This window comes from Albidovulum denitrificans, assembly GCF_002973535.1.
GTDB classification, from domain to species: domain Bacteria; phylum Pseudomonadota; class Alphaproteobacteria; order Rhodobacterales; family Rhodobacteraceae; genus Albidovulum; species Albidovulum denitrificans.
Window position 1 is genome coordinate 453,514 of record NZ_PVEP01000001.1, and the last position, 112,924, is coordinate 566,437.

Annotated in this window: 110 protein-coding genes (1 of these 110 cut by a window edge); 50 read left to right on the top strand and 60 right to left on the bottom strand. The window is 66.2% G+C overall.

What is annotated here, in order from left to right:
• Positions 1-85 precede the first annotated feature (85 nt).
• Positions 86-1,504 carry an amidase gene (locus LX70_RS02130; protein ID WP_105512880.1) on the top strand — a complete coding sequence of 473 codons (1,419 nt, stop codon included), beginning with the start codon at positions 86-88 and terminating at the stop codon, positions 1,502-1,504.
• A 129-nt stretch (positions 1,505-1,633) separates the two neighbouring features.
• Entirely contained in the window at positions 1,634-2,332 is a 699-nt protein-coding gene (locus tag LX70_RS02135) for a CbiX/SirB N-terminal domain-containing protein (protein ID WP_105512881.1), read from the top strand.
• On the opposite strand, the gene LX70_RS02140 is transcribed toward LX70_RS02135, so the two are convergent.
• A complete protein-coding gene (locus LX70_RS02140; RefSeq protein ID WP_245884897.1) occupies positions 2,324-3,031 on the bottom strand; it encodes a DUF1223 domain-containing protein in 708 nt (235 codons plus the stop codon). The genes LX70_RS02135 and LX70_RS02140 overlap by 9 nt on opposite strands.
• A 217-nt stretch (positions 3,032-3,248) precedes the next feature.
• Here LX70_RS02140 and acnA point away from each other — a divergent pair, with 217 nt between their 5' ends.
• Both acnA and LX70_RS02150 read left to right on the top strand, forming a co-directional pair.
• The gene (gene acnA, locus LX70_RS02145; protein ID WP_105512882.1) at positions 3,249-6,005 is read left to right on the top strand and encodes an aconitate hydratase AcnA; all 2,757 of its coding nucleotides are present in this window, start codon (positions 3,249-3,251) and stop codon (positions 6,003-6,005) included.
• A gap of 160 nt (positions 6,006-6,165) precedes the next feature.
• Positions 6,166-6,477, top strand: a complete 312-nt coding sequence (locus tag LX70_RS02150; protein WP_105512883.1) for a TM2 domain-containing protein — start codon at positions 6,166-6,168, stop codon at positions 6,475-6,477.
• A 368-nt stretch (positions 6,478-6,845) separates the two neighbouring features.
• Here the strand turns inward: LX70_RS02150 and LX70_RS02155 are convergent, their stop codons facing one another.
• The 9 genes from LX70_RS02155 to yajC form a co-directional block, all read right to left on the bottom strand.
• Complete coding sequence (locus LX70_RS02155) at positions 6,846-7,385, bottom strand: DsbE family thiol:disulfide interchange protein (RefSeq protein ID WP_105512884.1); 540 nt, start codon at positions 7,383-7,385, stop codon at positions 6,846-6,848.
• A complete protein-coding gene (gene ccmD / locus LX70_RS02160) occupies positions 7,378-7,533 on the bottom strand; it encodes a heme exporter protein CcmD (RefSeq protein WP_342747658.1) in 156 nt (51 codons plus the stop codon). The genes LX70_RS02155 and ccmD overlap by 8 nt, the downstream gene beginning before the upstream one ends.
• Positions 7,533-8,261 carry a heme ABC transporter permease gene (locus LX70_RS02165; protein ID WP_105512886.1) on the bottom strand — a complete coding sequence of 243 codons (729 nt, stop codon included), beginning with the start codon at positions 8,259-8,261 and terminating at the stop codon, positions 7,533-7,535. Before LX70_RS02165 ends, ccmD begins: the two co-directional genes overlap by 1 nt.
• A gap of 56 nt (positions 8,262-8,317) precedes the next feature.
• Positions 8,318-8,974 (bottom strand): heme exporter protein CcmB, encoded by a 657-nt coding sequence (gene ccmB / locus LX70_RS02170; protein WP_105512887.1) that lies wholly within the window; start codon positions 8,972-8,974, stop codon positions 8,318-8,320.
• Between the two features lie 73 nt (positions 8,975-9,047).
• On the bottom strand, positions 9,048-9,671 hold the full coding sequence (gene ccmA / locus LX70_RS02175) for a heme ABC exporter ATP-binding protein CcmA (protein ID WP_105512888.1): 624 nt from the start codon (positions 9,669-9,671) through the stop codon (positions 9,048-9,050).
• 7 nt (positions 9,672-9,678) lie between these two features.
• Positions 9,679-10,035: an Mth938-like domain-containing protein gene (locus tag LX70_RS02180; RefSeq protein WP_105513555.1), complete on the bottom strand. Its 357-nt coding sequence runs from the start codon at positions 10,033-10,035 to the stop codon at positions 9,679-9,681.
• Positions 10,035-11,012 (bottom strand): protein translocase subunit SecF, encoded by a 978-nt coding sequence (secF, locus tag LX70_RS02185; RefSeq protein ID WP_105512889.1) that lies wholly within the window; start codon positions 11,010-11,012, stop codon positions 10,035-10,037. Before secF ends, LX70_RS02180 begins: the two co-directional genes overlap by 1 nt.
• Before the next feature lie 12 nt (positions 11,013-11,024).
• The gene (gene secD, locus LX70_RS02190) at positions 11,025-12,689 is read right to left on the bottom strand and encodes a protein translocase subunit SecD (protein WP_105512890.1); all 1,665 of its coding nucleotides are present in this window, start codon (positions 12,687-12,689) and stop codon (positions 11,025-11,027) included.
• Positions 12,690-12,755: 66 nt separating this feature from the next.
• The gene (gene yajC / locus LX70_RS02195) at positions 12,756-13,088 is read right to left on the bottom strand and encodes a preprotein translocase subunit YajC (protein WP_170076094.1); all 333 of its coding nucleotides are present in this window, start codon (positions 13,086-13,088) and stop codon (positions 12,756-12,758) included.
• Positions 13,089-13,345: 257 nt separating this feature from the next.
• Between yajC and LX70_RS02200 the strand changes: the two genes are divergently transcribed.
• The 3 genes from LX70_RS02200 (at position 13,346) to serS (ending at position 16,006) form a co-directional block, all read left to right on the top strand.
• Positions 13,346-13,939, top strand: a complete 594-nt coding sequence (locus LX70_RS02200) for a BglII/BstYI family type II restriction endonuclease (protein ID WP_105512891.1) — start codon at positions 13,346-13,348, stop codon at positions 13,937-13,939.
• On the top strand, positions 13,936-14,589 hold the full coding sequence (locus LX70_RS02205) for an MT-A70 family methyltransferase (RefSeq protein ID WP_105512892.1): 654 nt from the start codon (positions 13,936-13,938) through the stop codon (positions 14,587-14,589). The genes LX70_RS02200 and LX70_RS02205 overlap by 4 nt, the downstream gene beginning before the upstream one ends.
• A gap of 106 nt (positions 14,590-14,695) precedes the next feature.
• A complete protein-coding gene (gene serS, locus LX70_RS02210) occupies positions 14,696-16,006 on the top strand; it encodes a serine--tRNA ligase (protein ID WP_105512893.1) in 1,311 nt (436 codons plus the stop codon).
• 99 nt (positions 16,007-16,105) lie between these two features.
• On the opposite strand, the gene LX70_RS02215 is transcribed toward serS, so the two are convergent.
• From LX70_RS02215 to LX70_RS02235, 5 genes are all read right to left on the bottom strand, one after another.
• Complete coding sequence (locus tag LX70_RS02215; RefSeq protein WP_105512894.1) at positions 16,106-16,819, bottom strand: site-2 protease family protein; 714 nt, start codon at positions 16,817-16,819, stop codon at positions 16,106-16,108.
• A gap of 75 nt (positions 16,820-16,894) precedes the next feature.
• Positions 16,895-18,355 carry a ribosome biogenesis GTPase Der gene (gene der, locus LX70_RS02220; RefSeq protein ID WP_105512895.1) on the bottom strand — a complete coding sequence of 487 codons (1,461 nt, stop codon included), beginning with the start codon at positions 18,353-18,355 and terminating at the stop codon, positions 16,895-16,897.
• Positions 18,356-18,403: 48 nt separating this feature from the next.
• Entirely contained in the window at positions 18,404-19,729 is a 1,326-nt protein-coding gene (locus LX70_RS02225; RefSeq protein ID WP_245884898.1) for an outer membrane protein assembly factor BamB family protein, read from the bottom strand.
• A 58-nt stretch (positions 19,730-19,787) separates the two neighbouring features.
• Complete coding sequence (locus tag LX70_RS02230; RefSeq protein WP_105512897.1) at positions 19,788-20,459, bottom strand: tetratricopeptide repeat protein; 672 nt, start codon at positions 20,457-20,459, stop codon at positions 19,788-19,790.
• Positions 20,460-20,544: 85 nt separating this feature from the next.
• Positions 20,545-22,458, bottom strand: a complete 1,914-nt coding sequence (locus LX70_RS02235; protein WP_105512898.1) for an ABCB family ABC transporter ATP-binding protein/permease — start codon at positions 22,456-22,458, stop codon at positions 20,545-20,547.
• An 85-nt stretch (positions 22,459-22,543) separates the two neighbouring features.
• On the opposite strand from LX70_RS02235, the gene LX70_RS02240 reads away from it, so the two are divergent.
• Positions 22,544-22,879, top strand: a complete 336-nt coding sequence (locus LX70_RS02240) for an ArsR/SmtB family transcription factor (RefSeq protein WP_105512899.1) — start codon at positions 22,544-22,546, stop codon at positions 22,877-22,879.
• Here LX70_RS02240 and LX70_RS20900 read toward each other — a convergent pair.
• Entirely contained in the window at positions 22,860-24,314 is a 1,455-nt protein-coding gene (locus LX70_RS20900) for a LysM peptidoglycan-binding domain-containing protein (protein WP_105512900.1), read from the bottom strand. The genes LX70_RS02240 and LX70_RS20900 overlap by 20 nt on opposite strands.
• Positions 24,315-24,403: 89 nt before the next feature.
• Between LX70_RS20900 and LX70_RS02250 the strand changes: the two genes are divergently transcribed.
• Positions 24,404-24,967, top strand: a complete 564-nt coding sequence (locus LX70_RS02250) for an LOG family protein (protein WP_105512901.1) — start codon at positions 24,404-24,406, stop codon at positions 24,965-24,967.
• Between the two features lie 62 nt (positions 24,968-25,029).
• Here LX70_RS02250 and LX70_RS02255 read toward each other — a convergent pair whose 3' ends face one another.
• From LX70_RS02255 to LX70_RS02280, 6 genes are all read right to left on the bottom strand, one after another.
• The gene (locus LX70_RS02255; RefSeq protein WP_105512902.1) at positions 25,030-25,629 is read right to left on the bottom strand and encodes a superoxide dismutase; all 600 of its coding nucleotides are present in this window, start codon (positions 25,627-25,629) and stop codon (positions 25,030-25,032) included.
• Positions 25,630-25,816: 187 nt separating this feature from the next.
• Entirely contained in the window at positions 25,817-26,242 is a 426-nt protein-coding gene (locus LX70_RS02260) for a hypothetical protein (RefSeq protein WP_146111529.1), read from the bottom strand.
• A gap of 169 nt (positions 26,243-26,411) precedes the next feature.
• Positions 26,412-26,966: a sarcosine oxidase subunit gamma gene (locus LX70_RS02265; protein ID WP_105512904.1), complete on the bottom strand. Its 555-nt coding sequence runs from the start codon at positions 26,964-26,966 to the stop codon at positions 26,412-26,414.
• Positions 26,959-29,940 carry a sarcosine oxidase subunit alpha family protein gene (locus tag LX70_RS02270; protein WP_105512905.1) on the bottom strand — a complete coding sequence of 994 codons (2,982 nt, stop codon included), beginning with the start codon at positions 29,938-29,940 and terminating at the stop codon, positions 26,959-26,961. Before LX70_RS02270 ends, LX70_RS02265 begins: the two co-directional genes overlap by 8 nt.
• Positions 29,937-30,260, bottom strand: a complete 324-nt coding sequence (locus LX70_RS02275; RefSeq protein WP_105512906.1) for a sarcosine oxidase subunit delta — start codon at positions 30,258-30,260, stop codon at positions 29,937-29,939. The genes LX70_RS02270 and LX70_RS02275 overlap by 4 nt, the downstream gene beginning before the upstream one ends.
• 175 nt (positions 30,261-30,435) lie before the next feature.
• Positions 30,436-31,680, bottom strand: a complete 1,245-nt coding sequence (locus LX70_RS02280; protein WP_105513557.1) for a sarcosine oxidase subunit beta family protein — start codon at positions 31,678-31,680, stop codon at positions 30,436-30,438.
• 227 nt (positions 31,681-31,907) lie between these two features.
• Between LX70_RS02280 and ccmI the strand changes: the two genes are divergently transcribed.
• Genes ccmI through LX70_RS02295 form a run of 3 tightly spaced genes read left to right on the top strand, consistent with a single transcriptional unit; the run spans position 31,908 to position 33,846 of the window.
• Positions 31,908-33,140: a c-type cytochrome biogenesis protein CcmI gene (gene ccmI, locus LX70_RS02285; RefSeq protein WP_105513558.1), complete on the top strand. Its 1,233-nt coding sequence runs from the start codon at positions 31,908-31,910 to the stop codon at positions 33,138-33,140.
• Positions 33,137-33,613 (top strand): Holliday junction resolvase RuvX, encoded by a 477-nt coding sequence (gene ruvX / locus LX70_RS02290; protein ID WP_105512907.1) that lies wholly within the window; start codon positions 33,137-33,139, stop codon positions 33,611-33,613. The genes ccmI and ruvX overlap by 4 nt, the downstream gene beginning before the upstream one ends.
• Positions 33,610-33,846, top strand: coding sequence for a DUF1289 domain-containing protein (locus LX70_RS02295; RefSeq protein WP_105512908.1), 237 nt, complete (start codon positions 33,610-33,612; stop codon positions 33,844-33,846). Before ruvX ends, LX70_RS02295 begins: the two co-directional genes overlap by 4 nt.
• 520 nt (positions 33,847-34,366) lie before the next feature.
• Here LX70_RS02295 and LX70_RS02300 read toward each other — a convergent pair.
• Genes LX70_RS02300 through LX70_RS02310 form a run of 3 tightly spaced genes read right to left on the bottom strand, consistent with a single transcriptional unit; the run spans position 34,367 to position 36,419 of the window.
• The gene (locus LX70_RS02300) at positions 34,367-34,885 is read right to left on the bottom strand and encodes a gamma carbonic anhydrase family protein (RefSeq protein WP_105512909.1); all 519 of its coding nucleotides are present in this window, start codon (positions 34,883-34,885) and stop codon (positions 34,367-34,369) included.
• The gene (gene gmk / locus LX70_RS02305; protein ID WP_105513559.1) at positions 34,882-35,517 is read right to left on the bottom strand and encodes a guanylate kinase; all 636 of its coding nucleotides are present in this window, start codon (positions 35,515-35,517) and stop codon (positions 34,882-34,884) included. Before gmk ends, LX70_RS02300 begins: the two co-directional genes overlap by 4 nt.
• Positions 35,518-35,519: 2 nt before the next feature.
• Positions 35,520-36,419, bottom strand: coding sequence for a YicC/YloC family endoribonuclease (locus tag LX70_RS02310; RefSeq protein ID WP_245884899.1), 900 nt, complete (start codon positions 36,417-36,419; stop codon positions 35,520-35,522).
• Positions 36,420-36,574: 155 nt separating this feature from the next.
• Here LX70_RS02310 and LX70_RS02315 point away from each other — a divergent pair, with 155 nt between their 5' ends.
• The gene (locus tag LX70_RS02315) at positions 36,575-37,288 is read left to right on the top strand and encodes a PAS domain-containing protein (protein WP_105512911.1); all 714 of its coding nucleotides are present in this window, start codon (positions 36,575-36,577) and stop codon (positions 37,286-37,288) included.
• Positions 37,289-37,445: 157 nt separating this feature from the next.
• Here LX70_RS02315 and LX70_RS02320 read toward each other — a convergent pair whose 3' ends face one another.
• Complete coding sequence (locus tag LX70_RS02320; protein ID WP_105512912.1) at positions 37,446-38,816, bottom strand: class II 3-deoxy-7-phosphoheptulonate synthase; 1,371 nt, start codon at positions 38,814-38,816, stop codon at positions 37,446-37,448.
• 148 nt (positions 38,817-38,964) lie between these two features.
• Between LX70_RS02320 and LX70_RS02325 the strand changes: the two genes are divergently transcribed.
• From LX70_RS02325 to LX70_RS02355, 7 genes are all read left to right on the top strand, one after another.
• The gene (locus LX70_RS02325; protein ID WP_105512913.1) at positions 38,965-39,990 is read left to right on the top strand and encodes a GlxA family transcriptional regulator; all 1,026 of its coding nucleotides are present in this window, start codon (positions 38,965-38,967) and stop codon (positions 39,988-39,990) included.
• A gap of 98 nt (positions 39,991-40,088) precedes the next feature.
• Positions 40,089-41,273 carry an ABC transporter substrate-binding protein gene (locus LX70_RS02330; protein WP_105512914.1) on the top strand — a complete coding sequence of 395 codons (1,185 nt, stop codon included), beginning with the start codon at positions 40,089-40,091 and terminating at the stop codon, positions 41,271-41,273.
• A gap of 99 nt (positions 41,274-41,372) precedes the next feature.
• A complete protein-coding gene (locus tag LX70_RS02335; protein WP_105512915.1) occupies positions 41,373-42,173 on the top strand; it encodes an ABC transporter ATP-binding protein in 801 nt (266 codons plus the stop codon).
• Positions 42,170-42,997: an ABC transporter ATP-binding protein gene (locus LX70_RS02340; RefSeq protein WP_211301648.1), complete on the top strand. Its 828-nt coding sequence runs from the start codon at positions 42,170-42,172 to the stop codon at positions 42,995-42,997. The genes LX70_RS02335 and LX70_RS02340 overlap by 4 nt, the downstream gene beginning before the upstream one ends.
• A 1-nt stretch (position 42,998) precedes the next feature.
• Positions 42,999-43,517, top strand: coding sequence for a hypothetical protein (locus LX70_RS02345; RefSeq protein WP_105512916.1), 519 nt, complete (start codon positions 42,999-43,001; stop codon positions 43,515-43,517).
• Positions 43,518-43,563: 46 nt separating this feature from the next.
• Positions 43,564-44,574, top strand: a complete 1,011-nt coding sequence (locus LX70_RS02350) for a branched-chain amino acid ABC transporter permease (RefSeq protein WP_105512917.1) — start codon at positions 43,564-43,566, stop codon at positions 44,572-44,574.
• Complete coding sequence (locus tag LX70_RS02355) at positions 44,571-45,893, top strand: branched-chain amino acid ABC transporter permease (protein WP_105512918.1); 1,323 nt, start codon at positions 44,571-44,573, stop codon at positions 45,891-45,893. The genes LX70_RS02350 and LX70_RS02355 overlap by 4 nt, the downstream gene beginning before the upstream one ends.
• Here LX70_RS02355 and LX70_RS02360 read toward each other — a convergent pair.
• Entirely contained in the window at positions 45,877-47,457 is a 1,581-nt protein-coding gene (locus LX70_RS02360; protein WP_146111530.1) for an ArnT family glycosyltransferase, read from the bottom strand. The genes LX70_RS02355 and LX70_RS02360 overlap by 17 nt on opposite strands.
• A 211-nt stretch (positions 47,458-47,668) precedes the next feature.
• On the opposite strand from LX70_RS02360, the gene LX70_RS02365 reads away from it, so the two are divergent.
• Complete coding sequence (locus LX70_RS02365; RefSeq protein ID WP_105512920.1) at positions 47,669-50,092, top strand: GcvT family protein; 2,424 nt, start codon at positions 47,669-47,671, stop codon at positions 50,090-50,092.
• Positions 50,093-50,167: 75 nt separating this feature from the next.
• Positions 50,168-50,764, top strand: a complete 597-nt coding sequence (locus LX70_RS02370; RefSeq protein ID WP_105512921.1) for a nucleotidyltransferase family protein — start codon at positions 50,168-50,170, stop codon at positions 50,762-50,764.
• On the opposite strand, the gene LX70_RS02375 is transcribed toward LX70_RS02370, so the two are convergent.
• From LX70_RS02375 to dusB, 12 genes are all read right to left on the bottom strand, one after another.
• Positions 50,765-51,379, bottom strand: a complete 615-nt coding sequence (locus LX70_RS02375; RefSeq protein WP_211301649.1) for a Hint domain-containing protein — start codon at positions 51,377-51,379, stop codon at positions 50,765-50,767.
• Positions 51,380-51,623: 244 nt separating this feature from the next.
• Positions 51,624-52,181, bottom strand: a complete 558-nt coding sequence (locus tag LX70_RS02380; RefSeq protein ID WP_170076095.1) for a Hint domain-containing protein — start codon at positions 52,179-52,181, stop codon at positions 51,624-51,626.
• Positions 52,182-52,855: 674 nt separating this feature from the next.
• Entirely contained in the window at positions 52,856-54,139 is a 1,284-nt protein-coding gene (gene hflX, locus LX70_RS02385; protein ID WP_105512924.1) for a GTPase HflX, read from the bottom strand.
• The gene (gene hfq, locus LX70_RS02390; RefSeq protein WP_105512925.1) at positions 54,136-54,369 is read right to left on the bottom strand and encodes an RNA chaperone Hfq; all 234 of its coding nucleotides are present in this window, start codon (positions 54,367-54,369) and stop codon (positions 54,136-54,138) included. The genes hflX and hfq overlap by 4 nt, the downstream gene beginning before the upstream one ends.
• A gap of 140 nt (positions 54,370-54,509) precedes the next feature.
• Positions 54,510-56,024: a TrkH family potassium uptake protein gene (locus LX70_RS02395; RefSeq protein ID WP_105512926.1), complete on the bottom strand. Its 1,515-nt coding sequence runs from the start codon at positions 56,022-56,024 to the stop codon at positions 54,510-54,512.
• Between the two features lie 3 nt (positions 56,025-56,027).
• On the bottom strand, positions 56,028-57,404 hold the full coding sequence (gene trkA / locus LX70_RS02400) for a Trk system potassium transporter TrkA (protein WP_105512927.1): 1,377 nt from the start codon (positions 57,402-57,404) through the stop codon (positions 56,028-56,030).
• Between the two features lie 55 nt (positions 57,405-57,459).
• Positions 57,460-58,119 (bottom strand): DUF4386 domain-containing protein, encoded by a 660-nt coding sequence (locus tag LX70_RS02405; protein WP_105512928.1) that lies wholly within the window; start codon positions 58,117-58,119, stop codon positions 57,460-57,462.
• Positions 58,116-59,531: a nitrogen assimilation response regulator NtrX gene (gene ntrX, locus LX70_RS02410; RefSeq protein ID WP_105512929.1), complete on the bottom strand. Its 1,416-nt coding sequence runs from the start codon at positions 59,529-59,531 to the stop codon at positions 58,116-58,118. The genes LX70_RS02405 and ntrX overlap by 4 nt, the downstream gene beginning before the upstream one ends.
• Positions 59,528-61,804, bottom strand: a complete 2,277-nt coding sequence (locus tag LX70_RS02415; RefSeq protein WP_245884900.1) for a sensor histidine kinase NtrY-like — start codon at positions 61,802-61,804, stop codon at positions 59,528-59,530. Before LX70_RS02415 ends, ntrX begins: the two co-directional genes overlap by 4 nt.
• Positions 61,805-61,902: 98 nt before the next feature.
• Entirely contained in the window at positions 61,903-63,273 is a 1,371-nt protein-coding gene (locus tag LX70_RS02420) for a response regulator (protein ID WP_105512931.1), read from the bottom strand.
• Positions 63,274-63,285: 12 nt separating this feature from the next.
• Positions 63,286-64,353 carry a two-component system sensor histidine kinase NtrB gene (locus tag LX70_RS02425; protein ID WP_105512932.1) on the bottom strand — a complete coding sequence of 356 codons (1,068 nt, stop codon included), beginning with the start codon at positions 64,351-64,353 and terminating at the stop codon, positions 63,286-63,288.
• On the bottom strand, positions 64,350-65,345 hold the full coding sequence (gene dusB / locus LX70_RS02430; protein ID WP_105512933.1) for a tRNA dihydrouridine synthase DusB: 996 nt from the start codon (positions 65,343-65,345) through the stop codon (positions 64,350-64,352). Before dusB ends, LX70_RS02425 begins: the two co-directional genes overlap by 4 nt.
• A gap of 204 nt (positions 65,346-65,549) precedes the next feature.
• On the opposite strand from dusB, the gene LX70_RS02435 reads away from it, so the two are divergent.
• Genes LX70_RS02435 through LX70_RS02445 form a run of 3 tightly spaced genes read left to right on the top strand, consistent with a single transcriptional unit; the run spans position 65,550 to position 67,662 of the window.
• A complete protein-coding gene (locus tag LX70_RS02435) occupies positions 65,550-66,686 on the top strand; it encodes a bifunctional 2-C-methyl-D-erythritol 4-phosphate cytidylyltransferase/2-C-methyl-D-erythritol 2,4-cyclodiphosphate synthase (RefSeq protein ID WP_105512934.1) in 1,137 nt (378 codons plus the stop codon).
• Entirely contained in the window at positions 66,683-67,186 is a 504-nt protein-coding gene (locus LX70_RS02440) for a phosphatidylglycerophosphatase A family protein (RefSeq protein WP_105512935.1), read from the top strand. Before LX70_RS02435 ends, LX70_RS02440 begins: the two co-directional genes overlap by 4 nt.
• A complete protein-coding gene (locus tag LX70_RS02445; RefSeq protein WP_105512936.1) occupies positions 67,183-67,662 on the top strand; it encodes a CinA family protein in 480 nt (159 codons plus the stop codon). Before LX70_RS02440 ends, LX70_RS02445 begins: the two co-directional genes overlap by 4 nt.
• Here LX70_RS02445 and LX70_RS02450 read toward each other — a convergent pair.
• Positions 67,638-68,102 (bottom strand): type II toxin-antitoxin system RatA family toxin, encoded by a 465-nt coding sequence (locus tag LX70_RS02450; protein WP_105512937.1) that lies wholly within the window; start codon positions 68,100-68,102, stop codon positions 67,638-67,640. The genes LX70_RS02445 and LX70_RS02450 overlap by 25 nt on opposite strands.
• Before the next feature lie 63 nt (positions 68,103-68,165).
• Here LX70_RS02450 and hpt point away from each other — a divergent pair, with 63 nt between their 5' ends.
• Both hpt and LX70_RS02460 read left to right on the top strand, forming a co-directional pair.
• A complete protein-coding gene (gene hpt, locus LX70_RS02455; protein WP_105512938.1) occupies positions 68,166-68,726 on the top strand; it encodes a hypoxanthine phosphoribosyltransferase in 561 nt (186 codons plus the stop codon).
• Positions 68,726-68,911 (top strand): hypothetical protein, encoded by a 186-nt coding sequence (locus LX70_RS02460; RefSeq protein ID WP_105512939.1) that lies wholly within the window; start codon positions 68,726-68,728, stop codon positions 68,909-68,911. The genes hpt and LX70_RS02460 overlap by 1 nt, the downstream gene beginning before the upstream one ends.
• On the opposite strand, the gene LX70_RS02465 is transcribed toward LX70_RS02460, so the two are convergent.
• The gene (locus tag LX70_RS02465) at positions 68,896-69,783 is read right to left on the bottom strand and encodes a LysR family transcriptional regulator (protein WP_170076097.1); all 888 of its coding nucleotides are present in this window, start codon (positions 69,781-69,783) and stop codon (positions 68,896-68,898) included. The genes LX70_RS02460 and LX70_RS02465 overlap by 16 nt on opposite strands.
• A gap of 159 nt (positions 69,784-69,942) precedes the next feature.
• Here LX70_RS02465 and LX70_RS02470 point away from each other — a divergent pair, with 159 nt between their 5' ends.
• The 3 genes from LX70_RS02470 to LX70_RS02480 all read left to right on the top strand — a co-directional run bounded on the left by LX70_RS02470 (position 69,943) and on the right by LX70_RS02480 (position 72,383).
• Entirely contained in the window at positions 69,943-70,413 is a 471-nt protein-coding gene (locus LX70_RS02470; RefSeq protein ID WP_105512941.1) for a c-type cytochrome, read from the top strand.
• Positions 70,414-70,428: 15 nt separating this feature from the next.
• Positions 70,429-71,319: a c-type cytochrome gene (locus LX70_RS02475; RefSeq protein ID WP_425430573.1), complete on the top strand. Its 891-nt coding sequence runs from the start codon at positions 70,429-70,431 to the stop codon at positions 71,317-71,319.
• A 158-nt stretch (positions 71,320-71,477) separates the two neighbouring features.
• Positions 71,478-72,383, top strand: a complete 906-nt coding sequence (locus LX70_RS02480) for a hypothetical protein (protein ID WP_105512943.1) — start codon at positions 71,478-71,480, stop codon at positions 72,381-72,383.
• A 244-nt stretch (positions 72,384-72,627) separates the two neighbouring features.
• Here LX70_RS02480 and lipA read toward each other — a convergent pair whose 3' ends face one another.
• Positions 72,628-73,578, bottom strand: coding sequence for a lipoyl synthase (lipA, locus tag LX70_RS02485; protein ID WP_105512944.1), 951 nt, complete (start codon positions 73,576-73,578; stop codon positions 72,628-72,630).
• Positions 73,579-73,694: 116 nt separating this feature from the next.
• Here lipA and LX70_RS02490 point away from each other — a divergent pair, with 116 nt between their 5' ends.
• Positions 73,695-74,378 (top strand): aquaporin, encoded by a 684-nt coding sequence (locus LX70_RS02490; RefSeq protein WP_105512945.1) that lies wholly within the window; start codon positions 73,695-73,697, stop codon positions 74,376-74,378.
• A 51-nt stretch (positions 74,379-74,429) separates the two neighbouring features.
• Here the strand turns inward: LX70_RS02490 and LX70_RS02495 are convergent, their stop codons facing one another.
• Entirely contained in the window at positions 74,430-75,545 is a 1,116-nt protein-coding gene (locus tag LX70_RS02495; RefSeq protein WP_105512946.1) for a DUF6456 domain-containing protein, read from the bottom strand.
• Positions 75,546-75,757: 212 nt separating this feature from the next.
• On the opposite strand from LX70_RS02495, the gene LX70_RS02500 reads away from it, so the two are divergent.
• A complete protein-coding gene (locus tag LX70_RS02500; protein ID WP_105512947.1) occupies positions 75,758-76,048 on the top strand; it encodes a DUF6477 family protein in 291 nt (96 codons plus the stop codon).
• A gap of 58 nt (positions 76,049-76,106) precedes the next feature.
• Here the strand turns inward: LX70_RS02500 and LX70_RS02505 are convergent, their stop codons facing one another.
• The 3 genes from LX70_RS02505 to LX70_RS02515 form a co-directional block, all read right to left on the bottom strand.
• Entirely contained in the window at positions 76,107-77,645 is a 1,539-nt protein-coding gene (locus tag LX70_RS02505; protein ID WP_105512948.1) for a trimethylamine methyltransferase family protein, read from the bottom strand.
• Positions 77,646-77,751: 106 nt separating this feature from the next.
• On the bottom strand, positions 77,752-78,543 hold the full coding sequence (locus LX70_RS02510; RefSeq protein ID WP_105512949.1) for a class II glutamine amidotransferase: 792 nt from the start codon (positions 78,541-78,543) through the stop codon (positions 77,752-77,754).
• Positions 78,544-78,750: a DUF6356 family protein gene (locus tag LX70_RS02515; protein WP_211301650.1), complete on the bottom strand. Its 207-nt coding sequence runs from the start codon at positions 78,748-78,750 to the stop codon at positions 78,544-78,546. It abuts the gene before it with no gap.
• Between the two features lie 114 nt (positions 78,751-78,864).
• Between LX70_RS02515 and LX70_RS02520 the strand changes: the two genes are divergently transcribed.
• A complete protein-coding gene (locus LX70_RS02520) occupies positions 78,865-79,323 on the top strand; it encodes an Lrp/AsnC family transcriptional regulator (RefSeq protein ID WP_105512951.1) in 459 nt (152 codons plus the stop codon).
• Between the two features lie 66 nt (positions 79,324-79,389).
• Here LX70_RS02520 and LX70_RS02525 read toward each other — a convergent pair whose 3' ends face one another.
• On the bottom strand, positions 79,390-80,529 hold the full coding sequence (locus LX70_RS02525; RefSeq protein WP_105512952.1) for a glycosyltransferase family 4 protein: 1,140 nt from the start codon (positions 80,527-80,529) through the stop codon (positions 79,390-79,392).
• A 103-nt stretch (positions 80,530-80,632) separates the two neighbouring features.
• On the opposite strand from LX70_RS02525, the gene LX70_RS02530 reads away from it, so the two are divergent.
• Positions 80,633-81,409 (top strand): class I SAM-dependent methyltransferase, encoded by a 777-nt coding sequence (locus LX70_RS02530; protein WP_105513561.1) that lies wholly within the window; start codon positions 80,633-80,635, stop codon positions 81,407-81,409.
• Between the two features lie 199 nt (positions 81,410-81,608).
• Positions 81,609-83,561: an asparagine synthase (glutamine-hydrolyzing) gene (gene asnB / locus LX70_RS02535; RefSeq protein ID WP_105512953.1), complete on the top strand. Its 1,953-nt coding sequence runs from the start codon at positions 81,609-81,611 to the stop codon at positions 83,559-83,561.
• 29 nt (positions 83,562-83,590) lie between these two features.
• Here asnB and LX70_RS02540 read toward each other — a convergent pair whose 3' ends face one another.
• Both LX70_RS02540 and LX70_RS02545 read right to left on the bottom strand, forming a co-directional pair.
• A complete protein-coding gene (locus LX70_RS02540) occupies positions 83,591-84,301 on the bottom strand; it encodes a methyltransferase domain-containing protein (RefSeq protein ID WP_105512954.1) in 711 nt (236 codons plus the stop codon).
• 79 nt (positions 84,302-84,380) lie between these two features.
• Entirely contained in the window at positions 84,381-85,793 is a 1,413-nt protein-coding gene (locus LX70_RS02545; protein WP_211301651.1) for a mannose-1-phosphate guanylyltransferase/mannose-6-phosphate isomerase, read from the bottom strand.
• Positions 85,794-86,022: 229 nt separating this feature from the next.
• Between LX70_RS02545 and LX70_RS02550 the strand changes: the two genes are divergently transcribed.
• From LX70_RS02550 to LX70_RS02560, 4 genes are all read left to right on the top strand, one after another.
• On the top strand, positions 86,023-87,462 hold the full coding sequence (locus LX70_RS02550) for a phosphomannomutase (protein ID WP_342747664.1): 1,440 nt from the start codon (positions 86,023-86,025) through the stop codon (positions 87,460-87,462).
• Between the two features lie 14 nt (positions 87,463-87,476).
• Positions 87,477-88,037 (top strand): DUF4202 domain-containing protein, encoded by a 561-nt coding sequence (locus LX70_RS02555; RefSeq protein ID WP_105512957.1) that lies wholly within the window; start codon positions 87,477-87,479, stop codon positions 88,035-88,037.
• A gap of 283 nt (positions 88,038-88,320) precedes the next feature.
• The gene (locus LX70_RS20620; protein ID WP_170076098.1) at positions 88,321-88,482 is read left to right on the top strand and encodes a hypothetical protein; all 162 of its coding nucleotides are present in this window, start codon (positions 88,321-88,323) and stop codon (positions 88,480-88,482) included.
• Positions 88,483-88,539: 57 nt separating this feature from the next.
• Positions 88,540-88,875, top strand: a complete 336-nt coding sequence (locus LX70_RS02560) for a TfoX/Sxy family protein (RefSeq protein ID WP_105512958.1) — start codon at positions 88,540-88,542, stop codon at positions 88,873-88,875.
• 6 nt (positions 88,876-88,881) lie between these two features.
• Here LX70_RS02560 and ndk read toward each other — a convergent pair whose 3' ends face one another.
• A complete protein-coding gene (gene ndk, locus LX70_RS02565) occupies positions 88,882-89,304 on the bottom strand; it encodes a nucleoside-diphosphate kinase (protein ID WP_105512959.1) in 423 nt (140 codons plus the stop codon).
• Between the two features lie 245 nt (positions 89,305-89,549).
• On the opposite strand from ndk, the gene LX70_RS02570 reads away from it, so the two are divergent.
• Genes LX70_RS02570 through LX70_RS02580 form a run of 3 tightly spaced genes read left to right on the top strand, consistent with a single transcriptional unit; the run spans position 89,550 to position 92,584 of the window.
• A complete protein-coding gene (locus LX70_RS02570; protein WP_105512960.1) occupies positions 89,550-91,391 on the top strand; it encodes an ABC-F family ATP-binding cassette domain-containing protein in 1,842 nt (613 codons plus the stop codon).
• Between the two features lie 3 nt (positions 91,392-91,394).
• The gene (locus LX70_RS02575) at positions 91,395-92,009 is read left to right on the top strand and encodes a MarC family protein (RefSeq protein ID WP_105512961.1); all 615 of its coding nucleotides are present in this window, start codon (positions 91,395-91,397) and stop codon (positions 92,007-92,009) included.
• Complete coding sequence (locus tag LX70_RS02580; RefSeq protein ID WP_105512962.1) at positions 92,009-92,584, top strand: retropepsin-like aspartic protease family protein; 576 nt, start codon at positions 92,009-92,011, stop codon at positions 92,582-92,584. Before LX70_RS02575 ends, LX70_RS02580 begins: the two co-directional genes overlap by 1 nt.
• On the opposite strand, the gene LX70_RS02585 is transcribed toward LX70_RS02580, so the two are convergent.
• The 3 genes from LX70_RS02585 to LX70_RS02595 all read right to left on the bottom strand — a co-directional run bounded on the left by LX70_RS02585 (position 92,581) and on the right by LX70_RS02595 (position 96,210).
• On the bottom strand, positions 92,581-94,191 hold the full coding sequence (locus tag LX70_RS02585) for a hypothetical protein (RefSeq protein WP_146111531.1): 1,611 nt from the start codon (positions 94,189-94,191) through the stop codon (positions 92,581-92,583). The two genes, LX70_RS02580 and LX70_RS02585, sit on opposite strands and share 4 nt — an antisense overlap.
• A 70-nt stretch (positions 94,192-94,261) precedes the next feature.
• A complete protein-coding gene (locus LX70_RS02590; protein WP_105512964.1) occupies positions 94,262-94,726 on the bottom strand; it encodes a DNA polymerase III subunit chi in 465 nt (154 codons plus the stop codon).
• 14 nt (positions 94,727-94,740) lie between these two features.
• On the bottom strand, positions 94,741-96,210 hold the full coding sequence (locus tag LX70_RS02595) for a leucyl aminopeptidase (RefSeq protein WP_105512965.1): 1,470 nt from the start codon (positions 96,208-96,210) through the stop codon (positions 94,741-94,743).
• Between the two features lie 125 nt (positions 96,211-96,335).
• Here LX70_RS02595 and lptF point away from each other — a divergent pair, with 125 nt between their 5' ends.
• From lptF to rsmA, 6 genes are all read left to right on the top strand, one after another.
• A complete protein-coding gene (gene lptF / locus LX70_RS02600) occupies positions 96,336-97,466 on the top strand; it encodes an LPS export ABC transporter permease LptF (protein ID WP_105512966.1) in 1,131 nt (376 codons plus the stop codon).
• Complete coding sequence (lptG, locus tag LX70_RS02605) at positions 97,463-98,560, top strand: LPS export ABC transporter permease LptG (protein WP_105512967.1); 1,098 nt, start codon at positions 97,463-97,465, stop codon at positions 98,558-98,560. The genes lptF and lptG overlap by 4 nt, the downstream gene beginning before the upstream one ends.
• Positions 98,560-100,707 carry an LPS-assembly protein LptD gene (locus tag LX70_RS02610; RefSeq protein ID WP_105512968.1) on the top strand — a complete coding sequence of 716 codons (2,148 nt, stop codon included), beginning with the start codon at positions 98,560-98,562 and terminating at the stop codon, positions 100,705-100,707. The genes lptG and LX70_RS02610 overlap by 1 nt, the downstream gene beginning before the upstream one ends.
• 75 nt (positions 100,708-100,782) lie before the next feature.
• The gene (locus LX70_RS02615; RefSeq protein ID WP_105512969.1) at positions 100,783-102,114 is read left to right on the top strand and encodes a peptidylprolyl isomerase; all 1,332 of its coding nucleotides are present in this window, start codon (positions 100,783-100,785) and stop codon (positions 102,112-102,114) included.
• A gap of 10 nt (positions 102,115-102,124) precedes the next feature.
• Positions 102,125-103,102 carry a 4-hydroxythreonine-4-phosphate dehydrogenase PdxA gene (gene pdxA, locus LX70_RS02620; protein WP_105512970.1) on the top strand — a complete coding sequence of 326 codons (978 nt, stop codon included), beginning with the start codon at positions 102,125-102,127 and terminating at the stop codon, positions 103,100-103,102.
• 95 nt (positions 103,103-103,197) lie between these two features.
• Positions 103,198-104,046 (top strand): 16S rRNA (adenine(1518)-N(6)/adenine(1519)-N(6))-dimethyltransferase RsmA, encoded by an 849-nt coding sequence (rsmA, locus tag LX70_RS02625; protein WP_105512971.1) that lies wholly within the window; start codon positions 103,198-103,200, stop codon positions 104,044-104,046.
• Positions 104,047-104,387: 341 nt separating this feature from the next.
• Here the strand turns inward: rsmA and LX70_RS02635 are convergent, their stop codons facing one another.
• The 6 genes from LX70_RS02635 to LX70_RS02660 form a co-directional block, all read right to left on the bottom strand.
• Positions 104,388-105,116, bottom strand: a complete 729-nt coding sequence (locus tag LX70_RS02635) for a DUF4167 domain-containing protein (RefSeq protein ID WP_105512973.1) — start codon at positions 105,114-105,116, stop codon at positions 104,388-104,390.
• Positions 105,117-105,369: 253 nt separating this feature from the next.
• Positions 105,370-106,224: a peptide chain release factor N(5)-glutamine methyltransferase gene (prmC, locus tag LX70_RS02640; protein ID WP_105512974.1), complete on the bottom strand. Its 855-nt coding sequence runs from the start codon at positions 106,222-106,224 to the stop codon at positions 105,370-105,372.
• Positions 106,221-107,276: a peptide chain release factor 1 gene (gene prfA, locus LX70_RS02645; RefSeq protein ID WP_105512975.1), complete on the bottom strand. Its 1,056-nt coding sequence runs from the start codon at positions 107,274-107,276 to the stop codon at positions 106,221-106,223. Before prfA ends, prmC begins: the two co-directional genes overlap by 4 nt.
• A 97-nt stretch (positions 107,277-107,373) precedes the next feature.
• Positions 107,374-107,817, bottom strand: coding sequence for a DUF1499 domain-containing protein (locus LX70_RS02650; RefSeq protein ID WP_105512976.1), 444 nt, complete (start codon positions 107,815-107,817; stop codon positions 107,374-107,376).
• The gene (gene speB, locus LX70_RS02655; RefSeq protein ID WP_105512977.1) at positions 107,814-108,779 is read right to left on the bottom strand and encodes an agmatinase; all 966 of its coding nucleotides are present in this window, start codon (positions 108,777-108,779) and stop codon (positions 107,814-107,816) included. The genes LX70_RS02650 and speB overlap by 4 nt, the downstream gene beginning before the upstream one ends.
• Positions 108,780-108,890: 111 nt before the next feature.
• On the bottom strand, positions 108,891-110,054 hold the full coding sequence (locus tag LX70_RS02660; RefSeq protein WP_105513562.1) for a M20 aminoacylase family protein: 1,164 nt from the start codon (positions 110,052-110,054) through the stop codon (positions 108,891-108,893).
• A 65-nt stretch (positions 110,055-110,119) separates the two neighbouring features.
• On the opposite strand from LX70_RS02660, the gene mazG reads away from it, so the two are divergent.
• Both mazG and LX70_RS02670 read left to right on the top strand, forming a co-directional pair.
• Positions 110,120-110,950 (top strand): nucleoside triphosphate pyrophosphohydrolase, encoded by an 831-nt coding sequence (gene mazG, locus LX70_RS02665; RefSeq protein WP_105512978.1) that lies wholly within the window; start codon positions 110,120-110,122, stop codon positions 110,948-110,950.
• 88 nt (positions 110,951-111,038) lie between these two features.
• Entirely contained in the window at positions 111,039-112,046 is a 1,008-nt protein-coding gene (locus tag LX70_RS02670) for a Fe(3+) ABC transporter substrate-binding protein (protein ID WP_105512979.1), read from the top strand.
• Between the two features lie 127 nt (positions 112,047-112,173).
• On the opposite strand, the gene LX70_RS02675 is transcribed toward LX70_RS02670, so the two are convergent.
• Positions 112,174-112,924, bottom strand: the 3' portion of a protein-coding gene (locus LX70_RS02675; protein WP_105512980.1) for a hypothetical protein. Its footprint extends 152 nt past the window's final position; the window shows 751 of its 903 coding nt (coding positions 153-903); the start codon falls outside the window, past its right edge — the gene reads right to left on this strand; it ends in the stop codon at positions 112,174-112,176.

Here is a 112,924-nt window from a genome sequence, read left to right on the forward strand (position 1 = left end):
CAAGGGCCGGTGGCCATAACGATCCGTGCGGTTCTTGCATCGCGCCCTTCCGCCTGCCAAGGATGGCGCCAAGGGAGACAGGCAAATGGTTGATATTCCGTCACGAACGGCCAGCGATCTGGCCAGCGCCATCGCCACCGGGCATGTCAGCGCCGAAACGGTGATGGCGGCCTTTCTCGACCGTATCTTGGCCCTCAACCCGGCGCTGAACGCGATCGTCTCGCTGCGCCCGGCGGACGCGCTTCTGGCCGAGGCGCGCGCGGCCGATGCGGCTGGCCCGCGCGGGCCGCTTCACGGGCTGCCCGTCGCGGTCAAGGATCTGGTCGCGACGAAGGGGCTGCGCACCACCTATGGCTCCCCCCTTTACGCCGATTTCGTGCCTGCGGCGGATGATTTTGTCGCCGAACGGATGCGGGCGGCGGGCGCCATCTTCATCGGCAAGACCAACACCCCGGAATGGGGCCAGGGCTCGCACAGCTTCAACCCGGTCCATGGCGTGACCCGCAACCCCTATGACCCTGCCCGCAGCGCGGGCGGATCGTCGGGCGGTGCGGCGGCGGCGCTGGCGGCGCGGATGGTGCCGCTTGCCGACGGGTCGGACATGATGGGGTCGCTGAGGAACCCGGCGGCGTTCTGCAACGTCTATGGCTTCCGCCCGACATGGGGCCTGATCCCGCAGGACGCGGTGGGCGACACCTACCTTGCGACGCTTGCGACCGACGGCCCGATGGCGCGCGCGCCCGAAGACCTTCTGCTCCTCTTGCGCGTCCTTGCCGGGCCGTCGCCCACCGTCCCCTTCTGCCGGACGGAGGCGCTGCCCGACCGGCTGAACCCCGCCGATTGCCGGGGCCTCAGGATCGGCTGGCTGGGCGACTGGGGCGGGGCCTATCCGATGGAGGACGGCATCCTTGGCACCGTCGAGGGCGCGCTGAGGACATTCGAGGGGCTTGGCGCGCGGGTCGAACCTGTCGCGCCGCCCTATCCGGCCGAAAAGCTCTGGTCCGCCTGGATCACGCTTCGGGCGATGCTGAACGCCGGGGCCAAGCGCGCGCTCTGGGACAACCCCGCCAAGCGCGCCCTTCTCAAGCCCGAGACGCAATGGGAGATCGAGCAAGGGCTGGGCCTGACCGCGCAGGCGGTTTATGAGGCGAGCGAGGTCCGGTCCCGCTGGCACGCCCGCGCCGCGCGGTTGTTCGAGAGCTACGACGCGCTGGTCCTGCCTTCGGCGCAGGTCTGGCCCTTCCCCGCCGACTGGCGCTGGCCCGAGGCGATCGCCGGGCGCGGGATGGATACCTATCACCGCTGGATGGAGGTTGTCGTCCCGGTCAGCCTGATCGGCCTGCCCGCCCTTGCCGCCCCGGCGGGGTTCGGCCCCACCGGCCTGCCCATGGGCTTTCAGATCTTCGGCCCGCAGGGGTCGGACGCCAAACTCCTCTCCATCGGCGCGGCCTGGCATCAGGCGACGGACTGGCCCGGCCGCCGCCCGCCCGCCTTGCCATCCTGACCCTCTGCGTTGGAGCGTTTCGCGTTCCTTCGCAGTCACGCGACACGCTCCAACCCTTTGATTTCGCATGTTCGGGAAGCACGAAAACCGGTTTCCACTTTTCGTGCAACATGCGTTAGGCTTCCCCCCATGACCCGCTCTGCCATCATCGTCGCCCATGGCCAGCCCTCCGACCCCGCCCCGGCCGAGGCGGAGATCGCGGCGCTGGCAACCTCCGTCGCGGCGCATCTGCCGGGATGGGACATCCGGTCCGCCACGCTCGCGGCACCCGGCGCGCTTGACCGGGCGGTGGCGGGGCTGACCGCGCCGCTGATCTTTCCCTTCTTCATCGCCGATGGCTGGTTCATCCGCACCGCCCTGCCCGACCGTCTGGCGAAGGCGGGGGTGTCGGACGGAACCGTCCTGACGCCCTTCGGCCTCTTGCCCCAGGTCAAGGCGCTGGCAGGTGACGCGGCGGCGGCGGCGGCACAGCGCCACGGCTGGTCCTGCGCGGAAACGGTGCTGGTCATCGCCGCCCACGGATCGGGCCGCAGCCCCCACCCGGCCCAGGCCGCCGGGGCAACGGCCGAGGCCATCGCGGCAACCCACGGCTTCGCCGCGATCCGCATCGGCTTTATCGAGGAACCGCCCCACCTTGCCGATGAGGCCGCCCATGCCGGGCTGCGCGCGATCTGCCTGCCGCTTTTCGTGGCCCGCTGGGGCCATACCGAAACCGACATTCCCGAAGCGCTGCGCAAGGCGGAATTCAGCGGCGTCCTGCTTGACCCGCTCGGCACCCTGCCCGAGGCCCCGAAGCTGATCGCCGGGGCCATCGCCGGATCACTTTAACGCGGTGGCCGCGATGATACGGCCGGGGCCGGGTTCCTGAAGGATCACCACGATGGGCTGGGAATCGGACACCGAAACATCCATCGACAAGGGCGCGCTGCCGTCCCATGTGCCAAGGCTGTGCCATTCGGTCACGATATTGCGATAGGAGATTTCGCGCCCGGCATTCTCGCCCGACCTGATCTCGACCGTCTCCTCGGGCTTGTAGCGCACCAGTTGCACCACCGCGCCCTGCGGCAGATGCCCGACCGGGCGGGCAGAGATGGCCAGCGTCCCGCCCTTGCGCGCCACGTCCAGCACCGCCTGTTCCGGCATCGCCTCATAGCGCTTGATCAGCGCCGTCAGCTCGGCGGGCCGCGCGCCGACCAGATGCTCCATCCCGTCGACGATCATCTGCGGCGTATAGATCGTGCGCGCCCCCGCCGCGCGGGCATAGGCGCGCTGGCGTTCGGTGAACTGGGGGGAGCCGAAAACATCCTTCCAGCCGATATAATCCCAGTAATCGACATGCAGCGCCAGCGCGATGACATCGCCGCGATCGGCAAGCCCGGCCAGGATCTCATCCGCCGGCGGGCAGGACGAACAGCCTTGCGAGGTATAAAGCTCCACCACCACGGAACCCTGCCCCTGATCGTCCGCCATTGCCAATCCCGCCACGCCAAGCCAAACGGCCAGCGCGGCACCGATGCGTGCCTTCATGTCCAGTCTTTCCGTCGTCTCTTGTCCCCTTGCGGGCATATCCAAGCCGAAGCGCTTTTGCCAATCAAGGTTTTGAGAGAGATTTCGATCTATGCTGGCTTGCGCGAAACGGTACACAATAGTATACAGCCGCCCGACGGAGCCTTGATCGAAGCCGCCTGTTGCGGCATTACGCTGACAAGACCCCGACCGAGCTTCACTTCTGAAGGGAGATCCCATGCCCATCGTCACCGGAACTGATACCGCCAAGACGCGCAAGACGCTGTCTGTCGGCGGCAAGAGCTTTGACTATTACTCGATCCCGGCCGCCGAGGCCGCGGGGCTTGGCTCCTTCGGGAAGCTCCCGGCCTCGCTCAAGGTCGTGCTGGAAAACATGCTGCGCTTCGAGGATGGCGGGCGCACCGTCAGCGTCGAGGACATCAAGGCGTTTTCCGAATGGGGCGCCAAGGGCGGCAAGAACCCGCGTGAGATCGCCTATCGCCCGGCCCGCGTGCTGATGCAGGATTTTACCGGCGTTCCGGCGGTCGTCGACCTTGCCGCGATGCGCGACGGGATCAAGGCGCTGGGCGGCGACGCGCAGAAGATCAACCCGCTGAACCCCGTCGATCTGGTCATCGACCATTCGGTCATGATCGACGAATTCGGCAATCCGCGCGCCTTCCAGATGAACGTGGACCGCGAATATGAGCGGAACATGGAACGCTACGTCTTCCTCAAATGGGGTCAGAACGCGTTTCAGAACTTCCGCGTCGTGCCGCCCGGCACCGGCATCTGCCACCAGGTCAACCTTGAATACCTCGCCCAGACGGTCTGGACCGACACCGATCAGGATGGGGCCGAAGTCGCCTACCCGGATACGCTGGTCGGCACCGACAGCCACACCACCATGGTCAACGGCCTTGCCGTTCTCGGCTGGGGCGTCGGCGGGATCGAGGCCGAGGCCGCGATGCTGGGGCAGCCGGTCTCGATGCTGATCCCCGAGGTTGTGGGTTTCAAGCTGACCGGCGAGATGGTCGAAGGCACGACCGGCACCGATCTGGTGCTGAAGGTCGTCCAGATGCTGCGCAAGCACGGCGTTGTCGGCAAGTTCGTCGAATTCTACGGCCCCGGCCTTGACAACCTGCCGCTGGCGCAGCGCGCCACCATCGCCAACATGGCCCCCGAATACGGCGCCACCTGCGGCTTCTTCCCGATCGACGACGAGACGCTGCGCTACCTGCGCCAGACCGGCCGGGATGAAGACCGCATCGCGCTGGTCGAGGCCTATGCCAAGGAAAACGGCTTCTGGCGCGGCGCGGATTACGATCCGGTCTATACCTCGACCCTGCATCTGGACATGGGCGAAATCGTTCCGGCCATCTCCGGCCCGAAGCGCCCGCAGGACTATGTTGCGCTGACCGAAGCGGCGTCGAGCTTTTACAAGGTCGTCACCGATTTTCGCGGCACCGACACGTCGAAAGACGCCAAGGAAATGGCCGATGAGGGCGGCGCGGTCGCGGTGGCCGACAAGGCGGACCTGCGCAAATCCGCCGCCGTCGCGGGAGAGGATTACAAGCTTCACGACGGCTCGGTCGTGATCGCCTCCATCACCTCCTGCACCAACACCTCGAACCCCTATGTGCTGATCGGCGCCGGTCTGGTCGCCCGCAAGGCCCGCGCGCTGGGCCTGAACCGCAAGCCCTGGGTCAAGACCTCGCTTGCCCCCGGCTCGCAGGTCGTCAGCGAATATCTTGAGGCCGCCGGTCTGCAAGAGGACCTCGACGCCGTCGGCTTCAACCTCGTCGGCTACGGCTGCACCACCTGCATCGGCAACTCCGGCCCGCTTCAGCCCGAGATTTCGAAGTCGATCAACGACAATGACCTGATCGCGGTGTCGGTCCTCTCCGGCAACCGCAACTTCGAAGGCCGGATCAGCCCGGATGTGCGCGCCAACTACCTCGCCTCGCCGCCGCTGGTCGTGGCCTATGCGCTGGCCGGTGACATGAATATCGACATCACCACCGAACCGCTTGGCACTTCGAAGGACGGCAAGGACGTCTACCTGAAAGACATCTGGCCCACCAATCAGGAGATCGCGGAGCTGGTGGAGAAGGTCGTCACCCGTGAGGCGTTCCAGAAGAAATACGCCGATGTCTTCAAGGGCGACGCCAAGTGGCAGGGCGTGAAGGTCACGGAGTCCGAGACCTATGACTGGCCGCCGAGTTCCACCTACATCCAGAACCCGCCCTACTTCCAGGGCATGGGCAAGGAACCCGGCACGATCCACAACATCGACGGCGCCCGTATCCTCGCCCTTCTGGGCGACATGATCACGACCGACCACATCAGCCCGGCAGGCTCCTTCAAGCCGACGACGCCTGCGGGCAAATACCTGACCGACCGGCAGGTCGCGCCGAAGGACTTCAACAGCTACGGCTCGCGCCGCGGCAACCATGAGGTCATGATGCGCGGCACCTTCGCCAATATCCGCATCAAGAACGAGATGCTGGACGGCGTCGAAGGCGGCTACACGAAAGGCCCCGACGGCAAGGAAACGACGATCTTCGACGCCTCGATGGCCTATCAGGAGGCGGGAACCCCGCTGGTCGTCATCGGCGGCATCGAATATGGCGCAGGCTCCTCGCGCGACTGGGCGGCGAAGGGGACCAACCTTCTGGGCGTCAAGGCGGTGATCGCAGAGTCGTTCGAACGCATCCACCGCTCCAACCTCGTCGGCATGGGCGTGATTCCGTTCGAGTTCACCGGCGGTGACAATCGCAAGACGCTGGGCCTGAAGGGGGATGAGGTGATCTCCATCGACGGACTGGAAGGCGATCTGAAACCGCTCAGCCTTGTTCCCTGCACGATCCGCTACGCGGACGGGACCGAAAAGACGATCCAGATCAAGTGCCGGATCGATACCGGGGTCGAGAAGGAATATGTCGAAAACGGCGGCGTGCTGCACTATGTGCTGCGCAACCTCGCCAAGGGCTGAGGTGGTCCTTCGACAATGACCTGATCCAACCGCGACGCGAAGCCGCGTCGCGGTTTGCTCTCTGCCATTGAAATGCTTGGATTTTGCGGCGATTGTGCGCCCAGCCGTAAGGCACATAACAAGTGGACAGTGAAAAATGGCATTATCAACCGAACAACAAATGCTCGTCGAGCAGCGGCTCGCGAATGACAAGAAATCGACTTTAGTCGCGTATCTGCTGTGGTTCTTCTTCGGCGGACTGGGCGCGCACCGGTTCTACCTCGGGCGGACGGGATCGGCGATCGCGATGCTGGCTCTGGCCGTCGTCGGCGTGCTGACCTTTGCGATCATCATCGGCATTCCTCTGCTGATCGCTGTCGGCATCTGGGCGCTGGTCGACGCCTTCCTCATCCCCGGCATGATCGAGCAGCTGACCCGCGAGGCCCGCGCGCAGATCACGGCCGAGATTTCGGCGACGAGCGGCGGGGTCTGATCCCCCGGCCCGGCGGACCGGACCTACGTGACCTTCAAGGCGGGCCTTCGGGTCCGCCTTTTTCATGCCCGCCCCCGACTCAGCGTTAACGAAACCTTTCATTGGCCGCGCTGGGGAAATGGTAAGGGCCAATCCCGGCCCTTGTCGCCCCCAGCAACCCGCTGAGGCCCGCCCGCGCCCTGTTTCTTGACGCCCGCGCGGCAACGGCCCATTCAGGACCCACAGGCAAGACGAAAGGAGCGGTAGGTGAAGGGATTGATGAACAGGTTGCCGTTTGTACCGAGTATGGTGTGGCTGGAAGGCTTGGGGCTGTTGTTCCTGATCTACGCAACGCGGACACACTGACGGCCCGCCGCCGCGGAGAGCAGCTACTCCGCGGCGGCCTTTTTCAATCCCGCGCGGATCACCTCATCCAGAGAGCGTTCCGTGATCGGACCGGGGAAACGGTCAACCACCTTGCCATCGCCGTCGATGATGAAGGTTTCCGGCACCCCGTAGATGCCCCAGTCGATCCCCATCCGGCCGCTTTCATCCGTGCCGATCGCGGCATAGGGATTGCCAAGGGCAGACAGGAAACCAAGCGCCGCGTCGGGCTTGTCCTTGTAGTTCACGCCATAGATCGTGACGCCCTCGGCCTTCAGCGTTTCAAGGTTCGGATGCTCCGCCCGGCAGGGCGCGCACCAGCTGGCCCAGAAGTTCACCAGCTTGACCTTGCCGTCCTTCAGATCTGCATCCGAAAAGACCGGCAGATCCGCCAGTTGCGCCACCGCCACCGGGGGCGCCTGCCGCCCGGTCAGGGTGGAGGGCAGCGCATTCGGGTCCTCGCGGTTCATGCCCAGGACGAACATCGCGGCGATGCCCGCGAAAAGCACCGGCGGCAGCAGCATCAAGGGGGAAACCTTAGCCATGCCGCCCCATCCGCCGTTCCTGATCCTCAAGCCGCTTGCGCATCCGCGCCGATTGCCGCAGCGATTGCCAGACAAGCCCGAGGATAAGGACGATGGTCACGCCATAGGCCCCAAGGACAGTGCCTGCATATTTGCCAAGCTCCACCATCACGCCATCCTTTCCCGCGCCTCAAGCGCGCGCAGCCGCCGCGCCCGGATCTCTGTCCGGGTGCGGAACAGGACCAGCGTCAGGAACAGAAGCCCGAACCCCGCCATCGACAGCCAGAGCGGCCAGGCAAAGACATCGGCCACATGCTCTTCCTTGTCGAGCGACAGCGACGCGCCCTGATGCAGGCCCTGGTTCCAGAACAGCACCGCATAGCGGGAAAGCAGCGCAAAGACCGATCCGACAAGGCAAAGGACCGAGGTCAGGTCGGCCGCCGTGTCGGGATCGTCGACCGCGCCCCAAAGCGCGATATAGCCAAGGTAGAAGAGGAAGAGGATCAGAAAGGCCGTCAGCCGCGGGTCCCAGGCCCACCAGGTCCCCCACATCGGCTGGCCCCAGATCGCCCCGGTGAAAAGCGCGATCAGGGTCATCGTCATCCCGATCGGCGCCGCCGCCTTGGCCGCAAGCGCCGAGACATGGTGGCGCCGGATCAGCCAGACCAGCGAGGTGACCAGCATCATCGCCCAGCAATTGATCGCCATCATCGCGGACGGCACATGGATATAGATGATCTTGACGGTCGAGCCCTGCCGGTAATCGTCCGGCGTAAAGAAGAAGCCCCAGATGAGGCCGCTCAGAAGGCTTGCCACGGCAAGACCCGTCACCCAGGGCAAGGCCCAGGACGAGGTCTCCATGAACTTCTTCGGGTTTGCGTATTCCCAGATCGACATGGCGCCCTTGCTAACGGTTCAGTCCGGCACGCTCAATACACATATCACGGCGGCGGCTAACGCAGATTGACGCGGATTGCCGCAGCCGCCGCGAAAGGCAGGATCGCGATCGTGCCAAGCGTGATCCCCGCCATCATCAGAAGCGGCGTCGCGGTCGCCAGCCCCTCGCCCCCGCGCCGCGCGGCCTCGGCCCCGTAGATCAGCGTCGGGATGTAAAGCGGCAGCACCAGAAGCGACAGAAGAAGGCCGCCGCGTTTCAGCCCGACGGTCAGCGCCGCTCCGAAAGTGCCGATCATCGACAGCGCCGGGGTGCCGATAAGAAGCGACAGAAGAAGCGGCTGGAAAGCGGGGAGCGGCAGGTTCAGCAGCACGCCCAGAACCGGCGCCGCCAGCGTCAGCGGCAGGCCCGTGGTCAGCCAATGGGCCAGCGCCTTGACCGCCACCGCCCCCTCCATCGGGATCGGCGCCGTGGCGAGCAGGTCGAGAGAGCCATCCTCGCGGTCAAGCGCGAAGATCCGGTCAAGCGAGAGAAGGCAGGCGAGAAGCGCGCCGACCCAGAGGATGCCGGGCGCGATCTTCGCCAGCGTCCCGCCCTCAGGCCCGACGCCGAAGGGGACCAGGACGGTGACGATGAGGAAGAACGCAAGGCTGAGGCCAAAGCCGCCACCCGCCCGCGTGGCAAGCCGGAGATCGCGCAGGAGGAGCGCCAGCATCAGGCGGTTCCTTTCGCGGAGAGGCCGGGGCGCTGCCCCGGACCCCGGAGTATTTTCACAACGAAGAAGCCGGTCATGCGAAGGCCTCGTCAAAGCCGTCGCCCTGCCCCGCCGCCGGGAAGCGGGCGCGGAAGGGGGTGAGGTCGAGGGTCCCGGCATCGTCGAGGCCGAGGTCGATATGCGTGGCCATCAGCGCCGCACCGCCCGCGGCCAGATGCGCGCGCACGGCGGTGGCGAACAGGGCCACCGACGCACGGTCGAGCGAGACGGTAGGTTCGTCCAGCAGCCAGAGGCGGCGCCCGGTCACCAGAAGGCGCGCAAGGCCAAGGCGGCGCTTCTGCCCGGCGGAAAGGTTCTGCGCCGGGCGGTCCGCAAGTTGCACGAGGTCCATCGCCTCAAGCGCGTTGCCGATGTCGCTTTGACCGAAGATGCGCGCCCAGAAGGTCAGGTTCTCGGTCACCGTCAGCGTCGCCTTCAGGCCGTCGGCGTGACCGGCATAGGCCAGCCCCTCGGGCGGCAGATCGACCGTTCCGGCGGCGGCGGGTTGCAGCCCGGCGATGGTGCGCAGAAGCGTCGTCTTGCCGATCCCGTTCGGCCCGCGCAGCACCAGCGCCTGCCCCGGCAAAAGATCGAAGGAGACGCCCTCGATCAGGCGCAGCCCGCCGCGTGTCGCTGCCAGATCGCGGACCGCCAGCATCGCGCCGCTACCCGACCGTCAGAAGGGCCGCGGCGACGCGGCGGCCTTCGGAAAGCAGCACATTGAAGGTGCGCGCGGCGGCCGCGCTGTCCATCGCCTCGACCCCGATGCCGATGGCGTCAAGCTCGGCGGTCAGGTCGGCGGGCGCGCGGGCGATGGTCTTGCCGGTTCCCAGCAGCAGCACATCCACCTGCCCCGCCAGCGCCAGAAGCGCCGCGCGATCCTCAAGCCCGCCCCAAAGACGGACCGATGCCGGGCTGACAAGGACATGCCCGCGCAAGACCTCGCCCCCCACGCGGAAGAAATCGGCGCCATAGCCGTCCACCGGACGGGCGCCGTCGAACGGCATTTCGTTCAGCTCGATCATTTCCCGGAGGCGGCGAATTGCGTGCCGGCCGCCGCGTCGTCCTTCTTGCCCCAGTCGCGCTTGACGCCCAGCATCAGGACCACGTTCTTGGCGACATAGACCGAGGAATAGGTCCCGACGATCACGCCCCAGGTCATCGCGAAGACGAAGCCCCGGATCACGTCGCCGCCCAGCACCAGAAGCGAGATCAGCGCGATCAGCGTGGTGCCGGAGGTCATGACCGTCCGGCTGAGGGTTTCGTTCACCGACAGGTTGCAGACGTCGCGCAAGGGCATCGTCTTGTACTTGATGAGGTTTTCGCGCAGCCGGTCGAAGACCACGACGGTGTCGTTGATCGAATAGCCAAGGATCGTCAGAAGCGCCGCGATGATCGTCAGGTCGAACTTGATCTGGAAGACCGAGAAGATGCCGATGGTCAGCGCGATGTCATGGACCAGCGCGACCACCGCGCCCACCGCGAACTGCCATTCGAAGCGCAGCCAGATATAGACGACGATGGCGATCGTGGCGGCCAGAACCGACCAGATGGCGGTCGTGATCAACTCCCCCGACACTTTCGGGCCGACGGATTCGACCGACGGAAAGGTGATCGCCGGATCGACGGTTTTCAGCGCGTCCTCGACCCGTGTGATGGTCTCGGGCGTGATCGATTCCGCGCCTTCCTGGGCCTGGATGCGGACCATCGCGACATGCTGGTCGGCGCGGAAGGTCGGGTCGAAGACCTGGGTGATCGACACATCGCCAAGCCCCAGCGGCTGCAACGCCTGGCGGTAGCTGCCTACATCGACCACTTGGGTCGATTCCGTGCGGATCGTGGTGCCGCCGCGGAAGTCGATGCCGAAGTTCAGCCCGATCACGGCCGAAGCGATGATCGAGGCCACCACCAACGCGACCGAGCCCCAGAAGGTCAGCCATTGCCAGCGGAAGAAGTCGATATTGGTCTGTTCGGGAACGAGCTTGAGACGAAAGGCCATGGGGCGGCTCCCTCAGACGGTGATGGTCTTGGGTCGCTTGCGGGCGAACCAGAGGACGACGAGAAGGCGGGTGACGTAGATCGCGGTGAAGACCGAAGTCACGAGGCCCACGACCAGCGTGACGGCGAACCCCTTCACCGGGCCGGAGCCGAGGAAGAAGAGGATCGCGGCGGTGATGAAGGTGGTGATATTGGCGTCGATGATCGCCGACATCGCCTTTTCATAGCCAAGCTCGATGGCGCGGGCCGGGCCGCGCGCGGTGCGCAACTCCTCGCGTATGCGTTCGAAGACAAGGACGTTGGCATCGACCGCCATGCCGATGGTCAGCACGATGCCCGCGATGCCCGGCAGCGTCAGCGTCGCCCCGATGGACGACAGGATGCCGAAGATCATCGCCATGTTGATCATCAGCGCGGCGGTGGCGAAGACGCCGAAAAGCCCGTAGCTCGCGATCATCAGGGCGACGACGGCGATCATGCCGACCACGGCGGCGATGCGCCCCGCGTCGATGCTGTCCTGCCCCAGTTCCGGGCCGATGGTCCGTTCCTCAAGGAAGGTCATCTTCGCGGGCAGCGCCCCCGCGCGCAGAAGAACGGCGAGGTTGGTGGAGCTTTCCACGGTGAAATTGCCGGTGATCTGGCCCGAACCGCCGGGGATGGCAGAGCGGATCTGCGGGGCGGAAATCACCTCGTTATCCAGCACGATGGCGAAAAGCTGGCCGACATTGTTGGCGGTATATTCGCCGAACTTGCGCGCCCCGGTGGTGTCGAACCGGAAGGCGACGGCGGGGCTGCCGTTCTGGTCGAAATCGGGCCGCGCATCGACAAGGTCCTGACCGCTGACCACCGGGGTGGCGTCAAGCCGATAATACACGCCCTTGTCATCCAGCGAGGGCAAGATCACCTCGCCTGGCCGCGCGATCTCGTTCCCGTCCGCGCCGCGGCCCAGCACCGGGTGGAAGGTCAGCTGCGCGGTCTTGCCGATCAGCGCTTTCAGCTCGCTGGCCGATCCGATGCCCGGCACCTGGATCAGGATGCGGTCGGCACCCTCGCGCTGGATCGTCGGCTCGCGCGTGCCTGCCGCATCGACGCGGCGGCGGATGATTTCCAGCGATTGCTGCATGGTGCGGTCGTCGGTCGCGGTCTTTTCGGCGGCGCTGAGCTGCACCACCAGCGCGTCGCCCTCGACCGAGACGTCGAGGCTCGACTGCCCCACCCCGGTCAGGGTCACGACCGGGCTGGCCAGCCCCCGCGCGATCTCAACCGCCCTGGCCATGCCCTCGGGCTTTTCGATCTGGACCTTCAGGATCGTCGGATCGGAGGGCATCCGGCGAATGCCGCCGATCTCCCCCCGCGCATCGGCCAGCGCGCGGCGCAGTTCCGGCCACATCGCATCCATGCGCGACTTGTAGACATCGCCGACCTGCACCTCGGCCAGAAGATGCGCGCCGCCGCGCAGGTCAAGGCCAAGGTTGACGATGCCCGAAGGCAGGAAGGACGGCCAACCGGCAATGTCGGCCTTCTGCGCGTCGGTCTCGAACCCCGCCTTGGTCGAGGCCGCAACGGCGTCATTGTGCTGCTCGACCCGGTTGTAGAACAGGTTGGGGGCAGCGGTCAGCAGACCGAGCGCGCAGAGCGCCCAGATGAGGATCTGCTTCCAGAGGGGCATCTGCAACATGTCGGGCGCTCGGGTCTGATGGGGTCGGTCTGGGGGCGTCTGTCGCGGGGCGTCAGCCGGGGCGGTTTACTTGTTCGCCGCCGGTTCGGTCTTGTTCAGGACCTGCACGATGGTCGATTTCACGACGCGGACCTTGACGCCATCGGCGATTTCCACCTCGACCTCGTTCTCGCCTTCCTTGACGCGGCTGACCTTGCCGATCACGCCGCCCTGGGTGATGACCTGATCGCCCCGGCGCAGCGCCTCGACCATGGCTTTATGTTCCTTGGCCTTCTTCTGCTGCGGGCGGATCATGAGGAAATACATGATCGCGAAGATGAGGATCAGCGGCAGGAACTGCATGATCGGGTTGGCTGCCGCGCCGCCGGCGGCCTGCGCGTAGGCAGGGGTGATGAACATCGGATGGGTCCTCATGATCGGGGCGCTTCATCGCCCGGCCTGTCGAATTTTGGCGGAACCTATAGTCGCAAGGGGGGCTTTGCAAGGCATGGGCGGCGCGGTGTCGCTGCGTCGCCCACCGGGGCGGCGCGATCCGGGGCCAGACCGTCACAGATAATCCACCCCCAAAGTCCCATTCACGGGACCGATACCCCAAGTGGTTGCTTGCCATCATAGCGACCTCAATATATTCTGCGGTTCCCAACAAGGACTACCACATGCTGCTATCCCGACTGCCCGCATTCATACGCGACAGCTACGAATGCTATGAGTGGAAGCATGCCAGCGCGATCTTGTCGCAGGATTTTCCGTCTGAGTGGAATGACCTTCTCGATTTGTTGACCGAGTTTCGGCTTCAGAAAAGCTGGATCGTGACCGGTGGTGGCAACAAGTCAAAGCTTTCCGGGTATATCGACGGGTTTCTTGCCAAGCGTGGCTGGGTTGAAAAGCAGTTTCAAACCGCGATTGAGGTTGATAGCCGCCGCCTGGATTCACCGACCCACAAAGTTGATTGTTTCAAGAACTCCATTGCGCTCGAGATCGAATGGAACAACAAAGACCCCTTCTACGACCGCGACCTGAACAACTTCCGGCTGCTCTTCGACCTGCGCGCGGTTAGCGTCGGGGTGATCATCACTCGCTCGGACGAACTGCAGGATATCTTTAACCAACTTGGACGAGGGTCGTCCTACGGGAACTCGACAACTCACATGTCCAAACTCCTTCCAAGGATTGAAGGAGGCGGCGGCGCGGGATGCCCGCTGCTGGTTTTCGGAATTACCAAGGCGCTTTACCTGGAGGATAGCGAATGATGACCGCAGCCGACGATCTTCTCGCAAAAGCCGGTAAGGTTAGGTTCAAAACAGTCCTGGCCGATCCGCCCTGGCAATTTCAGAACCGCACCGGGAAGATGGCACCAGAGCACAAGCGCCTATCTCGTTATCCTACCATGACGCTGCGGGAGATCTGCGACCTTCCGGTCGAGGCGATCGTTTCAGATACCGCCCATCTCTACCTCTGGGTACCCAACGCCCTTCTGCCGGAAGGATTGAAAGTCATGGAAAACTGGGGGTTTAGCTATAAATCCAATATCATCTGGTACAAGATCCGGAAAGACGGCGGGCCTGACCGGCGCGGTGTTGGCTTCTACTTCCGAAATGTGACCGAAGTTCTGCTGTTCGGTGTGCGCGGCAAGAATGCGCGCACCCTCCAACAGGGGCGGACGCAAGAGAACATCATCTCAAGCCAGAAGCGGGAACACAGCCGGAAACCCGATGAACAATACGACCTGATCGAGGGGTGCAGCGGCGGACCGCGGCTTGAGATGTTCGCGCGCGGTCCGCGTGTCGGTTGGACTGTCTGGGGCAATCAGGCCGATGAGTATGAGCCGACCTGGGATACCTATTCCAATCATTCCCAGTCGCATGTCGTTCAAATGGCAACGCGGCGCAAGATCGGCTGAACCGTTCCCCCGGGAATCGGTCATCGAGGGCGCGCATAAATCCCGGTTCACCTTGACGCGGCGATCGGGCATAACCGCGCCCGAACGAACCCGAAAAGGTGATCCCATGCACGACATCCGCGCCATTCGCGAAAACCCCGCCGCCTTCGACGCCGCGCTGACGCGCCGGTCGGGTGTGGCGCCGATGTCGGCAGAAATCCTTGCGCTGGATGAGGGGCGGCGGGCAAAGATTCTCGCGGCGGAGACGGCTCAGGCGGAGATCAACAAGCTCTCCAAACCGGAGCGGTCCATTATCGAGGCCCTAAAGTCCGATGAAGAGAAAAAGGAACTCTTCAAGGCGAACAGCGAGAAGGTCCGCTCTCTTAAGACCGGAGTGCAGATTCTTACGAATGAAGCCAAGGAACTGGATAAGAGACTCCGCGACCTTCTCCTGACCATCCCCAATCTGCCGCTTGACGATGTGCCGACCGGCGCGGATGAAAACGACAACGTGGAAATCCGCCGCTGGGGAACCCCGCGCGATTTCGACTTCACACCGGTGGAGCATTTCGAGATCGCGGGCGTCAAGCCGGGGATGGATTTCGAAACCGCCGCGAAACTGTCGGGCAGCCGCTTTGTCCTCTTGCGCGGCGGTGTCGCGCGCCTGCACCGGGCCTTGGCGCAGTTCATGCTGGACCTGCACACCACCGAACACGGGCTGACCGAGACCATCACCCCGGTGCTGGTCAAGGATGAGGCGATGTATGGCACCAACCAGCTGCCGAAATTCGCCGAAGACAGCTATCAGACCACCAATGGCTGGTGGCTGATCCCGACCTCGGAAGTCACGCTGACCAACACGGCGGCGGGGGAGATACTCGACGAAGCCGCCCTGCCCGTCCGCATGACCGCCCATACCCAGTGCTTCCGCTCGGAAGCGGGCAGCGCGGGCAAGGACACCTCGGGGATGCTGCGCCAGCACCAGTTCGAGAAGGTGGAGATGGTGTCGATCACCACGCCCGAAACCTCGCTTGAGGAACACGAACGCATGACGCATTGCGCGCAGGCCGTGCTGGAACGCCTTGGCCTGCCCTATCGCACGGTCGTGCTTTGCACCGGCGACATGGGCTTTGGCGCCCGCAAGACGCATGACATCGAGGTCTGGCTGCCCGGCCAGAACACCTATCGGGAAATCTCCTCCGTCTCCGTCTGCGGCGATTTTCAGGCCCGGCGGATGAACGCGCGCTACCGCCCGGCAGGCGGCGGCAAGCCGGATTTCGTCCATACGCTGAACGGATCGGGTCTTGCCGTCGGGCGCTGCCTGATCGCGGTGCTGGAGAATGGCCAACAGGCCGACGGCTCGGTCCTGATGCCCGAAGCGCTGGTGCCGTGGCTTGGCGGCAAGACCCGGCTGACGGCGGAAGGCGTGCTGGCCTGACGGTCGCGCTATAGCATTTCGGGTTTACGCTGCCTCAGAATTCGACCTTGTTTCGTTCGAACTCTGATACTTGCGTTCTCGACGGAAACCCGAAACGCTTTAGCGGCGCGGTTTGAAGCGCTGGAGGTTGTACATCTCGTAATGCTGGCGGATCGACGGGATGAAGAACAGCACCCAGCCGATGGTGAAGAACATCCAGATCATCGCCGGGATCCAGAGGACCGCGAAGACCAGCCCGATCCCGCCCGCGATCCGTGTCGCCGTCACCGGCGCCACGACCCGCATCAGCCCAAGCTGAAAAAGCTTGCCGCCATCCAGCGGCTGCACCGGCAGAAGGTTGAAGATGGCGAGGAAAAGGTTGATGGTCGCGATCCGCTCCAGCACGAAGATCGTGTTGTAAAACGCGCTGCCGTAATCGCTTTCTGCCCCCATGGCGAGGCCCCAGAGGTGGTTTGACAGCAGCGAGGCGACCGACCACAGGATCAGGTTCACGATCGGCCCCATCGCCACGATCAGTTCCTGCTGCCGGGCCGACGCGGACGCCGCCCGTTCGCAATAGCCGCCGCCGCCGTAAAGCACGACCCGCCGCACCGGCAGCCCCTGCACGATGGTGCCAAGCGCATGGCCCATCTCATGCAGGAAGATCGACACGATCAGGATCGCCACCGTCACCACGCCCCAGAGAAGCTGTTGCGCCGACTGGGTGCCGAAGGCCAGAACCAGAAGGCCCAGCATCAGGATGGAACTATGAACCTCAACCCGGACGCCGAAGGGACCGTGAAAGACGAAAAGGACCTGATCGCTACCGAACATGGATGCCCCTGAAGCTGATTCCGCACCGCCCTAACGGCCGAATGTGGCAGTATCACGCCGCGCCGCCCGGCGGTGTCAACCGCCCCGCGACGGCTTGTCCTTGTGCTTGCGCAGCCGGGACGGCGTGTGGAACTTGCGATCCTTGAAGGGGTTCTTGTCGCCCTGATCGCGGAAGGTCAGCCGCACGGGCGTTCCCGGCATGTCAAAGTCGGCCCGCAAGCCGTTGACAAGATAGCGGGAATAGCTGTCAGGCAGCTTGTCGGCATGGTTGCACATGACGACGAAGGCAGGCGGCCGTGTCTTCACCTGCGTCATGTAGCGCAGCTTGATCCGCCGCCCGCCCGGCGCTGGGGGCGGGTGCGCTTCGGTCATGGCGCCAAGCCACTGGTTCAGCTTGGCGGTCGTCACCCGGCGGTTCCAGACCTCATAGGCCTTCAGGATCGCGGCATGGAGCCGGTCAAGACCCTTGCCGGTCTTGGCCGAGACGGTCACGAGGGGCGCGCCTTTCAACTGCGGCAGGAGGCGTTCGAACGCCTCGCGCATTTCCTTCAGCTTCTCGGTCTTGTCATCCTCAAGGTCCCACTTGTTCGCGGCGACGACGACCGCGCGGCCCTCGGTTTCCGCGAAATCGGCGATCCGCAGGTCCTGCTGTTCAAAGGGGATGCCGACGTCGAGCAGCACCACGACAACTTCCGCAAACCGCACCGCGCGCAACCCGTCGGAAACCGATAATTTCTCAAGCTTGTCAACGACCTTGGCGCGTTTCCTCATCCCCGCCGTGTCGAAGATGCGCATCGGCGTGCCCATGAAATCGGCGCTGACCGAAATCGCGTCGCGGGTGATCCCGGCCTCGGGGCCGGTCAGCAACCGTTCCTCGCCGATGATCTTGTTGATCAGCGTCGACTTGCCCGCGTTCGGCCGCCCGATCACGGCCAGTTGCAGCGGCTTTTCGCGTGTCGGCTTGCGCGGGCCGTCCTCGGCATCGTCATCCGACACCGCCACATCGACCTCGGGCGCATTCAGCGCGGCCTTCGCCTCAAGCTCCGCCGCATGGGGGCGGATGATGTGGTAAAGTTCATCCAGCCCCTCGCCATGTTCGGCAGAGATGCGGACGGGTTCGCCAAGGCCCAGCGAATAGGCCTCAAGGAAACCCGCCTCGCCCGCGTTGCCCTCGGCCTTGTTGGCCGCGACGATCACATGGGCGTTCTTCTTGCGCAGGATGTCGGCGAAAACCTCATCCTGTGCCGTCACCCCGGCCCGCGCGTCGATCAGAAAGAGGCAGATATCGGCCATTTCCACCGCGCGTTCGGTCAGGCGGCGCATGCGGCCCTGAAGGCTGTCGTCGGTGACATCCTCAAGCCCGGCGCTGTCGATGGCGATGAAGCGCAGGTCACCCAGGCGCGCCTCGCCCTCACGCAGGTCGCGGGTCACGCCCGGCTGGTCGTCCACCAGCGCAAGCTTCTTGCCGACAAGCCGGTTGAACAGCGTCGATTTGCCGACATTGGGGCGCCCGACTATGGCAAGCGTGAAGCTCATGGCCTGATCCTTCGAGGGTCGAAGCCGCCCCCTTACACGGTCTTGGCGTCAGCGGAAAGCCAGAAGCTGCCCGCGCGTGTTGACCACATAAAGGACGCCGCCCGCCACCGCAGGCCCGCTGGCAGCCCCACCGGGCAGTTCGGCGGAGGAGACAAGCTGCCCCGAGGCGGCATCGTAGCTTTGCACGAACCCGGCCGAGGTGGTCACCACCAGACGGCCGCCCGCAAGGACGGGGCCGTAATAGGTGTAGATCGTCTTGCGCCGCTTCAGCTTGTCCTTGACGTAATAGGGCAGGTCCACGCGCCACACGACCTCACCCGAGGCAGCGTTCAGGCGCACCAGCTGATCCTCGTCATTGACGACGAAGACCGCGCCACCGGCGACCAGCGGCGCGCTCGCCGCGCCCTCGCCCGCCGACCAGACCGGCATCCCGGTATCGGCATTGACCGCGACAACCCGCCCGGCGGAGGTGCCGGCATAGACCATGCCGCCCGCGATCACCGGATCGCCGGTCACGTCACGGACCGAGGTATAGGCCCGGCCCTGACGTTCGCCCGCGACATAGGCGTTCCACAGGCCCTGCCCGGAGGTGCGGTCGGCCGCGACCATCAGGCCATTGGCGAAGGGGAAGACGACCTGACGGCCATCGACCGCCGGAGAGGTGCCGCCGGTGACGCCCGCGCCGGGCGTACCGGGCAGCGTCCAGGCGACCTTGCCGTCGCGCGCGTCGATACCCCAGGCCGATCCGTCCCGCGCCGTCACATAGACGCGGCCATCGGCCACGGCGGGCGCCCCGGCGGGGGCCGCATCGAATTTCTGCCGCCAGGCAATGGCGCCGGTGGCGGGGTCGAGCGCGACAAGCTCATTGAACCCGGTGGTGGCGAAAACCAGCCCGGCGCCAAAGGCCAGACCACCGCCCGAGGCATCGTCGGCCCGGTCGGAGGCAGGCGTCAGGTCGGCCTGCCACAGCGTTGCGCCATTGCTGCCCGTCGCGGTCACCCGCGCGCGGCTGTCGAGCGTGAAGATGCGCCCGCCCGACACCACCGGGTCGGCGGTGATGCGGTGCTTGCGGTTCTCGCCCTCACCGATCGGCGCGGCCCAGACCTGCGTCAGCGACGCGCCAAGGGCGACGTTGCCGATGCCATGGGTGACGGTGCCGCCGCGATGGGTCCACTCTGCGTTCGTCCGCGCGCCGGGAAGCGAGATCGGCTGTGCCACGACCGGCGCGGGGGCCAGCGCGCCCGGTTCGGCTTCCTGCCCGATCCGGGCTGTCCGCGGGTCCTGCCGCAGGCCCTGAAGGATCGTCTCTTTGTTGCCGCACCCGGCCAGCGCCGCGACAAGCGCGAACGCCCCGAGCCCTGAGGAAACCTTCACCAACACCGCTCGCCCCTTCCCTTGTCGCTTGCCGCACCCTGCCATGGCCGTCCCGGCCTTATGCCGCGTCCGGTGTGCCGCCTAGCGCCACAATCAACTGTGTCGCCCGGCGACGCAAGCCCGCCGGAACGTCCGCATCCTGAAGCAGCGCCTTCAGCGCCACGATCGCCTCATCCGTCTTGCCGCCAGAGGCCAGAACCAGTGCCTGCTGTTCCAGCGCCAGCACCCGGTAGGGCCGCCCCGGAATCGCCAGATCGGCCAGAATCCGGTCGCGTTCGCCCGCATCGACCCCATCCCCCGCCACGGCAAGCCATTTCAGCTGCGCCATGTCGTGATAGGCCGGATCGAGCGTCGGCATCGCGACGATTTCCGCCAGCCGCGCCTTGGCCTCATCCTTGTCGCCCGCTTTCAACGCCTCGTCCGCCGCCAGAAGGCCAAGGACGGCGACGCGACCATCGGTATCGCCAAAGGCGCCCTCGGCCGACACCCCGTCAAGGGCGGCCAGCCGCGCGGCGGGGTCGTCGGTCGCCATCGCCGACATGACCGCATCGCCGAACGCAACCGCCTCGGCCTGGGCGCGGGATTTCTGCCATTCGGTCCAGGCCGCGCCGCCGACGATGGCCAGCACCGCCACGGCGCCGATCCAGCCATATTTGCGGAAGGTCGCATAGAGCCGGTCGCGGCGCACCTCTTCGGTGACTTCGTCGATGAAACTGTCGCTCTCGCTCATATCCCGTCCCCGAACCCGGTGCCTGCCTCGGCATCTGTCGGCCCGTCTTACACGGGAAGCCGCGCGGTTGCCAAGCCTGCGCGGGTCAGTGGGGCAGCGTGCGGCGCCACCGGCCGTCCTTGGGCAGATCGGTTGGCTCATCCTCGCCCTCGCCGGGGACCGTCGGGCGCGGGATACGCTCGCCCTCATCCTCCTCCTCGGCGGATTGGCGCGCCCACATCGCGGCATAGCGCCCCTTATGGGCCAGAAGCGCTTCGTGGCGGCCTTCTTCGACCACCTCGCCCTTTTCCAGCACCACGATCCGGTCGCTGTCTGCAATGGTAGAGAGGCGGTGGGCGATGGTGATGACGGTGCGCCCCTCGGCCATGGCGCGCAGACTGTCCTGAATGTCGCGCTCCGTCTGGGTGTCAAGCGCGCTCGTCGCCTCATCCAGAAGCAGGATCGGCGGGTTCTTCAGAAGCGTCCGGGCGATGCCCACACGCTGCTTTTCCCCGCCCGAAAGCTTCAGGCCCCGTTCGCCCACCTTCGTCTCATACCCTTCCGGCAGCGACATGATGAAATCATGGATCTTCGCCGCCTTCGCCGCCGCGATCAGCTCCTCGCGCGCCGCGTCGGGGCGGCCATAGGCGATGTTGTAAAGGATCGTGTCGTTGAACAGCACCGTATCCTGCGGCACGACGCCGATCTGGGCATGAAGCGAATCCTGCCCGATGTCGCGCACGTCCTGCCCGTCGATCCGCACCGCGCCGCCGGTCACGTCGTAAAACCGGAACAGAAGCCGCCCGATGGTGGACTTGCCGGACCCGGAGGGGCCGACGATGGCGACCGTCTCCCCCGGCCCGACGCGGATCGTGACACCTTTCAGGATCGGCCGCGCGGGTTCATACCCAAAGCGCACATCGTCCAGCAGAACCTCACCGCCAGAGACCTTAAGATCCGGCGCGCCGGGCTTGTCGGTGATCTCGGCCGGTTGGCCCAGAAGATCGAACATCTCGCCCATATCGACCAGCGCCTGCCTGATCTCCCTGTAAACGGTGCCGAGGAAGTTCAGCGGCATGGTGATCTGGATCATATAGGCGTTGACCATGACGAAATCGCCGACCGTCAGCACCCCGGCCTGCACCCCCAGCGCCGCCATGACCATGACGATGACAAGGCCGGTGGTGATGATCAGCGCCTGGCCGAAGTTCAGCGCCGCCAGCGACAGGCCGGTCTTCACCGCCGCCGCCTCATAGCCCTTCATCGCCTCGTCATAGCGATCGGCCTCGCGCGTCTCGGCACCGAAATACTTCACGGTTTCAAAGTTCAGCAGGCTGTCGATGGCCTTCTGGTTGGCGTCCTGATCCTGTTCGTTCATCTGGCGGCGGATCTTCACGCGCAGTTCTGTCACCTTGAACGTATAGGTGACGTAAAGCGCGATGGTGACCAGCACGACGGCGGCATAGCGGATGTCGAACAGCACCGCGAAGATCACCGTGACCATGGTCAGTTCAAGGATCAGCGGCCCGATGGACAGCAGCATGAAGCGCAAAAGGAACTCCACCCCCTTCACGCCGCGCTCGATGATCCGGCTGAGGCCGCCGGTCTTGCGGGTGATGTGATAGCGCATCGACAGGCGGTGGATATGGGTAAAGGTCTCAAGCGCCAGTTGGCGCAGCGCGCGTTGCCCGACCCGGACGAAGATCGCGTCGCGCAGTTCGTTGAACCCCGTGGTGCCGATCCGTGCCAGACCATAGGCCACCGTCAGGCCGACCGCGCCCAGCACCAGAAGCATCGAATCGTCCCGCGCGCTGCCGCTGAGCGAATCGACGGCGGCCTTGTAGAAGAACGGCGTCGCGACCGAGACGATCTTGGCCATCAGCAGCGCCAGAAGCGACAGCACCACGCGCCGCTTCACCCAAGGGTGATCATCGGGCCAGAGATAGGGCGCGACCCGCCGCAATGTCCTGACGTTGCGCCGCCAGCCTTCCTGAGCCGCCATGCCACCCTCATCCGTCATGAAGCCGATTCCCGGCAGCGCGCTTGATCGCGCATCGCAGGCCGGGTATCAAGAGATCGTTCAACAGTTCATGAGTAGTTGAAGGATGGAGCAAGGTAAAGCCCTCACCGCACTCGCCGCGCTGGCCAATGAGACGCGGCTGGCCCTGATCCGGGCGCTGATCGCGCGCGGCGACAAGGGTGTCAGCGCGGGCGGTATCGCGGCCGAATTCGGCATGTCGGCCTCACGCCTTTCGTTCCACCTTTCGACGCTGGAACAGGCCGGGCTGATCCGGGCGCGGCGCGAATCCCGGCACATCTTCTATTCAGTGGACCCGCGCGCCATGGGGGCGCTGATCGCCTATCTGCTGAACGATTGCTGCATGGCCGATCCCAAGGTCTCTGCCTGCTGCACCGCCTCGGTCATGGCGCAGGAACGTTGAAGATCTGGCCCGGATAGATCAGGTCGGGATCGACGATCTGCTCCTTGTTGGCCTCGAAGACCTTCACATAAAGAACGCCGTCGCCGTAGTTCTCGCGCGCGATGCGCCAGAGGGTAAAGCCCGGCTGGACGGTGACGATCCCGGCGCGGATGCCCGGCGTCGGCGCGGTTTCGGCGGTGGCGAGCGCACCCGGCGTTTCCGCGTCTGCCGGGGGCAGGCCCGTCTCCGCCGCCTGCCCGCTGCCTGCGGGGACCGCCGGGGTGGCGGGCAGCGTCGTGGCGCCGGTATCGGGGGATTGCGGCACCAGCGCCGCCGCGACGGCCTCGGGCGCCTCGCGCTGGAACGGGGTTTCGAAGCGCGATGTGACCTTGCCGGTGCCGTCGACCTGATCGACACGCAGCGTGTAGATACCGGGCGCGACACCGTCCAGCGCGGCCTCCCATGCGCCGGTTTCCAGAATGCCGACAGTGGCTTGCGGGTCGTTGTTCAGGTAGATGCGGGCGAAGCTGCCCGCAGTACCGCGCCCGGCAAGGTGAACCTCGCCCGCGCCGCCATAACCGATCGTGTCGATGATGATCGCGGCAAGCGAGCCTGCCGGGGCCTGCTTGCGCACCCCCGTGGCGTCGGCAATCAGGATCTCTGGCGCGGCGGGGGCCGGGGTGGCCACCGGATCGGTCTTCGCCTGCGGTTCCGGGGCGGGGACCGTCTGAGCAGGTTCCGGGGCCGGGGCAACCTCGGCCGTCGCGTCCCCCTCCTCGGGCGTGGCCACGGCCTCGGGCGCGACCTCTGCCACCTCCGCCTCGGCGACGACCACCGGCGCTGTGGGGGCTGCGAAGGGCGCGATCAGCACGGTTTCTTCCGAGGCGACCGTCGCCCCGTCGGCGCCCGTCATCATCAGTGACATCGCGCGCGGGGTATCGCTGGGCGGGATCGAGAAGAGCGTGGCGAAGGTGCCGTTGGGCGAGGCGGTCGCCGTGGCGACCTCCACCCCGTCGAGAAGCAGCGACAGCACCGCCCCGGCGGCCGCGCGCCCCGCGACCAGAACGCTGCCATCGGCATCGACGCGGACGGTATCGAAGCTGGGCGCAGGCGTCGCCCCGGTGGCGGGCGTGTCGGGTGTCGCCTCAGGGGCCGCCTCTGCCGCCTTCGGTTCCGCTGCCGGAAGGGCGGCGACCTCCCCCGCCCCTTCGGCGGTCACGCCCTGCGCCGGGGCCTCTTCCGGCGCCTCTTGCGACGGGGCGACCTCCGGCGCTGCCTCGGTCACGGCCTCCGGCGCCGCAGCCAAAGGCGCGCTGACCGGCACCGGGGGGGCGCCCTCATCAGGTCTCAAACCGAAATACCAGACGGCAAGGGCCACCACGGCCCCGGCCAGCAGGCCAAGGCCCCACTTCACCCCGCTGCTGCCCGCAGCGGCCGCGCCCTTGTCTTCGCTCATCCAGATCCCCCGTTTGCGCGTTGTCCCGACCGCGCTTGAGAGACCATAGCAACGCCGCTATCACGGGTCAAAGAAACTGCTGATCGAGGATGCCCATGCCCGCACCGAAAGCCTCTGTCTGTGTCTTTTGCGGCGCGCGCGCCGGGGCGCGGCCCGCCTATACCGCCGATGCCAGGGGCATGGGCGCCATGCTTGCCCGCAACGCCTGGCGGCTGGTCTATGGCGCGGGCGATGTCGGCCTGATGGGCGAGGTCGCGCGCACCGCCCAGGCGGCGGGGGGCGAGACCTTCGGCGTGATCCCGGTCCACCTGCTGAACCGCGAGGTCGGCAAGCGCGACCTGTCGACCTTCGTCGTCACCGAGACGATGCATGAACGCAAGAAGGTGATGTTCATGAACTGCGACGCCATCGTGGTGCTGCCGGGCGGCGGCGGGTCGCTGGACGAATTCTTCGAGGTGCTGACCTGGCGCCAGCTGGGCCTGCACGAAAAACCGATCGTGCTTCTGAATACCGAAGGCTACTGGGACCCGCTGGTCGCGCTTCTGAAACGCATCGTGGCCGAGGGTTTCGCCGACCCCACGCTGTCCGGTTTCGTCCAGATCGCCGCCAGCGTGGAGGAGGTGGAAGCGGCGCTGAGCGCCGCTTTCGGATAGGGCACCCGAACGCAAAAGGGCCGCAGCAAACGCGACGGCCCTTCGCGATCAGGTGACCCGGATCAGAGGCGCGAGGCGACGTTTTCCCAGTTCACGAGCTTGTCGAGGAAGTTCGTCAGGTAGGCCGGGCGCTTGTTGCGGAAGTCGATGTAGTAGGAATGTTCCCACACATCGCAGCCCAGAAGTGCGGTCTGGCCGAAGCAAAGCGGGTTGACGCCGTTTTCGGTCTTGGTGACCTTCAGGCTGCCATCCTTGTCCTTGACCAGCCAGCACCAGCCGGAACCGAACTGACCGGCGCCCGCGGCGGCGAAATCTTCCTTGAACTTGTCGACCGAACCGAAGCTTTCGGTGATCGCCTTTTCCAGATCGCCCGGCATCTTGTCGCCGCCCGGACCCATCATTTCCCAGAACTGGGTATGGTTCCAGTGCTGCGAGGCGTTGTTGAAGATCCCGTTCTGCGCCACGGCGCCGGACTGGTAGGTGCCGGTAACGATGTCCTCCAGCGACTTGCCGTCCCACTCGGTCCCGGCGATCAGCTTGTTGCCGTTGTCGACATAGGCCTTGTGGTGCAGGTCGTGGTGATATTCCAGCGTTTCCTTGGACATGCCAAGCGACGCCAGCGCGTCATGAGCATAGGGAAGATCGGGAAGGGTGAAAGCCATGGTTCGCTCCTTTTCGCGCGCTTCGAAACTTCAACGCGACTAAGACCCTTCGGGTTCCGAAGGTCAAGGGGCGGCGGGGCTGTTTGAGGGCGCGCGCCGGGGGCTTTCCGCCCCCGGACCCCCGGAGAGTATTTGGACAACGAAGAAGATCGGGGAAGAAGATCAGACCGCGGGCGACACGCGAGCGTCACATACGCAGCGGCCCCTTGACCGCCGTGCAGCGGCCCGTCTTGCTTTCCCTGTTGTCATAACCAAGCGGGATCGCGGAGATGCTGAACCGCCCCGCCCGGCGGTCGATCCGGGCGTCGAAGCGCATGGTCACGCGGCGTGAGGACGCGCCCATGGCGCGGTATTCCCATTTCAGCTTGATCGTCTCGCCATCGTCCTTGACCACCTTCGCGGGGATGAAATCCTTCTCGAAGTAGTTGATGACGCCGTCGATCACTTCCGCCTGATCCCCCGCCGGACCAAGGTTGAAGTAATAGCTGTCGGTGATCCAGCCCGCGCGGGTGGTGTGGCTGACGTCACATTGCCAGGATTGTGGGGCGGCATGGGCCGCCGAGGCGAAGGAAAGCGCGCCGACGAGAAGCAATAACGGTTTGAAAACAGACATAATATCACCATTGATGACAAGCTTCGCCTGTCATCCTGATGGCAGGTCTGACGGAGTTCAAGCCGCTATCGCATTTCGGGTTTACACAGAATCAGAATTCAAACTTATTTCGTTCGAATTCTGATACTTGCTCTCTCAACGTAAACCCGAAACGCTTTAAAGACGTGGTTCAGGCGATTTCGCCACCGGCGCGCGCGGCGGTTTCCAGAAGGCCCATCACATAGCCCGCGACGGAGCGGAAGGAGACCAGCGTGAAGGTCTCTGCCTCCGACTTCCAGAAGGCGGCGGCGACCTGGGCGGCGCGGGTGCGGCGGATCTCCCCCTCGGCCAGCGTCGCCATGTCGACCGGGCAAAGCTTCGTCAGCACCTGATCGGCCCTGGCGCCCTTGATGGTAAAGACCGCGCGGGCGTCTGAGACATCGGCGACAAGGTGATGTTCCCCCGCCAGCGCCTTTTCCAGCGCGGCGACCGTGTCTTGCGCGGCCTCATAGGGCACCAGGATCAAAAGCTCGTCCGGCGACATCCAGGCGGCGGCCTTGTCACCGTCGATGACGATCCGGCGCGGCGCCGGCAATGCGGTGCCGGTCGCGGCCTTCACCGCCTTCTTCATCGCCCCAGAGGCCAGATCGCCCCTGACCGTGATCATGCCGCGCAGGCCGGCCTCGGCCACCTCTGCGAACCCTTTGTGAGAAACGCCCTCCAAGGCGCTGACAGCCTTAGACATTTTGCTTTTCTCCATCCTTGTCGTAGAACACCGGATCGACGATCCGCGCCTTGATCACCTTGCCGTCATCGACGGGGAAGTCCAGCACCTCGCCCATCCGGTCGGGACCGTGTTTCACCAGACCCATCGCGATGCCCTTGTTCAGCGTCGGCGAGTAGTAGGTAGAGGTCACGCGGCCCTGCATGTTGCGCTGGCCGTTGGCGTTCACCCCGTCCGCCACCGCATAGGCGCCGTCCGGGATCACGCTGCCGTCAAGCGTTTCCAGACCGACCAACTTCCAGCGGTCGGGCGAGACCATGTAGGAGCGTTCCTGCGCCCGCTTGCCGAGATAGTCGGTCTTCTTCTTGGAAATCGCCCATTGCAGGTTCAGGTCCTGCGGGATCACCGTGCCGTCGGTTTCGTCGCCGATCATGATAAAGCCCTTTTCGGCCCGCATGATATGCATCGCCTCGGTGCCATAGGGGGTCACGCCGAATTCCTCGCCCGCCGCCAGAAGCGCGTCCCAGAAGGCGCGGCCTTCGCTGGCGGGGACGGCGATCTCGTAGCTGAGCTCACCCGAGAAGGAAATCCGGTAGACCCGCGCGCGGAAGCCGCCAAGCGTGCCCTCGCGCCATTCCATGAAGCCGTGGGCGTCTTTCGACACATCCATGCCGCCGAGCTTTTCAAGGACTTTCCGCGCATTCGGACCGGCAACGGCCACTTGCGCATATTCCTCGGTCACGTTGGCGGTATAGACCTTCCAGTCCCACCATTCGCATTGCAGCCAGTCTTCCATCCAGCCGTGGATACGTTCGGCCCCGCCGGTCGTGGTGTGGCACAGCCAGGTATCCTCGGACAGCCGCGCGACGACGCCGTCATCGCTGAGGAAGCCGTTTTCGGTACACATCAGCCCGTAGCGGCATTTGCCGACCGCCAGGGTGGACATCATGTTGGTGTAGAGCATGTCGAGGAAGCGCCCCGCGTCCGGCCCCTTGACGATGATCTTGCCCAGCGTCGAGGCGTCGAGCAGGCCGACGGAGTTGCGGATCGCCCGGATCTCGCGGTTCACGGCGTCATGCACGCCCTCACCCGTGCGCAGGTAGCAATAGGGCCGCCGCCACTGGCCGACGGGTTCCCAATGCGCGCCATGCACCTCGTGCCAGTCATGCATCGGCGTCTTGCGCAGCGGCTGGAAGATCTCTCCCCGCGCCTCGCCGGCGATGGCACCGATGCTGATCGGCGTATAGGGCGGGCGGAAGGTGGTGGTGCCGGTCGCCGGAATCGCCTGATGCAAAGCGTCAGAAAGCACGGCGAGACCGTTGATATTGCTCAGCTTCCCCTGATCCGTGGCCATGCCGAGCGTGGTGTAGCGCTTGGTATGTTCGACGCTTTCATAGCCCTCGCGCGCGGCGAGTTGCACGTCCGACACCTTCACGTCGTTCTGATAATCCAGCCACATCTTCATCCGTAGCGCCGGGCCTGCGCCCTCAGGCATGATCCAGACCGGGGACATCGGCGCCTCTTCGGCGCTGACGGCCTTGGGGGCGGTGCCTTCGCTGCCCGCGGCCATATGGGCGTCGGCGACCGCATCGGCGGCGCGCAGCATCCCGTTGGCGGACCCGATGGCGGTGACCATGGCGGCGCCATCCGCGCCCGTCGCGGGACGGGTCGGATCGGGGCGGAACATCGCGTGATCCTCATCCCAGGTCAGCTTGCCGCCGCAATGGGACCAGAGGTGGACAACGGGCGACCAGCCGCCGGACATGGCGATGGCGTCGCAAGCGATGGTCTCGATCTCGGCCCCCTCGCCCGCCTGCATGCAGACGGAAACGCCGGTGACACGCTTGGCGCCCTTGACCTTGGCCACGCCATGCCCCGTCAAAACGCGCACACCACGGGCGCGCACGGCCTCGGGCAGCGCGCCTTTCGCCTCGGGCCGCGCGTCGATGACGGCGGGGACGGCAAGCCCGGCCTCCAGAAGCGTCAGCGCGGTGCGATAGGCGTCGTCGTTATTGGTCACGATCACCGTGCGGTCGCCGGGGCTGACGGCCCAGTTGGCGACATAGTCGCGCACGGCGGAGGCGAGCATCACGCCCGGCACATCGTTGCCCGCGAAGGACAAGGGCCGTTCGATGGCCCCGGTCGCGGTCATCACATGGCCCGCGCGCATCCGCCACAGGCGGTGACGCGGCCGCCCGTCGCCGGGGGTATGGTCCGCGACACGCTCATAGGCCAGCAGATAACCGTGGTCGTAAAGACCCGATGCCATCGTGCGCAGGCGGAGCGTGACATTCTCCATCTTCTCAAGGGTTTCTACGGCGGTCCTCACCCACTCATCGGCGGGCTTTCCGTCGATCTCCACCCCATCGACCGGGGCGCGGCCACCCCAATGGGCGGTCTGCTCGATCAGCCAGACGCGCTGGCCCTTGCGACCGGCCGACAAGGCCGCCGTCAGGCCCGCGATACCGCCGCCGACGATCACCAGATCGGCGAAGCCATAGGCGTATTCGTAACGATCCTCGTCCCGCGCGGTCGGCACCTTGCCAAGGCCCGCGGACTGGCGGACGATGGGTTCGAAGACATGTTTCCACGCGGCGCGGGGGAACATGAAGGTCTTGTAGTAGAACCCCGCCGGGAAGAATTTGTAGAGCTTGTCATTGACCGCGCCGACGTCGAAATCGAGGCTGGGCCAGTGGTTCTGGCTTTCCGTCACCGCGCCGTCAAACAGCTCGGTCGTGGTCACGCGCTGGTTCGGTTCGAACCGGCCGCCCTGCCCCAGACCGACAAGCGCGTTCGGCTCTTCCGCGCCGCTCGCCACGATGCCGCGCGGGCGGTGATACTTGAAGGACCGGCCGACAAGCATCTGGTCCGCGCCCAGAAGCGCCGAGGCGAGCGTATCGCCCTGATAGCCCTGCATCCGCTTGCCGTTGAAGGTAAAGCCCATCGGCTTGCTGCGGTCGATCAGGCGACCGCCCTTGGAAAGACGCGTGCTCACTTGTAGCCCTCCCAGTTCGGGCGTTTTGCCTTGATCTTCGCCTGCAACTCCGCCGGTGGTTCGCTGGTCTGCGCCGGATAGGTGCCGAAGACCTCAAGCGTCGCGGTGCAGCGCGCGGCAAGGAACCACTTGCCGCAGCCATAGGCATGGCGCCAGCGTTCGAAATGCACACCCTTGGGGTTCTTGCGGCTGAACATGTAGCCGTCGAACTCCTCATCCGTCGAACCGGGGCCGTAACGCTTCAGATGCGCCTCGCCGCCCGGCTGGAGTTCCGTTTCCTCGGCCTTCACGCCGCAATAGGGGCATTCAAGGGTCAGCATGTTTTAAGCCCAACCATTTGTTTTGACTTTGATCGCATCAGTGGGGTCCTTCCGCCCGTGCGCAAGCACGGGCAGCGCCCGACCCGCCCCCCACGGGGCGGGCGCTTCTCGCCCACCCCGCGCGGGACGGGCGCCGCCCGCGCGGCACCGTTGCAATGGAGCAATCGCAACTTCATCAATGCGCCACCCCCGCGGCGACGCTTTCGTCGATGAATTTCCCCTCGCGGAAGCGGTACATGGAAAACTCCTCGGTCAGGGGCGAAGACCCCCGCGCCATCAGTTCCGCCATCGCCCAGCCCGATCCGGGGATCGACTTGAACCCGCCCGTTCCCCAGCCGCAGTTGACGAAGATGCCATCGACCGGCGTCTTCGACAGGATGGGCGAGCGGTCGCCGGTCATGTCGACGATCCCGCCCCATTGGCGCAGCATCTTCAGGCGCGAGATGATCGGGAAGGTTTCCACCAGCGCCCGAACGGTTTCCTCGATATGGTGGAAGGACCCGCGCTGGGTGTAGTTGTTGAACCCGTCGGTGCCGCCGCCGATCACCAACTCGCCCTTGTCCGACTGGCTCATGTAGCCATGCACCGTGTTGGCCATCACGACGACGTCGATGGCGGGCTTGATCGGTTCGCTGACCATCGCCTGAAGCGCGAGGCTTTCGATCGGCAGCCGGAAACCCGCCATCTCGGCCAGAACGCTGGCATGACCGGCAACGACCATGCCGAGCCGGTCGCAGCCGATGAAGCCCTTCGTGGTCTCGACGCCCGTGACCTTGCCGCCCTCGGTCTTCACGCCGGTAACCTCGGTCTGCTGGATCACGTCCATGCCCATCGCGCTACAGGCCCGCGCATAGCCCCAGGCCACCGCATCATGGCGCGCGGTGCCGCCGCGTTCCTGATAAAGCGCGCCAAGGATCGGATAGCGCGGCCCGTCGATATTGATGATCGGGACCAGCTTCTTGACCTCCGCCGGGCCGATCCAGCGGGTTTCGACCCCTTGCAGGTTGTTGGCATAGACCGTGCGCTTGTAGCCCCGCACCTCATGTTCGGTCTGCCCCAGCATCAGGAGACCACGGGGGGAGAACATGACGTTGTAGTTCAGGTCCTGAGACATCGTCTCATAAAGCGAACGGGCCTTTTCGTAGATCGCGGCAGAGGGGTCCTGAAGGTAGTTCGACCGGATGATGGTGGTGTTGCGCCCGGTGTTGCCGCCGCCCAGCCAGCCCTTCTCGATGATCGCGACATTGGTGATGCCGAAATTCTTGCCGAGATAGTAGGCGGTCGCCAGACCATGCCCCCCGGCGCCGACGATGATGGCATCGTATTTCGCCTTGGGCGCGGGGCTGCGCCAGGCGCGTTCCCAGTTCTGATGCCAGGACATCGCGCCCTTCGCGATGGCAAAGGCGGAATAGCGTTTCATCCCCATGCGAATCCCCTTCCTCAGGCGCGCCGCGTCTACTCGGTGGAGTGATGAAGCGCCGCGCGGTTTGCGACATAGTGCCATGCGTCGCAATCGGGCGAAATACGACATTGTCCCCGGATGCGACAACAGGGCGCCCGGCGCATCGGGGCTTTGCCCTTCCGCAAGGGCCGCGAAAGCCTTAAGTCAGCGGGGATCGCCCGCCGGTGCCGGGCATGGGAGAGACGATGACGTTCTGGATGACCGCCGCCCTGCTGACACTGGTCCTTGCCGCGCTTCTCTTGCGCGCGGTGATGCGGCGCGGCGCGGGGTTGCGGTCCGCCGCCGAGGCAGACCTTGGCCTTTACCGCGACCAGTTGGCCGAGGTGGAGCGTGACGCGGAACGCGGCACGATCAGCGCCGCCGAGGCGGAGCGCAGCCGGATCGAGATTTCGCGCCGTATCCTCGACGCCGACCGGGTGCTGAAGGATCGCGGCGCCGGGGCCGTGCGCGGGCCGCTTTTCGTGCCGGTCTTCGCGGTGCTGGCGCTTCTGGGCGGGTCCTTCTGGCTTTACCGCGACGTCGGCGCGCCGGGCTATCCCGACCTGCCGATCGCCGACCGGATCGAGCGGGCGAAGGTGCTGCGCGCCGACCGCCCCTCGCAGGCCGAGGCCGAGGCGAAGGCCGACCTGCCCGCCGTGACACCGCCAGACGCGAAATATGCCGAGCTGATGGACCGCCTGCGCACCGCCGTCGCGGCCAATCCGAACGACCTGACGGGGCAGCAGCTTCTGGCGCGCAACGAGGCGAAGCTGGGCAACTTCTCTGCCGCGATCGCCGCGCAGAAGAAGGTGATCGAGATCGCCGGGGCGGATGCGACGGCGACCGATTATGCCACGCTGGCCGATCTCTCCATCCTGGCTGCCGGTGGCTATGTCTCGCCTGAGGCCGAGGCAGCGGCGGGCGAGGCGCTGGCGCGCGATCCGAAGAACGGCACCGCGCGGTTCTTTGTCGGGCTGATGTGGGCGCAGACCGGGCGGCCCGACCTTGCCTTCGACTTCTGGCGCGCGCTGCTTGAAGAAGGGCCGGAACATGCGCCCTGGATCGCGCCGATCCGCGACCAGATCGGGATGCTCGCCTCGGCCGCCGGGGTGCGCTACATGCCCCCGCCGCCCCCCGGCGCGCCGATGGCGGGCGCGTTGAAAGGCCCCTCGGCGGACGATGTCGCGGCGGCGGCGGATATGTCGACCGAGGACCGGATGGAGATGATCCGGGGCATGGTCGGGCAACTGTCCGAACGGCTTTACAGCGACGGCGGCAGCGTCGAGGAATGGGCGCGGCTGATCAGTTCGCTGGGCGTGCTGGGCGATACCGAGAAGGCGAAAGAGGCCTGGGACAAGGCGCAGGTGGCCTTTGCCGGGCAGGAAGATGCGCTGTCGGCGCTGCGGTCGGCGGCCGAACAGGCCGGTGTCGGCGGATGATCTGCGACACGATCGAGGGCTTCGCCGCCGCCCTGCCCCGCGACCGGGCCGTGGCGGGGCTGGACCTTGGCGAAAAGACCATCGGCGTCGCGGTTTCCGACCGGCGGCTGTCGGTGGCGACACCCCTTGAGACGATCCGGCGGAAGAAATTCACGCTCGACGCCGCGGCGTTGCTGGCGATCTGCGCCAAGCGCGAGATCGGCGGCCTGATCCTGGGTCTCCCGATGAACATGGACGGCAGCGAAGGCCCGCGCTGCCAGTCGACCCGCGCCTTTGCCCGCAATCTGGAACGGCTGAGCGACCTGCCGATCGGCTTCTGGGACGAACGCCTGTCCACCGTCGCCGCCGAACGCGCGCTTCTTGAGGCGGATACGTCGCGCAAACGTCGCTCCGAGGTGATTGATCATGTCGCGGCCGGGTATATCCTTCAAGGTGCGCTCGACAGGATCGGGCATCTGAGGCGGCAGTCATGAACGACCGGATCTGGAAACGCGACGAGATCGAAAGCCCCTGCGTGAAGGTCTGCGTGGTCCATCCGGTTGAACGGATCTGCGTCGGCTGCCTGCGTTCGGTCGAGGAGATCGCCGGCTGGGGCCGGATGAGCGCGGAGGAACGCCGCGCGGTGATGGCGGAACTGCCCGAACGCGCGCCAAGGCTGCGGCAAAGACGCGGTGGACGCGCGGGGCGGGAGAGGCGCGAGGGGTAAGCCGGACCGGCGGGCCGCGGAACGGGAGAGCCGGGACGCGCCATGCAGGCGGAACGCGGTCCGTGGCGGGGCAAGGGGCCGGAGCCTTTCATGCGCCAACGCCCCGGACGCGATCCGGGACCCCGGCAGTCACAAGCAAAGGTCCCGGAGCAAGTCCGGGACGGGGGGCGTCTCAAGGCCCCGCACAGGGTGACACACCCGACGTCGCAGGATGTAGGGGATCACAAAGGGGACCAGAGCGCTGGCGGGCGGCAAGTCCACTCACGCCCCGTCCCGGACCCGATCCGGGACCTCTACGGCCACAGGCGGAGGTCCCGGAGCAAGTCCGGGGCGGGTGTCGTCTCAAGGCCCCGCACAGGGTGACACACCCGACTTCGCAGGATGTAGGGATCGCAAAAGGGGGGCCAAACCGCAGGCGAGCCGAAAGTCCACTCATGCCCCGTCCCGGACCCGATCCGGGACCTCTACGGCCACAAGCGGAGGTCCCGGAGCAAGTCCGGGACGGCGCACCCTCAAGCCCTCACACCGCCCGCAGCCCCGCCATGAACCGCCGCGCGTTCGCCCGATACCCCTCCGCCGAGGCCAAAAGCTTTGCCCGCGCCGCGTCATCCAGCTCGCGCACGACCTTCCCCGGCGCCCCCATGACAAGCGATCCGTCGGGGATCACCTTGCCTTCGGTCACCAGCGCCCCTGCCCCGATCAGGCAGCCCTCGCCGATCACCGCGCCGTTCAGGATCGTCGCCCCCATGCCGATCAGCGTGCCGTTGCCGATGGTGCAGCCATGCAGCATCGCCTTGTGGCCGATGGTGCAATCCGCCCCCACGGTCAGGGGAAAGCCCATGTCGGTGTGGCAGACGACATTCTCCTGAACGTTCGTCCCGCGCCCGATATGGATCACCTCATTGTCGCCACGCAGCGTGACGCCGAACCAGATGCCCGCCTCATCCTCAAGCACGACCTTGCCCATCACATGCGCCCCCGGCGCGATCCAGACATCGCGGCCGATGGTGGGGGCGACCCCGTCCAGCGTATAGATCATCGCGCATCAAACTCCCTGTTCAGGCCGCGCACGAAGCCGGAGAGGTCCGGCTGACGGTCGCGGCGCATGCGTTCGGCGGTCAGGATCGTCTTCAGATCCGCCTCGGCCCGGTCCAGATCGTCGTTGACCAGGACATAGTCGTATTCCGCCCAATGGCTGATCTCGGCCTCGGACTTGGCCATCCGGCCCGCGATCACCTCATCGCTGTCCTGCGCGCGTGACCTCAACCGGCGTTCCAGTTCGGCGATCGAGGGCGGCAGGACGAAGATCGACACCACATCCTTGCCAAGGACCGAGTTGCGGATCTGCTGCCCGCCCTGCCAGTCGATGTCGAAAAGCGTATCGCGCCCCTCTTCCATCGCGGCCTGAACCGGCCCCTTGGGGGAGCCATAGAAATTGCCGAAGACCTCGGCATGTTCCAGCATCTCGCCTTCCGCCACCATCTTCTCGAACGCCGCGCGGCTGCGGAAATAGTATTCCCGCCCGTCCTCCTCGCCCGGACGGGGCGCGCGGGTGGTGGCGGAGACGGAAAAGCGCAAGGTCGGGTCCCAGGCCATCAGCCGTTTCGCCAGCGTCGACTTTCCCGCCCCGGAGGGCGACGACAGGATGATGAGCAAGCCCCTGCGTTTCATGATCATTCCACGTTCTGAACCTGTTCGCGCATCTGGTCGATCACGGTCTTGAGGTCAAGCCCGATCCGGGTCAGCGCCACATTGCCGGATTTCGAACAGAGCGTGTTCGCCTCGCGCATGAATTCCTGCATGAGGAAGTCGAACTTGCGGCCCACCGCGCCCTTTTCCGCCAGAAGCGCGCGGGCGGCGGCGATATGGGCGGTCAGGCGGTCCAGTTCCTCGGTCACGTCGGCCTTGACCACCATCAGCGCCAGTTCCTGCGCCACCCGGTCGGGGTCGGCCTGCGCGCCCGCCATGACGCGGGCGAGGTTTTCGGTCAGGGTCCGGGCGCTGTCGGCCCGGCGTGCCTCGGCGGCAAGCGCCGCCTCGCCCACCAGCGCGGCGATGCGGTCGATCTGGCCCGCGATCACGGCGGCGATGGCGGCGCCTTCGGCGGCGCGCATCGCGATGAGGTCGGCCAAAGCATCATCCAGCCCCGCCAGAAGCGCGGCAAGCAACGCCGCCGGGTCACCGCCCGCCGCCGCGACCTCGGTCACGCCTTTCAGCGCCAGCAGGTCGGCCGCCGTCGGATCGGCCAGCGCGATCCCCGCGGCCCCGGCCCGTGCGCGCACCTCGGCCAGCGCCGCCAGCGCCGCGTCGAGAGCGGCGGGGTTCACCCGCGCCGCCGCCTCGCCCGCCGCGCGGTCGAGCTTCAGCGACAGCGTCACGTTGCCGCGCCCCAGGCCCGCCGAAACCCGCGCCCGCGCGGCCTGTTCAAGCCCCTCGACCCCGTCCGGCAAGCGCAGCCGCAGGTCAAGGCCCTTGCCGTTCACCGACCGGATATCCCAAAGCCAGTCATATCCTTCCGCCGCCCCCCGCCGCGCCGCGAAGCCGGTCATGGAGCGGATGCCATGCTTAACCATTTAACAATTTTGCCTTTCTGTTGGCACACCGAACGGGTGTATCAAGGTCGCGTCATTTACTTTTCGGTAACTCTCGGACCGTAGGGTTAACAAAACCTGACTGTCGCCACAACGCGACCATATCCGGGACATACCGGCGAAGAGGCGGGGTAGCCATGTTTCAGGATGATTACGGACGGGACACGGTCGTCCCCTTTGCGCAGACGCGATCTTGCCTGCGGTTTCAAAGCATCTCCGTCGTCCGTGCCTATTGGGAGGCGCTGCGCGCCGGGCGCGATGTCCCCTACCGCTCCGAGATCGACCCGCGCGGCATCGAAACCGCGCTGGAACATACCTTCGTCCTTGAACGCATCGCGCCCCGTATCGCGCGCTTTCGCCTTGCCGGTGTGCATCTGTGCGACCTGATGGGGATGGAAGTGCGCGGGATGCCGATCACCGCCTTCTTCGCGCCCTCCGCGCGGGCCGAGGTCGAAGAGGTGCTGGCGCGCGTCTTCGAAGGGCCGGAAACGGCGGAGCTGAGCCTTGAGGGGGAGGTATCCCAGGGGCGCCCGCATATCGAGGCGAAGCTGCTTCTGCTGCCGATGAAAAGCGATCTGGGCGATGTCAGCCGCGCGCTTGGCTGTCTGGTCGCAAGCGGCCCCGTCGGGCGCACCCCGCGCCGGTTCCAGATCACCACCGCGCTGGTCAGGTCCACGCGCGACGCCGCCGATCTCCACCCGGCGCCCCCCTCGTTCACGGCCCCCTCCCGGGTTACGGCGCCGGTCACCGCCGGGTTCGCCGACAGTCCCGCGCCCTATAGCCCGGCCCGGCCGCACGGCAACCGCGCCGAACGGCCCTATCTGCGCCTTGTCACCTCCGCACCCGAATGACGCGAAAGGCGGGCGGACGACCGTCCCCCCGCCTTTGCCAGAAAGTGCGTACCAAAGCGTTTCGGGTTTGCGTTGAGAAAGCAAGTATCAGAATTCGAACGAAATAAGTTCGAATTCTGGGTCAGTGCAAACCCGAAATGCCATAGTGCGCGGCGGGCTACATGCCCGCCGCTTTTTGCATTTCGCGACGGTCCTGCAATTCCTCGGCGACAAGGAAGGCCAGTTCCAGAGATTGCGAGGCGTTCAGGCGCGGGTCGCAGGCGGTGTGGTAGCGGTCCGACAGATCCTCATCCGTCACGGCGCGCACGCCGCCGGTGCATTCGGTCACGTCCTTGCCGGTCATCTCGAAATGGACGCCGCCGGGGATCGTGCCTTCGGCCTTGTGGACCGCAAAGAACTCCCGCACCTCGCGCAGCACAGACTCGAACGGACGGGTCTTGTAGCCCGAGGCCGACTTGATCGTGTTGCCGTGCATCGGGTCGCAGGTCCAGACGACCTTGGCACCCTCTTCCTCGACCGCGCGGATCAGGCGCGGCAGGTGATCGCCGACCTTGCCCGCGCCGAAGCGTGCGATCAGGGTCAGCCGCCCGGCCTCATTGTCGGGGTTCAGCTTGCGGACCAGAACCTTCAGGTCGTCGGCGCTCAGCGAGGGGCCGCATTTCAGGCCGATCGGGTTCATCACGCCACGGCAGAATTCGACATGCGCGCCGTCGGGCTGACGGGTGCGGTCGCCGATCCAGATCATGTGGCCCGACCCCGCGATGGGTTGGCCCGAGGTGGAATCGATCCGGCAGAGCGCCTCTTCATATTCCAGAAGCAGCGCCTCATGGCTGGTGTAGAAATCGACCGCGCCCATCTGATGCACGTTCTGCGAGGTGACGCCGGCGGCGCCCATGAAGTCCATCGCGTCCTGAATCCGGCCCGCGACCTCACGGTATTTCTGCGCCTCGTCTTCCTCGGTGAAGCCGGAGATCCAGCTTTGCACCCGGTGCATGTCGGCGAAACCGCCGGTGGAAAAGGCGCGCAGCAGGTTCAGCGAGGCGGCCGCCTGCGTATAGGCCTGCAACATCCGCGCCGCGTCGGGTTCGCGCGATTCGGCGGTGAAATCGAAGCCATTGATGATGTCGCCCCGGTAGGAGGGCAGTTCCACCCCGCCCGCCGTTTCCGTCGGCGCGGACCGCGGCTTGGCGAACTGTCCCGCCATGCGGCCGATCTTGACCACCGGCAGCTTGGCGCCCCAGGTCAGCACGATGGCCATCTGCAACAGCACCTTGAACGTGTCGCGGATGTTGTCGGCCGAAAATTCGGCAAAGCTTTCCGCGCAATCGCCACCCTGAAGCAGGAAGGCGCGGCCCTCGGCCACGTCGCCAAGCTGGCGGCGCAGCTTGCGCGCCTCGCCGGCGAAGACCAGGGGTGGCATCCGCGACAGCTTCGCCTCGACCTCGGCCAGCGCGGCCGGGTCGGTATAGACCGGCATCTGCACCCTCGGCTTGTGTCTCCAATCCGATTTGGTCCATGCCCTGGTCATCGTTCTTCTCCTGAAGGCGTTAGCGTCAACGGACGGCTTATAGCCAAGGCGGGGGGGGCTTGCAATTCCTGCGCCACCCGCCCGAGACCACTTGCCGAGGTTCAGCAATAGTGGTTCTGTGCGCAAAACGACAGGTCAAGGTCGCATAATGTCCATCCCGCCCGCACGCAAACGTCAGGATACCCAGAACGGCCAGCCGCAGCGCCGCTTCGTCTTCCTGCTTCTCGACCGTTTCACCATGCTGTCCTTCGCCGGCGCGATCGAGCCTTTGCGGATCGCCAACCGGATTCTCGGGCGCAGGGCCTATATCTGGCTTCTGGCGGGGGAGAACGGGCAGGAAGCCACCTGTTCCAACGGTGCGGCCTTTCGTCTCGACATCGGGCTTGAGGAGATCGAGCGCGAGGACACGATCCTTGTCTGCGGCGGGATCGACGTGCAGCAGGCGACGACGAAGGCGATCCTGAACTGGCTGCGGCGCGAGGCGCGGCGGGGTGTGGCGGTCGGCGGGCTTTGCACCGCTTCCTATACGCTGGCCAAGGCCGGGCTTCTCGACGGCAAGCGCGCGACGATCCACTGGGAGAATCAGGACAGCTTCATCGAGGAATTCGAGGATGTAAAACTGACCAAGTCGGTCTTTGTCCTCGACGGCAACCGCATGTCCACGGCAGGCGGCACCGCCTCCATCGACCTGATGCTGAAGATCATCGCGCAGGACCATGGCGAAGAGGTCGCCAATACCGTCGCCGACCAGCTGATCTATTCCTCGATTCGCACCGATCAGGACATTCAGCGCCTGTCGATCCCGACCCGGATCGGGGTGCGCCACCCGAAGCTGAGCCAGGTCATCCAGATGATGGAATCCAACATCGAGGACCCGATCAGCCCGGCCGAACTGGCCACCCATGTCGGCATGTCCACGCGCCAGTTGGAACGGCTTTTCCGCCGCTATCTCAGCCGCAGCCCGAAACGCTATTACATGGAGTTGCGGTTGCAAAAGGCGCGGAACCTGCTGATGCAGACGGATATGAGCGTCATCAACGTGGCACTCGCCTGCGGCTTTGCCAGCCCCTCGCATTTCTCCAAATGCTACCGCGCGCATTACCAGACCACGCCCTACCGCGAACGCGGCAGCCAGGGGGCGCACGCCATCGCCACGCCGCGCCTGTCGTTCTGACCCGCCCTGCCGTTGCGTAAATATTCATCGCACTTTTCATTTTCCCTTGCCCGCTCTAGGCTTGGCGTCAGGATTTGATCCGACATGGGAGACTACAAATGAAGAAACTGCTTTGCGCCACGGCTGTGGCGGCGATTTCTGCGGCCGCCGCACAGGCCGAGGACATCAAGATCGGCGTGATCCTGGGCTTCACCGGCCCGCTGGAATCGATCACGCCCCACATGGCCGCGGGCGCGGAAATGGCGATGAAAGAGGTCTCGGACTCCGGCAAGCTGCTGGACGGTTCGACCGTGACCCCGGTGCGCGGGGATTCCACCTGTGTCGACGCCGCCGCCGCGACCGCCGCGGCCGAACGTCTGGTGACGACCGACAAGGTGAACGCGATCATGGGCGCCGACTGTTCCGGCGTGACCGGCGCGATCCTCGCCAACGTCGCGGTGCCGAACGGCGTCGTGATGATCTCGCCCTCCGCGACCTCGCCCGGTCTTTCGACCGCCGAGGATAACGGCCTCTTCTTCCGCACCGCGCCGTCGGATGCGCGCCAGGGCGAGGTGGTCGCCGCGATCCTGAAGGACCGTGGCATCGGATCGGTCGCGATTTCCTACACCAACAACGACTATGGCAAGGGGCTTGCGGAATCGATCCAGCGCAACTTCGAGGCCGCCGGTGGCAAGGTCACGATCTCGACCGCGCATGAGGACGGCAAGGCCGACTATTCGGCCGAGGTCGGATCGCTCGCATCGGCGGGCGGCGACGCGCTGGTCGTCGCGGGCTATGTCGACCAGGGCGGTTCTGGCGTCATCCAGGCCGCGCTCGACACTGGCGCCTTCTCCACCTTCGTGCTGCCGGACGGGATGTACGGCACCGTTCTGGAAGAGAAGTTCGGCACCTCGCTTGACGGCTCCTTCGGCGACGTGCCGGGCACCGACAGCCCCGGCGCCGCGACCTTTGTCGAGATGGCGACGGCGGCGGGCTTTGAAGGCACCTCCTCCTTCACCGGGGAAAGCTACGACGCGGCAGCGCTGATCATGCTGGCGATGCAGGCGGCGAAGTCCTCCTCCTCGGCCGATTTCAAGGACAAGGTCATGGACGTCGCCAACGCGCCGGGCGAGCCGATCTATCCGGGTGAGCTTGCCAAGGGTCTGGAACTGATCGCCGCAGGCACCGACATCGACTATGTCGGCGCGACGGCGGTGGAACTGATCGGGCCGGGCGAATCCGCGGGCAACTACCGCGAATACGAATTCAAGGACGGCAAGATCACCACGGTCGGCTTCCGCTGACCCCTTGAAACAGAAGGCAGCCCGGATTATGCCGGGCTGCCTTTCAAGAAGAACACGCCAGACGGCAAAGCCGCGGCAGCTGACAGGGTTGGGGGATACATGATCTCTGTGCATGGTCTGCACAAGCACTTTGGCGGATTCCGTGCCGTCGACGGGGCTTCGATCGAAATCGCCAAAGGCTCCATCACCGGGTTGATCGGACCGAACGGCGCCGGGAAATCCACCCTCTTCAACGTCATCGCCGGGGTCTATCAGCCGACCTCCGGCAAGGTCGTGATGGATGGCGAGGATATCACCGGCCTGCCGCCGCACGCGCTTTTCCACAAGGGTCTCTTGCGCACCTTCCAGATCGCGCATGAATTTTCGTCGATGACGGTGCGGGAAAACCTGATGATGGTTCCCGGCGGTCAGGTGGGCGAAACGCTGTGGAACACCTGGTTCAACCGCCGCCGCATCCGCGAGGAAGACCGCGCGCTGGCGAAAAAGGCCGACGATGTCCTTGATTTCCTGACGATTTCCCATCTTGCCGATGAAAAGGCGGGCAACCTGTCGGGTGGCCAGAAAAAGCTGCTTGAGCTTGGCCGCACGATGATGGTCGATGCCAAGATCGTCTTTCTGGATGAGGTCGGCGCGGGCGTGAACCGCACCCTTCTGAACACCATCGGCGACGCCATCGTGCGGCTGAACAAGGAACGCGGCTATACCTTCTGCGTGATCGAGCATGACATGGATTTCATCGGTCGCCTCTGCGACCCGGTGATCGTCATGGCCGAGGGCAAGGTGCTGGCCGAAGGCTCTGCCGCCAGCATCATGCAGAACGAGGCCGTCATCGAGGCCTACCTTGGCACCGGCCTGAAGAACAAGGTCAAGGCCGAGGCCGAAGCGGGGGCAAACGCATGAGCAGGTCTTCGAACCCCTATCAGGACGACCGCGGCAACAAGGACCGCTCCATCACCAAGGAGGGCGGCGGAGAGATCGACGCGACCCGCCAGAGCGGCCCGACCTCGGCCGCCAGCGGTGGCCCCTTCCTTGCGGCCGAGAACATGACCGGCGGCTATGGCGCGGCCGACATCCTGCATGACTGCACGCTGACCGTGGAAAAGGGTGAGATCGCCGTCATCGTCGGCCCGAACGGCGCGGGCAAATCGACCGCGATGAAGGCCGTCTTCGGCATGCTGAACCTGCGCGGCGGCCATGTGAAGCTGGATGGCGAAGATATTTCCGCGCTGACCCCGCAGGACCGCGTCGGCAAGGGCATGGGCTTTGTCCCGCAGGTCAACAACGTCTTCCCGTCCATGTCGGTCGAGGAAAACCTTGAAATGGGCGCCTTCATCCGGCGCGACGATTTCGGCAAGACCATGGAGCAGGTCTATGACCTGTTCCCGATCCTGAAGGAAAAGCGCCGCCAGCCCGCGGGCGAGCTGTCGGGCGGCCAGCGCCAGCAGGTCGCGGTGGGCCGCGCGCTGATGACCCAGCCAAAGCTTCTGATGCTGGACGAACCCACCGCCGGCGTCTCCCCCATCGTCATGGATGAGCTTTTCGACCGCATCATCGAGGTGGCCCGCACCGGCATCTCCATCCTGATGGTCGAACAGAACGCAAGGCAGGCGCTTGAGATCGCCGACAAGGGCTATGTCCTCGTCCAGGGCGCCAACAAATACACGGATACCGGGGAAGCGCTCTTGGCCGACCCCGAGGTCCGCCGCACCTTCCTGGGGGGGTGAGATGAGTGGGTTTTTTCCTTCGGCGGTCCTTCTCGCCCTGCTGGCCGCGGCGCCTGCCCCGGCGCAGGAGCTTGAGATCTGCACCTGGCGTCAGGTGATCCTCGGGCAGGCGCGGGACATTCCCCGGCGGGTCGATCTGGTCACCGTGATCTACCGGGCGCCCGAGGGCAGCCCCTGGGCCGGGTCGGGCTTTGCCGAGGGGTCTTCCGTCGGCGATCTGGTCGTCTTTGCCTCTGATGAGATTCCGCTGGGCGAAACCATCGAAGACGGCCGGCTTTCCGCCCTGCCCTTCGATCGGGATCGAATCGCCGGGCCGATCCGGGTTCTTGACGATGCAGCCATGCAGATGGGCGCCATGGGGGATGAGGGCATGATGGTCTCGCTCGGCGGCCGGACCAGCAAGGTCGGGAAGCCCGACGTTTTCTCCGACACGTTCGAACCGGACGGTGCGCGGCTTTACGTCACCGGCGGCCTGGGAATTCAGCTCGATTACAAGGGAAGCTGCCAATGGCTCGACTGACCCGCCCGCAATCCCGTCCCGACCCAGAAGCGGAGTTTCAGATCTGATGGACCTTCTCAACGCGCTCGTCACGCTTCTGAACTTCGTCGTGATCCCGGCGGCCTCCTACGGGGCGCAGCTGGCCCTTGGCGCGCTTGGCGTCACGCTGATCTACGGCATCCTGCGCTTTTCCAACTTCGCGCATGGCGACACGATGGCCTTCGGGACCGCGATGGTGATCCTCTTCACATGGTGGTTGCAGGGCATGGGCGTCCACCTTGGCCCCCTGCCGACCGCCCTTCTCGCCCTGCCCTTCGGGATCGCGGTGACCGCCGCGCTGGTCCTGTTCACCGACCGCGCCGTCTATCGCTTCTACCGACGACAGAAGGCGGCGCCGGTGATCCTTGTCATCGTCTCCATGGGCGTGATGTTCATCATGAACGGCGTCACCCGTTTCATCATCGGGGTGGAAGAGATCCGGTTCGAGGATGGTGAGCGGTTCGTCATCACGGCGGGCGAGTTCAAGAAGATGACGGGCCTGGCCGAAGGGCTGGCCTTCCGGTCCACCCAGGCCATCACCATCGTCACCGCGATCATCGTCGTGGCGGCGCTGTTCTGGTTCCTGAACCGCACCCGCACGGGCAAGTCGATGCGGGCCTTTTCGGATAATGAGGATCTGGCGCTTCTGTCGGGCATCAACCCCGAACGGGTCGTCGCCGTGACATGGATCATCGCGGCGGGCCTCGCCACCATCGCGGGCACGCTTTACGGGTTGGACAAGGCGTTCAAGGCCTTCAACTACTTTCAGCTTCTGCTGCCGATCTTCGCCTCCGCCATCGTCGGTGGCCTTGGCAGCCCGCTTGGCGCCATCGCGGGCGGCTTCCTTGTGGCCTTTTCCGAAGTCGGCTTCACCTATGCGTGGAAGAAGGTCGCGACCTATGTCCTGCCCGACAGCCTGGCCCCGGACAGCCTGTTGCAGCTGATGTCCACCGATTACAAGTTCGCGGTCTCCTTCGCGATCCTGATCATCGTCCTTCTGTTCAAGCCCACAGGCCTCTTCCAGGGGAAATCGGTATGAGCAATCAGCTGCGCAACATCCTTCTTTTCGGCTTTGTCGGGCTTTTGATCGTGCTGGAAGGCACGACGACGATGGGCGGTCTTTTCGGCGGCAGTTGGAACACCGCGCTCGGCATCCTGAACATGGGGCTGATCTCTGCCATCCTCGCGCTTGGCGTGAACATGCAATGGGGCTATGCGGGGCTTTTCAACGTCGGTGTGGTGGGCTTCGTGGCGCTTGGCGGGCTGGCGCCGGTCCTGATCGCCACCCCGCCGGTGGCGGCTGTGTGGACCGCGGGGGGCGCGTTCCGCATCCTTTTCGCGCTGGCCTTCGGGGCGGCGGTGATCGGCGCGGCGATTTTCCTCAACAAGCGGATGCGCGGCAAGGCCAGGGCGCTGGCCATGCTTGCGCTCTTGATCGCGGGGTTCTTCCTCTTCCGCGCCATCTTCGACCCGGCGGTGACCCTTGTCGAAGGCTATCAGCCCGCGACCCATTCCAATATCGGCGGGCTGGGCCTGCCGGTCCTGCTCGCCTGGCCGGTGGGCGGGCTCTTCGCCGCAGGCGCCGCCTGGATCATCGGCAAGACCGCGCTTGGCCTGCGCTCCGACTACCTCGCCATCGCGACGCTGGGGATTGCCGAAATCATCATCGCGGTGATGAAGAACGAGGACTGGCTGGCGCGCGGCGTGAAGAACGTGATCGGCATCCCGCGCCCGGTCCCCTATGAGGTCGACCTGCAACAAAGCGCGGGGTTCGTCGAGTTCGCGGAGCGCTTCGGCTCCGATCCCGTCACCGCCTCGACCGTGGTGGTAAAGCTGCTTTACGCGCTTCTTTTCGTCGCGGTGCTGGCGATCATCATGTGGGCGGCGCAGCTGGCGCTGAACTCCCCCTGGGGCCGGATGATGCGCGCCATCCGCGACAATGAGACGGCGGCAGAGGCGATGGGCAAGAACGTCACCCGCCGCCACCTTCAGATCTTCATCATCGGGTCCGCCATCTGCGGCCTTGCGGGTGCGATGATCGTGACGCTCGACAGCCAGCTGACACCCGGCACCTACAACCCGCTGCGCTTCACCTTCCTTGTCTGGGTCATGGTGATCGTCGGCGGATCGGGCAACAACTGGGGCGCGATCCTGGGCGGGTTCCTGATCTGGTTCCTGTGGATCAAGGTCGAACCCTGGGGCAACCAGCTGATGCAGCTTGTGACCTACGGCATGGCCGACGGCGCGCTGAAACGGCACCTTCTGGACAGCGCCGCGCATATGCGCCTGCTGACGATGGGGCTGGTGCTGCTTCTGGTGCTGCGGTTCAGCCCACGGGGCCTTATTCCCGAGAAGTAAGGGCCGAGGCGGGCCAGAAGCCGTACTCGATGCGGTTGTAACGCTCTGTTTCCGCCGGGGCGATGTCCAGCGCCTTGACCGGGCCAAAGATCAACCCGTCGGGATGGGCGCTGGCCCAGTCCGTCAGCGCCGCCGCATCGGCGGGCGTGGCAACCGGCGCCGTCAACCGCGCGGCAAAGTTGAATTCGGCGTTATAGGGCATGCCGGTGACCGCCAGCCCGCCGGCCTCTGCCGCCGACAGCCGCGCGGCGATGGCGCGGCCGTCATAGCCACCGCGCAACCCCGTCGCCGCGATCAGCGCGTGTAGCGCCACGACAAGCCCGATACCGGCCACCGCGAAACCGCCCATGCCGGGCGTGATCCAGCTGATCGCCGCCAGCACGAAGGCCAGAAGCGCCACGCCGAAGACCGCGATCCGTGGCACCAGAAGGCCCGCATCGCCGCTGGCCGGGATCAGGCCCACCGCATAACCGATCAGGGCAAGGCCCAGCACGATCAGCGCGGCGGGCGCGTATTGGCGGGCGTGGATCTGCAACCGCTCCATCCCGAAGGAGCGGGCGAAAAGCAGCGCCATGGCGGGGTATTCCGGCAAAAGGTAATGCGCCTGCTTGCCGGAGATGAGCGAGAACAACACCAGCCCCGACAGCGCCCAGATCAGGCAAAGCCTTGCGGGCCGGCTGTCACGCACTGCGGCCACCAGCGCGGGCCAGACGGCAAGCGACCAGCCCCAGGGGAAGAGCAGCACCGGCAGCAGCGCCGCCAGGAACCAGATGGGCCGGTCATGCGCCATCCCGCCAGCGACCCGCGCGGCGGACTGGGTCCAGAGAAGCTCCTCCCGATAGGCGGGTGTCCCGCCGATGACGGCAGGCACCAGCCAGACGGCGACCAGCACCAACCCGACCACCAGCGACAAAAGCCCGCCTTTCGCCATCGCCCCCACGCTGGGCGGGTTCGGCGCCCAGAAGCGCAGCGTCAGGAACGGAACAGCCAGGTGGACAAGGATCACCGGCCCCTTGGCATAGGTCCCAAGCGCCAGGAACAGCCCGAACAGCGCCCAGTCGATCATCCGGTCGGCGCCCAGCCCGATCCGCCACAGCGCCCAGATGCCCCCCAGCACCGCGACCGTCAGCATGCTGTCGAACATCGTCGCGCTGCCATAGATGGCAAAGACCGAAAATCCCGCCATCGCCAGCGCCGCGCGCCCGCCGACACCCCGGTCGATGGGCCAGAACATCCGCGCCAGCGCCCCCGTCACCCCCACCGCGACCAGCGCGAAGGCGGGCGCCACCAGCCGGGCGGCAAATTCGTTCACCCCCGTCCCCAGCCAGACAAGGTTGATAAGCCAGAAAAGAAGCGGCGGCTTGTGGGTGTAAAGGTCGAAGTTCCGCGTCAGATGCGCCAGATCGCCGGTCAGGTGCATCTCCCACGCGACGTCGAGATAGCGCGTCTCGTCAATCGGCAGCAGCGGAACGGAAACGATGTGAAGCAACACGAGAAGTGCGAAGACGACAAGCGTCAGGGGCAATGCGATACGAATCGAACCGTCCTCCCAGGGAACCGTCACGGGGTTGGACCCGTGCTACCCGATCGGCTTGGCCGGGTCCACGTTTCGCACCGCCCCCGGCCCGCGCGGCGCGGCGCATTTCACGACAATTGCGCTGGGTCACCGCCCAAAAGCGACATCATCTGTCGAAAACCGATGCTCACCCACCCGCAGCCTTTGTAAACATCGGCGCGAAACAGATGCCCGAACAAGGCGCAGCCGGAGGTCACTTATGAAATCGCATGCACAGGTCGTCGTCATCGGGGGCGGCGTCGTCGGATGCTCCGTCCTCTACCACCTGACGAAATACGGCTGGAAAGACGTGATGCTGATCGAACGCTCGGTCCTTACCTCCGGCTCCACCTGGCACGCGGCGGGCGGGTTCCACACGCTGAACGGCGACACCAACATGGCCGCGCTTCAGGGCTACACGATCGGGCTTTACAAGGAGCTTGAGGCGATCACCGGCATGAATTGCGGGTTGCACCACGTCGGCGGCATCACGCTGGCCGACAATCAGGCCCGGTTCGAGATGCTGAAGGCCGAACGCGCCAAGCACCGCTACATGGGCCTGCATACCGAGGTGCTTGGCCCCGATGAGATCCGCGATTTCACCTATGGTCAGGTCAACCTCGACGGCATCATCGGCGCGCTTTACGATCCGCTGGACGGCCATCTCGACCCGTCCGGCACCACGCAGGCCTATGCCAAGGCGGCCAGGATGGGCGGCGCGGAGATCGTCGAACACAACCGCGTGCTGGAAACCAACCCCCGCCCCGACGGCACATGGGATGTGGTGACCGAACAGGGGACCGTCCACGCCGAACATATCGTCAACGCCGGCGGTCTCTGGGCGCGCGAGGTGGGCGCGATGGCGGGCGTCTACCTGCCGCTTCTGCCGATGGCGCACCAGTACCTTGTCACCGATGACGTGCCGGAGATCGTTGAGATCCTGAAATCCGGCAAGGAATTCCCGCATGTCATGGACCCCGGCGGCGAAAGCTATCTGCGCCAGGAGGGCCGTGGCTTCTGCATCGGCTTTTACGAAAAACCGTGTGAGCCTTGGGCCGTCGATGGCACGCCCTGGACTTTCGGCCACGAACTGCTGCCCGATGAGCTGGACAAGATCGAGGACAGCGTCACCTTCGCCTATGCCCGCTTCCCCGCGCTGCAAAAGGCGGGCGTGAAAAGCGTGATCCACGGCCCCTTCACCTTTGCCCCCGACGGCAACCCGCTGATGGGTCCGGTGCCGGGCCTGCGCAACTACTGGTCGGCCTGCGCGGTCATGGCCGGGTTCAGCCAGGGCGGCGGCATGGGCAAGTCGCTGGCGGAATGGATGATCCATGGCGAGACAGAGGTCGACCCGCGCGGCTTTGACGTCGCGCGCTTCGGCAAGTGGACCAGCCCCGGCTACACCGTCCCGAAGGTGATCGAGAACTACCAGATGCGGTTCTCGGTCAGCTACCCGAACGAGGAACGCCCCGCCGCCCGCCCCTTCCGCACCACGCCGATGTACGACATCTTCGACGGCATGGGCGCGGTCTGGGGCCAACAATACGGACTTGAGGTCGCGAACTACTTCGCCCTGCCGGGCGAGTCGCGCTATGAAACGCCCTCCTTCAAACGCTCGAACGCATGGGAGGCGACGGCGCGTGAGGTCCGCGCGGTGCGCGAGGCGGTCGGCATCAACGAGGTGCAGAACTTCGGCAAGTTCCGCGTGACGGGGCCGAATGCACGCGCCTGGCTCGACCGGATCATGGCGGGCGCGATCCCGAAGCCGGGGCGGCTGTCGCTGACCCCGATGCTTAGCCCTAAGGGCAAGATCATCGGCGATTTCACCGTCACCTGCCTCAGCGAGACGGAATTCCGCATCACCGGCAGCTACGGCGCGCAGGATCAGCACCTGCGCTGGTTCGAGGCCAACCTTGACGATGGCGTGACCGTCGAAAACCTCTCTGACCGGATCACCGGCTTTCAGATCGCAGGCCCCCGCGCCCGCGACCTTCTGGCCAGCGTCACCCGCGCAGACGTTTCCGCTGAGGCGTTCAAGTTCATGGATGCGAAACAGATCACGGTCGGGATGGTCGATTGTCTCGTCCAGCGCGTCAGTTACACCGGCGATCTTGGGTATGAGATCTATTGCGACTTCATGAAGCAGCGCGCGCTCTGGAACGCGCTCTGGCCCGCCGGGCAGGAGTTCGGCCTGAAACCCTTCGGGATGCGGGCGATGATGTCGCTGCGTCTGGACAAGCTCTTCGGGTCCTGGGCGCGGGAATTCAGCCCCGACTACTTCCCCGGCGAAACCGGCATCGACCGCTTCATCCGCTGGAACAAGGCGGCCGACTGGATCGGCAAGGCGCCCGCGATGAAGGAAAAGGCCGAAGGCCCGGCGCGCGTCAGCTGCGCCTTCGTCGTCGATGCGACGGACGCCGATGTGGTCGCCTATGAGCCGATCTGGATCGGTGACAAGGTCGTGGGCTTCTGCACCTCGGGCGGGTATTCGCACTGGACCGGCAAGTCCATCGCCATGGGCTTCCTGCCCGCCGACCTGGCCGACACCCGCGATGTGGAGATCGAGATCCTTGGCGAACGGCGCAAGGCGACGCGGATCGACGGCCCGCTTTGGGACGCCGACGGGGCGCGGATGCGGGGCTGATCCCGGCCCCTTGCCGGAAAGCGGGGGGCGGAGGATACTGGCGGGGCAGACCCGTCAGGCAGAAAGACCCGTGATATGGAAGAGGTGCTGATCCTCATCCCCGCCGCCGGGGCATCGTCCCGGATGCGGGGGGCGGACAAGCTGATGCAGGATGTGGGCGGCGAACCGGCGCTGCGCCGGGCCGCCCGGATCGCGCGCGCAACCGGCGCGCGGGTCGTGGTGACGCTGCCCGAGGGCGGCCCCCACGCCACCGCCCGGCGCGCGGGCCTTCAGGGCCTTGACGTGCAGGCGATCACGGTGGCCGACGCGCATGAAGGGATGGCGGCCTCGCTGCGCGCGGGCGTCGCCTGGGCGCAGTCCGTGCCGGGGCTGATGGTGATGCTGCCCGACATGCCGGGCATCGGGACCGAGGACCTGACCACCCTTCTCGCGGCCTTCGACACCGACCCCACGCGGCCCGTCCGCGCGGCAGCCGAGGACGGGACACCCGGCCACCCGGTCATCTTCCCGCGCCGCCTTTACCCCGAAATCGCTGTCCTGACCGGCGATGTCGGCGGGCGCGCGCTTTTGCAAGGGGAAGAGGTGCGCGTGGTCATGCGCCCTGGCCAGCGCGCGATATGCGATCTGGACTCGCCGGAGGATTGGGAGAACTGGCGAGGGGGCGGGGCCTGATCAGGCCGCCGCGCTCAGCCCCGCCATATCGGCACAGTGCCGCGCCGGTCCGCCGTAAGAGACAAGCCCCGCCGGGCGCGCAAGTTCCGGGAAGATCGTCAGGATCTCACGCAGCTGGGCCGAGTGGACACCGGCCAGCGCATCGGCATCGGGCAGGAAGCTTTCGCTCCACGCGCCTTCGGAACAGATCACCTCATGCGCGTCGAACATCAGGTGGTAATAGATCACGCCGCCTTGGCCTGCGACGGCAATCCCGTCACGCGCCGTCAGCGAAATCGCAGGGACCAGCACCTCCCCGCCGCCTTCGGGGGCGCGGATCAGCATCCGGTGCTGCGGGCTGACGGTCAGGTCGGCCGAGGGCAGCAGCCCGTCCAGTGCACCGGCGGCGATGGTCACGGGGCGCAGTTCGGGAAAGTCGGTCAGGGTCTCTTCGGTGAATTCGCGCGCGCCGATCCAGCGGATCGGGCGATAGCCGTGATCGCGGGTCAACACGCGGTCGCCGACGCGCAGATCCTCGACCGCGACGGCACCGCGATCGGTCGCGATACGGCAGCCCGCGACAAAACAAGGCGTGTAAGGCGCCTTGCCGGTATTTGTTTTCCTACGAATGGTCATCCCCACCGAACCGTCGCACCCGGAACACATCACAAACTCCACCAACAGTGCCATTTTTATGGCAGCACGGCGGGTCTTATAGAAAGGAATTCTGGCGCGATTAGGGATGCATGAAGGCAGCCGGTGACCGGAAAGTCACAGTGATATGGCGACAGCACAGATTTTTCGGAACTTTACCCCGAATTCACGACTTTTTTGCCCCACCGCCTTCCCATCCCCCATGCCTGAGAGAATCACCAAACCACTAGTGGATGGGTCCTGTAGGTTGCGGACCGCACAACTTGTAGTTGGGGGAAAGCGCCGGAAAAATCTCCCCCAGCTCATTGCGCTGCGCGTTCCCAAGACCGTTGAGGGAGATGTCGGCAGGCTGAAACAGCTCACACCAGCAGCCGTTCGCCAGCACCATTTCATGCTCGGCGCACATCGCATGGATATAGGTCACGCCCAGCATCGGAACGCTCTGAACGGTGCGGTTGTTGACCAGATGTTTCGCCGCGACCAGCGCGAGGTGGTCGGCGAAACAAAGCGCGGTGCGGTCGCTTTCGACAAGGATGCGCTGGTTGGGCGCGACCATCATGTCGGTGGCGGGCAGCCCGTCGCCAAGGCTGCCCCGGCGCAGAAGGACCGGGCGCAGGTGCGGCGCGGCTTGCAGCGCGGCATAATCGACGGTGCGGCGGTCGGTCCAGATGATCCGGCGCAACCCGTTGTCGCGGGTGATGACGGTATCGCCGGGGCGCAGGTCCTCGGCCATGACGGGGCCACGCGGGGTGGCGATCGGCGTTCCGGGGGTAAAGCAGGTCACGCGGAGATGCCCCCCATCCGCGCGGGGGCGGCATTCGTCAGGGCGGCGCCCGCGCGCATCGCATCGGGACGGCAGCCCCCGCCGATGCTGGCGCGCGAAGCGCCGCCCTTGCCCGCGGCGGGTCCGGCGGCTGCGCCAAGGGGCGCGGGCCGCCGAGGGCCGTCGGGTGATCTCTCAAGCGCGGTCCCGCAGGATCGCGGGGGGCTGATCGCGCCCCCGTCTGGCAGTGTCGTGCCGGCGGTGTCCCCCACCATGGCGTTACCCTCGCGCGGACCCAGGGCCCGCGTCTTCCTGTCCCCTGTCTGGCGGTTGCTGACAGGGTCCCCACCCCACACGGTCACCGCCGGTTCGTGGGCAAAGCTTAACGCCGCCGGGGGACGGACCCCAAGCGAAACGGCGGGGAATGTGACGGAATTATGTCGAAGAGGGGAAAGACGGGCGTTCCCGACCCGGCGACAATCTTTCGGAAATCGGCGCGGTATCCGCCTTGCCGGACGGAATCAGGCGGTGATTGGCGCCACCCGCTCACCAATCCGCCCATCCCCGCGCGAACTGCTGCGGAAATTGTGGCAGGACTATGGCGGCGGCGGCCCGATGCGCGAAGGGCATCAATCCCCCACCACGGCCGCCTTTGTTGCCAATCCGAACGCCAACCCCGCCCTCGAATCGCGCGATCAGAGCGCCTCGAACGCCGCCTTCTGCCGCGCCGTCCAGAGAAGCGAGAGGCGAAAGCCATCCTCCTCCGGCCGCTCATCGGTCACCACGCCCGCCTCATGCAGCCAGGCGCGGCGGCGCCCGTCGCTGAACGGGACAAAGACCTCTGCCGCGACCCGCTCGGCGTCCAGCGCCTGCCCCATCGCGGCCAGCAGCGCCCCGATGCCTTCGCCCGTCAGGGCAGACACCGCATGGATGCCGGGCGTCCGCGCGTCCTGCACCAGAAGCGCTGCGCGGGTGTCGGGTGACAGAAGGTCGATCTTGTTCCAGACCTCGAAGATCGGCACGTCCTCATCGACGCCGAGGCTTTCAAGGATGTCGCCCACATCGGCCGCCTGTTCCTCGGTCTCCGGGTGGGCGATGTCGCGGACATGCAGGATCAGGTCGGCCTCAAGCACCTCTTCCAGCGTGGCGCGGAAGGCGGCGACAAGCTGTGTCGGCAGGTCGGAGATGAAGCCCACCGTGTCCGACAGGATCACCTTGCGCCCGGACGGCAGCACCACCCCGCGCATGGTCGGGTCGAGCGTGGCGAAAAGCATGTCCTTGGCCAGAACCTCGGCCCCGGTCATGCGGTTGAAAAGCGTCGATTTGCCCGCGTTGGTATAGCCCACCAGCGCCACCACCGGGAACGGCACCTTGCGCCGCGCCGCGCGGTGCAACTCGCGCGTCTTGACGACCTTGGCAAGCTGGCGGCGGATCTTGACCACCTCTTCGTCGATGGCGCGGCGGTCGGCCTCGATCTGCGTCTCGCCGGGGCCGCCGACAAAGCCAAGGCCACCGCGCTGGCGTTCAAGGTGGGTCCAGGCCCGCACCAGCCGGGTGCGCTGATAGGACAGCGCCGCAAGCTCTACCTGCAACACGCCTTCCCGCGTTCGCGCCCGGTCGGCGAAGATCTCAAGGATCAGCCCCGTGCGGTCCAGAAGCTTGACGCCCCAGTCCTTTTCCAGATTGCGCTGCTGGACCGGCCCCACCGGCCCGTCGACCAGTACAAGGTCAACCCCGGCGGCCTCAAAGCGCGCGGCCAGTTCGGCGACCTTGCCCGACCCGAAAAGCGTCGCGGGCGTGATCTTCGGCAGGCGCACGACCTCAGCCCCCACGACCTCAAGATCCGGCAGGGCGGCGGCCAGCGCCACCGCTTCCTCCAGCGCAAGCTCGGGCGCATGGCGGGCGGACCCGCTGCCCCGGTCGGGGTGCAGGACATAGGCCCGTGTCGGGCCTTTCTTGACGGAAGTCGCCTCGGTCAGTCTTCGCCCTCATAGAGCGAGATCGGCTGGCCCGGCATGATCGTCGAGATCGCATGCTTGTAGACAAGCTGCGACTGCCCATCCCGGCGCAGAAGGACGCAGAAATTGTCAAACCAGGTGATCACCCCCTGAAGCTTGACACCGTTGATGAGGAAGATCGTCACGGGAACCTTCGCCTTGCGGACGTGGTTCAGAAAAGCATCCTGCAAATTCTGTTTGTCGGCAGCCATTCTCTTTGTCGCCTTTGTTCTTATGTCGCGCTTCATGGACGCTTCTCGGCGCTGCACCGGAAGCTTGGCCCAAGTATGCGGAAGTTTTGGGGAACTTCCACCCCAAAAACCGCGCGCCCGGCGGAGCGGCGCCAACCGGGTCAGTTGCGCCAGAATTCGGGGTTGAGAAGCGCGATGATGGCCAGCGTTTCAAGCCGCCCAAGGACCATCGCCACCACCGCGATGGCGCGCGCGGCGGTGTCCAGTTCCGCCCAGGACAGGGGCTGCGCCGCCGTCACCGCCGCCAGCGGGCCGGTGGTGGACAGGGCCGCGACCGAGAAGATCGTCGAGGCTTCGAAATTCAGCCCCGTCAGCGACAGCGCCAGCATCGTCACCGCGATCGACAGCGCGAAGAGCATGAAGAAGATCCAGGCGATCTGCGCCCCCCGGCGGCGCAACTGCCGCGCCTGCGCCCCGGCGCCGCCAATGGAATTGGGGTGGACCAGACGCTCGATCTCGCGCTCGCCATGGCGGTAAAGCGCGTAGACCCGCAAGAGTTTCACCCCGCCCGCCGTGGTCGCAACCCCGCCGCCGATCACCGCCAGACCGGCCAGGATCAGGCCCGGCGTCGCCAGCCCCGACCAGGCGCGCGCCTCGGCCCAGTCGGCGCTTTCAAAGCCGGTGGTGGTCAGGAAGGAAAGGACCGTGAAGACCGTCCCCCACAGCGCGCGGATGGCGGCGACGGTGTCCTTGACCTCATTCACCTCAAGCGCGCCGACCCAGTGGCGCAGGAAGAGAAGCGCAGGCACCAGCGTGACCAGAAGCGTCGCCATGCGCAGTTCCGGGTCCTCGATCAGCGCGCGGCCGGTGACGACGGCGCGGCCGCTGGGATAAAGCCGCCGCGACAGGGCGAAGATCAGGAAGAGGAAGATCAGAAATTCCCCCGCCAGTCCCGATCCGGTCTGCCCGAAGCCCCCCGTCGGCGAAATGCCCGAGGTGGCGAGCGTGGACATCGCGTGGCAGGCCGCGACCAGGGGCCGGTCGCCCGCGATCAGTAGCGCCACCCAAAGGATCAGCGTCAGCCCGGCATAGGCGGGAAAAAGCGTCACGAAATAGCGTTTCAGCCGCCCCGAGGGGTCGCTGGCCGGTCCGCCCGCCCCCGCCACCACCGCGCCCTGCCCGGCCTGCGCGCCCGACAGGACCTCAAACCCGCCAAGGTTCATCGGCGCCAGAACCGAAATCGCCGTCAAGAGGACGAAAAAGCCGCCCATCCAGCCCACCAGAGCGCGCCACAGATGCAGGCTGCCCGACAGGCGTTCGGGAACGTAAAGCGTGGCCCCGGTGGTGGTGAAGGAGGACACCATTTCCCACCACGCATTGAAGAGCGTCGTGTCGATCACCGCCTCGCGGAACGGGACCGCGAAGAGAAGCGGCAACAGCGTATAGGCCCCGACCAGCGCCAGAAGCTGATTGCGCGGCCCGCGCGAGGGTCGGTTGGCCGCCGTCGCGACCGCCAGGAGGACGGCCAGCAGAAAGAACAGCGTGCCGCCGTAAAAGAAGATGCGCGAGACGAAATAGTTGCGGACCACGAAGGCATGGGCCGCAGGCACATACATCGCCAGCGACCCGACCCCCATCAGGATCACGAAGAACGGAAGCTGAAGGAGCCGGGTCATCGGTCAGAAGAAGTCGATGGAGACCTGGAGCAAGCGCTCCACCTCCGGCACGTCGCCGGTCATGGCGAAGAGAAGGATCACGTCGCCCTCTTCGACCTTGGTGTCGCCGGTCGGCTTCACCACCTTGTCGCCCTTCATCAGCGCCCCCATCAGCACGCCTTCGGGAAACTCGATATCGCGGATCAGGCGGCCGGTGATGGGCGAGGTGCCAAGGACCTGCGCCTCGATCACCTCGGCCTCGGCATCGCCGATGGAATAGATCGCGCGCACCCGTCCGTGGCGGATATGGCGCAGGATCGAGGACACGGTCGTGGCGCGCGGGTTGATATAGGCGTCGATGTCCAAGGCCCCCATCAGCGGCACCAGCGTCGGGTCGTTGACAAGCGAGATGGCCATCGCGCAGCCCGCCTGCTTGGCGCGAACGGCGGCAAGGATATTGGTCTTGTCGTCGTCGGTGACGGCCAGAACCGCGTCGGCGCGGTCGATATTCGCCTCATTCAGGATCTCGATATCCATGCCGTCGCCGTTCAGAACGATGGTGCGTTCCAGCGCATCGGCGGCCTCTTCCGCGTTGGCGCGATCCCTCTCGATGATCTTGGCGCGGATACGATCGGTACGCTTTTCCAGCGCGCGGGCGACCGCGAGGCCGACATTGCCACCGCCGATGATGACGATACGTTCCTGCTTTTTCGTGTCCTTGCCGAAGATGTCGAGCGTGCGGTTCACGTCCTCCACATGCGAACAGACATAGATCTGGTCGCCCGCGAAAAGCTGATCGCCCGGATCGGGCGCGAAAAGCCGCCCTTCGCGCCGGATGCCGACGACGAGGGCGCGCAGCGTGGAAAAGAGGTCGGTCAACTGTCGCAGCGGCGTGTTCAGGACCGGGCAATCCTCATCCAGCGCCACGCCCAGAAGCTGCACCCGCCCGTTCATGAAGCTTTCGGTGTCGAAGGTCGAGGGCGCGGCCAGACGTTGCAACGCGGCCTCGGCCACCTCGCGTTCAGGGCTGATGACCACGTCGATGGGCAGGTGATCGCGGCGGTAAAGGTCGGAATAGATCGCATCCGTATAGGACTGCGCCCTGAGCCGGGCGATCTTGCGGGTGATGCCGAAGATCGAATGGGCCACCTGACAGGTGACCATGTTCACCTCATCCGAATGGGTGGCGGCGATGATCATGTCGGCATCCCGCGCGCCTGCCCGGTCAAGAATGTCGGGGTAGGACGCGAACCCCGCCACCCCCTGCACGTCCAGCGTTTCGGTCGCGCGTCGGACAAGGTCGGCGTTCTTGTCCACCACGGTGACGTCGTTGCGCTCGCCTGCGAGGTGACGCGCGATCTGCCAGCCGACCTGACCCGCGCCGCAGATGATGACCTTCATGCCGTCTCTCCCCTCGAAGGATGCCGCCTTTGATACGCATGAGGGCCGGACGGGGTCAATGCGGCGCCGTTGCGATTGCGGCCGCGATGCTCCGCGCCCCGCGCAGCAGCAGCCAGAGCGCGAAGGCCGTTTCGGCCACAAGCGGCACCAGATAGGCGGGCTGAACGCTGGCCAGCGCGGCGGGCGCCAGCAGATGCACCGCGCCGCCCGCAAGGTAGATCAGACCCGACAGCCCCAGCGCCCCGCCAAGCGGGTTCGGCAGCGCGTTCTCGCGCAGGAAGATCGCGGCCATCAGCAGGTTGCAGATGCCGAAAAAGGCAAGGCCGATGTCATAGCCAAGCGCGCGCAGGTCCAACGCCACCTCGACGCCCGGCAGATCGGCCCCGGCCAGCATCAGGGCGGCGGCGGTGACGATCATGTTGGCGGCGATGACGGCGGTCTGGATCAGGCGAAAGACCATGGCGCCAAGCGCCGCGGCGGGCGCGAGGGGGCGCAACGCCAAGTAAAGCAGCACCGCGACCCCGGCATCGCAAAGCGCCATCAAGAGATCGGCCCCCATCGCCAGACGGTAAAGCCCCGCGCCCTCGCGGACAGCCGTGGCCGTGGTCATGCCGCCACGCGCCAAACCCTCGCCCCAGACGCCCGCGACGATGATGACAAGGTAAAGCAGACCCGCCAGCCGGGCCTGCGCCGGGATGAAGGGGGATACGCTCACGCGTCGGCCTCCTCATCCTCCTCTTCCAGATGGGCGACCCGCGCGCCGGATTTCGACGTGGTCACGACCCCCAGCGATTTCAGCTTGCGGTGCAGGGCCGAGCGTTCCATGCCGACGAAGGTCGCCGTCCGGCTGATATTGCCGCCGAAACGGTTGATCTGGGTCAGCAGGTATTCGCGTTCGAAAAGCTCGCGCGCCTCGCGCAGCGGCAGCGTGGCAAGGCCGCCCGACAGGACGATCCGCCCTTCCTCGGCCGGGCTTTCGCTTTGGCCCGGCAGTTCGCGCGCCTCGATCGGGCCGGTGCCTTCGCCAAGGATCAGCACCCGTTCGATCACGTTGCGCAACTGGCGGATATTGCCGGGCCAGGACATGGTCTGCATCAGCGCATCGGCCTCTTCGCTGAGGTCGCGCAGCGGCAGGCCCTGGCTGCGGTTGAAGCCCTCGACGAAATAGCGCGCCAGTTCGGGAATATCCTCACGCCGTTCTTCAAGCGACGGCACCGCGATGGGAACGACGTTCAGCCGGTCGTAAAGCTCTTGCCGGAAGCGCCCGGCGGCGATCTCTGCCCTCAGATCGCGGGTGGTGGAGGAAATGACCCGCAGATCGACCCGCACCTTGTCGGTGCCGTTCACGCGGGAAAACTGCTGTTCGGTCAGCACGCGCAGGATCTTCGACTGGGTGCCAAGCGGCATGTCCGCGACTTCATCGAAATAGACGATACCGCCATGGGCCTGTTCCAGAAGGCCCTTTTCGACGCCGCGTTCCGGGGTCTCACGGCCGAACAGCACCTCTTCCATCCGCTCCGGCTCGACCGAGGCCGAGGACACGGTGACAAACGGCCCGCCCGCGCGGTTCGACTGCTGGTGGATGAAGCGCGCCGCCACCTCCTTGCCCGATCCCGGCTGCCCGGTCAGCATCACCCGCCCGTTCGATTTCGTCACCTTGTCAAGCTGCGCCTTCAGCGTTCGGAAGCTGTGCGACGAGCCGATCATTTCCGACGAAGTCACATCGCCCCGGCGCAGTTGCGAATTCTCGCGGCGCAGGCGCGAGGTTTCCATCGCGCGGCTGATGACGACGGTCAACTGGTCGATATTGAAGGGCTTTTCGATGAAATCATAAGCGCCCTGCTTGATCGCCGCGACCGCGATCTCGATATTCCCGTGGCCGGAGATGATGATGATCGGGATGTCCGGGTTGTCGCGCTTGACGGTCTTGAGGATGTCGATCCCGTCCATCCGGCTGTCCTTCAGCCAGATATCGAGGATCATCAGCGCCGGTGGCTCGGCGTTGATCTCGGCCATGCATTCGTCGGAGTTCGACGCGAGACGGGTCGAAAACCCCTCATCCTGAAGGATGTCCGAGATCAGTTCCCGGATGTCCCGTTCATCGTCCACGATCAGAATATCACTCATGCCTCACCTCCGGCCATGTCTGGCGCTTTCTCTTTCACTCCACGGCCCGACCGCGCCCTTGGCAGGCGAATCTCGGCCATCGCGCCCCTGTGGGCGCCTTCCTCAAAACTTTCGGCATCCGTCAGGATCAGGGTGCCGCCATGTTCCTCGATGATCTTCTTGACGATGGAGAGGCCAAGCCCCGTCCCCTTTTCGCGCGTCGTCACATAAGGCTCAAACAGGCGCGCGCGGTCTTCGGGCAGGCCGATGCCGTTGTCGGCGATGCTTATCTCGATCAGTTCGTCATTGGCCTGCATCGCCACCCGAACCTGCGGGGCATAGCCGTCCGGCGCGCCCTTTTCCTTCAGCGATTCAATCGCTTCGCCCGCGTTCTTGATAAGGTTCGTGACCGCCTGGGAAATCATCGTGGCGTCGAATTCGGCGATCACCGGCGCGTCGGGCAGCGTGGCCCGGATCGCCGCGCCATGCACGCTGCCCTCTTGCAAGGTGACGGCGTCGCGGACCAGCTTGGTCATGTCATGTTCGCGCCGGTCGGGCTCCGGCATCCGGGCGAATTTCGAGAACTCATCGACGATGCGGCGCAGATCGCCGGTCTGGCGGACGATGACGCCGGTCATCTGGTCCAGCGACTCGGCATCCTCATCGCCCAGCACCTTGGTAAACTTGCGCTTGATCCGTTCGGCGGAAAGCTGGATCGGCGTCAGCGGGTTCTTGATCTCATGCGCGATGCGGCGCGCGACATCGCCCCATGCGGCCATCCGCTGCGCGCTGACAAGGTCGGTGACATCGTCAAAGGCAACCACATAGCCCTCAAGCTTGCCGTTCGCGTTGCGCCGGATCGCCATGCGCACCAGCAGGCTTTCCAGCCGCCCGCCACGGGTCAGCTTGATTTCTTCCTGCGCGACCTCGCCCACGCCGTCACGCAACTTGCCGAACAGACCGGAGAATTCCGGCACCACGGCGTCAAGCGGCCGGTCATGGCTTTGCTCTTCGCCCAGTTGCAACAGCCGGGCCGCTGCGCGGTTGATGAAATCGACATCGCCCTCGGCATCCAGACCGATCACGCCGGAGGTGACCGAGGACAGCACCGAATCGAAAAGCCGCCGCCGCCGTTCGGTCGCCCGGTGACTGTCGACCAGCGCCTGCCGCTGGGTGTTGAGCTGCCGGGTCATCTGGTTGAACATGCGCCCCAGCATGGCGATTTCATCATCGCCCTGCTCTTCGATAACCTGAACCTCAAGATCGCCCGCGCCGACCCTTTGCGCCGCCCCCGCCAGCCGCCCGATCGGCCGAGACAGCCGTTCGGCGAACCAAAGCCCCATCCAGATCGCCGCCAGCACCAAAAGGAGCGCAAAGCCCAGATAGACAAGGCCGAATTCGAACAGCACCCGCCCGCGCGAGGATTCGAGCTGCTGGTAAAGGCCCACCGTCTCGCGCGTGTTGTCGAGAAGGCTGAGGATTTCCCCGTCCACGTTGCGGCTGACGTAAAGATAGCGGTCGACATAGGCGGGCAGCGCGACAAGGGCGCGGAATTCGTTGTTGGGCCAATCCTCGATCAGCACCGTCTCACCGGCATTGGCGCGGGCGATCTCATCCTCGGTCGGTTGCTCGAAGTTGAAAAGGTAGCTGCGTTCGCCGCGCGCCTTCAATTCGCCGGTGCCGTCGATGACATAAGCCTCGCGCAGGCCGCGCTGGATCTGCGCCTGCCCTTGCGTCAGGATCTGCCGCAAGTCGGCGTCCGAGATAAAGAAATCCCGCCGCTTGGCCGCTTCGAGGTAATTGGCCAGCGCCTCGGTATCGGCGGCAAGGTCGTGGCGGTGTTCGTCCTGATAGGCCTCCGCCGCCTGAAGCGAGGTGCCGACGACGCTGCGCACCCGGTCGGAAAACCAGCCCTCAAGCCCGATATTCACCGTCATGCCGGCAAAGATCGCGACCAGCACGGCGGGAACCAGCGCGATCCCGGCAAACACCCCCGTCAGCCGCAGGTGCAGCCGCGACCCGGCCGATTTCGCCCGCCGCGCGGCGATCATCTGCGCCAGCCGCGACAGCACCATCGCGCCAAGGAAGAGGAAATAGACGAGGTCGGCCAACAGGATCAGCCGGAGCGAGGAGGAATTCGCGCCCTGCCCGGAAGGCCCGAGAACGATGTAGGTCGCCAAAGCCAGAAGCGGGCCAAGGACCACAAGGCTCAGCGTCAGGAGGTTCTGGAAACGCCTCTGCCGCCGCAGCCGGGTCAGCCGCTCCCATGTTGCCGTGCGTGCAATCTCCTGCACCGCTCGCCCCTGATTTCTGCCGCATCGCTGCGGCGACCGCCTCTGTTCATGGTCCTTGCACCGGATGAGACCGATGGGCCACGGGTTGTGTTGCGGTTTTACATCAATTTGCGGCGGCGTGTCACGCGGATATCGAGGTCGGTGATCTTCTTGCGCAAGGTATTGCGGTTGATGCCCAGAAGATCGGCGCATTTGGCCTGATTGCCGCCCGTGGCATCCAGCGCGATCTCGATCAGCGGAAGCTCCATTTCCTTCAGGATACGGTCGTAAAGACCCGGCGGCGGCAGGCTGTCGCCATGCAGGTCGAAATAGCGCTTCAGATGCCGCCCGATCGAGGCGGAAAGCCGCTCACCCTCCTCGGACGCACCGACGCGGGGCGGCTCATTGGGCATCGCGCCAAGGGCGGCGGCGACCTCGGCCTTGCTGATTTCCGGCTCGATCGCGGTCACGATCAGGCGGCGCAGCGTGTTTTCAAGCTGGCGCACATTGCCGGGCCAACGATAGCCGCGCACCAGCGCCATGGCCTCGGGCGACAACCTGCGCGCGGGCGCCCCGTCGCGTTCGGCGCGGGCCAGGAAATGTTCGGCCAGAAGCGGAATGTCCTCCACCCGGTCGCGGAGCGCGGGCACGTCGATCGTCACGCCGCCGAGGCGGTAGAACAGGTCCTTGCGAAACAGCCCCGCCTCCATCTTGCGCGACAGATCATCCTGCGATGTGGCGATGATGCGCGGCGCGTTCGCGGGCAGCGCATCCAGCATCCGCACGATCCGACCTTGGGTTTCCGCGTCGAAATCGCCGACCTCGTCAAAGACCAGCGTGCCGCCGCGCGCCCGCGCCAGAAGGGCCGCAGGCCCGTCGATCCCCTGAAGATCGCCCGCCTGCGCGGTGACATAGGGCGTGGTCCGGCGGTCGGAAAAATCATGGATCGCGCGCGCGACCAGCGACTTTCCGGTCCCCGATTCGCCCGAGACGAGTACCGCGAGGTCGGTGTTCATCACCCGCGCCACCAGCCGGTAAAGCGCCTGCATCGCAGGCGTGCGGCCGACCAGCGGCAGATCCTCGGCCGCCGCGCGCTGCGGCGTATCCGGCGCGGGCGTGGCACGGCGTTTCTGCGTCAGCGCGCGGGACGCGCGTTTCATCAGGTCGGGGAGGTCGAAGGGTTTCGGCAGATAGTCGAACGCCTCCGCCTCGGCCGCCTGGATCGCGGTCATGATCGTGTTCTGGGCCGAGATTACGATCACCGGCAGGCCGGGCCGTTCCTTCGCGATCAGCGGCAGCGCCTCAAGCCCGTTGCCGTCGGGCATGATGACGTCGGAAATCACCAGATCGCCCTTCCCCTCCTCGACCCAGCGCATCAGCGTGACCATGGAAGAGGTCGCATGGACCTTGCAGCCCGCCCGCGTCAGCGCCTGCGTCAGAACGGTGCGGATCGTGCGGTCGTCATCGGCGACAAGTACGGTACCGTCCATGCCAAGCTCTCCTTACGGTTTCGGCGCCACGGGCAGTGACATGCGGAAGGTGGTGCGCCCCGGAACGGAATCGACCGAGATCCAGCCCTGATGATCGGCAACGATCTTGGAGACGAGCGCGAGGCCAAGGCCGGTCCCGTTTTCCCGCCCCGACACGAAGGGGTCGAAGATGTCGCCGACCATCTCGGGCGGGATGCCCGGCCCGTCATCGGTGATCTCTATCTGAAGCGGCAGCCGTGTGCCGCTGCCATCGACGCGGCGCAGCCGCAGCGTGGCGTCATAGAAGGTACGCAGACGGATCGTGCCGGGCCGGTCGCCCGCCGCCTCGGCCGCGTTCTTCAGAAGGTTCAGGACCACCTGCAACAGTTGATCCGCATCGCCCAGCGTGGCGGGCAGCGAGGGGTCGTAATCCTCAAGGATCGTCATCCGCGCGGCAAACCCCAAAAGGGCGGAGCGGCGGGCGCGGTCCAGCACATCGTGGATATTCACCGGCTTTTGTTCCGGCGGACGCAGGTTGCCGAACTGCTCCACCTGCTCAAGCAGTTTCACGATCCGCCGGGTTTCCTCGACGATCAGGTCGGCCAGCTCCACATCTTCCGACGCGAGGTTCATCGACAAAAGCTGCGCCGCGCCGGTGATGCCCGCGAGCGGGTTCTTGATCTCATGCGCCAGCATCTCGGCCATGCCGATGGCGGATCGCGCGGCGGTCTTCATCCCCTGCCCGCGCCCCATCCGGTCGGCGAACTCGCGCGGCGAGATCAGAAGGAGGATGACGCCTTCGCGGTCGGCCAAAGGCGCCGCCTGAAGGTTGCAGATCACCGGGGCGCGGTCGCCGGTGCCGACGTCGACCTCATTGATGTAAAGCGTCGAATGGTTGGCGCGGACCCGTTCGAAGACCTGTTCCAGCGGCGCGTCGACCGCCAGCCTGTCAAAGACCGGCTGCCCGCGCAGCATCTTTTCCGAGGTGTTCAGGAACTGCTCCGCAGCGGGGTTAAGGTCGATCAGCCGGTCCTCCGGGTCGATCAGGATCGCCGGAACCGGGAGAGAGGCCCAGAGGATATCGGCGGCGGGCAAGCTCATGCGGCGGCCCGTTCGGCGGGGCCGTCATAGGCGGCGGCGATCAGGGACAGGACCTCTGCCGGGGAGGTCTCGGTCATCATCCGGGCGCGAAAGCGCGGGTCGATCCCGGCCTCATCGGCGTACCAGCCCAGATGCTTGCGCGCGATCCTGACGCCAAGATCCCTGCCATAGAACGTCAGCATCGCGTCGTAATGCGTTGAAATAACGTCTCGAACGTCAATCGCCTGCAACATCCCGCGCGGGCAGGCCCCGGCCAGCTCCGCCGCAATCGTCGCCAGCCGCCAGGGCGCGCCCTGTGCCCCGCGTCCGACCATGACGCCACCCGCGCCCGAAGCCGCCAGCGCCGTCCGGGCGCTGCCCGCATCGACGATATCGCCGTTCGCGATGACCGGAATGCCGACCGCCGCGCGCACCGCGCGGATCGCGCCCCAATCGGCGCTGCCCTTGTAGAACTGCTGCCGGGTGCGGCCGTGGACGGTGATCATCCGCACCCCCGCCGCCTCGGCCCGCCGCGCCAGGTCGGGGGCGTTCAGACAGTCCGCATCCCAGCCCAGACGGCATTTCAGCGTCACCGGCACATCGACCGCGCCCACCACCGCGTCAATCAGGCGCAACGCATGGTCCGGGTCGCGCATCAGCGCCGAACCGGACAGCCCGCCCGTCACCTTCTTGGCCGGGCAGCCCATGTTGATGTCGATGATCCGCGCGCCCATGTCGGCCACGACGCGCGCCGCCTCGGCCATCGGCGCGGCCTCACGCCCGGCAAGCTGGACCGAGGTCATGGTGCCATCCGACAACCCCAGATCGGTGCGCGCCTTGGCCCGGACCGAAGGTTTCGCGGTCAGCAACTCACCCGAGGCGACCATCTCGGACACCACCAGCCCGGCACCGAACCCGGCCACCAGACGGCGGAACGGCAGGTCGGTGATCCCCGCCATCGGCGCCAGGAACACCGGCGGGTCGAGTTCGATCTGTCCAAGACGCAAAGCCAACGCCTAATCCTTGTGCAATTGCACCTCAGGTAATCGGCGCATCATGGATAGGCAATCCAACCCGCCCTGAAAAGGCGCGAGATTCCAGAACTGCACATTTTTTGCGCAAAAAATGCGCCTTGCTGCGGCTTCTTCCGTCATTGCCCCCCGCATCGGGGCAGGTTAGAGCGGGGACACGCCCATCCCGCAGGGGCCGGAGAGGACATGCCGAGCAAAGAGACAGCCGTCGTGATCGTGGCCGCGGGCCGTGGCAGCCGCGCGGGCGACGGGCTGCCAAAGCAGTGGCGCGACCTCGCCGGGCGGCCGATCCTGGCGCGCACCGTCGCCGCCTTCGCGGGCTTTCGCCGCATCGTCGTGGTGCTGCATCCCGACGACATGGCCGATGGCTTGCGGCTGTTTCAAGGCAGCGTGACGCTGGTCGCGGGCGGGCCGACGCGCTGCGCCTCTGTCAGGAACGCACTGGAAGCACTTGATCCCGAAACGATTTCCCGTGTCCTGATCCATGACGGCGCGCGCCCCCTGATCTCAGCCGCGGTGATCGGGCGGGTGCTGGAGGCGCTTGACACCCACCCCGCCGCCGCCCCCGCGCTGCCCATTGCCGACGCGCTCTGGAGCGGGACGGACGGTCGCGTGACCGGCCTGACGCCGCGCGACGGGCTGTACCGCGCCCAGACCCCGCAGGGATTTCACCTGACGCCGATCCTGACCGCCCACCACGCCTTCGCGGGCGACGCCAAGGACGATGTGGAGATTGCGCTGGCCGCAGGGCTTGACGTTGCCATCGTCGAGGGCGAGGAGGAGAATATCAAGATCACCTGGCCCGACGATTTCGCGCGGGCCGAACGCATCGCAAAGGGCCGCATGGACATTCGCACGGGCAACGGCTTTGACGTTCACGCCTTCACGGCGGGCGATCACGTCATGCTTTGCGGCGTGAAGGTGCCGCATGAAAAGGCGCTTCTGGGCCATTCGGACGCCGATGTGGGCATGCACGCGCTGACCGACGCGATCTATGGCGCGCTGGCCGAGGGCGACATCGGGCGCCACTTCCCGCCGTCCGAGCCGGAATGGAAGGGCGCTGAAAGCCATATCTTCCTGACCCATGCCATCGGGCTGGCCCGGCAGAAGGGGTTCGATCTGTCCAATGCCGATGTGACGCTGATCTGCGAACGCCCGAAGATCGGCCCGCATGCCTTTGATATGGTGATGGAATTGGCGCGCATCATGGGCGTTGACGCGACCCGCGTCAGCGTCAAGGCGACGACCTCGGAACGGCTGGGTTTCACCGGGCGCGAGGAAGGGATCGCGGCGATGGCCACTGTCACCTTGGTGAAAGCATGACCCTGCCCCGCCTCATCGCCAGCGTCTTCGGCATCGGCCACCTGCGCCCCGCGCCGGGGACCTGGGGCTCGGCCGCGGCCATCGTGCTTGGCGTCGCCATCGACCACCTGCTTGGCTTCCCCGCGCTTGTCGTCGCAACGCTGATCGTCATCCCTCTGGGCTATTGGGCGACCGCTGGGGCGGTGGCGGACAGCGAGGACAAGGACCCCTCCTGGATCGTGATCGACGAGGTGGCGGGCCAGTGGATCGCGCTCATCTTTCCCGCCTTCGCCTTCTGGTGGCGCGGGACCGAGGACTGGTGGCTGATCGCCTATCCCGGCTGGCTTGGCGCCTTCATCTTTTTCCGCCTCTTCGACATCTGGAAACCCGGCCCCGTCGGCCGCGCCGACCGGCGTCACACGGCCGCCGGCACGATGGAGGACGACCTTTGGGCCGGACTTTTCGCCGGGATCGCGACCGTGATCGCCGCCGGGATCGCCCACGGGATCCTGATGCGATGACGCTGGCCAATCGTCTTCTGCGTGCCGCGACGAAGGCGGAGGTGAAGATCGCCACGGCGGAAAGCTGCACCGGCGGGATGATCGCCGCCGCGATCACGGATATTGCCGGGTCCTCCGCCGTCTTCGACCGGGGCTTCGTGACCTATTCCAACGCCGCCAAACAGGCGATGCTGGGGGTGCGAACCGATACGTTGGCCCAGCACGGCGCCGTCAGCGAAGAGGTCGCGCATGAGATGGCCGAGGGCGCGCTGGCGCGCTCCGACACCGGGCTGGCGGTCGCCGTCACCGGCATCGCAGGCCCCGGCGGGTCGGAGTTCAAGCCCGAAGGCCGGGTCTGCTTCGCCCTCGCCCGCACGGGCCAGCCGACGCATGTCGAAACGCTGGAATTCGGCGCCATCGGCCGCGCCAATGTCCGCCGCGCGACGGTGGAGAAGGCGCTGACCCTGATGCTTCAGGCGCTGGGGACCGCGCCGTAAAGCTGGGCCGCCCGCGCTTCGAACGCGCGGACCACGCGGCGCATCGCCTCATCGAAGACGACGCCGATGATCTTTTGCAGGATGGCGTTCCTGAACTCGAAATCGACGAAGAAGGTGACCGAGCATCCCCCCTCTGCCCGATCCGCGAAGGACCAGTTGGAGCGCATGTATTTGAACGGCCCGTCAAGATATTCGGTGTCGATCTTCATCGCCTTCGGCCAGAGCGTGACGCGGCTGCCGAACCGTTCGCGGAAGACCTTGAAGGAGATCATCAGATCGGCCTTCATCACCTCCGACCCGTCGGGCTGCGGCGTGACAGAGCGGATGCGCGCCGCCGCCGTCCAGGGCAGGAATTCGGGGTAGCGCTGCACATCGGCGACCAGATCGTACATCTGGCGCGCGGTATAGGGCAGCGGGCGGGTTTCTGAATGCGTCGGCATGGCTTCTTCGGTGACTTCCTGTCCCGGTGTCGCTAAATGGGGACGGTAAATCAAGGGGCGGCCATGCCACAGAGACCTTATGTCATAGACGAGATGATCTCCGCCAAGGCCATCGCCGCGCGGGTCGAGGCGCTGGCGAAAGAGATCACGCGGGCCTTCCGCGACACCGACAAGCTGGTCGTGGTGGGCCTTCTGCGCGGCTCTTTCGTCTTTATCGCCGACCTCGTGCGCGAGATCGACCTGCCGGTCGAGGTCGATTTCCTTGAGGCGTCCTCATACGGCGATGCGATGGAGACCAGCCGCGAGGTGCGCATCCTCAAGGACCTCCGCGGCGAGATCGCGGGCCGCGACGTGCTGGTGGTCGAGGATATCGTCGATACCGGCTTTACGCTGCATCACGTCGTCAACCTCTTGAAAAGCCGGGGGCCGAAGCGGCTTGAGGTCTGCGCGCTGCTCGACAAGCCGTCACGGCGCGAGGTTCCGATCAAGGCGACCTGGACCGGGTTCGAGATCCCGGACGAATTCGTCGTGGGCTATGGCATCGACTTTGCGCAGCGCAACCGCAACCTGCCCCATATCGGCAAGGTCCGCTTCACGGATACGCCAACGGATACGGGCGCGTGATGGATCGGCTGCTGTTGCGCATGGCCGGGTGGGCGCGCAATCCGCCCTCCGGGCGCCGGGTGGTGTTCTTTCTGGCCGTGCTGGCGATCTGCCTTGCCGTCGCCGCGCTGAACTGGGCCGGGTGGTGGCCCGAGGCGCTGACGCTTCAGAAAACGCGCCCGCCGAGGGTTCAGGTCACGCCCTGAGCGCCCTGAAGCCGTGGCGCCATCGCGGCCAGCGCATCGCTAAGCGCGCGGCGCAGTTCGGCGATGCGCGGGACGGTGGCAAGGTCGGCATGGCTGGCGACCCAGATCGGCACCGAGGCGGGTTCGACCTCCTCCCCCGCGCGTTCAAGGCGCGGGTCCTCATCGCCGAGGAAGGCGGGCAGGATCGCGGTGCCTAGCCCCCCGGCCGCCATTTCGCGCAGCACCGGGAAACTGTCCGCGACCGCGATCAGCCGCGCCGGGTCGACATGCGCCGCAAGCCAGCGCGCGGGACCGGCGCGCCCGATCGGCCCCGACATGCCCAGCCAGTCGCGCCCCTCGGCCCCCACCGCGCGGAAGGCGGCGAACCCCAGCCGCGCCGGGCAGTCACCGCTGAGGTCATCGGGCAGGCGCGGCGTCGGGCGCACGGCGATCTCCGCATGGGTACGGGCAAGGTCGAGATGGGCGTTGGAACACAAAAGCTCCACCCGCAGGTCGGGCGCGGTCCGGCGCAGATGCCCCAGCACCTCGGGCATGACGTAAAGGCAGAACGTATCGGTCGAGGTCACGCGCACCTCGCCCGACAGTGGCGCGCGCACCCCCTGCACCATGCGCCGCACCGATTGCACGGCTTCCTCCACCTCGCGCGTGGCGGCGATGATGCGGCCAAGGTCGGGCGGAACGTCGTAGCCCTGCGGCCCCTTTTCGAAAAGCGACAGCTCCGCCGCCGCCTCGAACGCCGCGATCCGGCGCAGGACGGTGGCATGGTTCACCCCCAGCCGCCGCGCCGCACCGCTGACGCTGCCCTCCTCGGCAACGGCGAGGACGTAGCGCAGGTCATCCCAGTTGTCGCGCATGGCCTTCCTTTCGGTCACATTCGCGTTATCCGTGTAGCCCGAAGGCCCGGTTTCACGCTGAAAACGGGCCGGAAGGCCGCGTTGTGACATTTCGCACAGACCTACTGCAAAAATGGCGGATAGTCATCCATAAAGGCACAGGTACTCTGACCCCGAACCCACACCAAGGAGGCCACCATGCTAAGACATCTGACCACCGCCGCCGCCGTCACGCTCGCCCTTGCGGGCGGGGCCGGGATCGCGACCGCGCAGGACGGGCCGTTCGAAATGCAGATCGCCGCGCGTCAGGGCATCATGGCCTATCGCGCCCTGCAACTCGGCACGCTGGGCGCGATGGCCAAGGGCGAGGTGGACTATGACGCGGCGGCCGCGCAGAAGGCTGCCGACAACCTGATGGCCTCGGTCGCGCTTGACGGCTCGATGCTCTGGCCGCAGGGATCGGACAATGAGGCCAACCCGAAGTCCGAAGCGCTGCCCGCGATCTGGGCCGACGGGTCCGACATCGGGGCCAAGGGCAAGGCGATGGTCGATGCCGCGACCGCGATGCAGGCGGCGGCAGGGACCGGGCTTGACGGTCTGAAGACCGCGATGGGCGAGGTCGGCGGCGCCTGCGGCGGCTGCCACAAGGCCTTCCGGGTCCCGCAGTAAGGCCGGGCCATGCGACTGGCATCGGTGATAAAGGGCGGCGTGGCGATCGCCGCACTGGGGGTAATCGTGGCCTGGGTCGTGACCCGGCCCGATCCCCTGCCCGACGATGCCTTCGCGGGCCTGACCCCGGATGTGGCACATGGCGAGCAGGTCTTCTGGGCCGCTGGCTGCGCCTCCTGCCACGCGGCGGAGAATGCCGAGGGCGAGGCCAAGCTGGTGCTGAGCGGCGGCATGGCCTTCGCCTCGCCCTTCGGGACGTTCTATGCCCCCAACATCTCCTCCGATCCCGACCACGGGATCGGAAGCTGGTCGATGCAGGACCTTGGCAATGCGATGATGCGCGGGGTGTCCCCGTCGGGCCAGCACCTCTATCCGGCCTTTCCCTATGTCAGCTACGCCAAGGCCGAAACGCAGGACATCGCGGACCTTTACGCCTTTCTCCAGACGGTCCCGGCGGATGCGACGCCGTCGAGGCCGCATGACATGCCCTTCCCCTTCAACATCCGCCGCGCCATGGGCGGGTGGAAATTCCTGTTCTTCGACACCGACTGGGTCCTGACCGGCGATCTGACGCCGGAAGAGACGCGCGGGCGCTATCTGGTCGAGGCGCTGGGGCATTGCGGCGAATGCCACACGCCACGGAACGCGCTTGGCGCGATGGACCGGACGCGCTGGCTGGCGGGCGGACCGACGCCGGATGGCAAGGGCAAGTTCCCCAACATCACGCCCGCCGCGCTCGACTGGTCGAAAGCCGACATCATCGAATACCTCACCTCGGGCTTCACGCCGGATTATGACAGCGCCGGGGGGCATATGGCGCTGGTGGTGCAGAACACCGCGAAACTGCCGGAAACGGACCGCGCCGCCATCGTCGCCTACCTGAAGAAGGTGCCGCCGGTCGAGTGATCGGGATATAGACGCGCGCCCATGGATTGCGGGTTTTCTGCCGGGGCAACGCAATATATTCGGCCTTTGGAGCGTTAAATTGGCGCGTGCCCCTTGAAATACGGCCGCCAAAGTCCGATCAAATAAGCAAAATCAAAAACGAATCCATGAGGCAAGTGATGCAGATTTCGTCCGCGAAACCCCTTTTCCTGTCCGCGTTGGCCCTCGCCTGCGCGCCCGTCAGCCTTTCCGCGCAGTCGATGGGTGCCGGATCGGCGATCCACGGCACGGTGGAGCTTGAATATTCCGACGACGGCACCAATGACATGGCGCTGCTTTACGGTGACGCCGATGCCTCCTTCTCCTTCAACGGCGGCGGTGAGGGCATGGGCTTTGACGCCGGTGTCACCGCCTATCTGGGTGAGGGCGGCAGCAGCGAGACCGCCGTTTTCGGCGCGCTGACCTATACCACGAGCTATGGCAAGTTCAGCTTCGGCCTGCCGCGCAACGCCTCCTCCGGCATGTCGCGGATGCCGGTGATCGGCGGGACGCAGGCGCTCGGTTCGCTCCAGAAGGCCTGGCTCGGCGACCTGCCGCTGACCAATTACCTCGCCAATGACGACTATTTCGCAGGCGTCCGCTATGACGGCGACTATGGCGCGGTGAAGACGGCGCTTTCGTTCCATCACACCAAGACCGACGTGAATTTCGCCGATCTCGCGGTGAAATATGACAGCGGTTTCTTCTTCGCCAATGGCTCGCTTCAGTATTTCAACGGCAATGGCGGGGCCGAGGCGACGGTGTTTCATGGCGAGGCCGGGGCCGCGACCGATTTCTATGACGCGGGCATCGGCGTGACCAGCGGCGACAAGCTGATCCCCGACGCCTGGCAGGCCTGGGCGAGCTTCCGCCCGATCGACCAGCTGGGCGTCAGCGCCACGATGCTGGACCCCGACGGCTCTGCCGCGATCTGGGGGCTGAGCGCGAAATACGGCTTCATGCAGGGCGGCTACGTCCAGGGCGGCGTCAGCGACACCAAGAACGCCGATGCGCTGTGGGACGTGTCGGTCGGCTTCAGCTTCTGATCGGTAGACCATGGCCCGGAACAAGGGGCCTTGGCCCCGCCGGGCCAGCGGCCAACCGCCCCCAAGGGCAATTGCACCCCGCGCGAATGAGCAGCGCAAGGCGCCGCCGCGCATCGCTGGGCCACCCCCAGGCCCGGCGATTGGCTGATGCCCCGCAAAACACCGATGTCGGAGGCACCTGGCTGGCATAAATCGCGATGCAGCAAGGTCGGATCGCCGCGCCGTGGCCCGGCGCCGCCCCCCCTCAGGCGCGGCCCAGCTTCTCCAGCCGCGCCGCGCGCAGCCGGGCGAAATCGTCGCCCGCATGATAGGACGACCGCGTCAGCGGCGTGGCCGAAACCATCAGGAACCCCTTGCCATAGGCGGCCGTCTCATAGGCCTTGAACTCCTCCGGCGTCACGAAACGGTCGACGCGGTGATGCTTCGGCGTCGGTTGCAGATATTGCCCGATGGTCAGGAAATCGACATCGGCCGAGCGCATGTCATCCATCACCTGCCGCACCTGCTGTGCTTCTTCCCCCAGCCCGACCATGATGCCCGATTTGGTGAACATCGCCGGGTCAAGCTCTTTCACCCGCTGCAAGAGCCGTAGCGAGTGGAAATAGCGCGCGCCGGGGCGGACGGTGGGATAAAGGCCGGGGACCGTTTCAAGGTTGTGGTTGAACACGTCGGGGCGCGCCTCGACCACCTTTTCCAGCGCGGCGGGGGCGCATTTCAGAAAGTCGGGCGTCAGAATCTCGATCGTCGTGTCGGGCGCGCGGTGGCGGACGGCGCGGATCGTCTGGGCGAAATGCTCCGCCCCGCCATCGTCAAGGTCGTCGCGATCGACCGAGGTGATGACCACATGCTTGAGGCCAAGCGTCTCGACCGCATGGGCGACGCGGCCCGGCTCGAACACATCAAGCGCATCGGGCCGCCCGGTCGCGACGTTGCAGAAGGAACAGCCGCGGGTGCAGATCTCGCCCATGATCATCATGGTGGCGTGACCCTGGCTCCAGCATTCGCCGACATTGGGGCAGCCCGCCTCTTCGCAGACCGTCACCAGCCTGTTCGATTTCAGGATGTCGCGCGTCGCCTTGTAACCGGCCGAGGTCGGCGCCTTGACCCGGATCCAGTCGGGCTTTTTCGGCTGCGCCTGATCGGGGCGGCGGGCCTTTTCGGGATGGCGCCCTTCGGGCAGTTTGAGGTCACGCACGGGTTTTTCCCCCTAAACTTCCATTTCCCCCTCAAATAGGCTTATTCTGAGGCCGACGCAACGCGGGCGGCAGATGCCGGTCGGGGCGTCCTGTACACATCGGAGTCACGAGTTTCATGTCAAAGATCATGTTCGCCGAGTTCATCGGCACCTTCATCCTTGTCTTCTTCGGCGTCGGATCGGCCGTCCTGATGGGCGACGAGATCGGCATGCACGGGATCGCGGCGGCCTTCGGCCTGTCGATCATCGCCGCCGCCTACGGCATTGGCGCCATCTCGGGCGCGCATCTCAACCCCGCGGTATCGCTGGGCTTTCTTGCCTCGGGCCAGATGACCGGCGCGCAATTCGCCCGCCATGCGGCCGCGCAGGTCGTCGGCGCCATCGTGGGCGCGCTGGTGATCTACATCATCGCAAGCGGGCGCGCGGGCTATGACATCGCCACCAACGGGCTGGGCCAGAACGGCTATGGCGCGGGCTATCTCGGCGAATACGGGCTGGGCGCGGCGCTGACCTTCGAATTCGTCGCGACCTTCGTTTTCGTCACCGTGATCCTTGGCGCCACGGGGCCGGGCAGCGTGCCGGGCTTTGCAGGCCTTGCCATCGGCTTCACGCTGATGGGCATCCACCTTGTCGGTATCAACGTGACCGGCGTGTCGGTGAACCCGGCGCGCTCCATCGGGCCTGCGATCTTCGTCGGCGGCAAGGCGCTGGCCGATCTCTGGGTCTTCATCGTGGCGCCGCTGGCGGGCGGCGTGCTGGCCGGGGTGCTGCATGCGGCGGGGCTGACGCGGGCCGACTGACCCCGCCACGAGGTACGAAGGGGCGGTGCGATGCGCCGCCCCTTTCGCATGTCAGCCGATCAGCGGCGCGCGGCCGCCGTTGATGTCGTCATAATGCCGCTTCAGCCGCAGCAGCGCGATGCGCAGCACGATCTTGCCCGACCGCGCCGACCAGCCAAGGCGCTTTTCCGCCGCCTCCAGCCCTTCGAGGAAACAGCAGCAGCGCAGCACCATGTCGCCAAGGCCGGGACCAAGGTCGCGCAACGCCGCCGCCACCCGTTCGCGCGCGCGGGCCGATCCGCCGCCGATGCCGCCATCAGGCGCGAAACTGCCCCGGTCCCCGGCGGTCAGGAACCTTTCCCAGTTCTGCGCGATGCGCGGCCCCATCTGCGCCAGTTCGAAATCCTCGCGCAACCGTTCGCCCGCCGCCACAAGGTCGGGTGCCAGAAAGACCTTGCCGTCCTTGTCCTTGCGCCGCGCCAGCAGCGACAGCGGGCTTTCGGCGATGTTGAAGCGAACACGGCGCGGCTGATCCGCGCCCTCTTCCATCACCTCACGCTCCCCCCATTCGCGGTGCTGGGCGGCGAAGAAGGACGGTGCCTCGGCAAAGCCCGCGCCCGTCGTATCCGCCTGCTCCTCCAAGAGCCGTTTCAGCGCCGCGCGCCCGGCCGAGGTGATGCGGTAGGTCGTGACCCGGCCCGCCTGCTCCACCGCGATCCAGTCGTTCAGCGCGAAGGCCTGCGCGACCTCGCGGTCGACGACGGCGATGCGGACCTCGCCCTTCAGAACGGCGGCCTTGTCAAGCTCCTGCGCGACGGCAAGGATGGCGCCCGTCTCGCAAAGCCGCCGCAGGATGCGGCGCGCCTCGCGGTTGACGGTGGCCTCATCGGTCAGGCGGCCCTTGCGGTGGCGGATCGGTGCGGTCATTTCAGTGGTTTCCTGTGCGTGGGAAGGGGTGTGGGTGCGGCCGGTGGCAGCCCGGCCAAGGGCAGTCAGGGCATCGTCGACAAGCGGATCGTCGCGCCGGTTTTCGCAGGCGCGGATCCGTCGCAGCACGGTCGAGGCATGGCAGCCCTCTTCGCGGGCAATGGCGCGGATCGACTTGCCGTCCTCGATATGGCTGAGGTAGAGCCGCGTATTCTGCGGAAGCCAGGCGGGCATCCCGCCGTCGCGTTCTGGTCCGTTCATGAGTCCCCCAAGACTGCGACGCTTAACGTCGCCTTAACAACGAGACGCAACCGTGAATTGTATTCGTTACCCGTTCGTTAAAGCGGCGTTACAGAGGCAGAATCAGAGGATTTTTCTAAAATTTTTGCAGTATACCGCGCGCATTTCGGCAACATCGCGCAACACAGGCGCGCCCGGCCTCATCTTTCGGTTGCAATCAGCCGGAGACGACCATGACCGACCTTCTCGCCCTCGTATCGAACCTGCGCCGCCCCAAGCTTCTGATCCGGGCCGCGCGCGCGGGTGCCATGGGCTATAACCGCAACCGCGACCTGAAGCGGGTGATGCGGCTGGCCGAGCCCCCCTCGCCCGAACGCGCGCTGAACGCGCTGATCGCCGCCGAGGCGGAGATCGAGGAGGTGCGCCGCCAGGGTCAGGCGACCTACAGCTTCGCCCGCCATATCGAGATCCTGATCGCGATGATCGGCGAGGCGCGGCTTCTGCCCCGTCCGCAGGGCGCCTGAAACGGCGAAGGGCCGCGCCTTTCGGCGACGGCCCTTCCCTTGTCCGTGGCTTCTGGCCTTACATGAAGGCGTCAGGCATCGAGGCTTTCTTTTTCGCGACGTAGTCGTTCAGCGCCTCTTCGATCGCGGGGTCGATCGCGGGCTTCTGATAGTCGTTCAGAAGCTTCGTCACGCGGTTGCGGGCCAGCGCGATGGTGTCGCGCGCGCCTTCCTCTTCCCAGGTCTCGTAGGGCTTGTAGTCCAGCAGCTCGGTACGCCAGAAGGCGGTCTTGAAATTCGCCTGGGTATGGGCGCAGCCAAGGTAATGGCCGCCCGGCCCCACCTCGCGGATCGCGTCCATCGCCTGACCGTTGTCGGAGATGTCGATGCCCTTGGCGAGGCCATGCAACACGCCCAGCTGGTCGGCATCCATCACGAATTTCTCGAACGAGGACACAAGGCCCCCTTCCAGCCAGCCGCAGGAATGGAGCATGAAGTTCACCCCCGCCAGAAGCCCCATGTTCAGCGAGTTCGAGCTTTCATAGGCCGCCTGCGCGTCCGGCACCTTGGACCCGGTGAAGCCGCCCGCGGAGCGGTAGGGCAGGCCCAGCCGCCGCGCCAGTTGCCCCGCGCCATAGGTGATAAGCGACGCCTCGGGCGTGCCGAAGGTCGGCGCGCCGGAGTTCATGTCGATGGAGGTCACGAAGGCGCCGAAGATCACCGGGGCGCCCTTGCGGATCAACTGGCTGTAGGCCACGCCCGCCAGCACCTCGGCCAGAACCTGCGTCAGCGTCCCCGCGACCGTCACCGGCGCCATCGCGCCACCGACGATGAAGGGAGAGATGATCGCCGCCTGGTTGGCCCTGGCATAGACCTCAAGCGCGCCCATCATGATGCCGTCGAAGGTCAGCGGCGAGTTGATGTTGATGAGCGAGGTCATCACCGTGCGGTCGTTCAGCCCGCCAAAGAGGATGTCCGACATCTCGACCGAATCCTGCGCGCGGACGGGTTCGGTCACGGACCCCATATAGGGCTTGTCCGACAGCGTCATATGCGCCAGCAGCATGTCGAGGTGGCGCTTGTTCACCGGCACGTCGGTCGGCTCACAGACCGTGCCGCCGGAATGGTGCAGCCATTTCGACATATAGGCGAGCTTCACGAACTTGTGGAAGTCGTCGATCGTGGCATAGCGCCGCCCGCCATCGGCATCGCGCACGAAGGGCGGCCCGTAGACCGGGGCGAGGACAAGGTTGCGCCCGCCGACCGTCACCGAACGTTCGGGGTTGCGCGCGTGCTGGACATAGGATGAGGGCGCGGTCTTGCACAGTTCGCGCGCAAGGCCCTTGGGCAGGCGCACCCGTTCGCCGCGCACATCGGCCCCGGCCTCTTTCCAGCGCGCCAGCGCCTCGGGGTTTTCGACGAAGTTGACGCCGATCTCTTCCAGCACCGTTTCGGCATTCGCCTCGATGATGGACAGCGCCTCATCGTTGAGGACCTCGAAGTTCGGGATGTTGCGCTCGATGTATTTCGCGACCTCGATCCGAACGGCCGTGCGTTCGGCCCGCCGCGCCGCGCCACCGCCACCCCTTGCCCTGCGGCCTTCCGCCCCTTCGCTCATCTTTCGCATCTCCTGATGTCGCTGATCTGAGCATCTTTTACCCCCAACCGAAGGGCTTCGGTTGCGGGATACGTCATCTGGCGCGAGAAAACGACATTCCACGCCCTCAGGCGGCCACGGCGACCGGGTTCGGGCGGAAGGTATCGACCCGGCACTCGGTGCCGTCGAAGGTGCAGAAGCTGCCCGGCGACACTGCCAGCCAGTCCTCTCCGCTTTCCAGCGGTTCGGAGACGACCGCCCTGCCCCCGCGGCTGGCCGACCAGCGGTGATAAAGCGTCGGCGCGTGATCGTCGGTCGCGTAGCGCACCGCATAAAGGCGCGCGCCGTCGGAAAAGGCGGCCGTCATGCGGACATGGGGTGCTGCACCCTTTTGCCGCGACAGCCCTTCCAGCCGCGCCGTCGCACGTTCCAGCGCGCCTTTCGGATCGCCCTCAAGCCCCTCGGCCAGCGCCAGCAGGAACAGCGCCTCGCTATCCGTGGCGCCCTTGCGATGGGCATAAAGCGCGTCGGGGATCAGCATGTCGGCATCGCGGCGAAAGCGGTCATAGCCGCCGATCTGGCCATTGTGCATGAAGCTCCACCGCCCGACCGCGAAGGGATGGCAGTTGTTGCGGCTGGTGGCCGTTCCGGTGGAGGCGCGGACATGGGCGAGGAAGAGGCGTGAGCGGACCTGAGCGGTCAGCGATTTCAGGTTCGGGTCCGACCAGGCGGGCAGGATGTCGCAGAACAGGCCCGGCTCGGCCCTCTCGCCATACCAGGCGATGCCGAAGCCATCGGCATTGGTGGCCGATTTGCATTCGGTGGCGCACTGGCTTTGATGGATCAGCGAATGGCCGGGGCGGCTGACGATGTCTTCAAGAAAGATCGGTTCCCCGATATAGGCCGCCCATCTGCACATTCACTTGCCTCGGTTATGGGTCCGCGCGTAAAGCCGCGCCACGATGCCGCTTGCCGTCTTTTCGAAGGCAAAGGGAAAGATTGCGTGAATGGCGGCGGCAAAGGCCGCCCCGAAAAGCGCAAGCGAGAACTTCGCCGCAAAAGCCGCGTGTTCAAGATAGCTTTCGTCGACGCTGGCGGGATGGTCGGTGAAAAGTCTGGCGATCATGGTGGTCTCCCTTGTCCTTGGCGGGAAACCTAGCGCGGTCTGCATGGGATCGGATCACGTTCTTATCTGCTCTTGCCCTTGATATGTGGAAAACTTCCCGCGATAAAGAGGAATATGGAGAAGATCGACACATTCGATGCAAAGATCCTGCGCCTGATCCAGGCCGACGCGGCCCTGCCGCTGGATGAGATCGGGGACAAGGTCGGCCTGTCGCGCAACGCCGTCTGGCGGCGGATCAAGGCGATGGAGGCAAACGGCACGATCACCGGGCGCGCGGCGCTTCTGGACCCGGCCAAGCTGGGCCTTGGCCTGACCGTCTTCATGATGATCCGCACCGACCGTCACGCGCCCGACTGGCTGGAACGCTTTGCGAAGGTGACGCGCGACATGCCCGAGATCCTTGGCGCCTACCGGATGACCGGCGAGCTTGACTACCTGATCCGCGCCCGCGTGGCCGATGTGAAGGATTACGACCGGCTTTATCAGGCCATCGTCAGCCGCATCGAACTGGCCGATGTCTCGGCCAGTTTCGTGATGGAAGAGATCAAGGAAACGACCGTTCTGCCGGTTTAAAGCGTTTCGGGTTTTCGCTGAGAAAGTAAGTATCAGAATTTGAACGAAATAAGTTCAAATTCTGAGTCAGTGTAAACCCGAAATGCTATGGCGCCCCGCCGCGATGCAGTCCTGATAGAACGCCGCATAGGTCGCGTGGACCTTGTCCGGCTCGAACCGGTCCTCAAGGCTGCGGGCGCGGGCCGCGGCGCCCAGGCGCGCGCGCAAGGCCTCGTCACCCGCGATCCCCAGCACCGCGCCGGTCAGCCCGTCGATATCGCCCACCGGCAGCAGCCGGCCGATTCCCTCATCGACCAGTTCCTTGACCCCGCCACAATCGGTGGCGATCACCGGCAGGCCCGCGCGCATCGCCTCGACGATGGAAATCGGCAGCGCCTCCCAGCGCGAGGTCAGAAGGTAGATGTCCGCGGCGGCGAGGTAGTCCGGCACGTTGCGCACCGGGCCGGGAAAGCGGAAATGGCGCGCGACGCCCGCCTCTTCGGCCCAGGCCTGCACCTCGCCCGTCAGCGGCCCCTGCCCGGCGACGCAGAAGATCAGGTCCGGGCGGGTTGCCACGGCCGCCTTCGCCACCGCGATCATATGGTCGATCCCCTTCTGCCGGTCCAGCCGCGACAGGCTAAGGCAGATGGTCCCCTCCCCGCCTTGCAGGATCTCCGCCCGCAGCGCCGCGACACGGGCCGGATCGGGGGCGGGCTGATGCGCGATGCCAAGGCCAAGCTGGCGCGCGCGCTCCGGCTTCACGCCGCGATCGACCAGCGCCGCCAGCGTCGTCTTGCTGGGCGACAGCACCCAGTCGGCCGAAAAGCGCGCGATCCGCGCCACCTCATCCACGCGCGTGGGTTCAGCGCCGTGATGGGTCATCACATGCGGAATGCCCAGCCCCATGGCGGCGAGCCGGGTCACCAGCGCCGGGGCCGTCTCATGCGAATGGATCAGGTCGATGTCGGACCGTTTCAGGATCGCGCGCAACTGCCGCGCGACCGCCGCAAGCCCGATCATACGCCGGACGGTCGATCCGCCCTCTTGCGACACCCGCGTCAGGTCGAGCGGCTGGTAATCCATCCCCGCCACGTCCTCAAGCCAGTCGCCCCCCGCACCGCAGAGCGTGACCCGATGCCCCTGCCCGCGCAGATAGTCCGTCAGGTCGAGGATATGGCGCTGAATCCCGCCCGAACGGAAATTGGTGTTGATCTGGAGAATGCGCATCGAACCAACGGACTCCTCGGGCGAAAGCCCGGTCGGGCTGCCTTGACTAGAATTTGCCTGCCCTTATAGACCGAATTGGGGCGCGATGAAGGGGAAGGCCGACATGATTGGCGCGCAAGTCTCCGGCTTGGTCCGGGCCGTTGCAACAAAGCTGCTGCCCGAGGATCTGCGGAAGTGGATCCGCAAGCAGCAGCGGCATTACAAGCTTCAGTCCGTTCCCGTCGGCACGGTCAATTTCGGCGGATTGCGCCGATTGACCCCGATCAGCCCCATATTCGGCATCGACCGCGACCTGATTTCGGTCGAACGCTTCTATATCGAGGACTTCCTGAAGTCGCACGAAGCCGACATCAAGGGCCGCGTGCTTGAGATGGGGGAACCGCTTTACACCACCAAATTCGGTGGCGCGAAAGTCACGCAGAGCGACGTGATGAATTATGTCGAGGGTAACCCCAAGGCGACAATCGTGGCCGATCTGACGGATTGTCTGCATGTACCGGACAACACCTTCGACTGTATCGTCATCACCCAGACGCTTCAGATGATCTTCGAGATCGACAAGGCCATCGCCAACCTGCACCGCATCCTCAAACCCGGCGGCGTCGTCCTGGCCACCTCGCACGGGATCACCAAGGTGGCGCGGCGCGAAGGGGTCGATGATTGGGGCGAATACTGGCATTTCACCACGCAATCGAGCAAACGGCTCTTCGGCGACGTCTTCGGCCGCCCGAATATCGAGGTGATGTCCTACGGCAATATCCTGACCACCATCGCCTCGCTTCACGGCCTGTCGGCGAGTGAGCTTGATCCCGTCGAACTTGCCGAGAACGACCCGGATTATGAGCTTCTTGTGATGGTCCGCGCGGTCAAGCGCACCTAGGCATGCCCCGCAAATCCTGCTAGCCTCGCTTCCGCGATAATTGACGGATTCTCGCCAGACATAGCCGCTGCGGCGGATCGGAATGTTCGTCCGGGTTGAAGCACCGCTTCCGCCCGGCCGTCTTCATTCGACTGGAAAAACCGGGTGTTTTTCCAGCCGGAGTGGTTTGGCGTGACCGTCCTGAACGGGGTGGATTGGTATGTGCGGCATTTTCGGCGTCGTTGAGTTCAGGGGCGGCACCGTAGACAAGTCATTGATCCGGCAAAGCGCCGAAACCCAGACCCATCGCGGGCCGGATTCCATCGGGGTCTTCTCCGCCGATGGTGTCGGACTTGGACACAATCGCCTGTCCCTCGTCGATCTGTCCGAACGCGCGAACCAACCCTTTCTGGACGAAACCGGCCGCTACGCGCTGGTCTTCAACGGCGAGATCTACAATTTCCACGAGTTGAAGGCAGAGCTTGAGGGGGAAGGCCAGACCTTCCGCACCACCTCGGACACCGAGGTGCTGCTGTATCTGCTGCTGCGGCAAGGGGCCGAGGTGGCGCTGCCAAAGCTGAACGGCATGTTCGCCTTCGCGCTGGTGGATCTGAAAACCCGGCAGGTCACGATGGCCCGCGACCGGTTCGGGATGAAACCGCTGCATTACCATGCAACCGCCGACCGGCTGATCTTCGCCTCCGAAACCGCCGCCTTCGGCCCCTGGATGGAGATGCGCCCCCATGCCGGGACCGTCGCCGCCTATCTGATGAACTTCGGCGGCCCGACCCGCGGCGTGACGTTCTTTGACGGCATCTACCAGCTTGGACCGGGAGAGGTGATGACCGCCGCCCCCGGTCAGGCCCCCGACATCCGCCCCTTCTTCGCGCTGACCGATTTCATCGACGACGGCGAATACGACCGCCTTCTGGGCCGTTCGGAAACCGAAATCGTGGATGAGTTCGAGGCGCTGATGACCGACTCGATCCGCCTTCACGCCTTTGCCGACGCCCGCGTCGGCGCCTTCTGTTCCGGCGGGGTCGATTCCTCGCTGATCGTGGCGCTGGCCAGCCGCAGCAACAGCGCCATTGAACTCTTTCACGCCAATGTCGTCGGCAGCTGGAGCGAGGTCGAGGCCGCCCGCGCCCTTGCCCGACACCTGAAGCTTGAACTCAACGCCGTGGACGTGGTCGAACAGGATTTCGTCACCTCCATCCCGCGCGTCATGCGTCATTACGGCTATCCCTTCACCTATCACCCCAATTGCGGCCCCCTGATGATGATCGCGGGGCTCGCGCGCGATACCGGGGTCAAGGGGCTTCTGTCGGGGGAAGGGTCGGACGAGATGTTCCTGGGCTACCCCTGGCTTGGCCGCAAGCGGATCACCGATGCCTGGGACCGGATGCGCGACGGGCTGGCGGGGGCCGTCCGGCGCATCCCGGCGGTCGGCACGATCCTTCTGCCCGAACAGCAGTTGAACGCGATGAAGGTGCGCAACATCCTGAACGGGCGCGAGATGCTGGACGACCTCAACAAGGTCTCTGACGCGCTCAGCCACAGTCGCGCCGCCGCGCGCGATCCCCGAATGCGCTGGACGCTGGATTACATGCACCACCACCTGCGCACGCTTTTGCACCGTAACGACACGATGGGCATGGCCGCCAGCATCGAGGCGCGCTTTCCGTTCCTGGAAAACCGCATCGCGCATTTCGCCGTCAACCTGCCCGCGCGCCACAAGCTGAAATTCTCGCCCTTCACGCTGGAAAAGGCGCATCCCTTCATCCGCGACAAATGGGTCGTGCGCGAGGTGGCGGACCGCTACATCCCCCGCGACCTCAGCCAGCGGATCAAGATCGGCTTCTGGACCACGGTGTTTCAGCGTCTCGACATTTCCGAACGCTATTTCGCCACCTCCGGCCTTGGCGACATGCTGTCGCTGTCGCGGCGGCAGTTTTCGGACCTCGTGGCCGAGGCGTCACCTACCTTCCGGCTGAAGCTCCTGCATCTCGACGTCTGGCAGCGCATCTGCGTCGAGCGGCAGGAAGAGGCGGCACCGGCAGCGCTCCTCTCTGATCACGTCCGCATCCTGACCGAAAGCGAGGCCCGCAGCACACGCCGCGCCGGGGCAAAGAAAAAGGGCGGAGCGGCCCAATTGCCCTCCGCCCCGGTCTGATCTCGTCAGATCGGCTCGTCTGCCCCGGATCACTTGATCGCGAAGAACCCCTCGAAGCAGAGCGATTTCTGTACCGTCGTGATATCGACGAAGCCCGCGCGCTTCATCATGTCGATATTGCCCTGGGTCGAGAAGGGTTCAAGGATGCCCTTCAGGCTGCGGGTCTTCATCACGATCTCTTCGCAATCGAACCCGTTGCGCAGTTTGAAATCGGCGTAAAGCTGGGTGAGGATGTCCTGAAACCGCGCATCCGGCGCGCGGACCTTTTCGAACATCACGAAGGCGCCGCCCCAGTTCAGCGACTGGTAGATACGGTCGATCAACTGCTGGCGGTCGCGCGGCGGTATGAACTGGATCGTGTAATAGGACACGATCATGTCGGCCGGTTCGTACTCGAAAAGCCGCGCATCGTCATGCAGAAGCTGGATGTTCTTGACGTCGGCGCAGTGCTGCTTTGCCGTCTCCACCATCTCCGCCACCGGGTCGATACCGATCCAGCGCGCGCCGGGCTTGGTCTTGTTGTGAACCGCGAGCTTCTTCAGCAACTCGCCGGTGGAGGTCCCGATCTCGTAACACACGCTGTTATCGGACACGAAGAAATCGCTGAGCTGGCAGACAATGTCATGCCCCTCGGCGTAAAGCGGCACCGATTGCTTGATATGCTCGACGAAGGTCTCCGAGGTCTTGCCGGCAAAGCTCCAGCCCGCGTTCTCGGCCTCGATATTATGTCCAACACCCATGTCTCACTCCTTTGTTTCCTGTGCCGTCCTCGCGGCCAAAGTCCTTATCGAAATTCATCGTCCAATTGGCCGGGCGCGCTCAGCGCCCGAACTGATCCTCAAGCCTGATTATATCATCTTCCTCAAGATAGGTCCCGGTCTGCACTTCGATGATCTCAAGCGGGATGCGCCCCGGATTGGCCAGCCGGTGAACGGCGCCGATCGGGATATAGACGCTTTCATTCTCGTGGCAGGTCTTGACCACCTCGTCGATGGTGATCTCCGCCGTGCCGCGCACCACGACCCAGTGTTCCGCGCGGTGGTGGTGCTTTTGCAGCGACAGTTTCGCCCCCGGCGTCACCACGATCCGCTTGACCCGGAAGCGGTCGCCCAGATCCGTGGTCTGATGCCAGCCCCAGGGCCGGTGATTGCGGATATGTTCGACCGCCTCGACCCGCGCCTGCCCCTTCAGCGCACCGACAAGGCCTTTCACCTCCTGCGCATAGTCACGCCGCGTCACAAGGATCGCGTCGGGTGTTTCCACGATGGCCAGCCCCTCGACGCCCACGGCGGCGACAAGGCGGCCCTCGGAATGGATCAGGTTGTCCTTCGCGTCATAGGCGACCCCGTCACCCCGGATCGCGTTGCCGCCGCCATCCTTGGGCGATTCCGCCCAGACCGCGTCCCAGTCACCCACGTCCGACCAGTGAAAGCGCCCCGGCGCCACGCGCGCCTCGGTCGCGCCTTCCATGAAGCCGTGATCGAAAGAAATCGCACGGATCTCGCCAAAGCGCGGCCCCGGCACCTCCATCCCCAGATCGGTTTTCATCGCCGCCACCGCGTCGCGAACCGCCGCGACCGTCTCCGGCTCTGCCGCCCCGACCGTATCCAGCAGCCACCCGGCGCGGAAACAGAAAATCCCCGCATTCCAGAGCCAGCCTTCGTCCAGAAGCGCCGCCGCCCGCCCCGCGTCCGGCTTTTCCACGAAACGCGCGACCGGCGCGGTGCCACCGTCGTCCATGGCGCCCGGCTTGATATAGCCCAGCCCCGTCTCCGGCCCCTCCGGCACCACGCCGATGACCGCGACCCCCGACCGGCGCACCGATCCGGCGGCGACCCGCACCGCGTCATGAAACGCGGCGACATCGGCGATCAGGTGGTCCGAGGGCATGACGGCGACCAGCGTATCGGGATCGTCCTTCGCGGCGACCCCGGCGGCCAGCAGCACCGCCGCCAGCGTATCGCGCCGCTCCGGCTCGATCACCACGCGGGCGTTCGGGGCCACGGCGGCGGTCTGGTCGCGGATCGTGAAGCGGACCGGGTGGGCGCCGATCACGACCGGCGCGGCGAAGCCCTTGGCCAGCACCCGGCGCAGCGTCGATTGCAGCATCGTCTCCGCGCCAAGGATCGGCAGAAGCGGCTTGGCCATGCCTTCGCGCGACACCGGCCAAAGCCGCGTGCCGGTCCCGCCGCAAAGGATCACGGGAAGGATCATGTCCGTCTGTCCTGTCACGTCGTCGTCCGTGTCCTTCGTCCCGCGCGCCCTGGCGGCGGATCATCGTCACATCAAGCGGTTAGGGTCCCGGCGACAACCTCAAATCGCCGCGATCAAATCTATCCCGGATTCCCTCGATAGGCGAGATTTCCCGGACCGTCCCGCCCAATCCGACACGTTTCGGCAACAATCACCGGCGGGGTTTCCCTTTCGGCCCGCCCCGCCGCCAATCGGGGCGCCCTGCGGCTTGCCTCGGCGCCGGAATTCGCCCAATCGTTGCGCCAGCAAAGCGCAGAAAGGAAAGCCCCTGCCCGAGGCCCCGAAATTCGGCACCAGCGGCCTGCGCGGGCGGGTCTGCGACCTGACCGATCCGCTTTGCGCGGGCTATGTCCGCGCGTTTCTGACAGCCATCCCGCATGACGGGCGGCTGATGATCGGACGTGACCTGCGCCCCTCATCCACCCGCATTGCCGCCACCGTCGCCGATACCGCCGCCGGACTTGGCCTGACCGTCCTCGATTGTGGCGAGGTGCCGACGCCCGCGCTGGCGCTGGCCGCCATGACGGCGGCGGCGCCCGCGGTCATGGTCACCGGCAGCCACATCCCCGCCGACCGCAACGGGCTGAAGTTCTACACCGCGACGGGGGAGATCACGAAGGCCGATGAGGCCGCGATCCTCGCCGGGTTTCGCGAAGCCCCGCCGGGCGCGACCGCACGGCCCGAGGTTACCCCCGCCGCCCGCCACACCTATGCGGCGCGCTATACCCGCGCCTATGGCGCCGCGCTGTCGGGCCTTTCGGTCGGCCTCTATCAACACAGTTCCGTCGCCCGCGATCTGCTGGCTGAGGTTCTGGCAGCCCTTGGCGCCAAGGTCACGCCGCTCGGCCGGTCGGATCACTTCGTGCCGCTGGATACCGAGGCGGTCAGCGCCGAGACCCGCAAGACGCTGGCCGACTGGGCGGCGAAGGGCGGCTATGACGCCATCCTCTCCACCGACGGCGATGCCGACCGCCCCTTGGTCACCGACGCGACCGGCCGCGTGATCCCCGGCGATGTCATCGGCACCCTGACCGCGATGGCACTGGGGGCGGAGACCGTCGTCACGCCCGTCTCCTCTAACACGATGATCGAGGCCACGGGCGCCTTCGCCACGACCCTGCGCACAAGGATCGGCTCCCCCTTCGTCATCGCGGGGATGGAGGCGCAGCCGGAAAGCGCGAAAACCGTGGGGTTCGAGGCCAATGGCGGCGTCCTGCTGGGCTTCACCGCCCAAGGCCCCGCCGGTCCCCTGCCGCCCCTGATGACCCGCGACGCCTTCCTGCCCATCATCGCCACGCTGGCCGAGGTCGCGCGTCAGGGCAAACCGCTGAGCCAGCTTATCGCCGCCCTCCCCGCCCGCCACACCGCCTCCGACCGGCTGGAGAACGTCCCGACCGACTGGTCGCACGCCTTCGTCGCGGGCCTTTCCGACGATGCGGCCCGCCGCGCGGCCTTTTTCGGCGCGACCGAAACCGCCACCGACCGCACCGACGGGTTGCGCATCAGCTTTGCGGACGGCACCATCCTTCACCTGCGCCCCTCCGGCAACGCGCCGGAACTGCGCTGCTACGCCGAGGCCGGCGATGCACCGGCCGCCACCGCGCTGGTCGCCGACACCCTGGCCCGTATCGCCGCCCTTCGCACCTGACCGGGAGACAGACCATGACCCGCCTCGACACCGTCCTGACCGCCATCGACCAGGCCAACGCCGCCGACCCGGACCAAAGCGAAGGCGCACCCGCCGCGCTGCTTTACGGCCAGCGGATGACCGGGGAACTCGCCCGCCTGCACCCGGACGCGCCGGACATCCTGAAGATCGCCGCGCGGGGCCAGCATATCGAACGCTGGACCTCGCCCCGCAACGCCTATCCCGAGGGGCGCGAGGGCTACCTGACCTGGCGCCGCGACCTTGGCGCCTTTCACGCCCGCCGCGTGGGGGAGATCATGGCCGCCGCCGGATACGATGCCGACAGCGTCGATCAGGTCGGCCGCATGATCCGCAAGGAAGGGATCAAGCGCGACGATCTGGTGCAGGCGCTTGAGGATGTGATCTGCTTCACCTTCCTGCGCTGGTACTTCGCCCCCTTCGCGACCGACCGCGACCCGGCCGAGCTTGAGCGCATCGTCGCCCGCACCGCGCGCAAGATGTCGCCCGAGGCCCGCGCCCGCGCTCTGACCGAATTCGACCTGCCCGAACCCTTCGCCGCCGCCTTCCGCGCCTGAGTCTGCAACCATCGCGCTTGCCGCAACTGCAACATGCCCGCCAACCCGTTTCGGCATGGGCATTTGTGCCGGGTCCGGCCCCGGAAATGTTGCCGGAATGACTCTAATCACGCGGTTCTGATCGGCCGCTGTTGAGCGGATCGAAATCTGCCCTCAGAATCTCTTGACGGTGACCGGCTCCGGCCATATCTGCGCCGCGCCAAAGCCACCGTGGTGAGTGAGCATGGCCTGAGGACAGGCGCGTAATTGCGGCCCCGAGGGGTCGTTGGGAAGGAACGGGAAGATGGAAACGCCGAAGCAGATGGGTTCGAACGACATGCCCGAGCGTGAGGGTGTCTCGGCACAGCGCCAGCAGGGCGACCGCCAGGACACACCCCGGCGCGAGGGCAAGAAACCCTCCGATCAGATGCAGGCCACGCAGATCACCGACTGGGCCTCGATCTAGACCTTTTCGACCGGCCGGGCAGGCATTAGCATCGGCGTTCCGCAACAGGACGCCGACATGCCCCGCCCGGTCTCTGACATCCCCAATCTCGGCCCCGCCTCCGAGGACGGTTTCGCGCGGGCCGGTATCCATTCAGCCGAGGAGTTGATCGCGCTTGGCCCGGACGCGGCCTATCTGCGCCTTATGCGCGCAGGCACGAAACCGCATTTCATCGGCTATTACGCGCTTGTCATGGGCTTGCAGGGCCGCCCCTGGAACGACTGCCGGGGCGCGGAAAAGCAGGCCCTGCGCAAACGCTTCGACGCGCTGAAGGCCAGCCTTGGCGGCAACGACAAGGGCCGCCTCCGGCTGGAAGCGGCCCTTGATGAAATCGGTGTGGGCGTGCGCCGGTAGGGTGAATTACCCGACCAGTTCGAGGCCCGAGAAGAAATAGGCGATCTCGACCGCGGCGGTTTCCGGCGCGTCGGAACCGTGGACGGAGTTCTCGCCGACCGAGAGGGCGAATTCCTTGCGGATCGTACCTTCGTCGGCATTGGCCGGGTTGGTCGCGCCCATCACTTCGCGGTTCTTCGCGATGGCGTTCTCACCCTCCAGCACCTGCACCACAACCGGCTCGGAGGCCATGAATTCGCACAGCTCGCCGTAGAAGGGACGCTCCTTGTGGACCTCATAGAACTTGCCGGCCTGCTCCATCGACAGCTTGATGCGCTTCTGCGCGACGATGCGAAGGCCCGCTTCCTCGAACTTGGCGTTGATCTTGCCGGTCAGGTTGCGACGGGTCGCGTCGGGTTTGATGATGGAAAGCGTGCGTTCGGTCGCCATGTCTTCGTGCCTTTTCTCAGGGGCCGGAGCGCCCGGCCGAATTCGATTGCGCGCCTGCTAGCATGGCGGCGCCGGATTGAAAAGACGGCACGGGGCTCGGCGGGGACGGAGCGGGGCGCTGCCCGTCGTCCATTGGGCTTGAACCAATGGCGCCCAATGAACGACCCCGGAGTATTGTCACAACGAAGAAGCCGCAGGCGCGGGGCCGCTTTCGCAAGCGGGCGCGGTCTGCTAAGGCGCTTGCCATGCTACGGATCAGTGACATCACCTATTCGGTCGAGGGGCGGCCCCTTTTCGAGGGCGCCTCGGCAACCATTCCCACCGGCCACAAGGTCGGTCTTGTCGGCGCGAACGGCGCGGGCAAGACAACGCTCTTCCGGCTGATCCGGGGCGAACTGGCGCTGGAAGGCGGCGCGATCACGCTGCCCCAACGCGCGAAGATCGGCGGCGTGGCGCAGGAGGTGCCGTCGTCCTCCGTCTCGCTGCTCGACACGGTTCTGGCCGCCGATGAGGAGCGCGCCGCGCTGATGGCCGAGGCCGATCACGCGACCGATCCGCACCGGATCGCCGAGATCCAGCACCGGCTGGCCGATATCGACGCCTGGTCGGCAGAGGCGCGGGCATCGTCGATCCTCAAGGGCTTGGGCTTCGATCTTGAGGATCAGCTGCGCCCCTGTTCGGATTTTTCGGGCGGCTGGCGGATGCGGGTGGCGCTGGCGGGGGTGCTGTTTGCCCAGCCCGACTATCTGCTTCTGGACGAACCGACCAACTATCTGGACCTTGAAGGGGCGCTGTGGCTGGAAAGCTATCTGGCGAAATACCCCCATACGGTCATCATCATCAGCCACGATCGCGGCCTTCTGAACCGCGCCGTGGGCGGCATCCTGCATCTGGAGAACCGCAAGCTGACCTACTGGACCGGGCCTTACGACCAGTTCGCGCGCCAGCGTGCCGAACAGCGCGCGGTGCAGGCGGCGGAGGCCAAGAAGCAGGCGGCGCGGCGGGCGCATCTGCAAAGCTTCGTCGACCGCTTCAAGGCCAAGGCGTCGAAGGCCGTCCAGGCGCAGAGCCGCGTGAAGATGCTGGAGAAGATGACGCCGATCCTGGCGCCGGAAGAGGCGAAGAAGGTCGTCTTCACCTTCCCCGAGCCGGAGCAACTCTCGCCGCCGATCATCACCATGGAGGGCGCCTCGGTCGGCTATGACGGGCCGCCGGTCCTGCGGCGGCTTTCCCTGCGGATCGACCAGGACGACCGGATCGCGCTTCTGGGTCGCAATGGCGAGGGGAAATCGACGCTGTCGAAGCTTCTGGCGGGGAAACTGCCCGCGGCGGGGGGGGAGATCACGCGCTCCTCGAAGCTGCGGATCGGCTATTTCGCCCAGCATCAGGTCGATGAGCTGCATACGGACGAGACGCCCTTGCAGCATATCCTGCGCATGCGGCCGAACGAAGGCCAGCCGAAGCTGCGCGCGCGGCTGGCGGGGTTCGGGCTTGGCGCCGATCAGGCCGATACCGTCGTCGCGCGGCTGTCGGGCGGGCAGAAGGCGCGGCTCTCGCTCCTGCTGGCGACGCTCGATGCGCCGCATCTGCTGATCCTTGACGAACCGACCAACCACCTTGACATCGAAAGCCGCGAGGCGCTGGTGGAGGCGCTGACCGAATATTCCGGCGCGGTGATCCTTGTCAGCCACGACATGCACCTTCTGGGGCTGGTCGCGGACCGGCTCTGGCTGGTCAAGGGCGGGGCGGTCGCGCCCTATCAGGGCGATCTGGAGAGCTACCGGAAGGAATTGCTGGCGGGCGACGACGCCGAAAAGCAGGCCAAGCCGAAACCGAAGGCCGAGCGCCCGTCCCGCGACGCCATCCTGGCCCTGCGCGCCGAGGTGCGCAAATGCGAGGAGCGGCTGGCGAAGCTGAACGACATGCGCGACAAGCTGGCGGTGAAACTGGCGCGGCCGGAGCTTTACGACAGCCCCGGTGAGGCGGTCGTCTGGCAGAAGAAATACGCCGAGGTTATGGAAGGGCTGGACCGGGCCGAGGACCTTTGGATCAAGGCGGCGGAAAAGCTTGAGGCAGCAGAGGTTTAGGACGTGGAGCTACAGTTCTACATCACCTCTTTCGCGACCCTTTTCGTGGTCATCGACCCGCCGGGGCTGGTGCCGCTTTTCATCGCGCTGACGCAAGGCATGGACGACGCGCATCGCCGTCGACTGGCGCTGCGCGCCTGTGTGATCGGCGGCATCCTCCTGACGCTTTTCGGGCTGTTCGGGGAACAGCTTCTGGGCTTCATCGGCATCACCATGCCCGCCTTCCGCATCGCGGGCGGTATCCTGCTGTTCCTGACCGCGCTTGACATGCTGTTCGAACGCCGGACCCAGCGGCGCGAGGGGCAGCATGCCGATCCGAACCATGACCCTTCCGTCTTTCCCCTTGCCACGCCGCTGATCGCGGGACCCGGTGCCATCGCGACGATGATCCTGCTGATGGGCCAGACCGGCGGCGACTGGCGCGGCGCGGTGTCGGTGCTGGGGCTTCTGGCCGGGATGCTGGTCGTGACTTTCCTCTTCCTCCTCGCCTCGCCGCCGATCGAGCGGCTTTTGGGGCGCACCGGGACGGTGGTCATCACGCGGCTTCTGGGGATGCTGCTGGCCGCGCTGTCGGTGCAATTCGTGATCGATGGCGTCAAGGGAACGGGGCTGATCTGATGGACAGCGGCGACCTGCCCCGTTTCGCCTATCTCGTCCTCCTCCTGATTGCGGTCGGCGGCTATGTCCTTGTCGAAAGCCGCAAGAACCTGGGCCGCACGCTGCATCAGGCGGCGATCTGGGGGGTGATCTTCCTTGGGGCGGTCGCCATCGCCGGGCTCTGGCCCGCGATCCAGCGCGCGACGGGGCGGGCAGAGCCGGTGATGACCGCCGCCGGGATCGAGGTTCCGGTGGCCCCGGACGGGCATTTCTACGTCACCGCTCTGGTCAACGGGGCGAAGGTGCGCTTTGTCGTCGATACCGGCGCCTCGACCATCGTGCTGACGCAAGGCGACGCGCGGCGCGCGGGGTTCGACACCGATGCGCTGGTCTTCCTCGGCTCTGCCCGGACGGCGAATGGCACCGTCAGCATCGCGCCCGTGAAGATCGACAGCTTCGATCTGGCCGGACAGGTAGACCGCAACGTCGCGGCCTCGATCAACGGCGGCAGACTGGACACCTCGCTTCTGGGGATGAGCTATCTGAGCGAATATCAGGTGACGCTCAGCCGCGATCTTCTGATCCTGAAGCGTTAGCCGCCCACGACAGGCAGCACCCGTCCGATCATGTAGCTGCCATTGCTGTAGACCGGCGTGACGCAGCCCCCCGCCTGCCCCCAGCCGTCCTTCAGCCGGAACACCGCGTAATCCGCGCCAAGGGTCGCGTTCGCCGCGCAGTCGCCCCGGAAGAACTCCAGCCGCGCCCGGATCAGCCCGTACCAGCGCACAAGGTCGGCCTTCGCCGTCGGGATATACTTGAAGTTCACGATGAACCCCCGCCCGCTGAGCCGTTCAAGCCCGCCGGGAAACGGATCGCCCTCCATGATCGTGCCGCGGCCCACGGGTTCCACCAGGATCGCGTCCTCAGGCGCGGTGTTCTCGCGCACCCAGTCCAGCACACCGCGCTGGTCGGGGGTCAGGGCCGACAGCATCCGCGTCGCGGCGGGATGGTCCTTCACCATCAGTTCAAGGTTCGTCAGCGCCTTTGGCGTCACCAGCAGGACCGAGGCCAGCACCGCCAGAACGCCAAGCCGCCGCGCGACCGCATTGTCGGCCAGCCCGAACAGCAATTGCGCCGCAAGAAGGAGGGACAGCAGGTAGATCAGCCCCTCGGGCCTGAGCAGGTAGAACTGCGCGAAGCGGAAGCTGCCGTTGTCGGCCATATAGACCGCAAGCGCGGCCAGCACATAGAGGTTCAGCCCGATCAGCCAGCGCCCCGTGGCCCGGTCGGGGAAGCGGTCGCGCAGGGCCACCAGCCCCGCCAGAAGCAGAAGATGCGCGCAAAGCCCCGGCAGCCAGTCCTTGATGAAGCCGGTGATCCCGTCGATCAGGGGGGCGACGTGGAACAGCACCGAATAGCGCGCGTAGATCTGGTCCAGCGTCATGTCGAGGCCGGAGGTATCGACCGAAACCCCGATCCGTTCGCGCAGGAGGATGATGAAGACCGGCAGGATCAGGACGAAGAACAAAAGCCCGTGGCGCAACGCCCCCGCCAGCCTGCCGCCTTTCAGGAGATAGAGGACAAGGAAGGCCAGCGCCCAGAAGCCGCCGACGAGGAAATGCATATAGGTGGCAAGGGCCGCCAGCACCATCGCGACTGCCCAGCGCCCCCGCAGGCCCGCAGCAAGGCCGAACAGGACCGCGACATAGGCGAAGCCCTTGGCCTCCACCGTTTCGAACAGCCATTCGTTGCCCAGAATCCCCTGACGGCGCAGGAAGACCAGAAGGCCCAGCGCCAGTTCCGCCAAGCGCAGCCCGATCCCTTGCGCCACAGCGGCAACGCCAAGCGATGAGGCGATCCAAAGGACCAGCGCCAGCACCGTCTTGGCCCCTTCGAAACCCAGCCAATCGACCGTCTTGCCGATCAGCAGGAAGGGCAAGAGACGACCGTAGGAGTTGTCGAAAACCGCGTGATGATCGGTGAAGGCGTCGGGCCGGGCGAAGCGGTAGGAGAGGTCGAAGTAGTTGATTTCGTTTCCCGACCACTGCACCGGCCACATCGACGGCCCGATGAGGATCGCCGCCATCAGCGCCAGCCACCAGAATCCGCGCCCCAGCGCAAGCGCGCCGAGACGGTCCATCAACGCGCCCATCGACGCCCCCCCGGCGTGGCGGCACAGACGCTCGCTCAACCCATGCCGCATTCCCGGTCCGTCTCCAGTTCCGTAACGTCAGCACAGGCTACCGCGCCCGCGCAGCCGGGGCAACCGCGCCTCAGCCGCCGCTTTCGGCCTTCTTCTGCCAGCGCCCGCTTTCCTCGGACCAGTATTGCGCCGCGATCCCGGCGCCGGTCAGCACCTTCCACTGGTCCCGCGCGGTCTGGACGGCGGCGGGATCGTTGCCATCGAAGATCACGCAAATCCGTTCCAGCCCCGCGCATTCGGCCGGGTCCACCCCGGCCCCGTCGATCGACATCAGGCACTGCGCGGCATTCGGCATCTCACGCCCGGTGGTCAGCAGCACGGGCTGCGCGGCATCATGCGCGCCCCCGGCAAGGCCATGGGGCAGGAACCCCTCCTCCGGCCCGGCCCAAAGCCGCTGGTCAAGCCAGTCCATCCGCCCCTTGTCCACCCCCCGCACGACGACATGCCACCCGGCCTCAAGCGACCGGGTCAGCAGCATCGGCAGCGTCGCCTCCATGGGCGAGCGCGTCAGGTGGTAGAAAAGCGCGTTGGGCATCGGCGGTCCCCCGGTCACCCTTCCAAGGTATCCGCGATCAGCCGGTTCAGAGCCATCACGCCCCAGCCGGTCGCCCCCTTCGGCGCCAGCGCGGTTTCCGACGGCGGCAGCGCCACACCCGCGATGTCGAGGTGAATCCACGGCATCCCGTCCTGGATGAACCGCTTCAGGAACTGTGCCGCGGTGATCGACCCGGCGGGGCGGCCGCCGACGTTCTTCATGTCGGCGATGCGGGATTTCAGCATCTTGTCATAGGCCGGTCCCATCGGCATCCGCCAGGCGCCCTCCCCCTCGGCCCCGGCCGCCTTCAGGAAGGCGTTGCAAAGCTTGTCGTCATTGGAAAAGACCCCGGCATTCTCATGCCCCAGCCCGATGATGATCGCCCCGGTCAGGGTGGCAAGGTTGATGACGCCGGTGGGGTTGAAACGGTCCTGCGCGTACCAAAGCACATCGGCCAGCACCAGCCGCCCCTCGGCATCGGTGTTGATGACCTCGATCGTGTCGCCCTTCATCGAGGTCACGACATCGCCCGGCCGCTGCGCGCGCCCGTCCGGCATGTTCTCTACCAGTCCGACAAGGCCGACGACGTTGGCCTTCGCCTTGCGCAACGCCAGCGTGCGCATGACACCCGCGACGACGCCCGCGCCGCCCATGTCCATCGTCATCTCCTCCATCCCGCCCGCAGGCTTGATGGAGATGCCGCCGGTGTCGAAGACCACGCCCTTGCCGACGAGGGCAAAGGGCGCATCGCCCTTCCTGCCGCCCATCCACTGCATGACGACCACCTTCGAGGGGCTTTCCGACCCCTGCCCCACGCCCAGAAGCGCGCCCATGCCAAGCTTTTCCAGATCGGCCTCTTCCAGCACCTCGACCTTCAGGCCGAGCTTCGTCATCTCTTTCAGCCTTGCGGCGAATTCGGTCGTGGTCAGGACGTTGGCGGGTTCGTTGACCAGATCGCGGGTGAAACAGACGCCCTCGGCCAGCGCAAGCGCGGTGGCGGCCTCGGCCCCGGCCGCCTCGGGATCGGTGGCAAGGATCACCGCCTCGCCGCGCGCGGTCTTGTCGCCGGTCTTGTGCGCGGTGAAGTCATAGGCGCGCAAGGTCAGCCCCAGCGCGATCTCCGCCAGCCGCTTCTGCCCCTCGGCCAGAACCGTGACGCCGGCCTCCCCCATCGCCTTGCCGATGGTGGCGCCGGCCTTGCGCGCCTGCTCCACATCGGCCCGGCGCGGCAGCTTCACCAGATGCAGCGCCTCGGCCTTCAATCCGGCGGGCCAGGCAAGGTCCATCCCTTCGCCCGGTTTCAGCTTGGCCCAGCCCTCGCCCGCCATCGCCCGCCCGATCGCGCCGCGGCTGAGACGATCAAGCCTGCGTGACAGGCGCCCGATCCGACCCTCTTCGGGCAGCAGTACGGCAATCCGCCCCTCGGCTGCGGTCAGCGTATCGGCCTCATCCTTCGCGAAACGGATCGGTAAAAGCGCGCTCATGTGGTCCTCCGGCATCGTTTGGCCGGACCCTAGCCCCGCCTGCCCCGGTTTGCCAGATATGAGTTTTCCCGCGCGCGGGCTTGGGTTAGGAAGGGCCAGAGCAGAACGATAACGAAAGGCCGAACGTGTCCAGATTCGACAGATACATGCTGTCGCAGCTTCTGATGCTGTTCGGGTTCTTCGCCCTGATCCTTGTCTCGGTCTATTGGGTCAACCGGGCGGTGCTGCTCTTCGACCAGTTGATCGCCGATGGCCAGTCGGCCTGGGTTTTCCTCGAATTCACCGCGCTGACACTGCCGAACGTGATCCGCCTTGTCCTGCCGATGGCGGCCTTCGTCGCGGCCGTCTATGTCACCAACCGCCTGTCGTCGGACAGCGAACTGGTGGTGATGCAGGCGACCGGGTTTTCGCCCTTCCGCCTCGCCCGCCCGGTGCTTTACTTCGGCGCGGTCGTGGGGGTGATGATGGCGGTCCTCGTCCATCTCCTCGTCCCCGCCAGCCGCGCCACGCTGGCCGAGCGGCAAAGCGAGATCGCCGCCGATGTCACGGCGCGCTTTCTGGTCGAAGGGTCCTTTGTCCACCCGGTCTCGGGCCTGACACTTTACATCCGCGCCATCACGCCGCTGGGGGAGTTGCAGGACATCTTCCTGTCCGACGGGCGCGACCCGCGGCAAAAGACGATCTACACCGCCGAACGCGCGCTTCTGGTGCGCAGCGAGGGCGGGCCGAAACTGGTGATGTTCGATGGCATGGCGCAGACCCTGACGACGGCCAGCGACCGGCTGGCCGTGACGCGCTTTGCCAATTCCTCCTATGACATCGGCGCGCTGATCGGCCCCGGACGGGCGGGCCGCATCGGCCCGGATGAGATGCTGACAGCCTCGCTCCTCTTTCCCGACCCCGAGGTCGTCGCGCGGTTGAAGACCACGCCCGAGGTACTGAAATTCGCCGGCCATGAACGCATCAGCCAGATGTTCCTGCCGCTGGTCGCCGGGCTGATCGGGTTTTCCGCGCTGCTCATGGGCGGGTTCAGCCGCTTTGGCCTCTGGCGTCAGATCGCGGCGGCAAGCGTGCTGCTGATCGTCGTGCAGCTTCTGGTCAACGCGGCGGCGAGTGCGGTCAAGCAAAGCCCCGGCCTCTGGCCTGCCGTCTACCTGCCCGAAGTCGCGGGGTTTCTTCTGTCGGTCATCATGCTGGCGCTGGCCGGGCGGCGCAAGCGCGTGCGGCCCGCGACGGGACTGGCGGTGCCGTCATGACGCTGTCCTTCTACCTCGCGCGGCGCTTCGTGACGATGTTTCTGATCGTCTTCGCCGGGTTCTTCGCCATCCTCTACCTGATCGACATGGTCGAACAGGTACGCCGCTTCGCCTCGGCCGACATAGGTCTTGGCAAGACGGCGGAACTGGCGCTTCTGAACGTGCCAGCCACGCTTTACCGCATCCTGCCCCTGATCGTGATCCTGTCGGCCATCGCGCTTTTCCTCGCGCTGGCGCGATCCTCGGAACTGGTGGTGATCCGCGCCGCCGGGCGTTCCGCCCTCAGGATGCTGGCGGCGCCCTTGCTGGCGGCCTTCGTGATCGGCGGTTTCGCGGTGGCGGTCCTGAACCCCGTCGTCGCCGGAACCTCGAAACGGTATGAGGAACTGTCGAACCGCTACCGTCTGGGGGCGGACAATGTCCTTTCGGTTTCCGGCGAGGGCATCTGGCTGCGTCAGGGGGGCGAGGACGGGCAGACCGTGATCCACGCCGCGCGTACCAATGGCGACGGCACCACGTTCCAGAACGTCACCTTCATCACCTTCGCCCCCGAAAGCGGCCCCATGAAGCGCATCGACGCGCGCGAGGCGACCCTGGAAGCGGGAGGCTGGACGATCCTCGGCGCGAAGGAATGGAGTTTCGGCAGCGACACCAACCCCGAACGCGACGCGCGGCAGGCGGAAATGCTGCACCTGACCTCGGACCTCACCCCCGACCAGATCCGCGACAGTTTCGGAACCCCGGCCTCGATCCCGATCTGGCAATTGCCCGCCTTCATCGACGGGCTGGAAAAGGCGGGTTTTTCGGCGCGCAAACACCTCGTCTGGTTCCAGATGGAACTGGCCCTGCCACTTCTGATGGCGGCAATGGTGCTGATCGCGGCGGGCTTCACCATGCGCCATGCGCGGTCCGGCCGCACCGGGACGATGGTCCTTCTGGCGGTCACCTCGGGCTTTGCGATCTTTCTGCTGCGCAACTTCGCGCAGGTGCTGGGCGAGGCCGGGCAAATTCCCGTCGCCGCCGCGGCGTGGAGCCCGCCGGTCGCGGCGATCCTTCTCGCGCTCAGCCTCGTGCTGCATCTGGAGGATGGCTGATGCGCCATGGCCTTTACGCCCTTTTCGCCGCCGCGCTGATCGGCCTCGCCACGCCCCGCGCGGGCCATGCGCAGGATCAGGCGACGCTGGTCGCCGACCGGGTCTTTCTGACCGGCGACAACCTTCTGACCGCCGAGGGCGCGGTCGAGGCGTTCTACAAGGACGCCCGCGTCAAGGCCGCGCGCATCGTCTATGACGCCCGCACCGAAACGCTCGACATCGCCGGGCCGATCACCCTGACGGATGCCAGCGGCACCGTCATCCTTGCCGACAGCGCGCACCTGTCGCGCGATCTGCAAAACGGACTGCTGAAAAGCGCCCGCATGGTCATGGATCAGCAGCTTCAGCTGGCCGCGCTGGAGATCAGCCGCATCGACGGGCGCTATACCCGGATGGACAAGGTCGTCGCCTCCTCCTGTCAGGTCTGCCCGTCGAACCCGGTGCCGCTCTGGGAAATCCGCGCCCGCCGTGTCGTCCATGACCAGCTGGAGCGGCAGATCTATTTCGACCACGCCCAGTTCCGCATCGCGGGGGTTCCGGTCTTCTACCTGCCGCGCCTCAGGATGCCGGACCCGACGCTGAAACGCGCGACAGGCTTCCTTCAGCCCGAGGTGCGGACGACCTCGGAACTCGGCCCCGGCCTGAAGCTTCCCTATTTCATCGCGCTTGGCGATCACCGCGACCTGACGGTGACGCCCTATGCCTCCACCACCCGCACCCGGACGCTGGGCCTGCGCTACCGGCAGGCCTTTGCGACCGGCACGATCGAGGCGAACGGCGCGCTCTCGGACGACGACATCCGCCCCGGCAAGACGCGCGGGTATCTGTTCCTTGACGGCACATTCGCCCTGCCCCGCGATTTCAAGCTGGGGATCGACCTTCAGACGGTCAGCGATCCGGCCTATCTGCTTGATTACGGCGTCACCGATACCGACTGGCTGACAAGCGGCGTGTCGGTCGAACGCGCGCGGCGCAACGAATATGCCGCCATCGGCGTGTACCACCACCGCTCTCTCCGCCCCGGCGACGACAACGCGACGCTTCCCAACCTCGCCACCGATCTTGAGTTCGAGCGCCGCTTTTCCCCCCGTTATCTGGGCGGCGAAGGGCGGCTGTCGTTCCAGTTGCACGGCCACCGCCGGTCTTCCACGCTTGCCTTCGATGCCAATGGCGACGGCATCGTCGATGGCCGCGACGTCAGCCGCGCCACGCTGAGCCTTGGCTGGCACAAATCCTGGGTGATGCCGAACGGCATGGTCTTCAGCGGCGCCACGGACCTGACGGCCGATGTCTACTCCATCTCGCAGGACGTCACCTTCCCCGGATCGGTGACGCGCTTTCTGCCGCAGGCAGCGGTGGAGCTGCGCTGGCCCTGGGTCCGCAGTTCCGGGAACGGCGCTTCGCAGGTGATCGAGCCTGTGGTGCAGTTGGTCCTCGCCCCCGACCGGCTTCATGCAGTCCCCAATGAGGACAGCACCGTCGCGACGCTGGACGAAGGCAACCTGTTCTCCTTCTCGCGTTTCCCCGGCGCCGACGGGCGCGAGCTGGGCAACCGGCTGAACATCGGCCTTGGCTGGACGCGCTATGACCCTGCGGGCTGGTCGCTGGGCGTGACCGGCGGGCGCGTCTTCCGGGCGCGCGATCTGGGCCAGTTCACCCCCGGCTCGGGCCTTGACGGACGTTCCTCTGACTGGCTGGTGTCGGCGCAGGTGCAGACCGATGGCGGGCTGTCGGTGCAAAACCGCGTTCTGTTCGACAACGGCTTCGACGTCAGCCGGAATGAGCTGAACTTCGGCCTGGTGACCGACCGCTATTCGGTCGATGCGGGCTATCTCTGGATGGTCGCCGACCCCGCCGAGGGCCGCCCGACCGCAACGTCCGAACTTGTGCTGGACGCCGGATGGGACATGGCGAACAACTGGCGCGGACAGTTGGCGGGGCGCTATGACTTCAACAGCCAGCGCGCCGCGCGGGCCGAGTTCGGCCTGAGTTATCTCAGCGAATGCGTGGCGGTCGATCTTTCCCTCTCGCGTCGCTTCACTTCCTCGACTAGTGTGGCGGCGAGTACGGATTTCAACCTCTCCGTCTCGCTGGTGGGTTTCGGCGCGGGAACGGGCGGGTCAGCCCGCAAAAGCTGCGCCCGATAAACCCGGACAGCGGCGCTGAGGAGCAAGAGCGGGGCCAGGCCCCAGAAAAGTAAAGAGCAGACGGACCGGACCAAGATGCGTTTCACTTCCCTTCTTCCCGCCGCCCTTGTCGCGCTGAGCGCGCTTGGCACGACCGTTCAGGCGCAGGGCAACCGTTTCGCCCCCGTGGTCACGGTCAACAACCGCGCCATCACCGGCTATGAGCTGGACCAGCGGGTCCGCTTCCTGAAGATCCTCGGCGCGCCGGGCGATGTGGTGGCGCAGGCGAAAGAGGCGCTGATCGAGGACCGGCTGCGCATCGACGCGGCCGAGGCGGCGGGCATTCGCCTCAGCGATCAGCAGGTCGCCGCCGGGATGGAGGAATTCGCGGGCCGCGCCAACCTGTCGACCGAGCAGTTCCTGCAAATCGTCGCCCAGGCCGGGGTAGAGCCCGAAACCTTCCGCGACTTCGTCCGCGCAGGCCTTGCCTGGCGCGAACTCGCGCGGGCGAAATTCGGCCCCAAAGTGTCGCTCTCCAACGCCGATGTGGATCGCGCCCTGTCGATCCCGGCGGGCCGGGGCGCGGGGCCGCGTGTCCTGATTTCCGAGATTCTGATCCCCTATTCGCCCGGCAGCCTGACCGAAAAGCAGATGCTGGCCGACGATCTTGTGGCCAGGATCGGATCGGAAGGCGCCTTTGCCGCCGCCGCGCGCGCCCATTCCGCCGCGCCCTCGCGCAGTCAGGGCGGCCAGATCGGCTGGATCCCGGTCACCAACCTGCCGCCGCAGGTACGCCAGATCGTCGGTCAGATGCATGCCGGTCAGGTCAGCCCGCCGATCCAGCTTGGCAATGCCATCGCGATCGTGCGGCTGCGCGGCGCCAATCAGGGCGGCGACATCAAGCCGGGCGACATCACCGTCGATTTCGCCCAGTTCCTGATCCCCGGCGGCCGCTCTGCCGAGGCGCTGGCCGAAGCCGCGCGCATCCGGGGTGAGGTCGATACCTGCGACGATCTCTACCGCGTCGCCAAGGGCCTGCCCGAAGGCCAGCTGACACGCGAGACGCTGCCCCAGACCCGCCTACCCGGCGATATCGCCCGCGAACTGGCGCCGATGGACGATAACGAGGTTTCCACCGGCCTGACGCGGGGCAATGCACTGGTGTTCCTGATGCTTTGCAAGCGCTCGGCGACCGAGGCGCTGGACGCGGCGAAACTGACCGCCGCCGCCAAGGCCGAAAGTGCCGGGGCCGCGGTGGCGGTCACCGAAAACGGCGCGACCCCGCCCGCGATCGACCCCGACATGACCTTCGCCATCGGCCCGACGCCCGCACAGGTCCGCGACGAGCTGACCAACCAGCGGCTTGGCCAACTGGCCGAAAGCTATATGCAGGACCTCAAGGCGAACGCCATCATCCGCACGCCATAGGCGCAAGACGATGCCCGACCGCCCCATCGCGCTCAGCTGCGGCGAGCCTTCCGGCATCGGCCCGGAGATCGCCGCCCGCGCCCGTGCGAAACTTGGCGCAAGCCTGCCTTTCTTCTGGATCGGCGACCCTTCGCACCTGCCGCAGGGGACCGCGCATAAGGTGATCTCCAGCCCCGCCGAGGCGATGGCGGTCCCGGCCGCGATGCTGCCGGTCCTGCGTCACGACTTCCCCGCCGCCGCCCAGCCCGGCCGCCCCACGCCGGAAAACGCCGCGAGCGTGATTGCCGCCATCGAACGCGGCGTATCGCTGGTGATGCGGGGCGAGGCATCGGCCCTTTGCACGGCGCCGATCAACAAGAAGGCGCTGAAAGACGGCGCGGGCTTCGCCTTTCCCGGCCATACCGAATTCCTTGCCCATCTGGCGGGTGTCGACCGGGTGGTGATGATGCTGGCCTGCGACGCGCTGAAGGTGGTGCCGGTCACGATCCATATTCCCATCTCCGAGGTGCCGCGCGCCCTGACCGCGGACCTTCTGACCGACACGATCCGCATCACGCATGAGGGCTTGCGCCGCGACTATGGCCTGACCGCCCCGCGCCTGGCCGTCGCCGGGCTGAACCCCCATGCGGGCGAAGGCGGCGCGATGGGCGATGACGAGGCGCGGCTGATCGCCCCGGTCATCGCGCGGCTGCGGGACGAGGGGCTGGCGATCACCGGCCCGCTGCCCGCCGACACGATGTTCCACCCCGCCGCCCGCGCCCGCTATGACGCGGCGATCTGCATGTATCACGATCAGGCGCTGATCCCGATTAAGACGCTGGATTTCGCGGGCGGGGTCAACGTCACGCTGGGCCTGCCCTTCATCCGCACCTCGCCCGATCACGGCACCGCCTTCGACATCGCGGGCCAGGGCAAGGCTGACCCGTCCAGCCTGATCGCCGCCCTGCGGATGGCGCGCGAGATGGCCGCCGCGCGGGCCTCGGCATGAGGTGCGGGAGGATGGGCGCGGACGGGGGCCGCCTGCCCCCGCGCCCTGCGGGCTCCCCCGGGAGTATTTCGGCAACGAAGAAGCAGGGGGCGTGAATGGCGACGATCGACGGCTTGCCGCCCCTGCGCGAGGTGATCGCGGCGCACGGGCTTTCGGCGAAGAAATCGCTGGGGCAGAACTTTCTGCTGGACCTGAACCTGACGGCGAAGATCGCGCGGCTGGCGGGGGACCTGTCGGCCTCGGACGTGCTTGAGGTCGGCCCCGGCCCCGGCGGTCTGACGCGCGGCCTTCTGGCCGAGGGCGCGCGGCGGGTGCTGGCGGTGGAAAAGGACGCCCGCTGCCTGCCCGCGCTGGAGGAGATCGCGGCCGCCTGGCCGGGGCGGCTTGAGATCATCAACGGCGACGCGCTGGCGGTCGATCCGCTGGCGCATCTGACGCCGCCGATCCGTATCGTGGCGAACCTGCCCTACAATGTCGGGACCGAGCTTCTGGTGCGCTGGCTGACGCCAAAGACCTGGCCGCCGGTCTGGGACAGCCTGACCCTGATGTTTCAGCGCGAGGTAGCGGAGCGGATCGTGGCCAAGCCCGGCGACGGCGCCTATGGCCGCCTTGCGATCCTTGCCCAGTGGCGCAGCGACCCCGCCATCGCCCTGACCCTGCCGCCCGAGGCCTTCACCCCGCCGCCGAAGGTGCATTCCTCGGTCGTGCATCTGAAGGCTCTGCCCGCGCCGCGCTATCCGGCCGATGCCGCGACGCTGAACCGCATCGTCGCGGCCGGGTTCAACCAGCGCCGCAAGATGCTGCGGTCAAGCCTGAAGGGGCTGGCGCCGGATATGGCGGCGGTGCTTGAGGCGGCCGGGATCGCGCCCACCGCGCGGGCCGAGGAGATCGGGCTTGAGGGCTGGTGCCGACTGGCGCGGATGATCGCGGGCGGTGAGGGATAGGAGCCGGGCCGGTGAGGCGCGGGGCGGGCAAGGCGGTGAAGGCAGCAGCGTCCCGGACTTGATCCGGGACCTCTTCTTACCGGTGACGGAGGTCCCGGATCGGGTCCGGGACGGCAAGGAACAGGTGTTCCCGTTCTCGTCCACCGCCGCCGTTACCGGCAGGACCAAAAGGGAACGGGGCTGCGACGGCCACGAAAAGGCCCCGTCCCTTGCGGGATCGGGGCCTTTTGTCGTCAGGCTTTTGCGCGCCTTATAGCATTTCGGGTTTACACTGACTCAGAATTCGAACCTGTTTCGTTCGAATTCTGATACTTACTTTCTCAACGGAAACCCGAAATGCTTTAGTCTTCCGTCGCGACCGGCGCGGGGGCGGCTTCGCCCTCACCCTCGGGCTTCGCCTTGGGCTTGCGCGGGCGGCGTTGAGCGGGTTTGCGGGCCGGTTTTTCCTCGGCCGCAGCGGCCTCGGCAGCCGGGGCGGCGCTTTCGGCCTGCGACAGGTCCGGCATCATGCTGGCGCGCGGGGCCGCGTCCATCCGCGCCTCGGGCGTGTCGACAAGGCCGGGGCCGTCATCCTCGGCCCGCGTCTCATCAGGCGTGTCGGCGGGCGTATCGGCGCGGCGCTGATCCTCGGCGCGGGGACCGCGCTGATCCTCGCCCCGACGGCGGTTCTGCTGGTTGCGCTCGCCGCCCTGACGCTCCCCCCCCTGACGGTCGCCCCGGTCATCGCCGCCATGGCCGTTGGCCTGAGCGTTCTGACCGTTGCCGCCCTGATGGCCGCCGTTATTGTCGCCATTCTGCTGTTGCTGCTGCTGGCGGCTTTCCTGCTCGCGCAGCGCCTCACCCAGCATGCGGGTGTAATATTCGGCGTGCTGGAGGAAGTTCTGTTCCGCCACGCGGTCGCTGCCAAGCTGCGCGTCACGGGCCAGTGCCAGGTACTTGTCAATGATCTGCTGCGGCGTGCCGCGGACCTTGCCTTCGGGGCCGGAGCTGTCGAAGACGCGGTTGACGATGTTGCCAAGCGAACGCTGCCGGTTCGACTTCGACCGCGAGCGGTTTTTCGATGATCTCATCTGTTGTCGTTAATCCAGGTCAATCGGATGGATGAGCCTTGCCCCGATACACGACCTCACCTGGGTAATCCGGGGGGATCGTCACGTCTATCGAGCTGGGCGAGACAGTGGGGCGTTCCCGAAAGGGCCACCCTCACTGGCTTCCTGTTTGCATGTTCGGCGCGCGGGGGCAAGCAGTTTTTGCCTGTTTTTCGCGGTTTGGGCCTCTATGTGCCGAAATTCGCGCGATTGGGCCGGAAAGGTCACAGCCTGGTCAGGCCGCGCCGCAGCCCCCGCCCTCAGGCCAGCGGGCAAGGATCACCCGGTCGCGGGTGTCGAGGTCCGGGCGCACCTCGACCTTTTCGAAGCCCGCCGCCGTCAGAAGACCCGTGACCGCGGCCGCCTGCGTCGGCCCGATCTCAAGCCCCAGCCGCCCGCCGGGCATCAGCCGCGCGCCCGCCCCGGCGGCGATGGCGCGATAGGCGTCAAGCCCGTCACCGCCCGGTGTCAGCGCCGCGCGGGGTTCCCAGTCGCGCACCTCGGGGGAGAGGCCCGCCATCTCGTCTTCCGCGACATAGGGCGGGTTCGACAGGATCAGGTCGAACTTGCCCGAAATCCCCGCGAACCAGTCGGCCTGCCGGAAGCGCGCGCGTTGGGTAAGGCCCATCGCCTCGGCATTCCCTGCCGCTATGGCCAGCGCGGCGGCGGATTGGTCGGTGCCGGTGCCGGTCGCGAAGGGCATCGCCGCGAGGCAGGAGAGAAGGATGCAACCGGTGCCGGTGCCGAGGTCGAGCATCTTGACGAAGGGCCGTTCCAGCGCGGCGGCGACGAGGATCTCGGTCTCTGGCCGCGGGTCGAGCGTGTCGGCGGTGACGCGGAAGGTACGGCCGAAGAATTGCCGCTGGCCGGTGATCTGGCTGACCGGGCGGCGGGCGATCCGGTCTGCAATGGCGGCGTCGAAGGCAGCGGCTTGCGTGGGGTCGAGCGCATCGGGCAGGTGCAGGCTGACGCGGTCGGGCGCGATGCCCATCGCGAAGGCCAGCAACCGGCGCGCGTCGCGCGGCGCGTCGGGGATCGCGGCGGTGGTCAGGCGCGCGATGGCCGCGCGCAGCGCCTCGGCCGCCGTCATGCCTCCATCTCGGCGAGCTTGGCCGCCTGATCATGTGCGACCAGCGCGTCGATGACCTCGGTCAGGTCGCCCGCCATGACCTGAGGCAGCGCATAAAGCGTCAGGTTGATCCGATGATCGGTCATCCGGCCTTGCGGAAAGTTGTAGGTGCGGATGCGTTCGGAACGGTCGCCGGAACCGACCTGCGCCTTGCGGTCGGCGGCGCGTTCGCTGTCGGCCTTCAGCCGTTCGAGATCGTAAAGCCGGGCGCGCAGCACGGCCATCGCATTGGCGCGGTTCTGGTGCTGGGACTTTTCCGACGACGTCACGACGATGCCGGTCGGCAGGTGGGTGATCCGAACCGCCGAATCGGTGGTGTTGACGTGCTGCCCGCCCGCGCCGGAGGACCGCATCGTGTCGATGCGGATGTCGGTGGCGGGGATGTCGATCTCCACCTCCTCGGCCTCGGGCAACACCGCGACAGTGGCGGCGGAGGTGTGGATGCGCCCGCCCGCCTCGGTCTCCGGCACGCGCTGGACACGGTGGACGCCGCTTTCGAACTTGAGGCGGGCAAAGACCCCCTCCCCCTCGATCCTTGCCATGGCCTCCTTGACGCCGCCAAGCTCGGTCTCCGAAAGCTCCATCAGGTCGAAACGCCAGCCCTGCGCTTCGGCGTATTTCTGATACATGCGCAGCAGGTCGCCCGCGAAAAGTGCGGCCTCTTCCCCGCCGGTGCCGGGGCGGATCTCGAGGATCGCGGGGCGGGCATCGGCGGCGTCCTTCGGCAAAAGCGCGATCCGCAGCCGGTCCTCCATCGCCGGGATGCGATCCTTCAGCGCCGGGATCTCATCCTCGGCCAGGGCCTTCATCTCCGGGTCCGAGAGCATCGCCTCAGCCTCCTCCAGATCGGAGAGCGCCTGGCGATAGGCGGCGATCTCGGCCACCACGGGCTTCAGGTCGGCATATTCGCGCGAAAGCGTGGCAATCTCGGCCGGGGCCGCGCCAGCCGAAAGCTTCGCTTCGAGAAACCCGAAGCGGCGCGTGATCTGGTCGAGCTTGTCCAACGGCACCATGGCGCGGGTTTGGCCTTTGTCCGGGCGGCGGTCAAGGGGGAGAGGCCGGGGGTTTCACACCCCCGGACCCCCGTGGAGTATTTTTGAACAGAAGAAGTCAGGGGGAGAGTTGCGCCAGCCAGTCGCGAAGCCGTGCGGCATTGACGCCGAAATCGCTGCGGCCGAAGCGGAGGCGGGCGTGGAGCGTCAGGATCGTGGCGCTGCCGTCAGGCCGGGCCGCGGCGGTGGTATAGTCGGGAAAGCCGAAGAGCCTTGATCGCGTCACCCAGGTGATCATGCCCTCGCCCGCGCGGCCCGCGAGGGTCTTGGTGCGCGGGGTGGCCTGCGCGATGGCGTCAAGGCGGGTCAGGACCTGTTCCGGCGTTTCATCCGGCAGCCGCAGCGCGGCCTTGGCGCCACCTTCAAGGACGACGAGGGAAGCGCCGGGCGGCGGGGTCCCGTCGGGCCGGACATGCCACCGCGCCGGGTCCGAGGGGGCGAGCCGTATCCAGGCCAGCCCGCCAAGGACGATCAGCGCGAGGAGGAAGAGCGCGATTTTCACCCTTTCCGCCGGGTCCAGCCGTAAAGGCAGATCAGCTCATGCGCGACATGGGCGCCCGCGATGGCGGTGGCGCCGGTGGTGTCATAGGCGGGCGAAACCTCAACCACATCACCGCCGACCATGTTGATCCCGGCAAGGTCGCGCAGGATCGCCGCGACCTGCCAGCTTGCCAGCCCGCCCCAGACCGGCGTTCCGGTACCGGGCGCGAAGGCGGGGTCAAGACAGTCGATATCGAAGGTGAGATACGTGGGGCGGTCGCCGACGATGCGCTTGATCTTCGCGGTGACGGCGGCTGCGCCCGTCTCATGCACCTCGCGCGCGTCGATCACGTTCACGCCCATGAAGTCGTCGTTATGGGTGCGGATGCCGACCTGAACGGAGGTGGCGGGGTCCACGATGCCGGACTTGATCGCCTTGTAGAACATCGTCCCGTGGTCGATGCGGGCAAAGTCGTCATCGACCCAGGTGTCGGAATGCGCGTCGAAGTGCAACAGGCTGATCGGACCGAATTTTTCGGCATAGGCCTTGAGGATCGGGAAGGTGATGTAATGATCGCCGCCCAGCGTCACCGTCCCCGCCCCGGCGGCAAGGATGGTGCGGATATGGGCGGTCAGCGTATCGGGGAAGTCCGCGACCCTGGCGTAATCGAAGGCCACATCGCCATAGTCCACGATGTCCATCTCATCGAGCGGTGAGTAGCCCCAGCCATAGGGCGGATCATAGGGTTGCAGGGCCGAGGCCTCGCGCACCGCGCGGGGGCCGAACCGTGTGCCGCTGCGATGCGTCACCGCCTGATCGAACGGCACGCCGGTGATCGCCAGATCGACGCCGGTCAGGTCCTTCGAATAGCGCCGCCGAAGAAAGCTGGTGGCGCCGCCAAAGGCATTCTCGAAGGCAAGGCCGCGGCGGTCCGAACGGGTGAAGGCGAGGTCGACCTCTGTCTTCGCGTCTTCCAAAGCCATGAGGGGGCTCCGTGATGGGGTCTGGCGTCGTTCGAAGCCGGAGACGCCGCCGATCCGGGTGGCGCGGAGCCAAAGCGCTGCGGCCCGATTCGTCAAGGAAATTTGATCAAATCACGCCAGCGGTTGCGCCCTCTCGACCAGCCGGGCGAAAAAGCTCGCCCCATAGGGCGCCGCCTCATCGTTGAAGTTGTAGGCCGGATGATGCAGCCCCGCGCTGTCGCCCTGACCAAGGAAGAGGTAGCAGCCGGGGCGCTCCTCCAGAAGATAGGCGAAATCCTCGGCCCCCATGGCGCGCGCCTCATCGGTGATCTGCGCGGCCTCGCCCACGATGTCGGCGGCGACCGAGACGGCGAAACCCGCCCGGTCGGGATCGTTGACGGTGGCGGGATAGCCCCAGTCATACTCGACCTTGGCCGTCACGCCATGGGCGGCGGCGGTGCCTGCGACGATCTCATGAAAGCGGCGCTTCATCATCTCGCGCACGGCCGGGTCGAAAGACCGGATCGTGGCCGTCAGGCGGGCGGTTTCGGGGATGATGTTCGACGCGGTCCCGGCGTGGATTTCCGTCACCGAAACAACGGCTTCCATCATCGGGTTCACGTTGCGGCTGACGATGGTCTGAAGCGCTGCGGTGATGGCGACGGCGGCGGGGATCGGGTCCACGCACTCATGCGGAAAGGCACCATGCCCGCCCTTGCCGGTCAGCGTGACCCAGGCGGTATCGACGGCGGCCATGATCGGCCCCTCGGTCGTGGCGAAACTGCCCAGCGGGACCTGTGGCGCATTGTGCAGCGCATAAACCTCACCAATGCCGAACCGGTCGAGGATACCCGCCTGCACCATCGCCTGCCCGCCCGCGCCATCCTCTTCCGCGGGCTGGAAGATCAGCGCGACGCGACCGCGGAAGCGGCGCGTCTCGGCCAGGTATTTCGCCGCGCCAAGCAGCATCGTGGTATGCCCGTCATGGCCGCAGGCATGCATGACGCCGGGGATGGCAGAGGCATAGGGCAGCCCCGTCTCCTCGGTGATCGGCAGCGCGTCCATATCGGCGCGCAGGCCGATGGTCGGGCCGTCCCCCTGTCCTTTGATGATCGCGACGATGCCGCTTTCGGCGATGCCTTCATGGATCTCGTCCACGCCGAAATCGCGCAGCCGTTCGGCCACGAAACCCGCCGTCCTGTGGCAGGCAAAGCCCAGTTCCGGGTTCCGGTGCAGGTGCTGGCGCCATTCGGCCATCTCGGGGGCAAGGGCGGCAATGCGGTTCAGGACGGGCATGTGGACTCTTTCGGTCATATGGCAGAGGGTCGCCCGAGGATTGGGCGAAAAGCAGGAAGGACGCAATGGACAAGGACGCCTCGGACCGGCTGGTGCATGACCCCGAAGGCGGGATCGCGCGGCTGGTAGAGATCATGGCGCGCCTGCGCGACCCCGAAACCGGCTGCCCCTGGGATATCGAGCAGGACTTCGCGACCATCGCGCCCTACACGATCGAAGAGGCCTATGAGGTCGCCGACGCCATCGACCGCGCCGCCTGGGGCGAGTTGAAGGGTGAGTTGGGGGACCTCTTGTTTCAGGCCGTTTATCACGCGCAGATGGCCGAGGAGGCCGGGCATTTCCGTTTTGACGACGTGGTGCGCGCGATCTCTGACAAGATGGTCTCGCGCCACCCGCATGTCTTCGGCGCGGAAAGCCGCGACAAGTCGGCCGCGCAGCAGACGAAGGACTGGGAGGCGCAGAAGGCGCGTGAACGCGGGCCGCAGGGCGTGCTGGACGGCGTGGCGCTTGGCCTGCCGGCACTGGTCCGGGCGATCAAGCTGCAAAACCGCGCCGCGCGGGTCGGGTTCGACTGGCCCTCCACCGACGAGGTGATCGACAAGATCGTCGAGGAAGCGCGGGAGCTGAACGAGGCGCGGGCGGAGAAGTCCGAAGCCGAGGTCTTCGAGGAATTCGGCGATCTGCTTTTCGTCGTGGCAAACCTCGCGCGTCACTTGAAGATCGACGCGGAAGCCGCTTTGCGCTCGGCAAATTCCAAGTTCACGCGCCGCTTCGGATCGGTCGAATCCGCGCTGGCGGCCAAGGGTTGCCGCCCCGAGGACAGCACGCTGGCCGAAATGGACGCGCTTTGGGACGCGGCCAAGATCGCAGAACGCGCAGGGAAGGCCGCAAACTAATATCCGACAATTTTTGTCGTGAACTCTTGACCTACCCCGGAAGCGGTGGCAGAAGCGGCGCAGTCTTACCAACCCGAAGGACAGGAACATGTCTCTGCGCGCCCTTCCCCTGACGATGGCCATGGCCGCCCTCGCCGCCCCCGCCCTCGCCGATGAGGTCAACGTCTATTCCCTCCGCCAGCCGGAGCTGATCCAGCCCCTGGTCGATGCCTTCACCGCCAGGACCGGGATCGCCGTCAACGTCGCCCATATCGACAAGGGCATGGTCGAACGGCTTCAGAACGAGGGCGACCGCAGCCCCGCCGATGTCGTCCTGACCGTCGACATCGCGCGGCTGGCGCAGGTGGTCGAGGCGGGCGTGACGCAGCCCGTCACCTCCGACATCCTCGCCGCCAATATCCCGGCCGAATTCCGCGACCCCGGCAACCAGTGGTTCGGCCTCACCGCCCGCGCCCGCATCGTCTATGCCAGCAAGGAGCGCGTCGCCGATGGCGAGGTTACGACCTATGAGGCGCTGACCGACCCGAAATGGCAGGGCCGCATCTGCACCCGCCCCGGCACGCATGACTACAACCTCGGCCTGACCGCCGCGATGATCGTCCATGACGGGCTTGAGGCGACGAAGATCTGGGCCGAAGGGCTGAAGGCCAACCTCGCGAAAAAGCCCGAGGGCAACGACCGCGCGCAGGTCAAGTCGATCTGGGCGGGCGAATGCGACATCTCGCTTGGCAACACCTATTACATGGGTGAAATGCTGGCCGACCCCGAACAGAAAGCATGGGCCGACGCGGTGCGCATCGTCTACCCGACCTTCACCGACGGCGGCACCCATATGAACGTCTCGGGCATGGCGATGACCAAGGCCGCCCCGCACAAGGAAGCCGCGCTGGCCTTCATGGAATTCCTGTCGTCGGATGAGGCGCAGAAGATCTATGCCGAGACCAACAACGAATTCCCGGTCAAGCCCGGCGTCCCGCAATCGGCGCTGGTGGAAAGCTGGGGTCCCTTCACGCCCGATGCCATCAACCTGATGGATGTGGCGAAGGAACGCCCCGCCGCGCTGAAGCTGATGGAAGAGGTCAACTTCGACGGCTAAGCCACGACTTTAAAACCAGAAAGCCCGGCCATCCCGCCGGGCTTTTTCTGTCTGGGGGGCCATTTTCATTGTGGCCCAAATACTCCCGCCGGAGGCGTCCGACGGTGCCGCAACCGCAACGCAGGACCTATTCCGCCGCCATCGCCGGCAGCAGGTTGCCCACCACCTCGACCCCACGCATCCGCGCGATAGTGTCGAGATCGGCCACGAAACGTCCCCGAAGGTCCGACAGGTGCAGGCCCGAAAAGCCCGCCTCGCGCGGCAATTGCGGCTGAAGCGCGTGGAAGGCAAGGATCCGGTCACGCTGCCCGGCGACATAGCGGCCGCCCTGACGGTAATGGCGCTGGATCATCGCGATCCCGCTTTCGGTGATCTCCGGCGCGGGCGCCGGTTTGGCCAGTAGAGGCAGGCGGAAGCCCGGCAGCAGGTGGGCGAAGAGTTCCTCATGCGAGGGGCGTTCGGCCAGCACCGTCACATGGCGCGCCTCAAGCCCGCCCTGCATCGCCTCCACCACCTCGGCCCAGCCGCCGGTGAAATTCGCCATGCCCGGCGCGTATTCGGCGAAGGGCTCCATCTGCCGGTCCAGCGCAAAGCGGCGCCAGGCGGCGGTGAAAAGCGTGTCATAGGGTTTCACGACCACGACCAGGCGATCGACCGGACGGCCAAGGGCGGCGCGCAGCGCCTCGGCCCGTTGGCGCGCGGTCGGGTAGAAGCGCCCGCCCAGAAGCCCGGCCATGCGGCCCGCCAGATCGTGTTCGCTGATAAGATAGCGCCCGGCGCCGGTATAGCTGTCGGCCAGCGCACCGCCGATGGCGGCGACATGGTCGCAGATGTCGCGGAACTGGTGGCGCGGTTCAGGGAAGGCGCAGTCGAAGCGG

Bases quoted from the DNA above. Each gene is read 5' to 3' on its own strand.
- LX70_RS02230 (WP_105512897.1), bottom strand. From the start codon at position 20,459: ATGAGCGAGAGCGACAGTTTCATCGACGAAGTCACCGAAGAGGTGCGC.
- LX70_RS02300 (WP_105512909.1), bottom strand. From the start codon at position 34,885: ATGATCTATACGCTGGACGGGGTCGCCCCCACCATCGGCCGCGATGTC.
- ccmB (WP_105512887.1), bottom strand. From the start codon at position 8,974: ATGCTGGCGCTCCTCCTGCGCGATCTCCGGCTTGCCACGCGGGCGGGT.
- secD (WP_105512890.1), bottom strand. From the start codon at position 12,689: ATGTTGCAGATGCCCCTCTGGAAGCAGATCCTCATCTGGGCGCTCTGC.
- ruvX (WP_105512907.1), top strand. From the start codon at position 33,137: ATGATCTGCGACACGATCGAGGGCTTCGCCGCCGCCCTGCCCCGCGAC.
- speB (WP_105512977.1), bottom strand. From the start codon at position 108,779: ATGGCTTTGGAAGACGCGAAGACAGAGGTCGACCTCGCCTTCACCCGT.
- LX70_RS02530 (WP_105513561.1), top strand. From the start codon at position 80,633: ATGATTGGCGCGCAAGTCTCCGGCTTGGTCCGGGCCGTTGCAACAAAG.
- LX70_RS02435 (WP_105512934.1), top strand. From the start codon at position 65,550: ATGCCGAGCAAAGAGACAGCCGTCGTGATCGTGGCCGCGGGCCGTGGC.
- LX70_RS02555 (WP_105512957.1), top strand. From the start codon at position 87,477: ATGACCCGCCTCGACACCGTCCTGACCGCCATCGACCAGGCCAACGCC.
- LX70_RS02130 (WP_105512880.1), top strand. From the start codon at position 86: ATGGTTGATATTCCGTCACGAACGGCCAGCGATCTGGCCAGCGCCATC.
- LX70_RS02635 (WP_105512973.1), bottom strand. From the start codon at position 105,116: ATGAGATCATCGAAAAACCGCTCGCGGTCGAAGTCGAACCGGCAGCGT.
- LX70_RS02450 (WP_105512937.1), bottom strand. From the start codon at position 68,102: ATGCCGACGCATTCAGAAACCCGCCCGCTGCCCTATACCGCGCGCCAG.
- LX70_RS02595 (WP_105512965.1), bottom strand. From the start codon at position 96,210: ATGAGCGCGCTTTTACCGATCCGTTTCGCGAAGGATGAGGCCGATACG.
- LX70_RS02200 (WP_105512891.1), top strand. From the start codon at position 13,346: ATGCTGCTATCCCGACTGCCCGCATTCATACGCGACAGCTACGAATGC.
- LX70_RS02670 (WP_105512979.1), top strand. From the start codon at position 111,039: ATGTCTCTGCGCGCCCTTCCCCTGACGATGGCCATGGCCGCCCTCGCC.
- LX70_RS02355 (WP_105512918.1), top strand. From the start codon at position 44,571: ATGAGCAATCAGCTGCGCAACATCCTTCTTTTCGGCTTTGTCGGGCTT.
- LX70_RS02350 (WP_105512917.1), top strand. From the start codon at position 43,564: ATGGACCTTCTCAACGCGCTCGTCACGCTTCTGAACTTCGTCGTGATC.
- LX70_RS02395 (WP_105512926.1), bottom strand. From the start codon at position 56,024: ATGACCCGGCTCCTTCAGCTTCCGTTCTTCGTGATCCTGATGGGGGTC.
- LX70_RS02275 (WP_105512906.1), bottom strand. From the start codon at position 30,260: ATGCTGACCCTTGAATGCCCCTATTGCGGCGTGAAGGCCGAGGAAACG.
- LX70_RS02510 (WP_105512949.1), bottom strand. From the start codon at position 78,543: ATGTGCAGATGGGCGGCCTATATCGGGGAACCGATCTTTCTTGAAGAC.
- LX70_RS02590 (WP_105512964.1), bottom strand. From the start codon at position 94,726: ATGCCCAACGCGCTTTTCTACCACCTGACGCGCTCGCCCATGGAGGCG.
- ndk (WP_105512959.1), bottom strand. From the start codon at position 89,304: ATGGCGACCGAACGCACGCTTTCCATCATCAAACCCGACGCGACCCGT.
- LX70_RS02255 (WP_105512902.1), bottom strand. From the start codon at position 25,629: ATGGCTTTCACCCTTCCCGATCTTCCCTATGCTCATGACGCGCTGGCG.
- LX70_RS02375 (WP_211301649.1), bottom strand. From the start codon at position 51,379: ATGACCATTCGTAGGAAAACAAATACCGGCAAGGCGCCTTACACGCCT.
- LX70_RS02495 (WP_105512946.1), bottom strand. From the start codon at position 75,545: ATGAACGGACCAGAACGCGACGGCGGGATGCCCGCCTGGCTTCCGCAG.
- LX70_RS02155 (WP_105512884.1), bottom strand. From the start codon at position 7,385: ATGGCTAAGGTTTCCCCCTTGATGCTGCTGCCGCCGGTGCTTTTCGCG.
- LX70_RS02570 (WP_105512960.1), top strand. From the start codon at position 89,550: ATGCTACGGATCAGTGACATCACCTATTCGGTCGAGGGGCGGCCCCTT.
- LX70_RS02250 (WP_105512901.1), top strand. From the start codon at position 24,404: ATGCCCATGCCCGCACCGAAAGCCTCTGTCTGTGTCTTTTGCGGCGCG.
- ccmI (WP_105513558.1), top strand. From the start codon at position 31,908: ATGACGTTCTGGATGACCGCCGCCCTGCTGACACTGGTCCTTGCCGCG.
- mazG (WP_105512978.1), top strand. From the start codon at position 110,120: ATGGACAAGGACGCCTCGGACCGGCTGGTGCATGACCCCGAAGGCGGG.
- hfq (WP_105512925.1), bottom strand. From the start codon at position 54,369: ATGGCTGCCGACAAACAGAATTTGCAGGATGCTTTTCTGAACCACGTC.
- LX70_RS02260 (WP_146111529.1), bottom strand. From the start codon at position 26,242: ATGTCTGTTTTCAAACCGTTATTGCTTCTCGTCGGCGCGCTTTCCTTC.
- LX70_RS02240 (WP_105512899.1), top strand. From the start codon at position 22,544: ATGGAGCAAGGTAAAGCCCTCACCGCACTCGCCGCGCTGGCCAATGAG.
- LX70_RS02420 (WP_105512931.1), bottom strand. From the start codon at position 63,273: ATGGACGGTACCGTACTTGTCGCCGATGACGACCGCACGATCCGCACC.
- yajC (WP_170076094.1), bottom strand. From the start codon at position 13,088: ATGTTCATCACCCCTGCCTACGCGCAGGCCGCCGGCGGCGCGGCAGCC.
- LX70_RS02540 (WP_105512954.1), bottom strand. From the start codon at position 84,301: ATGGGTGTTGGACATAATATCGAGGCCGAGAACGCGGGCTGGAGCTTT.
- gmk (WP_105513559.1), bottom strand. From the start codon at position 35,517: ATGAAACGCAGGGGCTTGCTCATCATCCTGTCGTCGCCCTCCGGGGCG.
- LX70_RS02135 (WP_105512881.1), top strand. From the start codon at position 1,634: ATGACCCGCTCTGCCATCATCGTCGCCCATGGCCAGCCCTCCGACCCC.
- LX70_RS02490 (WP_105512945.1), top strand. From the start codon at position 73,695: ATGTCAAAGATCATGTTCGCCGAGTTCATCGGCACCTTCATCCTTGTC.
- acnA (WP_105512882.1), top strand. From the start codon at position 3,249: ATGCCCATCGTCACCGGAACTGATACCGCCAAGACGCGCAAGACGCTG.
- LX70_RS02365 (WP_105512920.1), top strand. From the start codon at position 47,669: ATGAAATCGCATGCACAGGTCGTCGTCATCGGGGGCGGCGTCGTCGGA.
- LX70_RS02500 (WP_105512947.1), top strand. From the start codon at position 75,758: ATGACCGACCTTCTCGCCCTCGTATCGAACCTGCGCCGCCCCAAGCTT.
- LX70_RS02660 (WP_105513562.1), bottom strand. From the start codon at position 110,054: ATGCCCGTCCTGAACCGCATTGCCGCCCTTGCCCCCGAGATGGCCGAA.
- ccmA (WP_105512888.1), bottom strand. From the start codon at position 9,671: ATGCTGGCGGTCCGCGATCTGGCAGCGACACGCGGCGGGCTGCGCCTG.
- LX70_RS02580 (WP_105512962.1), top strand. From the start codon at position 92,009: ATGGACAGCGGCGACCTGCCCCGTTTCGCCTATCTCGTCCTCCTCCTG.
- serS (WP_105512893.1), top strand. From the start codon at position 14,696: ATGCACGACATCCGCGCCATTCGCGAAAACCCCGCCGCCTTCGACGCC.
- LX70_RS02515 (WP_211301650.1), bottom strand. From the start codon at position 78,750: ATGATCGCCAGACTTTTCACCGACCATCCCGCCAGCGTCGACGAAAGC.
- prmC (WP_105512974.1), bottom strand. From the start codon at position 106,224: ATGACGGCGGCCGAGGCGCTGCGCGCGGCCATCGCGCGCCTGACCACC.
- trkA (WP_105512927.1), bottom strand. From the start codon at position 57,404: ATGAAGGTCATCATCTGCGGCGCGGGTCAGGTCGGCTGGCAGATCGCG.
- LX70_RS20620 (WP_170076098.1), top strand. From the start codon at position 88,321: ATGGAAACGCCGAAGCAGATGGGTTCGAACGACATGCCCGAGCGTGAG.
- asnB (WP_105512953.1), top strand. From the start codon at position 81,609: ATGTGCGGCATTTTCGGCGTCGTTGAGTTCAGGGGCGGCACCGTAGAC.
- ccmD (WP_342747658.1), bottom strand. From the start codon at position 7,533: ATGGTGGAGCTTGGCAAATATGCAGGCACTGTCCTTGGGGCCTATGGC.
- LX70_RS02205 (WP_105512892.1), top strand. From the start codon at position 13,936: ATGATGACCGCAGCCGACGATCTTCTCGCAAAAGCCGGTAAGGTTAGG.
- LX70_RS02315 (WP_105512911.1), top strand. From the start codon at position 36,575: ATGTTTCAGGATGATTACGGACGGGACACGGTCGTCCCCTTTGCGCAG.
- rsmA (WP_105512971.1), top strand. From the start codon at position 103,198: ATGGCGACGATCGACGGCTTGCCGCCCCTGCGCGAGGTGATCGCGGCG.
- LX70_RS02445 (WP_105512936.1), top strand. From the start codon at position 67,183: ATGACGCTGGCCAATCGTCTTCTGCGTGCCGCGACGAAGGCGGAGGTG.
- LX70_RS20900 (WP_105512900.1), bottom strand. From the start codon at position 24,314: ATGAGCGAAGACAAGGGCGCGGCCGCTGCGGGCAGCAGCGGGGTGAAG.
- LX70_RS02335 (WP_105512915.1), top strand. From the start codon at position 41,373: ATGATCTCTGTGCATGGTCTGCACAAGCACTTTGGCGGATTCCGTGCC.
- LX70_RS02295 (WP_105512908.1), top strand. From the start codon at position 33,610: ATGAACGACCGGATCTGGAAACGCGACGAGATCGAAAGCCCCTGCGTG.
- LX70_RS02140 (WP_245884897.1), bottom strand. From the start codon at position 3,031: ATGAAGGCACGCATCGGTGCCGCGCTGGCCGTTTGGCTTGGCGTGGCG.
- LX70_RS02560 (WP_105512958.1), top strand. From the start codon at position 88,540: ATGCCCCGCCCGGTCTCTGACATCCCCAATCTCGGCCCCGCCTCCGAG.
- LX70_RS02470 (WP_105512941.1), top strand. From the start codon at position 69,943: ATGCTAAGACATCTGACCACCGCCGCCGCCGTCACGCTCGCCCTTGCG.
- LX70_RS02370 (WP_105512921.1), top strand. From the start codon at position 50,168: ATGGAAGAGGTGCTGATCCTCATCCCCGCCGCCGGGGCATCGTCCCGG.
- hpt (WP_105512938.1), top strand. From the start codon at position 68,166: ATGCCACAGAGACCTTATGTCATAGACGAGATGATCTCCGCCAAGGCC.
- prfA (WP_105512975.1), bottom strand. From the start codon at position 107,276: ATGGTGCCGTTGGACAAGCTCGACCAGATCACGCGCCGCTTCGGGTTT.
- LX70_RS02610 (WP_105512968.1), top strand. From the start codon at position 98,560: ATGCGCCATGGCCTTTACGCCCTTTTCGCCGCCGCGCTGATCGGCCTC.
- LX70_RS02585 (WP_146111531.1), bottom strand. From the start codon at position 94,191: ATGCGGCATGGGTTGAGCGAGCGTCTGTGCCGCCACGCCGGGGGGGCG.
- LX70_RS02505 (WP_105512948.1), bottom strand. From the start codon at position 77,645: ATGAGCGAAGGGGCGGAAGGCCGCAGGGCAAGGGGTGGCGGTGGCGCG.
- der (WP_105512895.1), bottom strand. From the start codon at position 18,355: ATGAGCTTCACGCTTGCCATAGTCGGGCGCCCCAATGTCGGCAAATCG.
- LX70_RS02150 (WP_105512883.1), top strand. From the start codon at position 6,166: ATGCTCGTCGAGCAGCGGCTCGCGAATGACAAGAAATCGACTTTAGTC.
- LX70_RS02235 (WP_105512898.1), bottom strand. From the start codon at position 22,458: ATGACGGATGAGGGTGGCATGGCGGCTCAGGAAGGCTGGCGGCGCAAC.
- LX70_RS02520 (WP_105512951.1), top strand. From the start codon at position 78,865: ATGGAGAAGATCGACACATTCGATGCAAAGATCCTGCGCCTGATCCAG.
- LX70_RS02310 (WP_245884899.1), bottom strand. From the start codon at position 36,419: ATGGTTAAGCATGGCATCCGCTCCATGACCGGCTTCGCGGCGCGGCGG.
- secF (WP_105512889.1), bottom strand. From the start codon at position 11,012: ATGGCCTTTCGTCTCAAGCTCGTTCCCGAACAGACCAATATCGACTTC.
- LX70_RS02215 (WP_105512894.1), bottom strand. From the start codon at position 16,819: ATGTTCGGTAGCGATCAGGTCCTTTTCGTCTTTCACGGTCCCTTCGGC.
- LX70_RS02340 (WP_211301648.1), top strand. From the start codon at position 42,170: ATGAGCAGGTCTTCGAACCCCTATCAGGACGACCGCGGCAACAAGGAC.
- LX70_RS02330 (WP_105512914.1), top strand. From the start codon at position 40,089: ATGAAGAAACTGCTTTGCGCCACGGCTGTGGCGGCGATTTCTGCGGCC.
- LX70_RS02440 (WP_105512935.1), top strand. From the start codon at position 66,683: ATGACCCTGCCCCGCCTCATCGCCAGCGTCTTCGGCATCGGCCACCTG.
- LX70_RS02425 (WP_105512932.1), bottom strand. From the start codon at position 64,353: ATGAGCTTGCCCGCCGCCGATATCCTCTGGGCCTCTCTCCCGGTTCCG.
- pdxA (WP_105512970.1), top strand. From the start codon at position 102,125: ATGCCCGACCGCCCCATCGCGCTCAGCTGCGGCGAGCCTTCCGGCATC.
- LX70_RS02265 (WP_105512904.1), bottom strand. From the start codon at position 26,966: ATGTCTAAGGCTGTCAGCGCCTTGGAGGGCGTTTCTCACAAAGGGTTC.
- LX70_RS02615 (WP_105512969.1), top strand. From the start codon at position 100,783: ATGCGTTTCACTTCCCTTCTTCCCGCCGCCCTTGTCGCGCTGAGCGCG.
- LX70_RS02525 (WP_105512952.1), bottom strand. From the start codon at position 80,529: ATGCGCATTCTCCAGATCAACACCAATTTCCGTTCGGGCGGGATTCAG.
- LX70_RS02480 (WP_105512943.1), top strand. From the start codon at position 71,478: ATGCAGATTTCGTCCGCGAAACCCCTTTTCCTGTCCGCGTTGGCCCTC.
- LX70_RS02460 (WP_105512939.1), top strand. From the start codon at position 68,726: ATGGATCGGCTGCTGTTGCGCATGGCCGGGTGGGCGCGCAATCCGCCC.
- lptG (WP_105512967.1), top strand. From the start codon at position 97,463: ATGACGCTGTCCTTCTACCTCGCGCGGCGCTTCGTGACGATGTTTCTG.
- LX70_RS02165 (WP_105512886.1), bottom strand. From the start codon at position 8,261: ATGTCGATCTGGGAATACGCAAACCCGAAGAAGTTCATGGAGACCTCG.
- LX70_RS02320 (WP_105512912.1), bottom strand. From the start codon at position 38,816: ATGACCAGGGCATGGACCAAATCGGATTGGAGACACAAGCCGAGGGTG.
- LX70_RS02325 (WP_105512913.1), top strand. From the start codon at position 38,965: ATGTCCATCCCGCCCGCACGCAAACGTCAGGATACCCAGAACGGCCAG.
- LX70_RS02280 (WP_105513557.1), bottom strand. From the start codon at position 31,680: ATGAAACGCTATTCCGCCTTTGCCATCGCGAAGGGCGCGATGTCCTGG.
- ntrX (WP_105512929.1), bottom strand. From the start codon at position 59,531: ATGAGTGATATTCTGATCGTGGACGATGAACGGGACATCCGGGAACTG.
- LX70_RS02345 (WP_105512916.1), top strand. From the start codon at position 42,999: ATGAGTGGGTTTTTTCCTTCGGCGGTCCTTCTCGCCCTGCTGGCCGCG.